Source organism: Streptomyces sp. NRRL S-31, from assembly GCF_000718775.1.
Lineage (GTDB): Bacteria > Actinomycetota > Actinomycetes > Streptomycetales > Streptomycetaceae > Streptomyces.
Genome location: NZ_JOCB01000024.1, coordinates 1 through 82451, shown reverse-complemented (window position 1 = coordinate 82451; position 82451 = coordinate 1). Strand labels below are relative to the sequence as shown.

At 72.1% G+C, this 82451-nt stretch carries 59 protein-coding genes; 43 read left to right on the top strand and 16 right to left on the bottom strand.

Annotation, left to right across the window (positions count from 1 at the left end; translation table 11 throughout):
- Nucleotides 1-45: 45 nt before the first annotated feature.
- Genes IF37_RS0112445 through IF37_RS0112435 form a run of 3 tightly spaced genes read left to right on the top strand, consistent with a single transcriptional unit; the run spans nt 46 to nt 6667 of the window.
- The gene (locus IF37_RS0112445) at nt 46-3255 is read left to right on the top strand and encodes a type I polyketide synthase (RefSeq protein WP_052845136.1); all 3210 of its coding nucleotides are present in this window, start codon (nt 46-48) and stop codon (nt 3253-3255) included.
- Nucleotides 3252-5504 carry a cytochrome P450 gene (locus tag IF37_RS46595; protein WP_158727333.1) on the top strand — a complete coding sequence of 751 codons (2253 nt, stop codon included), beginning with the start codon at nt 3252-3254 and terminating at the stop codon, nt 5502-5504. Before IF37_RS0112445 ends, IF37_RS46595 begins: the two co-directional genes overlap by 4 nt.
- On the top strand, nt 5504-6667 hold the full coding sequence (locus IF37_RS0112435) for a macrolide family glycosyltransferase (RefSeq protein ID WP_030740661.1): 1164 nt from the start codon (nt 5504-5506) through the stop codon (nt 6665-6667). Before IF37_RS46595 ends, IF37_RS0112435 begins: the two co-directional genes overlap by 1 nt.
- Before the next feature lie 156 nt (nt 6668-6823).
- Here IF37_RS0112435 and IF37_RS0112430 read toward each other — a convergent pair whose 3' ends face one another.
- Both IF37_RS0112430 and IF37_RS0112425 read right to left on the bottom strand, forming a co-directional pair.
- Nucleotides 6824-7963: an alpha/beta hydrolase gene (locus tag IF37_RS0112430; protein WP_079165702.1), complete on the bottom strand. Its 1140-nt coding sequence runs from the start codon at nt 7961-7963 to the stop codon at nt 6824-6826.
- A gap of 262 nt (nt 7964-8225) precedes the next feature.
- Nucleotides 8226-8738 (bottom strand): GNAT family N-acetyltransferase, encoded by a 513-nt coding sequence (locus IF37_RS0112425; protein WP_030740654.1) that lies wholly within the window; start codon nt 8736-8738, stop codon nt 8226-8228.
- A gap of 383 nt (nt 8739-9121) precedes the next feature.
- Here IF37_RS0112425 and IF37_RS0112420 point away from each other — a divergent pair, with 383 nt between their 5' ends.
- From IF37_RS0112420 to argJ, 5 genes are all read left to right on the top strand, one after another.
- Nucleotides 9122-10834 (top strand): thiamine pyrophosphate-binding protein, encoded by a 1713-nt coding sequence (locus tag IF37_RS0112420; protein WP_030740651.1) that lies wholly within the window; start codon nt 9122-9124, stop codon nt 10832-10834.
- 13 nt (nt 10835-10847) lie between these two features.
- Nucleotides 10848-12344, top strand: coding sequence for an asparagine synthase-related protein (locus IF37_RS0112415; RefSeq protein WP_367647060.1), 1497 nt, complete (start codon nt 10848-10850; stop codon nt 12342-12344).
- A 60-nt stretch (nt 12345-12404) separates the two neighbouring features.
- A complete protein-coding gene (gene speB, locus IF37_RS0112410) occupies nt 12405-13355 on the top strand; it encodes an agmatinase (RefSeq protein ID WP_030740645.1) in 951 nt (316 codons plus the stop codon).
- A complete protein-coding gene (cs1, locus tag IF37_RS0112405) occupies nt 13352-14326 on the top strand; it encodes a clavaminate synthase Cs1 (RefSeq protein ID WP_030740642.1) in 975 nt (324 codons plus the stop codon). Before speB ends, cs1 begins: the two co-directional genes overlap by 4 nt.
- A gap of 298 nt (nt 14327-14624) precedes the next feature.
- Nucleotides 14625-15803, top strand: coding sequence for a bifunctional glutamate N-acetyltransferase/amino-acid acetyltransferase ArgJ (gene argJ, locus IF37_RS0112400; protein WP_030740639.1), 1179 nt, complete (start codon nt 14625-14627; stop codon nt 15801-15803).
- A 92-nt stretch (nt 15804-15895) separates the two neighbouring features.
- On the opposite strand, the gene IF37_RS0112395 is transcribed toward argJ, so the two are convergent.
- Both IF37_RS0112395 and IF37_RS0112390 read right to left on the bottom strand, forming a co-directional pair.
- Complete coding sequence (locus tag IF37_RS0112395) at nt 15896-16357, bottom strand: cysteine dioxygenase family protein (protein WP_253915744.1); 462 nt, start codon at nt 16355-16357, stop codon at nt 15896-15898.
- A gap of 137 nt (nt 16358-16494) precedes the next feature.
- Nucleotides 16495-17691 (bottom strand): macrolide family glycosyltransferase, encoded by a 1197-nt coding sequence (locus IF37_RS0112390; RefSeq protein WP_030740633.1) that lies wholly within the window; start codon nt 17689-17691, stop codon nt 16495-16497.
- A gap of 254 nt (nt 17692-17945) precedes the next feature.
- Between IF37_RS0112390 and IF37_RS0112385 the strand changes: the two genes are divergently transcribed.
- Nucleotides 17946-19202 carry an ATP-grasp domain-containing protein gene (locus IF37_RS0112385; RefSeq protein ID WP_030740631.1) on the top strand — a complete coding sequence of 419 codons (1257 nt, stop codon included), beginning with the start codon at nt 17946-17948 and terminating at the stop codon, nt 19200-19202.
- Between the two features lie 76 nt (nt 19203-19278).
- Here the strand turns inward: IF37_RS0112385 and IF37_RS0112380 are convergent, their stop codons facing one another.
- The 5 genes from IF37_RS0112380 to IF37_RS0112360 all read right to left on the bottom strand — a co-directional run bounded on the left by IF37_RS0112380 (nt 19279) and on the right by IF37_RS0112360 (nt 26542).
- On the bottom strand, nt 19279-20478 hold the full coding sequence (locus tag IF37_RS0112380; protein WP_030740628.1) for a cytochrome P450: 1200 nt from the start codon (nt 20476-20478) through the stop codon (nt 19279-19281).
- A 163-nt stretch (nt 20479-20641) separates the two neighbouring features.
- The gene (locus IF37_RS0112375; protein WP_030740626.1) at nt 20642-22012 is read right to left on the bottom strand and encodes an aspartate aminotransferase family protein; all 1371 of its coding nucleotides are present in this window, start codon (nt 22010-22012) and stop codon (nt 20642-20644) included.
- Between the two features lie 180 nt (nt 22013-22192).
- Nucleotides 22193-24565: a BTAD domain-containing putative transcriptional regulator gene (locus tag IF37_RS0112370; RefSeq protein WP_079165701.1), complete on the bottom strand. Its 2373-nt coding sequence runs from the start codon at nt 24563-24565 to the stop codon at nt 22193-22195.
- A gap of 682 nt (nt 24566-25247) precedes the next feature.
- Nucleotides 25248-25817 (bottom strand): class F sortase, encoded by a 570-nt coding sequence (locus IF37_RS0112365; RefSeq protein WP_173456780.1) that lies wholly within the window; start codon nt 25815-25817, stop codon nt 25248-25250.
- A 236-nt stretch (nt 25818-26053) separates the two neighbouring features.
- Nucleotides 26054-26542 (bottom strand): hypothetical protein, encoded by a 489-nt coding sequence (locus IF37_RS0112360; protein WP_030740618.1) that lies wholly within the window; start codon nt 26540-26542, stop codon nt 26054-26056.
- A 642-nt stretch (nt 26543-27184) separates the two neighbouring features.
- Between IF37_RS0112360 and IF37_RS0112350 the strand changes: the two genes are divergently transcribed.
- The 14 genes from IF37_RS0112350 (at nt 27185) to IF37_RS0112285 (ending at nt 38701) form a co-directional block, all read left to right on the top strand.
- Complete coding sequence (locus IF37_RS0112350; RefSeq protein ID WP_030740615.1) at nt 27185-28051, top strand: diiron oxygenase; 867 nt, start codon at nt 27185-27187, stop codon at nt 28049-28051.
- Nucleotides 28051-28899, top strand: a complete 849-nt coding sequence (locus IF37_RS0112345; RefSeq protein WP_052845135.1) for an aminoacyl--tRNA ligase-related protein — start codon at nt 28051-28053, stop codon at nt 28897-28899. The genes IF37_RS0112350 and IF37_RS0112345 overlap by 1 nt, the downstream gene beginning before the upstream one ends.
- Nucleotide 28900: 1 nt before the next feature.
- A complete protein-coding gene (locus IF37_RS0112340; protein ID WP_030740608.1) occupies nt 28901-29317 on the top strand; it encodes a holo-ACP synthase in 417 nt (138 codons plus the stop codon).
- 17 nt (nt 29318-29334) lie between these two features.
- Nucleotides 29335-29574 carry a phosphopantetheine-binding protein gene (locus IF37_RS0112335; protein ID WP_030740605.1) on the top strand — a complete coding sequence of 80 codons (240 nt, stop codon included), beginning with the start codon at nt 29335-29337 and terminating at the stop codon, nt 29572-29574.
- 21 nt (nt 29575-29595) lie between these two features.
- Nucleotides 29596-30423, top strand: a complete 828-nt coding sequence (locus tag IF37_RS0112330) for an SAM-dependent methyltransferase (RefSeq protein WP_030740603.1) — start codon at nt 29596-29598, stop codon at nt 30421-30423.
- 9 nt (nt 30424-30432) lie between these two features.
- Nucleotides 30433-31383 (top strand): 3-oxoacyl-[acyl-carrier-protein] synthase III C-terminal domain-containing protein, encoded by a 951-nt coding sequence (locus IF37_RS0112325; protein ID WP_030740601.1) that lies wholly within the window; start codon nt 30433-30435, stop codon nt 31381-31383.
- Between the two features lie 5 nt (nt 31384-31388).
- The gene (locus IF37_RS0112320; protein WP_030740599.1) at nt 31389-32789 is read left to right on the top strand and encodes an ATP-grasp domain-containing protein; all 1401 of its coding nucleotides are present in this window, start codon (nt 31389-31391) and stop codon (nt 32787-32789) included.
- Nucleotides 32786-34066 carry a type III PLP-dependent enzyme gene (locus IF37_RS0112315; RefSeq protein ID WP_030740598.1) on the top strand — a complete coding sequence of 427 codons (1281 nt, stop codon included), beginning with the start codon at nt 32786-32788 and terminating at the stop codon, nt 34064-34066. Before IF37_RS0112320 ends, IF37_RS0112315 begins: the two co-directional genes overlap by 4 nt.
- A 31-nt stretch (nt 34067-34097) precedes the next feature.
- Nucleotides 34098-34358, top strand: coding sequence for an acyl carrier protein (locus IF37_RS0112310; protein WP_030740595.1), 261 nt, complete (start codon nt 34098-34100; stop codon nt 34356-34358).
- A 12-nt stretch (nt 34359-34370) separates the two neighbouring features.
- Complete coding sequence (locus tag IF37_RS0112305; RefSeq protein ID WP_030740593.1) at nt 34371-35204, top strand: hypothetical protein; 834 nt, start codon at nt 34371-34373, stop codon at nt 35202-35204.
- Entirely contained in the window at nt 35201-35809 is a 609-nt protein-coding gene (locus IF37_RS0112300; RefSeq protein ID WP_030740591.1) for a hypothetical protein, read from the top strand. Before IF37_RS0112305 ends, IF37_RS0112300 begins: the two co-directional genes overlap by 4 nt.
- Nucleotides 35802-36965 carry an acyl-CoA dehydrogenase family protein gene (locus IF37_RS0112295; protein WP_052845134.1) on the top strand — a complete coding sequence of 388 codons (1164 nt, stop codon included), beginning with the start codon at nt 35802-35804 and terminating at the stop codon, nt 36963-36965. The genes IF37_RS0112300 and IF37_RS0112295 overlap by 8 nt, the downstream gene beginning before the upstream one ends.
- Before the next feature lie 46 nt (nt 36966-37011).
- Nucleotides 37012-37419: a holo-ACP synthase gene (locus IF37_RS0112290; protein WP_052845133.1), complete on the top strand. Its 408-nt coding sequence runs from the start codon at nt 37012-37014 to the stop codon at nt 37417-37419.
- A gap of 298 nt (nt 37420-37717) precedes the next feature.
- Complete coding sequence (locus IF37_RS0112285; protein ID WP_030740584.1) at nt 37718-38701, top strand: carbohydrate kinase family protein; 984 nt, start codon at nt 37718-37720, stop codon at nt 38699-38701.
- 151 nt (nt 38702-38852) lie between these two features.
- Here the strand turns inward: IF37_RS0112285 and IF37_RS0112280 are convergent, their stop codons facing one another.
- The 3 genes from IF37_RS0112280 to IF37_RS0112270 form a co-directional block, all read right to left on the bottom strand.
- Entirely contained in the window at nt 38853-39803 is a 951-nt protein-coding gene (locus IF37_RS0112280) for a helix-turn-helix transcriptional regulator (RefSeq protein ID WP_158727331.1), read from the bottom strand.
- A gap of 156 nt (nt 39804-39959) precedes the next feature.
- On the bottom strand, nt 39960-40649 hold the full coding sequence (locus IF37_RS0112275; protein ID WP_158727330.1) for a thioesterase II family protein: 690 nt from the start codon (nt 40647-40649) through the stop codon (nt 39960-39962).
- A gap of 1040 nt (nt 40650-41689) precedes the next feature.
- Nucleotides 41690-42232 (bottom strand): TetR/AcrR family transcriptional regulator, encoded by a 543-nt coding sequence (locus IF37_RS0112270; protein ID WP_030740577.1) that lies wholly within the window; start codon nt 42230-42232, stop codon nt 41690-41692.
- A gap of 95 nt (nt 42233-42327) precedes the next feature.
- Here IF37_RS0112270 and IF37_RS0112265 point away from each other — a divergent pair, with 95 nt between their 5' ends.
- Both IF37_RS0112265 and asnB read left to right on the top strand, forming a co-directional pair.
- On the top strand, nt 42328-43572 hold the full coding sequence (locus IF37_RS0112265; RefSeq protein WP_079165699.1) for an MFS transporter: 1245 nt from the start codon (nt 42328-42330) through the stop codon (nt 43570-43572).
- A 41-nt stretch (nt 43573-43613) separates the two neighbouring features.
- A complete protein-coding gene (gene asnB / locus IF37_RS0112260; protein ID WP_030740572.1) occupies nt 43614-45485 on the top strand; it encodes an asparagine synthase (glutamine-hydrolyzing) in 1872 nt (623 codons plus the stop codon).
- A 452-nt stretch (nt 45486-45937) separates the two neighbouring features.
- Here the strand turns inward: asnB and IF37_RS0112255 are convergent, their stop codons facing one another.
- From IF37_RS0112255 to IF37_RS0112245, 3 genes are all read right to left on the bottom strand, one after another.
- Nucleotides 45938-46399 (bottom strand): pyridoxamine 5'-phosphate oxidase family protein, encoded by a 462-nt coding sequence (locus tag IF37_RS0112255; protein WP_030740569.1) that lies wholly within the window; start codon nt 46397-46399, stop codon nt 45938-45940.
- A 249-nt stretch (nt 46400-46648) separates the two neighbouring features.
- Nucleotides 46649-47449, bottom strand: a complete 801-nt coding sequence (locus IF37_RS0112250; RefSeq protein ID WP_030740566.1) for an aminoglycoside phosphotransferase family protein — start codon at nt 47447-47449, stop codon at nt 46649-46651.
- Nucleotides 47450-47708: 259 nt separating this feature from the next.
- Nucleotides 47709-48017, bottom strand: a complete 309-nt coding sequence (locus tag IF37_RS0112245) for a hypothetical protein (RefSeq protein WP_030740668.1) — start codon at nt 48015-48017, stop codon at nt 47709-47711.
- Between the two features lie 523 nt (nt 48018-48540).
- Here IF37_RS0112245 and IF37_RS0112235 point away from each other — a divergent pair.
- A complete protein-coding gene (locus tag IF37_RS0112235) occupies nt 48541-50667 on the top strand; it encodes a cellulose binding domain-containing protein (RefSeq protein ID WP_030740564.1) in 2127 nt (708 codons plus the stop codon).
- A 15-nt stretch (nt 50668-50682) separates the two neighbouring features.
- Here IF37_RS0112235 and IF37_RS0112230 read toward each other — a convergent pair whose 3' ends face one another.
- Nucleotides 50683-51729 carry a LysR family transcriptional regulator gene (locus IF37_RS0112230; RefSeq protein WP_052845131.1) on the bottom strand — a complete coding sequence of 349 codons (1047 nt, stop codon included), beginning with the start codon at nt 51727-51729 and terminating at the stop codon, nt 50683-50685.
- Between the two features lie 522 nt (nt 51730-52251).
- Between IF37_RS0112230 and IF37_RS0112225 the strand changes: the two genes are divergently transcribed.
- The 17 genes from IF37_RS0112225 to IF37_RS0112145 all read left to right on the top strand — a co-directional run.
- Nucleotides 52252-53289: an isocyanide synthase family protein gene (locus IF37_RS0112225; protein WP_052845130.1), complete on the top strand. Its 1038-nt coding sequence runs from the start codon at nt 52252-52254 to the stop codon at nt 53287-53289.
- Nucleotides 53290-53354: 65 nt separating this feature from the next.
- Nucleotides 53355-54164, top strand: a complete 810-nt coding sequence (locus IF37_RS0112220; protein WP_030740556.1) for a TauD/TfdA family dioxygenase — start codon at nt 53355-53357, stop codon at nt 54162-54164.
- 60 nt (nt 54165-54224) lie between these two features.
- Complete coding sequence (locus IF37_RS0112215) at nt 54225-55463, top strand: styrene monooxygenase/indole monooxygenase family protein (protein WP_052845128.1); 1239 nt, start codon at nt 54225-54227, stop codon at nt 55461-55463.
- The gene (locus IF37_RS39300; protein WP_052845127.1) at nt 55460-56602 is read left to right on the top strand and encodes an LLM class flavin-dependent oxidoreductase; all 1143 of its coding nucleotides are present in this window, start codon (nt 55460-55462) and stop codon (nt 56600-56602) included. Before IF37_RS0112215 ends, IF37_RS39300 begins: the two co-directional genes overlap by 4 nt.
- Nucleotides 56599-57852 (top strand): styrene monooxygenase/indole monooxygenase family protein, encoded by a 1254-nt coding sequence (locus IF37_RS0112205; protein WP_030740546.1) that lies wholly within the window; start codon nt 56599-56601, stop codon nt 57850-57852. Before IF37_RS39300 ends, IF37_RS0112205 begins: the two co-directional genes overlap by 4 nt.
- A 178-nt stretch (nt 57853-58030) precedes the next feature.
- Nucleotides 58031-58552, top strand: coding sequence for a cupin domain-containing protein (locus tag IF37_RS0112200; protein ID WP_052845126.1), 522 nt, complete (start codon nt 58031-58033; stop codon nt 58550-58552).
- Between the two features lie 77 nt (nt 58553-58629).
- Nucleotides 58630-59820, top strand: a complete 1191-nt coding sequence (locus tag IF37_RS0112195) for an MFS transporter (RefSeq protein ID WP_052845125.1) — start codon at nt 58630-58632, stop codon at nt 59818-59820.
- A 133-nt stretch (nt 59821-59953) separates the two neighbouring features.
- Nucleotides 59954-60814, top strand: coding sequence for a sulfurtransferase (locus tag IF37_RS0112190; RefSeq protein ID WP_030740540.1), 861 nt, complete (start codon nt 59954-59956; stop codon nt 60812-60814).
- Nucleotides 60815-60951: 137 nt separating this feature from the next.
- On the top strand, nt 60952-61758 hold the full coding sequence (locus IF37_RS0112185) for an SDR family NAD(P)-dependent oxidoreductase (protein ID WP_079165695.1): 807 nt from the start codon (nt 60952-60954) through the stop codon (nt 61756-61758).
- Nucleotides 61755-63119 carry an aminotransferase class V-fold PLP-dependent enzyme gene (locus IF37_RS0112180; protein ID WP_216725837.1) on the top strand — a complete coding sequence of 455 codons (1365 nt, stop codon included), beginning with the start codon at nt 61755-61757 and terminating at the stop codon, nt 63117-63119. The genes IF37_RS0112185 and IF37_RS0112180 overlap by 4 nt, the downstream gene beginning before the upstream one ends.
- A gap of 158 nt (nt 63120-63277) precedes the next feature.
- On the top strand, nt 63278-64261 hold the full coding sequence (locus IF37_RS40810; protein WP_052845124.1) for an LLM class flavin-dependent oxidoreductase: 984 nt from the start codon (nt 63278-63280) through the stop codon (nt 64259-64261).
- A gap of 204 nt (nt 64262-64465) precedes the next feature.
- The gene (locus tag IF37_RS0112170; RefSeq protein ID WP_037856338.1) at nt 64466-66037 is read left to right on the top strand and encodes an FAD-binding oxidoreductase; all 1572 of its coding nucleotides are present in this window, start codon (nt 64466-64468) and stop codon (nt 66035-66037) included.
- Nucleotides 66038-66239: 202 nt separating this feature from the next.
- Nucleotides 66240-66791 (top strand): NADPH-dependent FMN reductase, encoded by a 552-nt coding sequence (gene ssuE, locus IF37_RS0112165; RefSeq protein ID WP_030740527.1) that lies wholly within the window; start codon nt 66240-66242, stop codon nt 66789-66791.
- A gap of 189 nt (nt 66792-66980) precedes the next feature.
- Nucleotides 66981-73235: a non-ribosomal peptide synthetase gene (locus IF37_RS0112160; RefSeq protein WP_030740524.1), complete on the top strand. Its 6255-nt coding sequence runs from the start codon at nt 66981-66983 to the stop codon at nt 73233-73235.
- Nucleotides 73236-73292: 57 nt separating this feature from the next.
- A complete protein-coding gene (locus tag IF37_RS0112155; protein ID WP_052845122.1) occupies nt 73293-80537 on the top strand; it encodes a non-ribosomal peptide synthetase in 7245 nt (2414 codons plus the stop codon).
- Nucleotides 80534-81775, top strand: a complete 1242-nt coding sequence (locus tag IF37_RS0112150) for a cytochrome P450 (RefSeq protein WP_030740517.1) — start codon at nt 80534-80536, stop codon at nt 81773-81775. The genes IF37_RS0112155 and IF37_RS0112150 overlap by 4 nt, the downstream gene beginning before the upstream one ends.
- Nucleotides 81776-81811: 36 nt before the next feature.
- Nucleotides 81812-82451: MFS transporter (locus tag IF37_RS0112145; RefSeq protein ID WP_030740515.1), on the top strand; the 640-nt coding region annotated here is incomplete at its 3' end.

Below are 82451 nucleotides of genomic sequence, written 5' to 3'. Positions count from 1 at the left end.
TGGATGCCACCCGTGACCACACCGGCGGGGACGTTGAGCGCGCGGGTGCCCTCGTATCCCTTCCAGCACCAGCACTACTGGCTCCAGCCCACCACCCCGTCGGAGGGCCTCGACACCCCCGACCACCCGCTGCTGCGGTCCCTGGTGAAGCTCCCCGACGGGCAGGGCGTGGTGCTGACCGGGAAGCTCTCCGCGTCCGTCCACCCGTGGCTGGCCGAGCACACCGTGCTCGGTTCGACGCTGCTGCCCGCGATGGCGTTCGTGGACATGGCCGTCCACGCCGGCGAGCAGACGGCCAGCCCCGTACTGTCCGAGCTGGTCCTGGAGGCACCGCTCGTGCTGTCCGAGCGCGACGGTGTGCACGTGCAGGTCACCGTGGGGGCGCCCGACGACACCGGACGCAGACCCGTCACCGTCCACTCCCGCACCTCCGCCGAGCCCGACGAGTGGACCCGCCACGCGACCGGCGTGCTCGGTCCGGCGGCGGACCGGGAGACACGGGCCGACCGGGCGGCCGTGCCCGGGGCGGACGACAACGAGGCCGCGCCCATCGACATCGACTCGTTCTACGACCGGCTCGCCGAAGCCGGCTACGACTACGGGCCGACCTTCCAGGGGCTCACCGGCATCCGGCGGCACGGCGAGGACCTGCACGCCGAGGTGAGCTTCCCGGCGGACCCCGCGCAGCTCACCGGTTACCGCGTCCATCCCGCGCTCCTGGACGCCGCCATACAGCCGCTGACCCTGCTCGCCGGCGTCGCGGCCGAGGACGGCGGGGCCGGCGGCAGCCCGGCGCGACTGCCCTTCTCGTTCTCCGGTGTGTCGGTCACCGGGTCGGCCGCGACGGTCCGCGTGGTGCTGCACCCGACCGGGCCGGACACCTGCGCGGTGCGGATCACCGACACCGCCGGGACGCCGGTCGTCAGCATCGACGAGATCGTCCTGCGGCCCGTCGAAGCGGCGGGTCCGGGGGCCGGGCGCCGGCCGAACACGCTGTTCGCCGTCGACTGGACCCCGATGGCGGCACCGGACGGGCCGGACACCGAGACGGTCCTCCACGAGGTCGCCGGCGAGGGCGAACCGGTCGCGGCCGCCCACGCGGTGACCCGCGAACTGCTCGGCAGGGTCCGGGAGTTCCTGGCCACCGACACGCCGGCCCGGCTCGTGGTCCTCACCGGCGACGACCTGGCCTCCGCCGCCGCCCGCGGCTTCCTGCGCAGCGCGCACAGCGAGAACCCCGGGCGGATCCTGACCGTCCGGCACGACGGCACGGCCGCCTCACGACGGGCGATCCCCGCCGCGGTGCGCGCCGCCGTGAGCGACGGCGAGCCCGAGATCCGGTTGCGCGACGGAACCGCCCTCGTGCCGAGGCTGGTGAGGGCCGCCCCGACCGGGCCGGCCGGGCCCCCGGACGTCGCGCCCCTGGACGGCACCGTGCTGATCACCGGCGGCACCGGCACCCTCGGCGTCCTGGTCGCCCGGCACCTGGTCGGGCGGCACGGCGCCCCGCACGTGGTGCTCGCCGGCCGCCGCGGCGTCGAGCCGCCCGGGCTCCGGCAGGAGCTGGGCGCCGCCCTCACCGTGGTCGCCTGCGACGCCGGTGACCGCGGGGCACTGAGCGATCTCGTCGCCTCGATCCCCGACCTGCGGGTCGTCGTGCACGCCGCCGGGGTCGTCGACGACGCCGTGGTGGGATCGATGACACCGGAGCAGATCGACACGGTGCTGCGCTCGAAGGCCGATGCCGCGTGGCACCTGCACGAGGCCACCGAGCACCTGGACCTGCGGGCGTTCGTGCTGTTCTCCTCGGCGTCCGGGGTGTTCGGCGCCCCCGGGCAGGCCAACTACGCCGCCGCCAACGCGTTCCTCGACGCGCTCGCCGAGCACCGGCACGCGCGCGGTCTGCCGGTCACCTCCCTGGCCTGGGGCCAGTGGGCCGAGTCCAGCGGCATCACCGGGAACCTCACCGAGGCCGACCACCGCCGGCTGGCGAGGACCGGGATGCTGCCGCTCGCCACCGAGCAGGCCCTCGACCTGTTCGACACCGCCCTGGCCGGCGAACGCCCGGCGCTGGTGCCGGTCCGCCTCGACCTCGCGGCGATCGACACCCCGCCCGCGCTGCTGCGCGGACTCGCCCGGCCGCGGCGCGCGCCGGCCCCGGCGACCGGCCCCGGTGACCTGCGGGCCAGGCTCGAAGCCCTGCCCGAACCCGAGCAGCGCGCCCTGCTGCTCGACCTGGTCGTCACGCACAGCGCGAGCATCCTCGGGATGGCCCCCGGCGGGATCGACGACCCGCGTCAGCTGTTCCGCGACCACGGCGTCGACTCGCTGACCGCCATCGAGCTGCGCAACCGGCTCAACGCGGCCACCGGGCTCCAGCTCCCGGCGACCCTCGTCTTCGACTTCCCGACGCCCGAACAACTCGTCAACCACCTCTACGGGCAGCTGTGCTCGCCGGAGAACCGGGTCGCCGGGCCGATGGAGCGCCTGCTGCGCAAGGCCGTCGACGTCGGCCGCGCGCAGGACGGCCTCGACCTGCTGGCCACGGCGTCCCGGCTGAGCCCGGCCACCGACGCGCCCAAGGCCGAGGCGGTCGCCCTCGCGGCCGGCTTCCTCCAGCCGTCGCTGGTCTGCCTGCCGTCCGCGCTGGCGTCCGGCGGCATCGAGGAGTACGGGCGGTTCGCCGCGGCGCTGGAGGCTGCCCGCGACGTCACGGCGCTCACCCTGCCGGGCTTCGCCGGCGACCCGCTGCCCGCGGACGCCGACGCCCTGGTCCAAGCCCTCGCCGAGGCCGCGTCGGCCGTCGCCGCGCCGGTGCTGGTCGGCCGTTCGGTGGGCGCGTGGCTGGCGCTGGCGACCGCCGGGGAACTGGAACGGCGGGGGGCCCGGCCCAGCGCCGTGGTGCTGATCGACGGCTACCCCGACGACCTGCCGGGTGTGCTCACCGGCATGCTCGACGCCGGCCACCAGGTCCAGCCGGTCGACGACGACCGGCTGGTGGCCATGGGCCGTTACCTCGATCTGGCCGGCGCCCCGGAGCCCGTCACCGCGCCGGTGCTGCTGGTGGGCACCGGGAAGCGCTCGTGGCCCCGGCTGTCCACCACCGCCCAGGAGGTGCTCACCGTCTCGGGTGACCACTTCACCGTACTGGAGGAGCACTCCGCGGCCACGGCGCTGGCCATCAGCACGTGGCTCCTCGACTTCAGCGGATACGGGGCCGGATTGTCCGCACTCAGGGGAAAGGACGATGCATGATCTGGGACAACGTCTACATCGGCGGAACGGGGCGATATCTGCCGCCCCGCACGCCCGCGACGCGGGCCGTGCCGGACACCGAGACGATGAGGCGGCTGCTCGCGCTGTCGGACTTCGTGTCGTTCACCCGCTCCGACGACGTCACCGAGCACGCGATGGCCGTACACGCGGCGATCGGAGCCCTGCGCGAGTCCGGCCTCAGCGGCGCCGACATCTCCATGGCCGCCTACGCCCAGATGGACCACCAGGACCACATGGCGTCCTCCTGCCACCTACAGCGCGTCCTCGGCCTCGGCCACGCCCTCGTCTACGAGGTCGAGGCGACCAGCAACGGCGGCTCGGCCGCGCTCCAGTCCGCCGCCGCGCACCTGGTGGCCGACCCGGCCGCGACCGCGACCCTGGTCACGGCCACCGCCCGGTTCCTGCCGCCGCGGTGGGAACGCTGGCAGCCCACCATCGGGATCTTCCTGGCCGACGGTGCGGTCGCGGCCGTGCTCAACCGCGAGGGCGGCCGGGCGCGACTGGTCGCGACCGCCAACAGCTCAGCGACCCAGATGGAGGTCCTCGCCACCCCGACGATCCCGGACCCCGAGGGCCACCGCAACCGTACGCCGATCGAGGTCACCGGCCTGGCCCCGTATCTGACGCTGATGAGCGGGGCACTGGTCACCGCGGTCGAGCAGGCCGCCAAGGAGGCCGGCGTCAGCGTCGCCGACATCACCAGGTTCGTCGTCACCGGTCTGGGCCTGGCCCAACTGGAGGTCGTCGTGCTGGAGCCGCTCGGCATCGACCTGGGCCGCACCACCTGGCCGATGCTGCGCGAGCTCGGCCACGTCGGGCCGTGCGACCAACTGCTCGGCATGGACCACCTGCTGCACGACGAGACCCTCAAGCCCGGCGACACCATCATGTCGATCGGCCTCGGCATGGGCTCGCGGTTCACCGCCTCCCTGCTGGAGGTCACCGAGCCGCCCAAGCCCCGTACGACCACCACCTTCACCGAGCCGGTGCGCGCGCAGGCCCCGCCCGCCGACGCGTATGTCATCGACCCCTCGGGCGGCGACATCTTCGGCGAGGCCGCTGCCCTGCGCGAGCGCGGCCCGGCCACGCCCGTCGAACTGCCCGGTGGCGTGTCGGCCTGGGCCGTCACCGGGCACGACCTGGCGAAGAAGCTGCTGCTCGACCCGAAGGTCTCCAAGGACGCCAACAAGCACTGGCCCCTGTGGCGCGACGGCGACATCCCGCCGGACTGGCCGCTGATCATGTGGGTCGCGATGCAGAACATGTTCACCGCCTACGGGGACGACCACACCAGGCTGCGCAGCCTGGTGGCCAAGGCGTTCACCCCGCGCCGTATCGAAGCGATGCGGCCGCGCGTCGAGGAGATCACGGCCGGCCTGATCGCCGACCTGGCCGCGGTGCCGCCGGGACAGGCGGTCGACCTGCGCGCACGCTTCGCGTTCCCGCTGCCGATCCAGGTCATCACCGGATTGTTCGGGGTGACCGCGCGGACGGGCGCGGACCTGCGGCGGCTGGTGGACGCGGTGTTCAGCCTCGACGCGGACCCGGCGGGCGTGCAGGCCGCCTCCGGCGAGCTGTACATGCTGCTCAAGGACCTCGTGGCCGCCAAACGGCGCGACCCCGGCGACGACATGACCAGCGACCTGATCGCCGCGCAGGAGGCGGACGGCACACGACTGTCCGAGCGGGAACTGCTGGACACCCTGCTGCTGACCATCTCCGCCGGCTTCGAGACGACGGTCAACCTGCTCGACCACGCCGTCCACGCGCTGGCCACGCACCCCTCCCAGCTCGCCCTGGTCCGCTCCGGGACCAGCACGTGGGAGGACGTGGTGGACGAGACCCTGCGCTGGCAGGCGCCGGTGCCGAACCTGCCGCTGCGGTACGCCGTGGAGGACATCTCCGTGGACGGCGTGCGGATCCGCAAGGGCGAGGCGATCCTGCTGTCCTACGGCGGGGCCGGCCGCGACCCGGCGCAGCACGGGGCCGACGCGGAGGACTTCTCCGTCACCCGGCCGTCGCGGGCCGACCACCTCACCTTCGGGCACGGCGTGCACTACTGCCTCGGCAGCCCCCTGGCGAAGCTGGAGGCGACGACGGCGCTGTCCGCGCTGTTCTCCCGGTTCCCCCGGCTTCGGCTGGCCGTCCCGTCGTCCGGACTCGAGCCGCTGGGTTCCTTCTTCACCAACGGACACAAGACCCTGCCGGTCATCCTGGAGGAGGGCTGATGGCCCATCTCGCATTCGTGAGCGCCCCCGCGTCCGGGCATGTGAACCCGACCCTGCCGCTGGTCGAAGAGCTGGTCCGGCGCGGTCACCGGGTCAGCTACGCCACGGGACCGGCCACCATGGACGGCCCCGTCGCCGCCGGGGCGTCGCCGGTGACGCTGCCCTCGCGGCTGCCGCCCGGCATGGCGGCGCGGGGCGAGTTCACGGCGGAACAGCTCGCCGTGACGATGGAGTACTACCTCGACGACGCGCGTGCCTCCTTCCCCGTCCTGGCCGAGCACTTCTCGGCCGACCCGCCGGACGCGGTGTGCTACGACTCGGTGACCTTCACCGGGAGGATGCTGGCGAACCTGCTCGGGGTGCGGGAGATCTCCCTGGTGCCGACCTTCGCGGAGAACGAGTCCTTCTCGGCGGCGCAGGTGTACTTACCGGCCGGCTTCGACCACACCAACCCCCGGTTGGTGGCCGCGATCCAGGACATGGGGAAGTTCGCGCAGGGCCACACCTTCCTCGAGGACCCGAACCTGATGTTCGGCTACGTGGCCCCGACCAGCCTGGTGTTCATCCCCCGCGAGTTCCAGATGTCGGGGGAGACCTTCGACGAGCGTTTCCACTTCGTCGGGCCGTCGCTGAGCAGCCGGCAGACCGCTGAGGAGTGGAGCCCCCGGTCGCGGGCCCCGGTGCTGCTGATATCGCTGGGAACCGTCTTCAACGACCGGCCCGAGTTCTACCGGACCTGCATCGAGGCGTTCGGGGACAGCGACTGGCAGGTCGTCATGGCGGTGGGCGGGCTGGACCAGGAGTCGCTGGGCCCGATCCCGGCGAACGTCGAGGTGCACGCGCACGTGCCGCAGGTGGCGGTGCTGCGGCACACCGAGGTGTTCCTGAGCCACGCCGGGATGAACTCGGCGATGGAGTCCCTCTACCACGGGGTGCCCTTCGTGGCGGTGCCGCAGATCCCGGAACAGCGGGCGGTGGCCCGGCGGGCGGAGGAGCTGCGGGTCGGCAGGACGCTCGCCGAGCCGACCGTGCAGGGCCTGTACGACGCCGTCCGGGACGTCCGGTCCTGCCGCCCCCGGGCGGCTGCCCTGAGCCGGATCGTGCGCGGGGCGGGCGGCGCGGCAAAGGGGGCGGACGTCCTGGAGAAGCTGCTGACGCGGTAGCGGCCGGACTCCACGTCGCGGCGACCGGCGACCGCCGGTGCCGGACCGAGGGCTCCGGAGGGTTCCGGTCGGCCGGCGGCGGTTGCGGCGGCACCGGTGCGAGCCGTGCCCGGCCGGAGGCACGGTGACGCCTCCGGCCGGGCGCAGGACCGTCCGTCAGCTGTTCAGCGCCTGACGGAGGGCGGCGGTGGTCCTGGCTACGGCGTCCTTGGCGGACGGCGTGTCGCGCAGCGCGTTGAGCATCATGAAGTCGTGCACGGTGTGCGGGTAGTGGTGGTGCTGGACGCTGACACCCGCGGCACGCAGCTTGCCGATGTAGGTCTTGGCTCCGTCGAGCAGGACGTCGGAGTCGGTGACGACGAGCGCGGGGGGCAGGCCGCGCAGTTGTGCGGTGGTGGCCTTGTTGGGCGAGGCCAGCGGGTTGTCGCGGTCGGCGGCGTCGGGGGCGTACTTGTCCCAGAACCACTTCATGTTGGCGCGGGTGAGCCAGCAGTTCTCCTGGAACCGCTTGTAGGAGGTGGTATCGAAGTTCGCGTCGGTGACGGGGTACAGCAGGACCTGCCGGCGGAAGGTCACTCCGCCGCGCTGCTTGGCCATCATGGTGACGGCCGCAGTCATGTCGCCGCCCACGGAGTCGCCGCCGACGGCCAGGCGGTTGCCGTCGATGCCGATCTCCTTGCCGTGCTGGGCCACCCACTTGGAGGCGGCGTACGCCTGCTCGATGGCGACGGGGAAGCGGGCTTCGGGGGAGGGCGTGTAGTTGACGAAGACGACCGCCGCGCGGGCTCCGTTCGCGAGCTGGCGCACCAGCCGGTCGTGGGTCTTCGCGTTGCCCAGCACCCACCCGCCGCCGTGGATGTAGACGAGGCCGGGAAGCGTTCCCTTGACTCCGGCGGGACGGACGATGCGCAGGGACACCTGCCCGGTGGGCCCGCCGGTGATGGTCTTCTCGGTGATGTCGGCGGGGAGTTCGGGCACGGGTCCGGCCTGGAGCTTGTCGAGGACCTTCCGGGCCTGTTGGGGCGTCTGTTCGAACAGAGGTTTGCCGTCCTGGTGGGCGAGTTGGTTGAGGAAGGACTGGGTGATGCGGTCGAGCGAGACCGACGGCATCCCGCAGGGGACGTTGCCGTTGGACGTGTCGCCGTCGGCCGTCCCGCCGCCGGTGACGAGTGACGCCGGAAGTGCGGACGCGGCGCCGGGCGCGGCGCAGAAGCCCGCCAGGACCGCGCCTGCGGCCACGGTCGCCGCCACGGCGGACAGGGTCCTGCGACGAACGTGTCCGTCGGTTGCACGCATCAACTTCTCCTTTTGGGTGAACTTTCCCCCCTCCGCATACCGTTGCGGGCGGCTCCACCCGGCGCCCGGCGGCGGTGCCGTTCGGGTGATCGGAGCCTGCCGTCGGAGTGACAACCGGCACGAACCGGTTTAAGCCTTCACGTCCCGGTTCATGTCGCTGACCCTGCTGCTCATCGGCGGGGTCCCCGCCTGCGCGGTACTGCGCGCGAGCTGCGCGAGCCGCGCCGGGCCGGCTGACGGACTGCCCTGCCGCACCGGTCCCTCACATGGGAAGGGAGAGGAAACGCACCTGACCACGGGGCAGTTCCGCGCCGTCGGCCAGTGGCGTCCACATCGTCTCCAGCGGCATGCGGAGGAGGCCGTCCGGCTGCTCGATCAGCACCTCGTCACGCACCACGCGCCATCCCAGGCGCTCGTAGAACGGCACCACGTGCGGGCGGCAGAAGAGTATCCCGAACTCCAGGCCGAGTCCTCGGGCATGGTCCATGACGGCCGTCACCACGCGCCGCGCCAGGCCCTTCCTCCGCAGGCCCGGCGCCACGACCACACCACCGAGGCCGGCCATCCGGAGGGTGACGCCGCCCACCGAGAGGGACACCGGCACCATCCCGGCGTGCCCCACGAGACGACCCTCGTCCCTGACCCCGAAGTCGACTTCGATGGCGCGCCAGGCAAGTCCCATCGGGGCGACCCCGGCGGGATCGGGATCGCCACCGGTGATCTCGTCACGATCCGCTCGGGTGTACCGCTCGAGTCGCACGACTGAAACCGACATCTGAGTCACCGTCCTCGCCGAGAGCACGCAACAGCACCCTCGCGCCGGCACCGCCGGTGAGTCGGCGGCTGCCGGGTGGTGTCCGGGCGCTTGCGGTGCGGAAACGCATGCCGCGACGACTTTGCGGGACCGCCCTTGCAGCCAACTGGATGAATCACTGCGAGCGCACACGGTCGCCGCCGTGGCCCGGCCGGGCAGGACATCCCGTCCGACAGCCACATGTCAGCGGCTCTCGTCAGCACTTCTTGACGCCTCCGGAAGAGGCCGCAGGACTTCTGCAAGGGCTCTTCCAATTGGTTGCAAGGTAAACCTTGCAGAGTCGCCTGTGGCGAGCGAACCGTCGCTTCCGTAAACGATCTCGTTCGTACTGACGAGGAGCCCCCATGTCACGGATATCGAAGACTCCCGGAGCCAACGACACCACCGCCCACGCGCTCCTCCGCCGGCTACGCGATCACGGGATCGCGACCGTGTTCGGCGTGGTCGGCCGGGAGGCGGCGTCGATTCTCTTCGACGAGGTCGAGGGCATCGACTTCGTGCTGACCCGGCACGAGTTCACCGCGGGAGTCGCCGCGGACGTACTGGCCAGGATCACCGGCCGGCCACAAGCGTGTTGGGCCACCCTCGGCCCCGGCATGACGAACCTGTCGACCGGGGTCGCCACCTCCGTGCTCGACCGGTCCCCCGTCGTGGCCCTGGCCGCGCAGTCGGAGTCGTACGACATCTTCCCCAACGACACGCACCAGTGCCTGGACCTGGTGTCGTTGATGCGGCCCATCACCAAGTACTCCGTCGAGCTCCAGCGTCCGGACGACATCACGGACCTCGTCGACTCCGCGGTCTCCGCGGCCATGACCGAACCCGTGGGACCCAGTTTCATATCCCTCCCCGTTGACCTGCTGGCCGCCGACATCGACACCTCCGTGACCCTCCCGAAGGCCCGGACGCCGGACAAACCCGTCGGGACGGTGCAGGACGGGTGGCAGGCGGCCGCGGAAGAGGCGTCCGGCCTGCTCGCCGCCGCACAGCACCCTGTACTGGTGGTCGGCGCCTCCGCCATCCGCTCCGGGGCGGTGCCCGCCGTCCGCGCGCTGGCCGAGCGACTGCGCATCCCCGTGGTGACCACCTACATCGCCAAGGGCGTCCTGCCCCAGGACCACGAGCTGAACTACGGCGCGGTCACCGGCTACATGGACGGCATCCTGTCGTTCCCCGCGCTGGAGACCCTGTTCGGACCCGCCGACCTCGTCATCACGCTCGGCTACGACTACGCCGAGGACCTGCGGCCCTCGATGTGGACGCGCGGCGGCCCGAAGCGGACGGTCCGCGTGGCACCCGTCCCGAATCCGGTTCCTCGCGTGTACCGGCCCGACGTCGACGTCGTCACGGACGTGCGGGCATTCGTCGAGTACCTGGCGGACAAGGACGACATCGCGGCGAAGACCCCGCACGACATCTCCGCGCTACGGGACCGGATCGCCACGTTCCTGGCCGACCCCCGGGACTACCCGAACGGCATGCGGGTGCATCAGGTGGTCGACTGCATGAACACGGTCATGGCCGAGACGGCCGGCCCGGGCGAGGGCACGATCGTCTCGGACATCGGGTTCTTCCGGCACTACGGCGTGCTCTTCGCCCGGGCGGACCAGCCCTTCGGATTCCTCACCTCGGCCGGCTGCTCCAGCTTCGGCTACGGCATCCCGGCCGCGATCGGCGCACAGTTGGCCCGTCCGGGACAGCCGACGTTCCTGATCGCGGGAGACGGCGGCTTCCACTCCAACAGCGCCGACCTGGAGACCATCGCGCGGCTCAACCTGCCGATCGTCACCGTCGTCGTCAACAATGACACCAACGGGCTCATCGAGCTGTACCAGAACCTGGGCCATCAGCGCTCCTACGACCCCGCGGTCAAGTTCACCGGAGTGGACTTCACCCAGCTCGCGGCCGCCAACGGAGTGGAGGCCGTGAAGGCGGCCAACCGCGAGGAACTGCTCGCGGCCCTGCGCAAAGGCGCGGGACTGGGCCGGCCGTTCCTGATCGAGGTGCCGGTGAACTACGACTTCTCCACCGGCGGCTTCGGAGCCCTGAGCATCTGACATGACTCACTTCATGCCTGCTGCCACAGGGTTCCGAATCGTCGCCGGCCGGGACGCGGACCGTCCGCCCGCGCCGCGCTTCGCCGGGTCGGGTCCGACGACGGAGCTGTCGGAACGGACGGACGGCGTCGCGCTGTGGACCGCCCTGCTGCATCTCGGTGCGCCAGACGGCGCTGTGGCCCGCCGCGGGGGGAAGGTGACGGTACTGGCGGGAGAGATCTACAACGGCGCGGAACTGCGCCCGTTGGTGACGGACGACTCTCCCGCCTCCGACGCGGAGCTGATCCTGGCCCTCTTCGAGGTCTACGACCTGCACGCCTTCCGTCTGGTCAACGGACGGTTCGCGGCCTTCGTCCTGGACGGCGACCGGGCCGTACTGGCGACGGACCACGCCGGTACGGTCCCGCTGTACGCGACCGTGGCACCGGGCCGTGTGTGCGCCGGCACCGAGGCCAAGGCGCTCAGGAACGCCGGACCCGGCCTGCTCCTGCCCGGGAGCCGTCCCGTCGCCGGGCTGGACGGCGTCCACCAGGTGACGGCCGGTTCCGTGCTGGAGGTGAACGTGGTCTCCGGCGCGGTCCGGCCGCACCGTACCTGGACGCCTCCGGTGCACCGCCGGGTGATGTCGGAGAGCCGAGCCGTCGATGCCGTCCGCGAGGCACTGCGACGCGCCGTGCGAGCCCGGCTCGGTGACGGAACGCCCCTGGTGGTGATCTCCGGGGGCATCGACTCCTCCAGCGTCGCCGCTCTGGCCGCCGACGCGTCCCCGACCAAGATCGACACTGTGTCGATGGGCACCACGGAGTCCGACGAGTTCCCCCAGGCCCGCGCGGTGGCCGAGCACCTCGGCTCGACCCACCAGGAGATCACCATCCCGACGGACCGGCTCATCCGGCGCCTTCCGCACGCGGTGGGGGCCGCCGAGTGCGGGGATCCCGACATCATCGAGTACCTGCTGCCCTTGACCGCCCTCTACAGGGAACTGAGCGGCACCGGACGGCGCATCCTCACCGGCTACGGAGCCGACATCCCGCTGGGTGGCATGCACCGCGAGAGCCGCCTGCCGCAGTTGGACTCCGCGGTGGCGCACGACATGGACACCTTCGACGGGCTCAACGAGATGACACCCGTGCTCTCCGGGATCAGCGGGCACTGGACGACCCATCCCTTCTGGGACCGAGACGTCCTGGACGTGCTGGTGCCCCTGGAGGCAGGTCTCAAGCGCCGCCACGGCCAGGACAAGTGGGCCCTGCGCGCGGCCATGTGCGACGTACTGCCACGCGAGACGGTGCTGCGCCCCAAGCTCGGGGTGCACGAGGGCTCCGGTACCACCTCGTACTTCAGCCGGCTCCTGCTCGACCTGGAAGTGCCCGAGCAGCGGGTGCCCGCCGCCAAACGGCAGGTCACGGAGGAGGTGTTCCGCGCGGTCGTCGTCGACGGCCGTGATCCGGACGAGGTGGACATCACCGATGTCGTACGGCGCGTCGCCGCGGCCCGACCAGCCACCTGAAACCCTCGCGCGTCAAGCGCCGCGAACCCATCCGTGCAGACGAGAGAGGTGCGCAGACCGGTGGAACGCATCGACAGCAATGTCACACCCCGGTACGCCCAGATCCCCACCTTCATGCGCTTGCCGCACGACCCCTCGCCCAGCGGTCACGACGTCGTGGTCATCGGTGCTCCCTACGACGGCGGCACCAGCTACCGCCCGGGCGCCCGCTTCGGTCCGAGGGCCATCCGCAACGAGTCCGGCCTGATCCACGGGGTCGGCATCGACCGCGGTCCCGGCACCTTCGACCTGATCACCTGCGTCGACGCCGGGGACGTGAACCTCACCCCGTTCAACATGCACATCGCGATGGAGACCGCCCAGCGGCATCTCCAGAGCCTGCTCGAGGAGAACGCCGCGTTCCTCATGCTCGGCGGCGACCACTCCCTCACCCTCGCCGCCCTCCGGGCCGTGTCCCGGAAGCACGGACCCCTCGCGGTACTCCACCTGGACGCACACTCCGACACCAACCCCGCCTTCTACGGCGGCGAATACCACCACGGCACACCGTTCCGCCACGCCATCGAGGAGAAGCTCATCGACCCCCGGCGGACACTCCAGATCGGCATCCGGGGCCACAACCCCCGGCCGGACTCGCTCGACTACGCCCGTGGGCGAGGCGTGCGCGTGGTCACCTCCGACGAGTTCTGCGAACTCGGCCCGTCCGGCACCTCGCGCCTGGTCCGCGACACCATCGCGGACACCCCGGTCTACGTATCGGTGGACATCGACGTCGTGGACCCGGCGTTCGCCCCGGGCACCGGAACACCGGCGCCGGGCGGCCCCTCCTCACGGGAGGTCCTCGCACTGCTGCGCTGCGTGGGAGACCTCAGGCCCGTCGGCTTCGACGTCATGGAGGTGTCCCCGCCGTACGACCACGGAGGCATCACCTCCATCCTCGCCACCGAGATCGGCGCAGAGCTCCTGTACCAGTACGCCCGTTACCGCACCGAGGAAAGGAAGACGCTGTGACCGTCGTGGACTGCACCGGCTTCGCGAGCCAACTGATCGCGCTCACCGCCCGGTTGCCCGACATCCCCCGCCGCGACCTGCACGGGTTCCTGGAGAGGGCGAGCGAACTGGCCGCCGAACTCCCCACCGGACTCGGCACCCTCCTCGACGAGTTCAACGCGTCCGGGAACCAGGACGGGTTCCTCGGCCTGCGCGGTCTGCCCGTGGACGCCGAGGACGACCTGCCCCCGACGCCGACATCGACGCCCGCACCGCTGGACCGCCCCCTGCTGCGCATGGAGGCGATGCTGGCGATCATCGGCCGTCGGCTCGGCCTCCACACCGGCTACAAGGAGTTGCGCGCCGGCACCGTCTTCCATGACGTCTACCCCTCTCCGAACGCGCATCATCTGTCGTCGGAGACCTCGGAGACGCTGCTGGAGTTCCACACGGAGATGGCCTATCACGTCCTGCAACCCAACTATGTGCTGCTGGCGTGCTCACGTGCCGACCACGAGCGCAGGGCGGCCACTCTGGTGGCCTCGATCCGCAAAGCCCTGCCCCTGGTCTCCGAGAAGTACCGGAACCGGCTGTGGGACCGCCCCCTCCCGTGCCGCGTCGACGTGGCCTTCCGCGGCGGGGTCGCGGACCCCGGCGCCATAGCCGGGGTCAAGCCCCTCTACGGCGATGTCACGGACCCCTTCCTCGGCTACGACCGGGAACTGCTCGCCCCCGCCGACCCGGAGGACGTCGAGGCCGTCGGGGTACTGTCGAAGGCACTCGACGAGGTCACCGAGCCGGTCCGCCTCGTCCCCGGTGACCTGCTGATCCTCGACAACTTCCGTACGACGCACGCGCGGACGCCCTTCACGCCGCGCTGGGACGGAGCCGACCGCTGGCTGCACCGGGTCTACATCCGCACCCCGCGGGAGGGCCAGCTCTCCGGCGGTGAGCGCGCCGGCGACGTCGTGTCCTTCACACCGCGCTCCTGAGCGTCGCGGTGCGAGGGACCCGCGCCCGCTCCGCCGGCCGGGACCGCCGTCTTCGTGCGGACCGGTCGGCGGCGGCGGCCGCGGCACGCACCCGGCCACTCCGGTTGCACACCGAACGCCTTGGCGGAGACGGGATACGATACCGCGGTACACATGCCGCAACAGGCAACGTCCGCCCCGTAGCGACGCCCTGCACGCACTCTCGCCGTACCGGACGCCGCTCCTTGACGGGCGAACGTCGCCTGCCGCGGCACATGGTGTCGGCCCGGCCCTCGGACCTTCTCGGAGAAGATGCAAGATGGCGGAAAGCGAACACCACGAGCCGCAGGGTTTCGTGGTCCACACGGCCCCGATCGGGCTCCTGGACGATGGACGCGACGACCTGACGCTGCTCTGGTCCCGGGTTCCGGCCACGGTCAGCGCGGTCTTCACCCGGTCCCGGTTCGCGGGCCCCAGTGTGGTGCTGAGCCGTGCGGCCGCCGCCGACCACCAGGCCCGGGGCGTGGTGGTGCTGGCCCGCAACGCGAACGTCGCCACGGGACCGGAGGGCGAGAGCAACGCGCTCGAGGTGCGGTCCCTGGCCGCGCAGGCCCTCTCCGTGCCCGAGGACGAGTTGCTGATCGCGTCGACGGGCGTGATCGGCCGCCAGTACCCGATGCCCCGCATCCGCGACCACTTCAAGACGCTCTCCGCGCCCGGAGGGGAAGGCGGCTTCGAGGCGGCGGCGCGTGCCATCATGACCACCGACACCCATGCCAAGATCGTTCACCGCACCGTCGGTGACGCCCGGCTCGTCGGGATCGCCAAGGGCGTCGGCATGATCGAGCCCGACATGGCGACCCTGCTGACCTTCTTCGCCACCGACGCCCGCCTGGACGCGCAGGAGCAGGAGCGGATCTTCCGCCGCGTCATGGACCGCACGTTCAACGCGGTGAGTATCGACACGGACACCTCCACGAGTGACACGGCGGCCCTCTTCGCCAACGGACTGGCCGGCGACGTCGATCCCCGGGACTTCGAAGAGGCCCTCTACGAGGTCTCCCTGGCCCTGGTGAAGCAGATCGCCTGCGACGGCGAGGGAGCGAGCAAGCTCATCGAGGTGCGGGTCACCGGCGCCCGGGACGACGCCCAGGCCAAGCGTGTCGGCAAGGCCGTCGTGAACTCCCCACTGGTCAAGACGGCCGTGCACGGCGGCGACCCCAACTGGGGACGCGTCGCCATGGCCGTCGGGAAGTGCTCCGACGACCTGGACATCGACCAGAACGAGGTCGTCATCCGGTTCGGCGAGGTCGCCGTGTATCCGCCCGACGGCGGCGGGGCCACGGACGACGCTGTCCGTGCGGCCGTCGCCGAGGTCATGAGCGCCGACGAGGTCGTCATCGGAATCGACCTGGGCATCGAGGACGGGAGCTTCACCGTCTACGGCTGCGACCTGAGCGAAGGGTACGTACGGCTGAACGCCGACTACTCGACCTGACCCGCCGCCGACCGCGTACCGGCGCCGGGCACGGCAGGAGGACTGCCGTGCCCGGCGCCGTCCGTCGCACCGCGCGGTGACCAGGCGTCGAGTCAGCCGCCGTCGTAGCACCGCCGGATACTCGACCCGTACCGGGAGATGTCGGCGTGGTACACATGCAGCGATATCGCGGGCACCTCACCGCCGTTGAGCACCATGTGTATGTCACCGGGCGGCAGGCAGACCGAGACGCTGCCCGCGACGTTGGTGCAGACACCGTCGAATGCGGGCTTTCCGTCCACCATCCGGTACCGGTGCTCGGACTCGACGCCCTCGTACACACCGACCACGCACCAGCAGATGTGGTCGTGCAGAGGTGTCCGTTGTCCCGGCAGCCACACCAGTGCGAGGATCGAGAACTCGCCGTCCGGGTCGACGTGCAGGATGTGCTGGGTGTAGTGGTCCGCACGGGACTGTCGCTGGTGTGGCAACAGAAGGTCCGGATCGCCCAGGTGGTCGGCGAGGACGCTCGCGACGGCGCCCGCCTGCCGCGCGTCCCCACGCTCCCGCCGCATCGCCGTTCTCGTGTCCCGGACCAGGGAACGAAGTGAACGCGTATAGCTCTGCCTTGCCTCTTGCGTGTCCATCACATCACCGCTTCCCAATGGTTGCCGAACGACATGGCCCTTGTGCGGTCCCGGTCCCGACGGAGTCAGCGGAGCAGTTCCTCCAGGGCGTCGGCGCCGAGCACGGCACCGTTGACGGCGCGCAGCCGCGCGGCGAACTCGGTGACGTTGCCGCGGATCCCCGGGTCGGCCGCCACCTCCTCGACGGTCTGCCGCAGTGACCGGGCCGTGACCGCGGACGGGTCGAGCCGGCGACCGAGGCCGAGTTCCGCCACGCGTCCGCCGTTGACGACCTGTTCGGGCATCTGCGGGACCGAGACCAGCGGGACTCCGTAGTACAGCGACTCCAGGGTGGAGTTCATGCCGGTGTGGGAGAGGAACACCGTGGCACCGTCCAGCACGGCCGGCTGCGGGAAGTACGCGGCGATGGCGAAGTTGTCAGGCGCGGGCGGGAGGTCCACCCGCTCGCCGACGGCCATCACCACGTGCCATCGGGTGCCGCCGAACGCTTCGATGCACTGGGCGTAGAAGTCGGCCCGGTCGTTGAAGGCGGTGCCCAGGGACACGAACAGCACCGGCGAACCGTCGGCGGGCGGCCGCCAGCCCCGATCGGCGGCCCGCGACCCCAGGGAAGGGCCGAGGAACCGGAACCGGTGGTCGAAGGTGTCACCGGCGATCTGGAACTCCCGCGGCACGAACACCAGGTGCAGCGGGGACGGCGGTTCATACGCCAGTGCCGGGGCGTCCGCCCCGGGCAACCCGTTGGCGGACCGGAACCGCGCCTGCGTCAGCCGCAGTTCGCCCAGCTCCTCCTTCAGTCCGCTGTCGTCGGGCAAGCCACCACGCACCAGCAGGTCGTGCAGGTCGAAGTGCTCGTTGTTCGCCCAGCTCGGCATCAGCGCGATCATGGGCACGCCCAGTCTCGCGGCGAGCAGCGGCCCCAGGACGTCCATGCTGTCGTAGCAGACGGCGTCGGGCGGGTCCTGGCCGAGCCGGGAGACGAGGGCCGGACTCACCAGCTCGGCCTGCTCCTGAGCGGCTCGCAGACGCGCCACCAAGACCTTGACGGAGTACGCGAAGGGGTAGCCCCGCTGCGCGGGACGGGGCAGTGCCCAGGGCCTCTCCATCGGGGTGGCGCCCGCGGCGACGGCCGCGGGCAGCAGCTCGGCAGCGGTGAGGTAGGTGACCCGGTGGCCACGGGCCACCAGCTTCTCCACCAGCGGCACCGTGGGATTCACATGGCCGTGCCCGGGCACCACCACAAAGGCGAAGTGCTTGCTCATCTCTCCTCGCAATCGGGACTTCGGACGGAAAGGGGATCGCTGCGGTGCCTCCGTGCGACGAAGTCCGTGCGGCGTCACAGCAGGCGGGCGGTACCGAATATGGCAAGGCGGGCATGCCGTTCGTTTGACGATGCGCTGGCGTCGCCGGCCGTGGGCGGCGAGCGGGGCGTCAAGCGGTCCGCACACCACCATGGCGACCATGGAAACCTTCCGCCCCGGTGTGCCGCGCACCGGCGAACTGCGAGGGGGACCGCATGCAACGCCGACCCAGGATCGTGCTGGTGCACCAGCGCCACTACCTGCCCTGGCTGTTCGAGGCCGCGACGCGTGCCGGGATGGACGTGATCCTGGTCCCGTGGGGAGGCACACCGCCCGCCGCCCTGCCGGAGGGCGTCGTGTCCTGCCTGCCCCTGGACACCGAACGCGACCCGGACGGTGCCTTCCACGCGTTGACGGAACTGCACCGGCGCGAGGGGTTCGAGGGCATCCTCGCGTGCAGCGAACTGGCCGTCCCCCTGGTGTCCCGGGTCGCGCGCGCACTCGGCCTGCCAGGGCTGTCCGAGTCCACCGCGCGGACAGTGCGGGACAAGCGCCTGATGCGCACCCGGCTGCGCGACGCGGGATCGCGCTCCATGGACTTCGTCGAACTGAGGGCACCGGGGGAGTGGCGTCGAGCGTCCGGGCTGCGTATGCCGGTGGTCGTCAAGCCCGCCGCCGGTTACTCCAGTTTCGGCGTGGTGCGCGTCGACGACCCGGCCGAACTGGAGGCCGTCGTCGGCAGGGTGTGGGAGCTGTGCCGCTCCGAGTTCGGCTACGGCCGGCGGACCGACGGCGTACAGGCGTTGCTCGTCGAGGAGTACGTGGCCGGCCCGGAGATCTCCGTCGAGTCACTGGTGTACGCGGGCGAGGTCCGGGTCTGCGCGATCAGTGCCAAGGGCGAGCTGCCGGGCCCCTACTTCGAGGAAGTCCGCTTCCGCGCCCCCGCGCCGCTGCCGCCCGAGGTGGCAGCCGCGGTGACCCACGAGGTGGTCGCCGCCCATGCCGCGTTCGGCGTCGACACCGGTGTGACCCACACGGAGTTGCGCCTGCGGCAGGGGACGGAGCCCTACGTGCTGGAGATGGGCGCCCGGGTCGGCGGCGGTGGCTTCCTGCATCACCTCGCGCACGCCGGCGCCGGGGTGGACCTCGCCGCCGAGGCGTTGCGGATCGCCGTGGGCATGCGACCGCGGTGCTGGGACACATCACCGGCTCACTCCGGTCACGCCGCCGCCTATCAGGTCCCGCTGAACGGGTCCGGACGTATCAGGGCTGTGCACGGCCTGGACGCGCTCGACGGCGACCCCCGGGTGGACCGGGTACTGCGGCTGATGGGCCCGGGCGACCTTGTGCGGCCGTATCCCGCTCCCCTGACCGCCCACCCGGTGATCGTGCTGTCACACCACCCCACGGACGCCGAGGCCGTCGCCTTCCATGAGGAGTTGGACCGAAGGCTGTGGATCGAGTACGAGTGACCGTCCCGCACCCGGTGCCGAGGGCCGGACCGGGTGCGGGACCGCTCGGACGGAGGTCATGACCTGCCGGCCACGTCTACCATGTGACAGGCAGGGACCAAGGCCCTTGCAACAGCCGGTCGTACTTCCACGTCACGTCCTCGGGCGGCACGGCCAGCCGCAGATCGGGAAGGCGATCGAGCAGGGAGCCGATCGCCACTTCCAACTCCATCCTGGCCAGTTGGGCGCCCGTGCAGTAATGCACCCCGTATCCGAAGGCGATGTGCGGATTCGGACTACGGGTGATGTCGAATTCGTCCGGGTTCTCGAAGACCGCGCGATCACGATTGCCGGACGCTATGCGCACGAACACCGCTTCTCCCGCGCGTACCACGCCGCCCGACAGCTCCACGTCCTCCCGGGCGATGCGCGCGACCCCGGCCGTGGTCCCCATGGGCGTCATGCGGAGCAGTTCGTCCAGCGCGCCGGGCAGGAGACTTCGGTCCTCGCGAAGCCGGGAGAGCGAGTCGGGCCGGGTCAGGAGGGTGTAGACGAAGTTGCCGATCTGGTTGACGGTCGTGTCGCTGCCCGCGATGAGCAGGGTGACCCCAAAGGTGATCAGCTCGTCCTCGGAGAGCCGGTCCTGGTCGTCCCGGGCCGCGACCAACGCGCCGAGGATGTCGTCCGACGGCTGACGGCGTCGTTGCGCGACGAGTTCCGCGAGGTACTGGTCGAGCTCCAGGCGTGCGCGCTGAACCTCGTCCGGCGGAAGGGCACCGATCGTCCTGATCGCGTCGACCCAGTAATTGAACCGGTCCCGGTCGTCGACCGACACGCCCAGCAGCGCGGAGAAGACGGTGACGGGCAGGGGCATGGAGAACGCCTGCACGAGGTCGACCGGGGGTCCCAGCTCGATCATCCCGTCGATCAACCGGGTGGCGATCTCCTGTGTGCGGCCGCGCAACCGCTCGACGCGTTCCGCGGTGAACGCCTTGCTCACAAGGCTCCGCAGCCGGGTGTGTTCCGGGGGATCGGCCGTGACGATCGAACGCGCCGTGGGAATGGCTTGCAGGACGCGGGGGTGATCCTTGCCGAGGGTGGCCCCCCGGCTGAACCGGTGATCGGCGAGCACCCGCTTGATGTCCTCGTACCGGGTGACCAACCATGCCTCACCGCCGTAGGGCATGCGCACCCTGGCCAGCGGAGCGTTCTCGCGGAGTTCGGCGTAGAGCGGGTGCAGATCCAGGGAACCCGGGTGTTCGAAGGGGTACTCCAGAACGGTCTGGTCTGTGTCCATGCCAGAGATGATCGGCCGGGGTCCTTGGCGGACACTGGACAGACGACTTGTCGTCTCCGCGGGGAGCGTGGCCGGGAGGTGGAGGGCGGCCCGTGCGTGCTCTGGCACCCGGCCCGGCCACAAGTCGGGGCAGCCCTCCGCGAACTTCTTCAAGGCCCGGGACCTACTCGATGGTTCCGTCGGGCCGGAGTCGACGGAGGACCGACCGAACGCCTTCCGCGGCCTCGTCGGCCTCGGCTTCGGTCAGCACGAGAGGGGGAGTCAGCACGAAGGAGTTGGGGTTTCCACGCACCAGCACCCCACTCTCCTCCCGGATCCGGTCGGCAACCGGCCCGGTACCGCCGGCCAGCGGCTTACGGGTCTCCTTGTCCGACACCAGCTCGACGGCGATCATCAGCCCCAGTTGCCGGACCTCGCCGACGGCGGGCAGATCGAGCAGTGCCCGAAGCTGGTCACCCAGGTAGTCGCCGACGACCTCGGCGTTGCGCAGCAGCCCCTCCCGTTCGATGATGTCGAGGTTGGCCAACGCGACGGCGCAGGCAGTGGGGTGGCCGTTGTAAGTGAACCCGATCGGGAAGCCCGAATCCCTGCCGATCATCTCCGCGACCCGGTCGTTGACCAGAACGGCCCCGTGCGGAACGTATCCCGATGTCAGCCCCTTGGCGGTGACGAGGATGTCCGGGGTGACGCCCACGTGCTCGGCGCCGAACCACTTGCCCAGCCTCCCGTAGCCGGTGACGATCTCGTCCGAGATCAAGAGGATGCCGTAGCTCTTCAGCAGTTCGGCGACGCGGGGCCAGTAGTCCGCCGGCGGGATCAGTACGCCCCCCGGCCCCATGATCGGCTCGCCTATCATGGCCGCGATGCGCTCGGGGCCGATCTCCTCGATGGTCTCCCGAAGCTCACGCAGACAGAACTCGGTCGGGTCTTCCCCGTGGAAGAATTCCCGCTTGTAGGGGTACGGCGCCGTCAGGAACTTGACGTTCGGGAGCATCGGGCCGAACCCGTCGTGATATTCGGCGGAGCCCGTGACACTGCCGCTGCCGTAGGTGATTCCGTGATAGCCGAGATTACGGCCGAGGAACCAGGTGCGGTCCGGTTCCCCGTTCCGGTAGTGGAAGAACCGGGCCATCCGCAGGGCGATGTCGTTGCCTTCCGCTCCACCGCTGGTGAAGTAGACATGGTCCAGTCCGGGGGGTGAGATTTCACCGAGCCTGCTCGCCAACTCGATCGCCCGGTCGTTGGAGAAGTTCCAACGGCTGTGGAAGAACTCCAGCCGTGTGATCTGTGCCGCGGCGGCTTCGGCGATCTCCCGGCGGCCGTGACCGATCTGGGACAGCCCGAGGCCGCCGATCCCGTCCAGGTACTCCCGGCCGTCGACGTCCCGTACCCGGCAGCCGGACCCCGACTCGATGATGAAGCGCTCGGTACTGTCGGTGGGGGTGTAGGGGTGGACGATCCGCCGTACATCCTCGGCGGCGAGGCGAGCCGACCTCGTCGCGCCGGCGGAGGTGGGTACGTCAGTGGTGGTCACGCGGTGTCCTCTCGGTTCTGCGGATTGCCTTCGCTGATCCAAGATTTCCGGTCCGCCCTTGTCATCCGTTGGATGCCTTCCTTGGATCCCCATCCGTTGCCCGCAGCCCGGCTGGGCCCGCCCGCGACGGTGACGGCGACGGCAGGGGAGAGGGCCGCCATGTCATGAGACAACGTTGTCTCAGCGAGGGTCCGCCCCGGCCTGCCCAGTGCCGTCACCCATCGTCACCGGCCACCTCAGCGGGCCGTGCAACCGCCGCACGATGTGATCGATACGATCGTGGACAGCCACGGTCGCCGGTGCGCCCGCTCCGTGCACCACGGCGGAGAGCTCGCCTTGCCTGGTGAGCAACTCCAGCTGGAAGGCCAGGTAGTTGGGATCGTGGCTGTGGTCCTCGATCAGGGAGGATGCCAGCGCGAGGCACCTCAGGGCATCGCCGTAGGCGAAACCCTGCGCCAGACGATCCGCTTCGGCGATCAACGGAACCAGCACGTTCTCCGCGGGAAGCCGGTGCAAGGCCGCGCCGGCATGGGCGGTCACGGGCGCAGCGAACGAGTCCGGGTCGGTCGATTGGCTCACCAGGGACCGCACCGCACGCCGATGGATCTCCGCGACCGACTCCTCGGACAGTTCCTGCCTTACGACGTCCCGGACCAACGAGTGCTTGAACCTGATGCTCTCCTGTTTCCCGGTCTCCACCCGGAGCAGGTCCCCACGTCGGGCAGCGCGCAGCGCCTCTGATGTGAGACCTGCCTGACCGACCATTCTTGCCAACACGGCCGGGTCGCTCCCCTCTTCCAGGACCGAGCACATGTCGAGCACCGAGCGCACCTCCTGCGGGACAGCGCCGAGGCGTTCGAGGATGACCTCGCGGATACTGTCCGGGATCATCTCGGGCACGTCGTCCGGGGTCGTTCCGTGTGAGAAGTTCCTGGCCAGCTCAAGGATGAAGTACGGGTTGCCCTCCGCACGTTCGTACAGAGCCTTCGAGACCTCGTCGTCCGGCGCCCGGCTCTCGCGTAACACGGTCGCGGCCAGATCGGCGGTTTCTGCCTGGTCCAGCCCCTCGAGCCGGATGAGTTCGCTTCCCGGCTGCTGAAGAAGTGCCGCGACGGTGGCCCGCAGCACAGGGTCATGGCTGACCAGGAAGCTACGGAAGGACACCACCAGATGCAAACGCATCCTCGTCAGCTGCCCGCCCAGGAACCGGAGAACGTCCCAGGACGAGGTATCGGCCCAGTGGAAATTCTCCAGCACAAGGACGACCGGACGGTGGCTCAGGATCTCCAACGCCTCAGTGATGGCGTCATGGAGTGCGAAGGCGAACGGAGTATCCCTGTCAGGAGGAGATGTCCCGGCAGAGTCCGGGCAGAACTCCCTGACGAGTCGAGCGAGGGTGCGTCTCGTCTCAGGCGCCAAGGATCGCGTCAAGGCGGGACGTACTCTGAGTGCCTGGCGGAGGATTCGGGCCCAGGGCCAGTATGGGGGCATCCCCGGTGCATCGGGGCACTGTACGGTGATCACGTCGCCCACGGTTCCCACCATCGACGTGAATCGTTGCAGAAGGGCCGTCTTGCCGATGCCTGCTTCTCCGACCACCACCGTGGTGCGACCGCTTCCTGACCGGGTGGCCGACGCTGTCGCGAGCAGTCTCCGGAGTTCCCTCCGCCTACCGAGAAACTTCCTCTCGATCGGCATCGTCTCCGGTTCCCACTCCTCGGCGGCGCATGTGACGATCTCGGGCTCCGCCTTCGACCGCGCGTGTTCCTCCTCCGGCAGGTGCAACGACGGATCATGCCGCAGAATACTGCAGTGCATGCGTTGCAACTGGGGGCTGGCATCGACACCGAGTTCCTCTGCCAGCAAGTGCCGGGTGCGCTCGAAGGTACGGAGCGCGTCAGCCTGGCGGGCAGTCCGGTACTGAGCGCGCATGAGGAGGCTCACCAGGCGTTCCTCCAACGGGTTCCGGTCGACCTCGCTTTCCAGTTCGGGCAACACGTCGGCGTCGCGCCCCAAGGCGAACGCGGCTTCCGCCCGCTGTTCGATGGCGGTAAGACGGATTTTCTGTAAGCGGAGTACCTCCTGACTCGCGAACGAGTATTCGGCGAACTCCTCGAAGGGGGGAGCGGTCCAGAATTCGAGTGCGGATCCCAGGACGCTGAAAGCCTGCGCCTGATTCGCGCCGCGGGCAGCTTCCAGCCCCTCGTGCACCAGGTGCTCGAACCGAGCCGTGTCGATCTCGTCCGGCGGGGCCACGAGCAAGTAGCCGGGAGACCTGTACTGAATCTCAAGCCGCGCACCGTCTGGTAAGGGCCATGACGATATCGGCTTGCGAAGCCTCGACACATAGGAGTGCAGAGACGCCAACGCCTGCTCGGGCGGTTCGCTGCCCCACAAGCCGTCCATGATGGTCTGCACCGGCACCACGCGGCCGATCGCGGTCAGCAGTACCGCCAACACGGCACGCTGCCTCGGGGGGCCCAGATCCACGTGACGTCCGTTGAGCAGAACGGAGAGGGGTCCGAAGACCCGAATGGCAGCCGCCGACGCCATCAGTCAAGCCCTGCGTCGACCGGACACGGCAGTCGGCACGCCGAGCCGCTCAGCGGCCGTATTGCAGCCCACAGGGCCGACGTGGTGACGTAGATGAGTCTGCTCATTCCAACTCGTCCCTTACGCATTCGCCTCATTTGCCGAACAATTCAGGCGAAGAATCCCCACATGTCCGAGGGGGTGGCGGGCGGTGCGGCTTCATCGCATGAATTAACGTTACTTCACTACAAATGGAGAGTTCGCCCAAGTCGGCCAAGGTTACCGACGGCACTCGGCTTGCGTAGCCGTCACGATTCGAGATTTGCAGTTCCACCCGTTGGGAGCGCCAGACAAAGAGCCCTTTTCGCGGCGAGGTTACCGGTCGGCCCTGGGAATCGGAAAATGAAACATGCGGAAGTCTTGCTTCCTTATTTTTTCCAGCTCCCCTCGGCGACATGCACACAACAGTAGTGATCTAGATCACACCATGAAGACGCTTATGCATCTGCATAGACCGGCGATAGCCGCAGGTGGTGCTTGCCCGCAGTGGCAGAGCCGAACGGACGCGTTGTGTGAATAGCACCTTCAAAGCCTGGACAAGGGCTTTTGGAAATATGGGTGAGATTGGCACGGGGCTGCCCGTGAGTCCCGCGAGACCTCGTCCGGGCCTGTCCTGGACGACACCGGGCCCAGGGGGGCCGGTTCAGGTGGTCACCGCCGTCAGTGTCGCGTAGACGACGACGTCGGCCAGATAGCCGGTGCGTTCGCCGTAGCCGCCGCCGCAGGTGATCAGCCGGAGTTCGGGCCGGCCGGAACTGCCGTAGACCTTCTCGCTGGGGAACCGCTGCCTGTCGTAGAGCTCGACGGCGCGGACGGTGAACACCGCTGTCCGTCGGTCCGCGCGGTCGATCTCGATGGTGGCGCCCTTGGGCAGGGAACCGAGGTCGTAGAAGACGCCGGGGCTGCCTGCGGGTGTGTCCACGTGCCCGGTGGCGATGGCGGTTCCCGCCGAGCCGGGAGGCGTGCCGTCGCCGTACCAGCCGGCGAGGTCGGGTTCGTCGTCCGGCGGCGTCCGTAGCGCACCTGCCGCATCGAGGCCCACCGGTGTCATCGGGGCGTTCACGCCGATGGCGGCGATCCGGATGCGGACCGGGTCCGCGGGGGGCAGCGGATGCACCGTGGGGCGTGCGGCACCCGCGGAGGCGGCGAGGGCCTGGGCCGCCGACGGCCGTGGTGGCTGCCCGCCGTGCCCACCGCCGACCAGCGGAACCATACCTGCCGTCATCACGCAGGCCGTGAGGATCGCGTGGACGAGCGGCTCTCGGAGGACGCTCATGTCGTGTCCGGGTGCCATCGCGATCAAGCCCCTGCCCCATGGCGGTACGGCGGTGCGTGGAAGCGGGTGGGTGGCACGGCTCCGCGGGGGGCGGGCGGCCCCGGCCACCCGGTCGATGCCGTTCTCGGGCCGGGAACGGGCCGACGGGAGGGAACCGGCCGGCAAAGCCGGGGTCAGGTCCGGTCGTCGTTCGGGCGGCGGCGCAGCCAGACCACGGCCCCGGCGGCAGCCGCCAGGAGCAGCCCGCCGCTCAGCGCGCGCCCCGTCCCGGTGTCCTCGGGCGGTCCGAAGCCGGCGTCGACCGAGCCGCGCGGAGGGCGGCCGACGACCCGGTAGGTTTCCGTGACCTTGGTCAGCGGCGGACATTTCAGGGTGATGGTGTCGTTGCCCGGACTCACTCCCTCCGGGATCTGGAACTCGCCGGCGAGCACCCCCTCCTCGTCGCCTTGGAAGAGGTGGAATTCCCCTCCCATCTCCGACCATCCCTTGCCGTAGTCCGCGTCGGGGTCGCAGGCGCTCGTACTGACCCTGACCGTGGAACCCGGGTAGGCGTTCCCCGAGTCGATACTGACATCGGAGCCGTCACGGGCGGCGGCGGGAACCGGCAGTCCGAGCGAGCCGATGGCCAGGGCGGCAACCGCACCCACGTATGTGAAACGCATGCGACTCCTTCGACGGGGCAGTGCCCGGCCCTTCCGCGCGGGACCTCTCCTGTGTTCCGCTCACGAGGCAACCGAGAGCCCGTGCGTTCCGCAACCCGACGGGTCGCCGGACATGTCACCCGGTCAGGTGCCGGAACACTCCCCGGCTGAGCGCTTGCGCAGGTCACCGACGCGGAGGCCGCCCCCGCCGATCACCCGCCAACCCGTCCCCATAACGGTGAGGGCCGCCGACCGGACGCGGATGTGCTTGCCGCCGTTCGTCCCGTCGTTCCACAAGACCCACTCGTTGGTCGTGTCGACCTCTCAGGGGTCGCGGGGGCCGGTCTTCAGGGGCGGGGCAACGGACGCCCCCTCCGACTTGACGAACTCGGCCCTGTCTCGGAGCGACCGCGCGGCCCCCGAGGGGTGAGGCAGTCCTCCCGCTCGCCGCCGCGGTGGCCCTCCGGTACCTGGTCGTGACGGTGCGGAAACACCGCTGTGACGTGCGCGGTCGGGCTGACCGGTCGAGGACAGTCCGCTTTCGGTCATTGCCCCGGCCATCCAGCGTACCTAGGGTCATGGTCGGCACCGGATATTCGGTACATGCCAAGAAGTCTCCTGTCAGCGGGCACTTGCGTCGGACGGACTCGGAGGACAAGCGGCGTGGTCAGCGTTCTGATAGATCAGAATGATCGGTTCCTGGATATTCTGGAGCGGCTGAGCTCGAAGTCGGTCGAGGATTACTACAATCCGTACAAGCTGTTCGAGTGGCCGGAAGAACTTCCCCGGAACATGTGGTGGATGAGTCCCGAACTCACCACCACCTACGGAACGGCCGCGGCCGAAAGGATGACGGAGGAACAGCTCTACGCGCTGTCCCGCTACGAGAGCATCAACTTCTACAGCCTCAACGTCCACGGCATCCGAGAGCTTCTCATCGAGGTGACGAGGAGGATCCACACCTCGGGGTTCGAGACCCCGTCCCAGTTCTTCCACCACTTCATCGGTGAGGAGAACGAGCACATGTGGTTCTTCGCGGAGTTCTGCCTGCGCTACGGGAAGAAGATCTACCGCCAGCCCGCGGGCGCGAGCGCGGAGATACCCCGCTCCGACGTGGAGAGCCTGCTGGTGTTCACCCGCATCCTCATCTTCGAGGAGCTGGTCGACCACTTCAACTCCAAGATGGCCCTGGACACCCGCCTGCACAAGACGATCCGGGCCATCAACCGGATCCACCACCAGGACGAGTCCCGGCACATCGCCTTCGGCAGGGAGCTGGTCTCCGCCCTCTTCGCCGAGGTCCGGAAGAACTCGACCGAGCGGGAACTGGCGGATGTGGCGGCCTACATCAGGCGCTACATGAAGTACAGCTTCGAGTCGCTCTTCAACCCGCAGGTGTACCGGGACGCGGGTGTGGAGAAGCCGCAGGAGCTCCGCCGGGAACTGCTCCAGGCGCCGACCCGCGCCCGGTTCGAGCAGAGCGTCTTCCGCAAGACCGGCAAGTTCCTGGAGAAGACGGGGATCATCTGATGCCGCCCACCACGCAGCAGGCCGTAGGCACCGGCGACGCGCTGGTCATCCTCCCGCCGGACCAGACCGACCTCCTGAAGGAGCTGGACGCCGTCTTCTCCGGCTGGGGACGCGCGCAGGGCGCCCGCGAGATCCTCCCGCCGCCGGTCTACCCGGTCGGCGACCTGGAGAAGTTCGACGTCTACACCAACTTCCCCCACCTGGCCCTGGTGGGAGCCACCCTCGACCTCGAGACGGGCTCCGGCAAGCCGTCGGACGGCGGGTTCGCCCCCGGCAGCCTGCGCGGGGCGCGACTCGGGCTCCCGCACGCCACCTGCTACGGGGCCTACCTCTTCCACGAGAACTCCCGCGTCCCCGACGAGACCCTGCTCACCCTGGTCAACCGGTGCTTCCGCAACGAGGAGCGGTACGGCGGACTGCGCCGGCTGCTGAGCTTCCAGATGCGGGAGATCGTCGCACTCGGCACCTACGAGCACACCCAGGAGACCATCGCCCGGTTCACCGAGCGCATCCTGGAGTTCTCCCGGGCCCTCTCCCTCGGGCTGGACAAGGTGGCCGCGACGGACCCGTTCTTCCAGAACGACGGGGGACGCGCCCTGCTGGCGAAGCTCAGCCCCGTCAAGTACGAGTTCCAGGCGGGCGACCTGGCCATCGCCTCGGTCAACACGCACCGCAACTTCTTCGGGGAACGGTGCAACATCCGCCGCGAGGACAGCGACGAGCACGTCTACACCAGCTGTGTCGCCTTCGGTCTGGAGCGCTGGCTGGCGATCCTGCTGGACCAGTACGACGGCGACGCGCGGAAGGCTCTGGCGGCCGTCCGGGCGGCGGCCGGCCGGGCCTCCTGACGTGCTCCCGGGGCGAGTCGGGATCGATCTGGTCCCCTTCGCCCGGGTGAGCCGGCTCCTGGCGCCGGAGGCGGAGCCCGTCCTCCCCCGCATGCTCTCCGGGGAGGAACTCGGGCTCTCCCTCACGGAGACCGGGCCGGACATTCCGGGGATCGCCGGACGGCTGGCCGCCAAGGAGGCCGTCTTCAAACTGTTCCACGCGGTGGGGCAGCCCATGCCGTGGCTCGGAATCGAAATCCTGAAGGAAAGCGGCGGGCGGCCCGTGGTGCGGCTGAGCGGCCGCGCCGCACGGCTGGCACGGGACGCCCGTGTCGGGCACATCGAAGTGAGCATCGCGCACGACGACCCCTTCGCCGTGGCGGTCGCCTTCTGCGACACGGCCACGGAGGGGGAAGCACACCGACTCGAATCGGCTTGAACGATCAAGGGGTGGACATGGCTTCCGCAGGTATCGAGGAAATACGTTCGTGGATTCTGGGCCGGCACCCGGAACGGGACGAGATCGCGCCGGACGAGAACCTCATCGAGAGCCGCCTGGTCGACTCGCTGTCCTTCGTCGAACTCGTTTACGCGATCGAGGGCGCCAGCGGCGTGGAAATCGACTTCGACAACATCGACATCCGCGACTTCCAGACCCTCTCCTCCATCGAGAAGGCGTTTTTCGCGGCGGTCTGACTTCGCAGGGAGGTAGTGGACGTGGAAGCTGTTTCGTATACGGCCCAGTGGACGGCGGCCGCCCGCGCCCTGGAGTCGGAGCGCGCCGGGGACGCCCTGTTCGAGGACCGGTTCGCGCGCGCACTCGCCGCGCCGCGCGGCTTCGAACTGCTCGACAAGTACGGCGGTGGCGGTCTGATCCCGTTCATCGCGATACGCACCAGGTACTTCGACGACAGCGTCGACGCCGTGCTGCGGGAGGGCGACGTGCGGCAGGTGGTCCTGGTGGCCGCCGGAATGGACACCCGGGCGTTCCGCCTGACATGGCCGGCGGGCACGACGGTGTACGAGATCGACCACCAGGCCCTCGTCGAGGAGAAGCGCGACCGCCTCGCACGGCTGGACGCCAGGGCCGCCGTCGAACGCGTGGAGGTGAAGGCCGACCTCGCCGGGGACTGGCTGCCCGCGCTGCGGCAGGCCGGCTTCGACCCGGCCAGGCCGACGCTGTGGATCGCCGAGGGACTGATGTTCTTCCTCACCGAGGAGCAGGTGGTCCACCTGCTGCGCACCCTGGGCTCGGCCTCCGCCCCCGGCAGCCGGCTGGCCGTGGACTTCGTGAGCAGGGCGCTGCTGCGCAGCCCGTTCTCCCAGGCGTTCCTCAAGGGGCTGAAGGCCGACGGCACACCGTGGCTGTTCGGGACCGACGCGCCGGAGGACTTCCTGGCCGCCTCGGGCTGGAAGGTGCGGGACCTGCGCGAGCCCGGCGAACCCGGCGCCGGCCAGGGCCGGTGGCCGTACGAGGTGCAGCCGCGCGACCGCCCGGGCGTGGCCCGCAGCTGGCTCGTGCGGGCCGAGTACGCGGGCAGCTGAGGAGGCCGGGTGAGCACCGCGACGACGCTGGAGAGGATCGAGTCCTTCCTCCCCGAACGCAGCGTCAGGATCGACGACGTGGCCGGGAGCCTCGGACTCAGACGCGCCGAGGTGGGGGTCTTCCGCAAGATCTACGGACTGGACCGGCTCCGCTTCGACCCGGACACCGGCCTGTTCGACCTGGTGCTCCCGGCGGCGCGCCGGGCGCTCCAGGCGCTTCCCGAGGGACGCAGGGTCGAGTACGTCATTTACGCGCACACCGTGCAGGCCGTCGCCCCGCCGCACATCGACACCGCCGCGACGATCCGCGACGGCCTGGGGCTGCGCGACGCGGAATGCTTCGCGCTGACCCACCAGGCCTGCGTCAGCAGTCTGGGCGCGATCGACCTGGCGGGCGAACTGCTGCGCGCCGAGGCCCCCGAGGGGGCGTACGCGCTGATGGTCACGGGTGAGCGGGCGTACTCGCCGAAGGTGCAGCTCATCCCCAACAGCGCCATCATGGCCGACGCGGCGGCCGCCTGCCTGGTGACCGTCGGCGGCCCCGGCGACGAGGTGCTGTCCTTCGTGACCCGTACCCTCGGCGAGTACGCCGCCGGCCTGGACATGACGAGGGAGCAGACGCAGGGGTTCGGGCAGGTCTACGGCGCCGTGCTCGGCGAGGTGATCAACGAGGCCGTGGACGCGGCGCGGCTCGCCTTCGACGACGTCGACCTGGTGATCCCCCACAACGTGAACATGGTCTCCTGGCGTCAGACGATCAAGGAGATGGGGGCCGATCCAGGGAAGTTCTTCCTGGACAACGTCGTGGAGTACAGCCACACCTACGCCTCCGACGTCTTCGTGAACTACACGACTCTGCGCGACCGGGACCGCCTGGCCGACGGCCGGTACTACGTCCTGGTCTCCGTCGGCCTCGGCGCCACCTTCGGCGCCATGGTGATCCGGCACAGGAAGCGGTGAGCGCGATGTCCCTCGACGACGGCTACACCGCGGGCCTGAAGGAAGCGCTCACCGGCGACCGGGACGCCCGGTTCGTATGGCTGTGCAACTTCGAGGTGGAGAACCAGTGGGCCCGCTCGTACGTCGGTCTCCCGGCGGCGCGCGGCTCGGCCACGGCCGCCACGGTGCAGCGCATGGAGGAACTGGGTGCCCTCCTGGCCGAGCCGGCCGACTACCTCCTCCTCGACCGCCCGCTGGACGAGGGCTACCGCGGCTACGCCGAGAAGACGGGCCTGGGAGCCCCCACCGAGCTGGTCACCGACGCGCCGGCCGCGGACGGCGGCACCGGAGCGGCGGTACTCGACTCCCCGGGACTCCTGGAGCGGCTGCGCCGGATCGCCCGGGACGGCGCCTATCTGATGCCCATGGGCAACTCCGTGCTGGAGGAACGCATCGGCGAGCTGACCGGGCTGCGCCCCGCGGTGCCCGGCGCCGCCGCCTACGAACGCGTCAACAGCAAGATCTACAGCCGCCGCGTGGCCGAGGAACTGCGCCTGCGCACGATCCCCGGCTCCTGCTGCGAGACGGTGGGACAGCTGCGGCAGGCGCTGGACGAGGGACTGCGCGGCGGCGGACCGGTCATCGTGAAGGACGCCTACGGGGTCTCGGGCAAGGGCCTGCTGGTCCTGGACAGCCGCAAGAAGGCCGACCGGCTGTTGCGCATGGTCGAGCGCAGGGCCGTCAACACCGGTGACGAGGCGCTGCACGTCGTCGTCGAGGCGTTCCTGCCCAAGCGCTTCGACATCAACTACCAGTTCACCGTCGACCGCCGCGGGCGGGTGCGCCCCGACTTCGTCAAGCAGGCCCTCACAGCCGGCGGTGTGCACCTCGGCCACATCATGCCCGCCGATCTCACCCCCGCCCAGCAGGACGAGCTGACCGCGGCGGCCGAGGCACTGGGCGCGCGCCTGTACGCGGACGGCTTCTTCGGCGTCGTCGGCGTGGACGCACTGCTGGGAGCGGACGACCTGGTCTACCCGGTCCTGGAGATCAACGCCCGGCTGAACATGTCCAGTTACCAGGGACGCGTCACCGAGCGCTTCGGCCGGCCGGGGGGAGTGGCCCTGGCCAGGCACTACCCGCTGCGGCTCGCCGGACCGCTCCCGTTCGAGGCGGTCACCGACGCGCTCGGCGCCCTCGCCGAACCGCCGCACGACCGGGACGGGCTCGTCATCACCTGCTTCGGGACGGTCAACGCCCAGGCCGGCGCCGCGCCCGCCGGCGTACCGGACACCACGCCGGCGGCCCACTTCAACGGCCGGCTCTACACGATGCTGTTCGCCGGGGACCGCGAGGGCCTTGACGAGCTGGACCACCGGGTCGAGGCCGCGCTCGGCCGCCTGGACGCAGCCGGGAGGACACCATGAGCAGTCGGGAACCACAGGTCCAGGGCATACCGGTGTCGCGGATCGCGGAGGAGTTCGGCACTCCGTTGTTCCTCTACGACGCCGATGTGCTGCACTCCGTCTACACCTCCCTGAGGGAGCGGCTGCACCCGGCCGTCGACATCTTCTACTCCCTCAAGGCCAACCCCAACATCAGCGTGTGCGGCTACCTCGCCTCGCTGGGGGCCGGCGCCGAGATCTCCTCGATGGTCGAGCTGATGACGGTGCGGCGGGCCGGCATCGCGCCCGGGAACGTCATCTTCCTGGGACCGGGCAAGACCCGGGCCGAGCTGGAGGCGTGTGTCACCGCCGGCATCCACGCGGTGGTGTGCGAATCCCTCGACGAGGTCGCGCTGCTGGAGGAGATCGCGGCCGCACAGGGGCGCGACGACGTCACGGTGCTGCTGCGCATCAACCCCGACTTCCACACCAAGGGGTCCGGCCTGGCGATGGGGGGCAAGCCGCGGCAGTTCGGCATCGACGCCGACACGCTGCGCCAGTCCCGGGAGCTGTTCGCCGGACTGCGCCGGGTGCGGGTGCGCGGCTTCCACGCGTACATGGGGACGCGCTTCCTGAACGCCGACGACCTCGTGCACAACACCCGCGAGATCCTCGCCCTGGCGGCCGAGCTGTCGGACCGGCTCGGCATCGTCCCCGAGACCGTGGACTTCGGCGGCGGGTTCGGCGTCGCCTACTTCGACAACGAGAAGAGCCTCGACGTCGGGACCGCGGTCGCCGGCATCAACGAGGCCGTCGCCTCCTTCACGGCGAAGTACCCGCACTGCCGCCTGATCAACGAGCTGGGACGCTACCTCGTCGCGGCCTCGGGCACGTACGTGGTGCGCACGCTGTACGTCAAGGAGTCCATGGGCGAGAAGTTCGTGATCGCCGACGGAGGCACCAACCACCACATGGCCGCGGTGGGCATCGGCAGCTTCGTCAAGCGCAACTTCCCGATCCGGTCGCTGAGCCGCCACGGCGACGAACCCGCCGACACCTACACGGTCACCGGACCGCTCTGCACCCCCAACGACGTCATCGGCAAGAAGGTCCGGCTGCCGCCGGTCGAGCCCGGCGACCTGATCGGCGTCGAACTGTCCGGCGCGTACGGACCCACCGCCTCACCCGGGCTCTTCCTCAGCCACGGGTTCCCCGCGGAGGTGCTCGTGCACGACGGCACCGCCCACCTCGTCCGCGCACGGGACCGTGCGGAGGACCTGCTCGACAAGCAGCGCATCGTGGACTTCACCCGCCCCTGAAGGAACCCGGCACCGAAGGAGGAGATCGGCAATGGAACGTCACGACGTGGTCGTCGCCGTGGAGAAGGCGCTCAGCGAGGTCCTGGAGCAGTCCGTCACCGGCCTGACCGAAGAGGTCCGGCTCTTCGAGGACCTGCACCTGGACTCCACCTCGATCCTGGAGATGCTGATGGCGCTGGAGGACGCCATCGACGTCTCCGTCGACCCGGAGAACCTCGACATGGAGGACTTCAAGTCGGTCGGCACGCTCACCGACTACGTCCTGTCCCAGCAGACCACCAGCGGAGTATGAGGCTGATCGCGCATGCCGGCCCTCCTTGCCGCCTGCGGGGTGGTGGCACCGCCCCGCAGGTCCCCCGAACCGTCCCCGGCGACCCTCTCCTACTACCGTGACCTGGTCGAGCCCTTCGGCCTGGAGGTGGACGAGACGCTGCTGCGCTCCGCGCCCCACGTCAGCCACCGCGACCTTCTCGACCGGCTGGTGGCCGCCCCCGGAGTCCGCGACGGCGAGCCCGACCTGGTGATCGTCGCCCACGCGCTGCCGGACATCACCCCGTTCACCGCCATGGCGCCCTACCTGGACCGGCTGCTGGGCGGCCGTGCCGTCAACTTCGGCATCCACCAGCAGGGGCTGGCCGCGCCGTTCACCGCGCTGCGCGCCGTCTCGGCGTTCCAGCGGGCAGGCCGCAGCGAGCGGGCCGTGCTCGCCGTCCTGGAACAGACCACCCTGCCCACCCGGTTCCCCCTGGTCCACGACAACCACCTGGTCGACTCCGGGGTCCTCCTGGTCCTGGGCACCGGCGGCGGCCCGCGGATCGCCCGGGTGGAGTCCGTCGCGGCGACCGAGTCCGCCGCCGCCCGGCTCGGCGAGCTGACCGCGAAGGACCCGAACGGCACGCTCCTGGTCACCGGCCCCTGGCTGGAGAGCGACGGGCTCGGCCGGGACGTGCCCTCCTTCCACGCCAACCCCGGCACGTACTGCACGAGCGTCTGGCTGGCCCTGGCCCGGCACTGGACCGACTGGCGGGAGCGGTACGACACGGTGCTGCTGTGCGACACCGACCCGCTCTCCGGCGGGACCCACATCGCGGTACTGCACTCGGACCGGACGCGGGACACGGCGCAGGAGGAGCGATGACGACGACGGACACCGCTCTCCCCGCCCCGGTGTCGCGATGGCTGGACGCGTTCGCCGGGGAACTGGACGACTGCCACGAACAGGCCGTACCCGGCGGCACGGTGCCCTCCCCGGCCGGCTGGACCGTCGCCTCCGCACAGCGTCTGCCCGGCGGCGCCCCGGTCCCCGGCAGCTCGGGCACCCTCGCCGCGGCCCGGGACGAGCCGCCGGCCGACGCCCGGGCGCTCCAGGCCTTCCACGACGCGCTGCTCCGGCTGCACTGGCGGCTGCTGCGCGACGTCCTCGACGGCGCCGTCAGCCGCCTCGACGGGCGCTCCTCGGAGGGAGCGTCCCTGCTCGGCCGGCAGCTCGTCCGGGGCACGATCGCCGACGTGGCCCTGACCCTGTCCGAGACCCGGGACCTCCTCGACCTGCCCCGGCCCACCGCCGAGCGCCGGCGGCGGATCCACCGGGACCTGGTGGGCGCAGGCCGCACCGCGCTCGGGCTGTACGGCGCGAGCAGCTTCGCGGCCGAGGGCCCCGGCCGGCTGCTGCACGCGGCCGAACTGCTCGGCAACACCTATCTGCACCCCGAGGAGCACGAGGAGGGAGCCGGCCGTGAGTGAGCCCCCGCTGCCCCAGCGGACGGAGGTGCTGCGGTCCCATGTCAGGGACGCGGCCGCGGAACTGCGCGGCCCCGGCATGGAGATCGACCGCGACCCCACCGCCATCGACCGGTGGCTCCACCTCCCCGCGGCCGGCCTCATGCGCGTCTGCACCATCCCCCTGGAACACCTGGACGCCCCGCTGCGCATCGGCGAGCACACCTACGACATGCGCTCCTGTCTGGAGCACACCGTCACCATCGAGGAACTGAGCTACGGCGACGCCGGCTTCATGCTCGCCTGCCCCGGCCCGCTGATGTCCGGGGCCGCGGTGGACGCGCTCGCCGACGACAAGCAGCGGCACGCCTACTACGAACGGATGAGCCGCCCCGAGGCGACCTGGACGTTCTTCGGCCTCACCGAGCCCGCGAAGGGATCGGCGGCCACCGAGCTGGAGACCGCCCTCACCCCCGACGGGGACGGCTTCCGCCTCAGCGGAGCCAAGCGCTACGTGGGCAACGGCGCCTTCGCCCGGTGGGGAGTGGTGTTCTGCCGCCGGGCGCCCGGACCGCTGGGCATCGAGGCCGTACTCGTCGACACCCGGGACCCCGGCTTCCACGCCGAGCTGATCCCGACCGTCGGGATGCGCGGCGCGCGCATCTCCGCCATCACGCTCGACGGCATCAGGATCGAGCGGGACCAGATCCTCGGCTACGACACGCTCAGGCCCAGCCGCCGCGGACTGGTGGGCGCCATCCGCACCCTCCAGCGCTTCCGCCCGGTCCTCGCCGGCACCGCCCTGGGCCTGACCCGGGCCGCCCTGGACCACGTCCGCCGGGAGCGGCCGGCACTGCGCGGAGCCGCCCGCGACCGGCTGGAGGACCTCCAGGACCGGCTCCAGGCCACCCGGCGGCAGAACTACGACATCGCGGCCGCGATCGACGGCGGCAAGGTGCGGTCCGACCGCATCGCGGGCGTCAAGACGCGAGCCGCCGAACTGGCCGAAGCCGCCACGCGCGCCGCGGCCGACCTCCTCGGCCCCGCCTCCCTCCTCGAGGACCCCTGGCTGGGCAAGCTCTACCGCGACGCGCGGGCCTTCGAGTTCATGGAGGGCACCGGCCACATCCAGCGGCTGGCGGTGTTCCAGGGCATGGCCAAAGGCACTTTCCTCGCATGACCCCGGCCCCCGCACCGGGACCGGGAAAGGAGACAGGGAGCGAGCCGTGTGGATCGGCATCGACGTCATGACCGAGGGCGAACTCGGTGACCTGCTCGGCCGGCCCTGGTTCCGCGCGTACGTCTACGACGCCGAGGAACTGGCCCTCGCGGACTCCTTCGGCGCGGAGCGCGCCCGGGAGTTCCTCACCGGCCGGTTCGCCGGGAAGGAGGCCGCGCTCAAGGTCATCGGCACCGGGGTCGGGGCGGGGGTGACCCCCCGTCAGGTGGCCATCCTGCGCGCGGACGACGGGGCCCCCGTGGTGCGGCTGTCGGGAACCGCCGCACGGAGGGCGCGGGAACGGGGCATCGGCGCCGTCAACCTGTCCATCACGCACAAGAAGGGCTTCGTCGTCGCCGCGGCGATCGGGGTGCCGGCGCCGTGCCGGCACCACGGCGACCGGCCGGACGACTGACCCGCCGCGTTCCGCCGCGCCCGCCGTTCCCGGCACGCCGCCGGGGCGGGAGCCGTCACCGCCGGGGCCGCGGCGGAGTCCTCCGTCCCCGCACCGCGGAGGCGCGGCGGACCGGACGGGCGCGGCGGGCCGGCCACACCGTCGGCGAGGTCGTCGGCCGGCCTGCGGTCCGCGCCCTCCGCTCCACCGCCGACGACCTGGACCGGGCCCCTGACGGACGCGTCCGAGGACGGCCGCGCGGACGCCCGAACCATCCCCCGGCGCCGCCGTGCCCGGGCGTGCCGTAGGAGGAGACACCGTGCGTATCGCCGTGACCGGATCCATCGCCACCGACCATCTGATGGTCTACCCGGGCCGCTTCGCCGACCAGCTGGTCGACGGCCACCTGGCGCGGGTCTCGCTGTCCTTCCTGGCGGACACCCTGGAGATCAGACGCGGGGGAGTGGCCGCGAACATCGCCCTCGGGCTGGGACGCCTGGGCCTGCGCCCGGTGCTCGCGGGAGCCGTGGGCACCGACTTCGCCGAATACCGCCGGTGGCTGGAGGCGAACGGCGTGGACACCGGCCTCGTCCATGTGAGCGACACCCTGCACACCGCCCGCTTCGTGTGTACGACGGACACCGATCAGAACCAGATCGCCACCTTCTACGCGGGAGCCATGGCGCAGGCCCGCCTGATCCGGCTCGAAACGGCCGCCCGGCACGCCGACGGGCTGGACCTGGTGGTGGTGGGCCCCAACGACCCCGTGGCGATGCTCCGCCACACCGACGAGTGCCGCGCGCTCGGCGTCCCGTTCGCCGCCGACCCCTCCCAGCAGCTCGCCCGCGTCGGAGCCGAGGAGGCCAGACGGCTGGTGGACGGCGCCCGCTATCTGTTCACCAACGCGTACGAGGCCGCCCTGCTCCGGCAGCGGACCGGCTGGACGCGGGAGGAGATCCTCGCACGCGTCGGGACCTGGATCGTCACGGCCGGGCCCGACGGCGTGACCATCAACGGCGAGGGCGGTCCGGACCTCGTGGTCCGGGCCGTGCCGACGGCCCGGGCCCAGGACCCCACCGGAGTCGGCGACGCCTTCCGGGCCGGCTTCCTCGCCGGGGCGGCCTGGGACTGGCCGCCGGAGGACTCGGCCCGCCTCGGCTGCGCCCTGGCCACCGTCGCCCTGGAGTCGGTCGGGACGCAGGAGTACAAACTCTCCGCGGCCGACCTGCTGATCAGGATCGAGGAGACGTACGGGACGGCCGCGGCCGCCCGGATCCGCACCCGGTTGTCGGAGGTGCTCTGACGGCAGCGGGGCCCGGGGCAGGGGGGAGTGACCCCGCGCCGGGCCTTCGCCGGGACGCGCCACGGCGTACCGCGAGCGGTCGTACGGTGATCGTCCGGGCCGTGACCGCCGTACCGCGACCGCCGCCCGGTCGGTGGCCGTCGTGACGCCGTCAGCCGTCGGCTCGGGTGCCGATGAGGCCGGCGCTCACGGCCGCCGCGCCGGCCTGGAAGCGGCTCTCCGCCCCCAGCTCCTCCATGATCGCGGCGATGTGCCGCCGCAGGGTGCGCGAGGAGATCCCGACCCGGCGGGCGATGACGTCGTCCTTGAGGCCGGAGGCGAGCATCTTCAGGATCGCGTTCCGGACGTTGTTGAGCGTGGTGTCGTTGGAGCTGGTGCCGTCGAAGACGCAGGCCGACTGCCAGGTGCTCTGGTAGATGCCGCACAGCACGCTCACGATCGCCGGTTCGTAGACGACGGTGACCGTGGACGTGCCTCCGTCGAAGGAGTCGGTGGGCAGGAACGCCGTCTCCTGGTCGACGATGATGATGAAGTGCTGGACCTCGTCCGACGTCCGGACGTCCGCCCCCGACTCCAGGTTCTGCTGGAGGATCGCGCGGAAACTGGGGTGGAACCTGGCCGTGTGGGGGTAGAGCGTCCGCAGGCGGACCCCGCGCCGGACCGCTTCGGAGGAGAGCTGGAGGGTGTCCTTCAGGATCTGCGTCTCGTAGCTACAGACCGGCCACATCGTGAGGATCTCCCCCGAGGACTGCCGGATCGCGTCGACCAGGCGCAGGGAGATCTCGCGCTGGCTCTCCAAGGTCGCCACCAGCCGGCTCTTCCGCTGGGTGCGCTGGTGCCGTTTGAAGGACTTCGAGAAACGCTCGAGCTGGTGGTGGATGGCGACCAGTTCGCGCTGCTTTTCGTGGATGGCGGACTCGAGCGGCAGGACGAGTTCGGTCTGGGCGGCATCGGGGTCGGACGCCAGAAAGGTGTCCTGCTCTTTGCAGTACTTGACGAGTTTCAGACGCAGCAGTCGCAGAATCGCCCCCTTGACGGCGGCACTCGACACTCCTAGTGCCGTGGCGATTTCCAGCGTGGTCGCCGCATGGTAGGACAGCACGTGATCGTAGACAGCGAGAAGCAGGTCCTCGCCGGCGTCCTGGCCGCGCGGCATCGCCTCGAAATGAGCTCTTCCGTTCCCCTCCATCGGCCGCTCGGACAAATCTGTGTACGCTAGCACGTTCTCCACTGCGTTCACCCACCCCGAGTCAGACGATCAAAGAGATTCGTTGCGGAGGATCTCGGCGATCTCCCCGGCCACCTCCGTAACCCTCTCGTTCAGGAAGAAATGGCCACCGGAGAAGTGTGTGATCCGGAAGCCGGCCGAGGTGTGCCGTTCCCATCCTTGCTCCCCGCCTCCGGTCAGATACGGATCCGCGTCGGCGCGCAGGAAGGATATGGGGCAGCCGACCGTTGCGTCCTCGGGGGCGAGGTAGGTGGAATTGGCGTGATAGTCGTTCTTCACGACCGCCAGGATCGGCTCCAGGAACTTTGCCCGCTCGAAGAACCTGGGTGGAATGCCGCCCAGTTCCTTGAGCTCGGCGATGATCTCCTGGTCGTCGCTCGGCGTGTGGCTGCCGAGCCCGTCCGACGGGGAGCGGCGCCCGGACACGATGAGCCGCAGCGGACCGGCGCCGGCGGTCTCCAGGCGCCGGGTGACCTCGAAGGCCACGATCGAGCCGTAACTGTGGCCGAAGACGGCCACCGGTCTGTCGAGCCAGGGGCGGATCTCTTCGGCTATGCGGTCGGCGAGTTCGCCGACGTCCTTGATCGGCGGCTCGCCGCGGTTCCCCGGGCGGCCCGGGTACTGGACGGAAAGCGCCTCCACCTCGGCGGGCAGGGCTGCGGACAGCGCGTTGTAGACACTGGCCGAAGCGCCTGCGTAGGGACAGCAGACCAGACGCATCCGAGGGTTCGCCCGGGGCGCGGAACTCCGGATCCAATCGCTTCTCTTGTCGAGGGGTTGGACGGCCATGTCACCTTCCGTGTGTACCGGGGGATCGTGCCGGATCGCTCGCGGACGCTGCCCGGGAAGGGCGCATCGCTGGGGCGGAAGCGTCATTGTGGGGCAGCTTTCCCGCCGCTCTGGCGGAATATGCGCCAGGTAATGCGCGAGTCGATCGATCCGGTCGTTCCGGCCTCGGACGTGGCGGATTCAGAGATTTTCCCGTGATGATTACGTTACTGACGGTCGCGTCATATGTCAACGGTGTTTCCTGAGGGCGCGGGTGAGCGGCAGGCGACTGGCGCGGCGTTTTCGGCGAAACGGCGAAACGGCGAAACGGCGAAACAACGAAACGGTGAAATTCGGCGTGCACGTGAAAACGGAGAATCGAGGATCGGCCGGTCCGTGGCTCTGTGCTTCCGAAAAGAGGTTGCTCGACCTGGAATGGGCCGGCTGCCCGGTCCACGGGAAAGGATACGGGGTCGACCCTTTGGTGCGCGGCTGTCGGATAGTCCCGGGAGCTGTTTCCGGCCGATTCGCCGGGCGCCCTCCCGGATGCGTCGATCCGGTTTCCCCGGTGGCCGGAAGGGAATCCGCGGCATCCGACGGGGACCGCCGTCGCCGAGGCGGTCGCGCGGCGCGCGGCGACCGGAGGGGCCGCGGGCGGGGCTAGGGGGTTTCGTTTGGATCAGCCCGGGTCCGCGACGCCCGGCACGGCACTCCCCCAGCCTTCGGCCGGGGGGACCCCCACGCCGCGTTGTCGGACCACCCGAGTACGCCCGGTACGCGGGTGATCCTCCGCCTTGCGATGCACCGCACCGGACGCCGCGGCCTGATCCGACCTGATCCAAACGAAACCCCCTGGAGGTGGCGTACGCGGCGCCCCGGAAGCGCGGAAGGCCGCCGCCGCGGAGCGCACCGGCCGGCGCGAGGGCGACGCGGAGCGCGGCGGCTCCGCGCACGGCGGGCGGTGCCTCGGCACCGGCCGCTGCGGGCGGCGGTCAGGACAGCAGTCTCTCCGCCATCCGCCGGGCCCGCCGGAACGGATCGATGCTGCACTCGCGCATCGCGGTGACCACGGCCCCGTCCATGAGCAGCGCGAACTGTTCCGCCAGCTCCGGCGCCCCCGCGTGGCCGGCGTCCTCGATCAGGCCGCGCACGTAGTCGGCGACCTTGCGCTTGTGCTCGACCGCGAGCCGGTGGACGGTGCTGCCGGGTTCCTTCGCCCGCTCCGCCATGGCGTTCATGAAGGCGCAGCCGCGGAACCCGCTCTCCTGCGACCCCTCGGCCATGACGTCGAAGACGGCCAGAGGTGCGCCGCCGTGGGCCTCGACCCGCTCCCGCAGCCACTTCCTCCAGTGCTCGTCCCGGCGCTGGAGGACCGCGGCCACCAGGTCGTCCTTGCCCTCGAAGTGTCGGTAGAGGGAGGCGCGGCCGACACCCGAATGGGTCAGGAGGCGTTCCAGGCCCACTCCGTTGATGCCCTCCTCGTAGAAGAGCTCCTCGGCTGCCTCCAGCAGGCGGTCACGTGCGCGAGTCGGCATGCGGCCAGAGTAGTCGCCCTTGACGCTAAACGGTACCGACCGATACCGTCCCTCGAAATGGTACCGATCGGTACCGAAATCGAGGAGGGTCCATAGTGAGTGAGTCCGTCCCGGACCGGAAGAGCGGGGCGCCGGCGGGGAAGACCGACGCGGGGGAGTCCTCCGCGTCCTGGCGGGGAGTCCTCGTTCTGGGGTTCGGTGCCTTCGCCATCGGTACGGACGAGTTCGTGCTCGCCGGCGTGCTGCCCGAGTTAAGCGACTCCCTGTCCGTCAGCATCACCACGGCCGGGCAGGTGGTCACCGTGTTCGCGCTGACCTGCGCGGTGATGGCGCCGGTCCTGGCCACCCTCACCGCGGCCTGGCCGCGGCACAAGGTGCTCAAGCTGTCCGTGCTGATCTACCTGCTGGGCGTCGTGGGGACCGGCCTGGCGCCGTCGTTCCCCGTCGTCCTGGCGGCCCAGGTCGTCGCCGCCGTCGGCGCCGGCCTCTACATCCCGGCCGCCAGCGTCACCGCCTCCGCGCTGATGGGGCCCGAACGCCGGGGCCGGGCCATCGCGGCCGTCACCACCGGACTCACCGCCGCCACCGCACTGGGCGCGCCGATCGGAACCGTCGTGGGAAGCGTCTTCGACTGGCGCTCCACGATGTGGTTCATCGCCCTCCTCACCGTGCTGGGCCTGTTCGGCGTGTTCGCCCTCGTGCCCCAGGTGGCCGTGGCGGCGCCGGGCGGTCTGCGCCAGCGCCTCGCGCCGCTCGGCGACCGCCGCGTGGTCGCCGTGCTCGCCGCGACGCTCGTCGCCTTCACCGCGGCGTACATCGTCTACACCTACATGGCCGAGGTGTTCGCCCCCGCCACCGGCGGCGACGGCAGGAAGCTGGCCATCCTGATGTTCGCCTTCGGCCTGACGGGCATGGTCGGCAACTTCTACGCCGGGACCCTGGCCGACCGGTTCGGGGCCCGCCTGGTGGTGGGCGGCGCGGTCACGCTGCTGGCCCTCAGCCTCCTCGTACTACCGCTCGCCACCGGCTCGTTCGCCGCGGCCGCCGTCGTCATCGTGGTGTACGGCGTCGCGGCATGGGGCATCACCGCGCCGCAGCAGTCGCGCCTGATCACCCTCAACCCGGAATCGGCCCCCCTCCTCATCTCACTCAACGCCGCGTTCCTCTACCTTGCCATCGCCCTGTCCGGCGTCATCGGCGCGGTGGGGATCAGCACCATCGGAGCCCGGAACATCAGCCTGATCGGCGCCGCGGTGGCCGTGCTCGCGCTGGGGCTCTCCGAACTGGGACACCGGCTGGCCAAGAACTCGTCGGAGCGGACGACCAAGGTCACCGCGTAGTCGACGGACGTGTCATTCAACCCGTAGTGAAGGGCGTTCCTATGTGCGGAATCGCTGGATGGGTGGACTTCGAACGCGACCTCGTGAAGGAGGCCGCCACGGCAGAGGCCATGACCAGGACGATGGCCTGCCGCGGTCCGGACGACGAGGGAATGTGGAGCAGCGGGCACGTCATGCTCGGACACCGGCGGCTCGCGGTGATCGACATCGAGGGCGGCCGGCAGCCGATGCGGACCCCGGAGACCGGTCCGGACGGTGATCCGCTGGTGGTCATCAGCTACAGCGGCGAGGTGTACAACTTCAAGGAGATCCGCGAGGAACTGGTCCTCGCGGGCCACCGCTTCCGCTCCAGGAGCGACACCGAGGTGGTGCTGCGCGCCTACCTCCAGTGGGGCAGGGCGTTCGTCGACCGCTTCAACGGGATGTACGCCTTCGCCCTGTGGGACACCAGGACCGAAGAACTGCTCCTGGTCCGGGACCGGATGGGGATCAAGCCGCTCTTCTACTACCCCACCCCCTCCGGCGTGCTCTTCGGGTCGGAGCCCAAGGCGATCCTGGCGAACCCGCTCGGCAGCGCGGTCATGGACCTCGACGGCCTGCGCGACGCGCTCGCGCTGGCCCGGGTGCCCGGACGGACTCCCCTGCGGAACCTGTACGAGGTGCGGCCCGGCCACATCGTCCGCGTCAGCCGGGACGGCATACGCGAGGACGCGTACTGGAGACTCGAGACCCGTCCGCACACCGAGGACGTCGACGGCAGCGTCGCGAAGGTGCGGGAGATCCTCGAGGACGCCGTCGCCCGTCAGATGGTCTCCGACGTGCCGCTGTGCACGCTCCTGTCGGGCGGCCTGGACTCCAGTGCGCTGACCGCGCTCGCCCAGCGTTCGCTGGACACCGGCGGCGGGGGACGGGTCCGCACGTTCTCCGTGGACTTCGTCGGCCTCGCCGAGAACTTCGAGCCCGAGCCGTTCCGCGAGGCGCCCGACGCGCCCTTCGTCACCGAACTCGCCCGGCACGTGGGCACCGACCACCGCGAGATCCTGCTCGACACCGCCCAGCTCGTCGAGCCCGGCGTGCGCGACGCCGTCCTGCGGGCCTGGGACCTCCCGTACGGGATCGGGGACCACGACCCCTCCCTCTACCTGCTCTTCAAGGCCGTCCGCGAGAACTCGACCGTGGCGCTGTCGGGGGAGTCCGCCGACGAGGTCTTCGGCGGCTACCTGTGGTTCCACGATCCGGTCGCCTCACAGGCCGACACCTACCCGTGGCACGCGATCAACAAGGTCCCGGTGAGCGAGCAGGCCACGAGCTTCCTGGACCCGGCCCTGGTCAAGGAGTTGAACCTCGCCGAGTACATCGCCGACCAATACCACAGCGCCGCCAACGAGGTCACCCACATCCCCGGTGACAGTCCGACCGAGCGGCGGATGAGGCTGGCCAGCTACCTCAACATCACCCGCTTCCTCCAGATGATGCTGGACCGCAAGGACCGGATGAGCATGGCGACCGGCCTGGAGGTCAGGGTCCCGCTGTGCGACCACCGGCTCGTCGAGTACGTCTACAACGCGCCCTGGTCGGTGAAGACGTTCGACGGGCGGGAGAAGAGCCTGCTGCGGCACGCGACCAAGGACCTGCTGCCGGAGTCGATCGTCCAGCGGCGCAAGGCGCCCTACCCCTCGACCCAGGACCCGCAGTACGACCAGGCGGTCAACCAGGAGCTGAGCCGGATCGTCGCCGACCCGAACGCGCCGGCGCTGCCCCTGCTGAACACCGAGGCGATCCGTACCCACCTCGCCAGGCCGGTCGACACCGCGTACTCGATGATGCAGCGCTCCGTCTACACGGAGCCCCCCGTCCGGCTGAACGCCTGGATGGAGCTCCACGGCGTCGACGTGCGGAGCCTGCTGGTCTGAGGCCGGCGGCCCCGGGCCCGGCGACCGCCACGCGGCGGAGGCGGGGGTGTCCGCACGGACACCCCCGCCCACCCGTTCCCGGCCCGACCGGCGCAGGGCGCGGCTCCGGTCGCCGAGACGGTCGCCGGCCGGCGCCATGGTGAACCCGCAGAGCGGGAAGGCCCCCTCCGCTTCCCCCGCAGGCAGTGGCGGCGGGTCTCGGCGAAGAAGACGTCGGCCGGCTCGGCACAGCGCCCCGCCGAGCGGCCGGGCAGCGCACGCGCCACGCGCCGCGGTCCCCAGACCACACTCAGCCGGGGTGAGCCCCCAGGGCGAGGGCCTGTGCGTCGATCCGGGGGGCGGTGTCGTGATGCCGCTCGACGACGGAGGGGTGGCTCCACAACCCGGGGGTGGGCGCCGTGTGGGGCGGGTGTCCTGCGGGGAGGGGGCGGGGCGTCGGCCGGCGACGGCCGCTATTCCAGCCACGCCCCGTTCCGCATGATGGCCCTGCCGCGCAGTTCCGGTTCGCCGCGCCAAGCGCGGACGGTCTTCGGCACCACCCGCACATACAGGAAGGAACCTTCCTCCGTGCGCGGGTCCCACCCGAACTTGGCGGTGAACGCGTCGGCCGCGTCTCCGGGCACCTCCTGGTCCGGGAAGCATTCCGCCTCACCCTGGAGAAGCACCACGTCATAGGTGTCCGGCAGCGCCAGGCGCACGCGCGGCTCCGCGCGGACGTTCCGCGCGGTCGCGGAAGCGGCACTGGTGCACATCCACACCGCTCGCCCATCCCACATGAACCACAGCGGCACCTGGTGCGGCCCGTGATCGGGATGCGCTGTCGACACCCATACGTCCCGCTCGGTGACGAGTCGATCCAGAGTGTCGCGCCTGCGCTCCGCCGCCTGGCGGCGAACGATCTCCGTGGTCCGCATGAGTGCCGACCCTAGCCAGCGGACGCACAGCGCGCATGAGGCGAGGGACCTACGCCCGGCGGCGGATGAACGCCTCGGCCTCTGGCGTGTATCACCGTCTCCGGCCGCGGCGCGTTCCACGACCTCGAAGTCCTGGTCGCGGGCCACGCTGGACAAAGGTGCCCGGCGACCGCCCGAACGCCTGCTCGGCGGTTGACGAACGCGACACCGAGAACGCCCGGTCGATTTGCCCACGGGCATCCGGGCCGGTCAGTTCAGCAGGGCAGCCGTGAACGTCTTGCGGTGGTCCGCCAACCACGTCTGCACGCGGTCCCAGCGTTCCCATCCACCCCGCTCGGCCAGCGCCTGGCGATAGACAGGGTCACCGTCGGCCACGCGGCGGGCGACGAAGGCCCGGCAGACCTCCGTTGCCTGCTCGATGACGCCGGCCAACTCGGCGCGGTCCCCCGTCGAGAGGCCGTAGCCGTCGGCAAGGATCCGCAGCCGTGCGGGCGCATCCAGTCCGGAGGGGTGAAGGGAAGCCGCGGAGCCGGGATCGAGCATGGGCACCCAGTAGCGCGCGGTCATGGCGACGTCCCAGAGATGGCGGCCCGGGGCCGCCATGTCGAAATCGATCAGGGCGGCGGCGCGGCCGTCGCGGAAGACGACGTTTTCCGGGCACACGTCGTTGTGGCACAGCATCGTTCCTCCCTCCGGGTCGGCCAGGTCCCGGGGCCATTCGGTATGAGTGTCGACCGCCACCGCCGCGCCGGCACGATGCAGGCGCCGCAGCAGGCTCCCCGCCGATTCGAGGGCGGCCCCCGTCATCGCCCACTCCGGGAACGGCGGCAGGGCCACATCGCCGGGGATGAAGGTCAGCTGCTCACGGCCGTCCGCGGTGAGACCGACAGGGGCCGGTGCCGCGTCGAAGCCGTGCTCCCTCAGCGCGAGGAGACAGGCATGCAGGGCGCGTGCGTTGCGCGGCGCCGGGCGCTCGACCAGCTCGCCCCGGCGGAAGACCGCCCCCGCGTTCACCATCCCGCCGACCAGCGCCTCGCCCTCAGCCGTCATGACGGTCACGCTACCGCCGCCATCGGCCCCGCGCGGGCCGATCCGGGACCACGGCGCGAGCGAGTGCCCCGGGCTCACGCACACGCTCGGGGCCACTCGAGCCGCACAGACGGATGTGTGCGTGAGAGCAGTGCTTTCGGCGGACGTTATGTTTCGAGGGCCTGTGATGGTCGCCGTTCGTGTCATGTTCTTCCGTGCGTGCCGCGTTTCGAGTGGGTGCCGCACACATCGGACCGGGACGGCGTCGGTCAGACGTCTGTCAGATGTGGTGGCCGTGCGCCGTCAGCCAGCGGTGCAGGCCCTCTTTGTCCGCCGGTGTGATGCGGGCCGGGCCGTCGACGCGAGGTCCTTCGTCGTCGTTGAAGCCCGTGTCGGTGACGCGCGCGGTCACCCACGTGGCCAGGTCCCGGGCGGCGTCCTCGGACAGCGCGCCACGCTCCCAGTCCCCCCGGAGCCGCCCGGCCGCCCCGGGATCATGCTGCCGCATCTCCTCCAGCCAGACCGGGAGCAGCCGTTCGGCGATCTCCCGGTCGGCCTGCGAGGGTTCCCGCGCTTCGTGCTCTGCCATGCCGGGCCGGGTTCCCCATGGCTGCGGGGCAACACGGATGAAAAGTACGAACCAGGAGATTCGGGGTGTACGGGGCTCGGCTGCGCCGGGAGCCCGGGCGGACCTCCGGACCCGGGCGACACCCGAGACCCGGGCGGACCTCCGGACCCGGGCGACACCCGAGACCCGGGCGGACCTCCGGACCCGGGCGACACCCGAGACCCGGACGGCACCACCAGTATCAGAAGCACCCCGTTCCACGCCGTGGAGCCCGGACAGCCGCGAGCTACGCCTTCCCGCACCCCCCGCCCAGGCGTTGACAGCGCGACTCGCCCCTTCCATCATGGGAGCGCTCCCACGCGCAGGTCCGGTCACCGCCCCGTCTGTGCGCGACCGCCCCGCCCAGCACCGCACCGCTTCGACGCTCCGGTTCCGTGCCATGGGCGCGGAACGTCCCGCTGCCGCGCCGGCGCTCGTCCGGCCGGCGGCACGGTCCGGCGCTTCTCGCCCCTCCCGGGCCGCCGGACCCCCGAGGGAGGACCCCATGTCATTACCGCACAGCTCCGGCCGGTCGGCCGTCGCCGGCGCGCGACCCCTCGCGCGCTGCGCGACCGTCCTGGCCGTCGCACTGGCCCTGTTGTCCCCGCTGGGCGGCACCGCGTCCGCCGCGCCCCGCACGGCCGGCGCCGTGGACGCCGGCGTCCGGGTCAACGCCCAGGCGGCGCTCGGCCGGCTGACCGGCACCGCCCGCGGTGTCAATGCCGCCATCTGGGACGCGCACATGAACGGCCCCGAGGTCGCCGGTCTGATGAAGGCGGCCGACGTCGGGGCGATGCGCTACCCCGGCGGTTCCTACGCGGACATCTACCACTGGGAGACGCACACGGCGCCCGGAGGGTACGTCGCCCCGGGCACCGGCTTCGACGCCTTCATGGGCACCGTCCGCGCCACCGGGGCGCAGCCGATCCTGATCGCCGACTACGGCTCGGGGACGCCCGAGGAGGCGGCCGGCTGGGTCAGGTACGCCAATGTCACCAAGAAGTACGGCGCGAAGTACTGGGAGATCGGCAACGAGGTCTACGGCAACGGTCATTACGGCAGCGGCTGGGAGCACGACGACCACGCGGACAAGAGCCCTGGGGAGTACGCCCGCCAGGTCCGCGCCTACGCCGCGGCCATGAAGGCCGTCGACCCCACCGTCGAAATCGGCGCGGTGCTCACCACTCCGGGCCAGTGGCCGGACGGTGTGGTCGGCGAGGGTGACGCCGCCGACTGGAACCACACCGTGCTCTCCCAAGTGGCCGACGTCATCGACTTCGTGAGCGTCCACTGGTACGCGGGCGGAGCCGACACCACCGCGCGGGACGCCACGGCCCGGCTCACCGGACTGCCCGGCGAACTCCGTGAGGTCCGCGCCCAGATCGACGCGTACGCGGGCGCGGACTCACCGCGCATCGGCATCGCCCTCACCGAGATCAACACCAACACCGGCGGCGCCCGGCTCACCGCCCGTCCCAACGGCCTGTTCGCCGCCGACGCGTTCATGACGGCGCTGGAGAACGGCGTGTTCACCGTGGACTGGTGGAACACCCACAACGGCGCGGGCGAGATCACCACCGTCGGCGGCGAGACCGACTACGGAGACATGGGCATGCTCTCCAGCGGCGCGTGCACCGGTGACGTCTGCGAGCCGGCGCCGAACACGCCGTTCCACCCCTACTACGGCATGAAGATGACAAGCGCACTCGGCACCGCGGGGGACACCATGGTCGCGGCCGAGTCCTCCGCGCCGGACGTCTCGGCACACGCCGTCCTCCGTCGCGACGGGCGCCTGAGCGTCCTGCTCGTCAACAAAGACCCGGACGCCGCCCGGACCGTACGTCTTGAGTACGCGGGCTTCACCCCCTCCACCGCCGTACCCGAGGTCAGCCGCTACGCACCCGGCGACGACGACGTCATCGAGGTCACCGGCCAGGGGGCGTCCGCCTCCCAGGTCACCGTGGAGCCGTACGCACTGGTCACCGTCACCCTCGAACCGCGGGCCGGTACCGGGCCCGCGGCCTCGGCCGCCGGAACCCCGGGCACCCCGGAGCTGGAGGCCGTGACCGACACCACCGCCCGCCTGTCCTGGGAGGGCGCGGCGGGCGCCGCCCGCTACCTGGTCCAGGAGCGCGACGGCGCGCACACCCGTCTGGTCGGCGAGACCACCGGCACCTCCCTGACCCTGCCGAACCTGCCCCCGGGCAGCACCCACACGGTCAACGTGCTGGCGGCCGACGCCTCCGGACGGCTCTCCGCCCCGTCCCTGCCGCTGACCTTCACCACCGGCACCCCGCCGAACGCCCCCTGCGCGGTGACCTACCACCGTGACACGAGCTGGGGCAACGGCTTCGTGGCCACGGTCACCGTACGCAACCTGGCGCAGGCGCCGCTCACCGGCTGGACCGTGGACTGGGACTGGCCGGCCGAGCGCCAGACGGTGTCCTCGGGGTGGAACGCCACGTTCCGGCAGACCGGCCGGCATGTGCGGGTGACGGCCCCGGACGGCGCGGGACCGCTGGCCCCGGAGGGCGGATCGACGGCGTCCTTCGGATTCGTCGGCGGCAATGACGGGCCCAACCCCGACCCGACGGTGTTCCGCCTCAACGGCGCCGTCTGCTCCGGCGGCTGACGACCGGTCCGTCCGTCAGCCCCACACCGACCGGCCGCTCCCGGGGCCGCCGGTCGCCCCCGCGCCGAATCCGTCGTCCCCGGCGGGGTGTTGTGCCGTCGGGGACGGGTCCTCGTCGGGCTCGCGCATGGTGCCCGGCGGGAGGCCGCCCTGGTCGCGCAGGCGGCGGCAGACGTCCGCCAGGGCCGTGATGCCGCGGCAGACCTCCCCGTCCCGCTCCGGCCACACCACGCCGAACGTGCACGGCGCCAGGTCGGCGACGGTGCGGTAGCGGATGTCGGGCCGGGGGAAGAGCTCCGCCGCCACGGCCGGCAGGAAGGCGATCGCGCCGTCGAAGGAGACGGCGGACAGCAGGGATTCGACCCGGGTCACCTGGTGGTCGGTGTAGCGCACGCGGGTGCCGTCCGGCCGGGGGTCCATGGCCCAGAAGCGCCGCTCGACCGGGGACGCCTCCGGGGCCAGGCTCACCGTCGGGCGGCCGGACAGGTCCGCCAGCCGTAACGTGGGGCGCCGGGCGAGCGGATCGGTGGCGGGCAGGCAGACCACGCGCGGCTCGGTGGTGAGCGGTTCGGTCTCGAAGCCGTCCGGGACCGGCAGGTAGACGAAGGCCGCGTCGACCCTTCCGACCGTCAGGGCCGTCGCCTGCTCGACCAGGTCCAGCACCTGGAAGTCCACCTCGAGCCCGGGGTGGAGGGTGGTCAGTGTGGCGATCACCCGTCGGGTGGCCGCGAGCGCCGCGGCGCAGTCGGTCAGCCCCACGCGCAGGACGAGGGCGTCGGCGTCGTCCGAGGGGTGCCGCGCGGCGTTGCGCAACTCGTCCGCCGCGTCGACCACGTTCCGCACGAGCGGGAGCAGCGCATGGCCGAGAGACGTCAACTGCACCTTGCGGCTGGTGCGGGCGAACAGCTGTACGCCCAGCCGGCGCTCCAGGGTGCGGATCTGCTGGCTCAGGGCGGGCTGGGTGAGGTACAGCCGAGCGGCGGCGCGGCCGAAGTGGAGCTCCTCGGCCAGTGTCAGCAGCGACCGCAGTTGATGAACGGCAGGGTCGTCCGTGACGAGCATCGCCGGTGCCTCCCATCCAGGTGGAACGGGTTCTGATCCATCAAGCATGCTAATCGATGAACGATTGCGGAGCTCCTTCCATTCACGGGAAGCTGTTGACGCTTCGAGTGCTAGCGGGGGATTCCAGCCGTGAGTGACGGCGTTGGCCGAAAGACGATCGTCACGGCCTTTCTTTTCAGCCTGGCCGGATCGTCCGCGCACGCAGAGCGTTTGGCAGTTGCGCAGGAGTGGTCGTCGGTTCGGAGGCAGATGGATCTGTAGCGCCATGCGTCAGTGACCATGGCAGGAAGGTCCCGACGGGCCGTCACCGATCATCGAGCACCATCCGGACATGGGTCCGCGTGAACGCGGACGCCAACTCAGGAGCGGTGAAGTGAGAATTCCACCAGTGTTTCGTCCGCAATCCGTCCTGCTCGAACGGCGCGAGTCCGGATTCGCGTCCATACGTGCATGTGCCATGGAGGAATGTTGAACGACAACATAACGGGGGCGTCGTTCCCTGGGACGGTATCGCAGAGAATAATGGATCTGCTCGACCGTTACCGGCGGATCGACGAGACACTCGCATCGGGTGACACGGAAGGCAGGGCCGACGACGCGCAGGGCGCGGCCGACGGCACACAGGGCGCGGCGGCCCACGGCGCACGGGCCGAGGCGGCCCACGGCGCGGTCGGCGACGGCGCGGCGGCCCGGAATCCGGCCGGCGCGGGCTGGTCCGACGTCCACCGGGGGCGCATCGAGCGCTTCGTCGAGCGGCGGGAACCGATTCAATTCGTCATCCCGGCCTTTCCCGCGAAATCGCCGAACCGCAGCAAGGTTCTCGGTGCGCTGCCCGATCTGGGGGAGAAGCTCGCGCTGGGATTCCTCCAGTCGCTGTGCGACTACATCGGGCACTTCTACGAGCCGGGCGCCCGGATCACCATCTGCTCCGACGGCCATGTCTTCGGTGACGTCGTCGGCGTCACGGACGGCGCCGTGACCGATTACCGGCAGGCCCTGGCGGAGATGATCACGGAGTCGGGCTTCGCGGCCCTCGACCTCTACGGCCTGGACGACGCCTTCGGCACCGCCGACTACCCGAAGCTGCGCTGCCTGCTGGAGGAGCACTACTGCGCGTCCCTGGCGGAGCTGCGCGACAAGGTGCGCACGGACCGCACCACCCAGGCGCTGTTCAACGGCATCCACCGGTTCATGTTCGAGGACGCGGTGGCACGGCGCGGCGACCAGGTCACCCGCAGCCAGCTGCGCAAGGACTCCAAGGACACGGCGTACCAGACCATTCTCCGCAGCAACGCCTGGAGCCGGGTCGTCGCCGAGAAGTTCCCGCGCGCGGTACGCCTGTCGATACACCCCCAGCCGCCGGACTCGGAGAAGCTCGGGCTGCGGCTCCTGCGCACGAAGGACGGCTGGCTGACCCCGTGGCACGGGGTGGTCCTGGACGACGGGGTCAACCGGTACCTGGTCCGGCGCTGGGACGCCGAGAAGGTGCACGGATCCGTCGTCTGGCGGAACGGCCGTCCCAGCCACTTCGTGGCCCCGCACCTCTCCGTGACCGCCTGACGCGGTGTCCGGCCGCCGCGCGAGAACACACCGCGCGGACGCGTACAGAAAGGAACACCCACGACATGACGACGCCGACGCCTGCCATCAGGACGTTGGAGCACATCCCGCTGCGCCCCTTCGGCCGGGTGATCGAGGCTCCGGCCGGGGACACACCGATCACACAGATCCCGGTGGACACCCTGGCGCGCTGGACGGAGGAGTCCCGCGTGCTCGTGCTGCGCGGATTCCGGCTCATGGACACCCGGGAATTCGCCGACTACTGCCGCCAGTGGGGCGAGGTCCTGAAGTGGGAGCCGGGCGAGGTCATCGACCTGATCGTCGAGGACGACCCGCGCAACTACCTCTTCGCCAGCGGTGACGTGCCGTTCCACTGGGACGGCGCCTTCGTCGAGGCCGACCCGCGCTACTTCTTCTTCCAGTGCCTGGACGCCACCCCGGGCGCCGGCGGGGAGACCGTCTTCTCGGACACCACGGCCGTCTACCGGGACGCCGACACCGAGGAACGCAAGCGGTGGGAGGAGATCAGCGTCACCTACACCACCGAGAAGATGGTGCACTACGGCGGCGAGGTCACCGAGCGGCTCGTCGCCCAGCACCCCGGGACCGGCGTGCCCGTGCTGCGGTTCGCCGAGCCGCTGGACCCGGCCGTCTACAAGAACCCGGTGTCCGTACGGGTGCGGGGCGTCGAGGAGGCGGAGGCCGACGCGTTCGTCGCCTCCCTCGCCGAGCGGCTGCACCGGCCCGAGTACTGCTACGCCCACGACTGGCGCAAGGGCGACATCGTGATCGCCGACAACTTCGCGCTGGTGCACGGACGCAACGCCTTCTCCGGACCGACCGCCCGCCATCTGCAACGGGTCGAGGTCATCTAAGAACCTCCTCCCGGCCACGCCCGGAGAGGCAACCGTTTCCAGCACAGGTGGAGCTAGAACATGAGTATCGGCATCGTGGGCACCGGGATCTCGGGTGTGCACCTGGCGCTCAGACTGCGGCAGTTCGGTATCGACGCCACCCTCTACACGGCGCAGGACCCGGACGGCGTCCGCAGCGGGCCGCCGCTGAACTTCGTCACCCGGTTCCACTCCACCCGGGAACGGGAGAAGGCGCTCGGCCTGACCGAGTGGGCGTCCGACGCGTACGACAACGCCTGGATGCACCTGTCCGTCGAGGCGCCCGGCGGTCCGTCGTTCCGCGCCGAACTGCCCCGTCCGGCCAGCTCGGTCGACTTCCGGATCTACCTCGCCGCGCTGCTGGAGGAGTACCAGCGGCGCGGCGGGGACACGGTCCTGCACAAGGTGACCGACCGGGCCGACCTGGTCCGGCTGGCCGAGCGGCACGACCTCGTGGTGGTCGCGGCGGGCCGGGGCGCGCTCCAGGACACCTTCCCGCGCGACCCGGCGCGCTCGCCCTACGAGACGGCACCGCGCCATCTCGCCGGCGGGCTCTTCCACGGCGTCCGGCCGCCGGAACCGCCGGGCATGACGATGCACATGCTCCCCGGGGCCGGCGAGGTCCACGCCCCGACCTACCACTCCTTCGCCGGCCGGGTGACGGTGGTGCTGGTCGAGGCGGTGCCGGGCGGCCCGCTGACCGCGATCACGGACCGCGACCACCGGGACGACCCCGGGCGCTTCACCAAGGAACTGCTGCACCTGATCGCCGCACACGTGCCCGGGCTGCACGCCAGGATCGACGAGCGGGAGTTCGCCCTGACCCGCCCCGTGGACATGCTCCGCGGAGCCGTGCTGCCCACGGTGCGGCGGGGCTGGGTCCGGCTCACCGACGACCGCTGCGCGCTGGCGATCGGCGACGCCTGGATCACCAACGACCCGCTGACCGCCCAGGGGGCCAACCTCGGCTCCCGGCTGGCCTTCGAGCTGGCGGACGCCCTGCGGGAGCACGACGGGGCCTACGACGAGACGTTCTGCCGGACGGTGTCGGAGGCGCTCTGGACGACGGCCCGGCCCGTCGTGGAGTGGACGAACCAGTTCATCGGCCCGCCCCCGCCGCAGATGGGCACCCTGCTGACCGCCGCCGCGGCCGACCAGCGGGTGGCGGACGCCTTCGTCGCCCGTCTCGACGAGCCGTCCGCCATGTGGCGGGCCGTCGGCACCGAGGGCGGCACCGAGGAGTTCATCGCACAGGCACAGTCAGTGAGGAGCACGGTATGAAGGTGCAAGTCGGCCTGGTCTGGGACGCGGTCGGGCGGATCGAGGACGGGCGGCAGCTGCTCCAGCTCGCCCGGCAGGCGGGAGCGGACACCTTCCTGGTCTTCGACCACCTGATCAACGTCTTCCCCCGGCAGGCGTGGGACACCGATTTCAGCTACGCGGCCGAGGGCCTGCCCACCCCCGACCGCTGCCTGGACTTCGCTACGGTCCTCGGCAACCTCGCCCCGCAGGCCGGCCCGGTACGGCTCGCCGTCGGCGTCACCGACCCGCACCGCCGCCACCCCGCCGTACTGGCCCAGACGGCGCTGACCCTGGCCCAGCTCACCGAGCGGGCGCCGGTGCTCGGCATCGGTGCCGGAGCGCTGGAGAACCTCGTGCCGTTCGGGGTGCCGCACGAGGACCAGGTGGGCCGGGTGGAGGAAGCGCTGCGCGTGCTGCGGCTGCTGCTGAGCGGCGAGGGACCGCACGACTTCCAGGGCAAGTACTTCACCCTGGACCGGGCGATCATGGGCCTGCCCGCGCCCGAGGGCCGTACGCCGCAGCTCTGGCTGGGCGCCAACCACCGGCGGATGCTGACCCTGGCCGGCCGTTACGCCGACGGCTGGCTCCCCTCGGAACTGATGAGCCCCGACGAGTACGCCCGGCGGCTGGCCGTGGTGCGGGCCGCCGCCGAGGACGCCGGCCGGGACCCCGGGGCCGTCCTGCCCGCGGGCGGTGTCCCGATCGTGGTTGCCGAGACCGACGCGGCCGCGCACGCACTGCTGCGCGCCACCCCCATCCGCTTCCTCGCCCTGCACGCCGGCGCCCGGGCCTGGCGCCGGCACGGCGCCGCCCACCCCTTCGGGGAGCACTACCGGGGCCTGGTGGAACTGCTGCCGCACCTGCTGACCCGGCAGGAGGTCGAACAGGCCCTGGCGGCGGTCCCCGACGAGGTGGTCGCCGACCAGGTGCTCGTCGGCAGCCGGGAGACCGTGCTGAAGAGGATCGGCGAACTGCTGGACGCCGGCATGCGGCACCCCATGCTGATCCCCGCCTCCGCCCTGGCCTCGCCCGAGGCCGCCGGATTCACGGTGGAGTCCGTCGGCTGGTTCATCGACCGGCTGCACTCCGGCGCGGGTGCCGAGGAGGTGCCGGCATGAGCGTCGGCATCGTCGGCTCCGGCATCTCCGGCCTGCACCTGGCGCTGCGCCTGCAACAACGGGGCGTGCCGGTCACCGTGTACTCGGAGCACGACATCGACGGCCTGCGGACCGGACGACCGCGGAACTTCCCCGCCCGGTTCGGCCGCACCCAGCAGCGCGAGCGCGAACTCGGCGTGTTCGAATGGGACTTCGCCGACGCCCAGGTGCGGCACTGGGCGGTCACCGCGCATGCCGCGGACGCGGGCCGGCCGCTGGAGTTCGTCGCCGGCCTCCGGCCGCCCTCCAGCGTCGTGGACTTCCGGATCTACCTGCCGAGCCTGCTGTCCGCGTACGTCGACCGCGGCGGCCAACTGGTCACCGGCGACCACGCGGTGGAGGACCTGGCGGCACACCACGACCTCCTGGTCGTCGCCAACGGCAACCGTTCGGTGCGGCGGCTGTTCCCCGCCGACCCCGACCGCTCGCCGTACACCACGCCGCAGCGCGTCCTGTGCGCCGGCATCTACCACGGCATCACCGAGGAGGTGCCGCACTCCCTCGACATCCACTTCCTGCCCGGCGCGGGCGAGATCCTGCGGCTGCCGTTCTACTCGCCGGCCGGACGCGCGGACGTCCTCGCCTTCGAGGCGGTGCCGGGCGGCCCGCTGGAAGCCGTCGCCCACGTCGACGCCGACGCCGACCCGGCCGGCTTCCGGCGGCAGGTCCTGGACCTGGTCGCCGCGTACGCCCCCACCCTGCGCGAACGCGTCGACACCGGAGCCTTCACCCTGACCGGGCCTGGTGAACTGGCCCAGGGGGCGATCACCCCGGTGGTCCGCCGGGGCTGGGCGCGGCTCGACGACGGCACGTGCGCGCTGGCGATCGGCGACGCCTGGATCACCAACGACCCGCTCACCGCGCAGGGCGCCAACCTCGGCTCGCACACCGCCTTCGCCCTGGCCGACCTCATCACCGACGCCGAGGGGCCGTTCGACGAGGCGTTCTGCCGGGCCGCCTCGGCACGGCTGTGGGAGCACGCGCGGCACGTCGTGGAGTGGAGCAACGCCTTCCTGGCACCGCCGCCGCCGCACGTGGCCGGGCTGTTCGGCCGGGCGGCGGCGGACAAGCGGATCGCCGACGCGTTCGTCAGCCGCTTCAACGACCCCGTCGCGATGTGGCGCACGCTCTCCAGCCCCGAGGGCGTGGCCGCCTTCGTCGCCGACTGCGAGGCCGCCGCGCCCGCACCGGTCGGCGCGCAGGGGGGCTGAGCGGAACCGGTCACCGGGCGGCCGGCACCCCGGCCGCCCACCGTCCGGCCCCCGTGCGGAACCGGCCCCGTCCCCCGGACGGCAACCCGGTGAAATGCGCACAACACCAGCGGAAACCGAAGAAAACCGAAGAAATCCGACGAAGAGCCAGCAGAATATTCGGCACACGAGGAGCGCGATGACCTTCCCGGACATGGTCCACGACGAGAAGGGCCGGCTGATACCCGAGTCCGAGCAGACCGCGGTGTGGCTGCTCGGCGGCCTGGCGCAGGTACGCGTGCCCGGCTCGGCGACCCGGGACACCTTCACGGTCGTCCAGCACACCGGAAACCGCGGGTACAACACTCCGCTGCACATCCACGACTACGAGGACGAGGTCTTCATCGTCCTGGACGGCACCCTGCGCATGATCTGCGACGGCGAGGAACACGTCGCCGAGGCCGGCAGCACGATGATCGTCCCCCGGACGATCCCGCACGGCTTCGTGACGACCTCCCCCAACGCCCGCTTCCTCACCATCCACTCCACCCCGCAGGCGGACCGCAAGCCGCAGTTCGACCTGTTCCTCGACGCGGAGATCCCGCACGCCAAGACCCTCACCCTGCCCACCGAGGACGTGGGCGGGCCGGACCTGGACCACATCATCGCGCTGGGCTCCACGTACGCCTACCGCTACGCGGGCCCGCCGCCCACCCCGTAGACGCCCACCGCTAGACGCCCCACCCGGGCTGCCCACGGCGGGTCGACAGACATATCCACCCCGACAGAAGAGACACCATGTCGTTGAAGCTCCTTTCCCTGATGCTGTGCGTGTTCGGCATCACCACCGGTGAATTCGTCATCGCCGGCATCCTGCCGGACGTCGCCGGTGACCTCGACGTGTCGATCCCCGCCGCCGGACTGCTGGTCACGGCGTACGCCATCGGAATGATCCTCGGCGGTCCCGTGCTGACCGCGCTGACCGCGCGCTACGCGCGCAAGCCGCTCATCGTCGGCCTGCTGGTCGTGGTCGTCGTCGGCAACCTCGCCTCGGCGCTGGCGCCCGCCTACTCCGTGCTGTTCGTCGCCCGCGTGGTGACGGCCCTGGTGACCGCCACGTTCTTCGCCAACGCCATCGTCATCGCCGCGTCCACCGCGCCCGAGGGCAAGCAGGCGTCCACCGTCTCCAAGCTCGTCTTCGGCATGAACCTGTCCATGATGCTTGGCGCGCCCATCGGCACCTTCATCGGCAACAACTTCGGCTGGCGGGCGACCTTCGGCACCATCACCGTGGTCTGCCTCATCGGCCTGCTGCTGGTGCTGCCGCTGGTCCCGTCGGTGGAGAGCGCCACGACGGGCGGCTCCGCGGTGGCGGAGCTGCGGGTGTTCCGCAACCGCAACGTGCAGCTGGCCATCCTCATCACCGCCGTCGCCAACATGGGCCTGCTGATGGTCTTCACCTACTTCGCCCCGCTGCTCACCGACGTCACCGGCTTCGCCGACGGCGCGGTCGCGGTGCTGCTGCTGGTCTACGGCGTGGGCGCGGCGGTCGGCAACTTCGCCGGCGGCTGGCTGTCCGACCGTGCGCTGATGCCGTCGCAGGTCGGCCTGCTCGGGCTGCTCACCGCGGGCCTGCTGGTGATGTGGGCGGTCAGCGGCAGCACCGTCGGCACCGCGGTCATGGTGTTCGTGATCGGCGCGCTCGGCTTCTCGGTGATCCCCGGCATGCAGACCCGGGTCCTGAACACCGCCAGCTCGGCACCGACCCTGGCGATCGCGGTGAACGCCTCCGCCTACCAGATCGCCGCCGCCCTGGCCGGCTGGATCGGCGGCCGCATCATCGACGGCCCCGGCCTCAGGTCGGTCTACTTCGCCGCCGCCGCCGTGACCGTCCTCGGCATCCTGCTCAGCTGCTACGCCTGGTACCGGGACCGCGTGACGGCCGGTGCCGGTGTGGAGGGGAAGACGACGGAGACCTCGCCGGCCTGACCCTCCGCCCGGCGGGGCGTCCGCTCCCGGCCGGGCAGGGCGGTCCCCGCCGTTCGCACCGCACCCGGCCCCGTGCCGCACGGGGCCGGGGCCCCGCCGGGAACACCCGGCCGACACCTCACGAGGGGGAACAATGAGCCGTGAGTCCGCCCTGGTCACCGGCGACTGGGCCGAGCGCCGACTCGGCACCGACGGGACGGTGTTCGTCGAGACCGCCAACGACGACCTGGAATACCGCAAGGGACACCCGCCGGGCGCCGTCTTCATCAACTGGAGCGAGTTCCAGGACGGCCTGCGGCTCGGCGTCATCGGCCGGGAGGCGTTCGAGGAACTGATGCGCGCCAAGGGCATCGGCGACGACGACACCGTCGTCCTGTACTCCTCCAACGCCAACCTGCTGGCCGCGCTGGCGTACTGGTACTTCACCCTCTACGGCCACCGGTCCGTGCGGCTCCTCGACGGCGGGCGCGCCAAGTGGGAGGCGGAGGGCCGGCCGCTGACCACCGAGCCGGCGCGCCGGCCGGCCACCCGGTACCGCGCCGACAACCCCGACCCGTCGGTCCGCGCCCTGCGGGACGACGTGCTCGCGGCCATCGGCGACCGCAACATCCTCGACGTGCGCTCGCCCGAGGAGTACGCGGGCCGCGTCTTCGCCCCCGGGTTCGCCGGTGAGGCGTTCGCCCCCGGCAACAACCCCCACGAGGTGGCGCAGCGCTCCGGCCATGTGCCCGGCGCGGTGAACCTGCCCTGGGACAGCGCCGTCAACGCCGACGGCACGTTCCGCTCCGCCGAGGAACTCGGGCGCGTCTACGCCGGACCGGCCCCGGACCGCGGCACCATCACCTACTGCTGGGTCGGCGCCCGCTCGGCACACACCTGGTTCGTCCTGCGGGAGCTGCTGGACTGGCCCGACGTGCGCAACTACGACGGGTCCTGGGCGGAGTACGGCTCGCTGGTCGGGGTGCCGGTCGAGCGGGGCGACGACACCGCCTGACGCGGCCAGGGGTGCCGGCCGGACCAGCCCGGGTCCGGCCCGACCGAACGACGCCCCCTGGACCCGGCCCATCCCAACCGATCCACCGAGAACCCGAAGGGGGCAGGGCCGGCCCGTCCGGGCCGGCTCATCACCTGATGAACGAACGTGACACGAACCGCTCCACCGACGGCACCCCGGCGCCCGGCCGGCTGCACGGCAAGGTCGCCCTGGTGACCGGCGCCAGCTCGGGCATCGGCGAAGCCGCCGCCCTGGCGCTGGCCGCCCAGGGCGCGAGCGTGGTGCTGGCGGCCCGGCGCGAGGAGGAACTCGACCGGGTGGCCGGGCGCATCACCGCCGCCGGGGGCGCCGCCCTCGCCGTACGCACCGACGTGACGGTGGACGACGACCTCGCCGCCGCCGTGCGCGCCGCCGAGGAGCACTTCGGCGGGCTGGACATCGCCTTCAACAACGCCGGTGCCCTCGGCTCCATGGGCCTGATCGAGGAGCAGAAACCCGAAGCCTGGGCCGAGGACATCACCCTGGTCCTCACCAGCGTGTTCCTGTCCATGCGGCACGAGCTGCCGGCCATGCGCCGCCGCGGCGGCGGATCGATCGTCAACAACGCCTCCCAGCTCGGCGTGGTCGGCTTCGGCGCCGGGATCAGCTCCTACGTGGCCGGCAAGCACGGGGTGGTCGGCCTGACCAAGGCCGCGGCGCTGGAGTACGCCCGCCACAACATCCGGGTCAACGCCCTGGCGCTGGCGACCGTGGACACACCCATGTACCGCGCCTCCGTGGGCGACAGCCGGGAGATGGCGGACATGTTCACCAGCCTGCACCCCCTCGGCCGCATCGGCAGCCCGCAGGAGGCAGCCTCGGCCGTGGCCTACCTGGCGGGGGACGAGGCGGCCTTCTTCACCGGCTCGGTGCTGGTCATGGACGGTGGATGGAGCGCGCAATGATCCCCGCGCCCGCGACCGAGCCGGAGCACGTCGGCGACGGCCTGCCCGCCGTCGTCGGTGCCGGGCTCCGGGTGCCGCTGGTGACGGGCGAGTGGGTGCCGTACGCCGGCCTCGACCACGCCGCGAGCACGCCCAGCCTGGTCGCGGTGCGGGACGCGGTGGACGCGCTGCTGCCCTGGTACAGCAGCGTGCACCGGGGCGCGGGGTTCGTCTCGGCTGTCGCCACCCGCGTCTACGAACGGGCCCGGCAGGAGGTGCGGCGGTTCAGCGCCGCCCCGCCGGACGCCACGGTGGTCTTCACCCGCAACACCACCGACGCGCTCAACCTGCTCGGCCGCGCCCTGCCCGAGGGGACGGCCGTCTTCCGGTTCTCCACCGAGCACCACGCCGCGCTGCTCGCCTGGCGCGGCCACCGGGTGCACCCGCTGGCGATGCCGGACAGCCCGGCGGAGGCCCCCGCCGTGCTCGCGAAGGCGCTCGCCGACGCGCCCGGCGGACCGAAGCTGGTGGTGGTCACCGGAGCCTCCAACGTGACCGGTGAACTGTGGCCGGTGGCCGAACTGGCCGAGGTGGCCGCCGCGCACGGCGCGCGCACCGTGCTCGACGCCGCCCAGCTTGCCGGGCACCGGCCGCTGGACCTCGCCGGCTGGGGCGTGGACTGGGCAGCGCTGTCCGGACACAAGATGTACGCGCCGTTCGGGGCGGGCGCCCTGGTGGGCGCCGCCGACTGGCTGGCCGCCGCCGACCCCTACCTGGCCGGCGGCGGGGCCACCGCCGCGGTGTCCGAAGAGGACGACCGGGCGGCCGTCACCTGGTCCGGGCTGCCGCACCGGCACGAGGGCGGCTCACCGAACCTGGTGGGCGCCCACGCCATGGCGGTGGCCGGCCGCTCGCTGGCCGGCACCGGCTGGCACACCGTGCTGCGCCACGAGGAGGAGCTGACCGCCCGGCTGCGCGACGGGCTGGCCGGCATCCCCGGGGTGCGGCTGCTCAGCCTCTGGCCGGGCGGACATCCCCGGCTCGGCGTGGTCTCGTTCAGCGTGAGCCGCTGCGGCGGCGAACCGGCGGACCAGCGGCTGGTGGCCACGGCGCTCTCCGCGGAGTACGGCATCGGGCTGCGGGACGGGGCCTTCTGCGCCCATCCGGCGGTGCGCGCCCTGCTGCGCGACGCCGACGGCCACCAGCCCGACCGGGCCCTGCGCGCCAGCGTCGGCATCGGCACCACCACCGAGCACGTGGACCGGCTGCTGACCGCCCTCGCCGACCTGGTCCGCAACGGGCCGCGCTGGGAGTACGCGCACCCGGACGAGGGATGGCGTCCCGTGCCGGACCCCCGCCCGGCCCCCGACCTCGTACGGTGAGCCGGGACCCCGGCGCACACCGGCGCCACCGGCCCCCCGCGGGCCGGCCCGGCGCCCGGGGTCCCCCACGGACCCGGCCCGGGACCCCCGGACCACCCCGGAGCCGGCCCCGTCGCCCACGGCGCGACCGCGGTCCGGCAGCAGCTTCGGAACACAGCGTGGAGGCACCACTGAACACCGCACCGCCGGACCCCGCCGAGCCCCTCGGCACCCCTGCTCCGGCACCACCGGACCCCGCCCACGGCGCGGCACGGCACCCCGCCCCGGCGGGGCCCGTCCGCCGGTTCGGCGTCATGCTCTACCCGGACGAGGCCTTCCCGGTCCTCGCCGAACGCCTGCGCCTGCTGGAGGAACTCGGCTTCGACCAGGTCTTCCTGCCCGACCACAGCGCCGACCTGCGGGACGCGCGCAGGCCCTGGTTCGACAGCTGGTCGGTGCTGGCCACGGCCGCCGTGGTGACGCGCCGGATCAGGATCGGCACGCTCGTGGCCAACCAGATCCTGCGCCCGCCCGCCCAGCTCGCCAAGCAGGCGATCGCCCTCGACCACCTGTCGGGCGGCCGCTTCGAACTGGGCATCGGCGCCGGGATCTTCCCCTGGGACCACTTCAGCGTGGGCCAGGAGCCCTGGCCCCCCAAGGAGCGGGCCGAGCGGTTCGCGGACTACGTGACCATCGTCGACGGCGTGCTGCGCGGCGGGGTCTTCAGCCACCAGGGCAAACGGCTGTGGGTGAAGGACGTGGTGACCGTGCCCGGTTCCGCGCAGAGCCCGCGGCTGCCGGTCACCGTCGGCGGCCAGTCGCCGACCCTCATCCGGGTCGCCGCCGAACTCGCCGACGCGTGGAACACCCACGGTCCGCCCGGCGCGAGCGCCGCCGAGGTGCTCGCCATCACCGCCGACCAGAACGTCCGGCTCGACCGGCTCGCCGAGGCGGCCGGCCGGGACCCGGCGGCCATCCGGCGCTCGTACACCGTCTTCGGGCCGTGGGACCCGAGGGCCGGACGGCACACCTACGAGGAGATCTTCGAGCGGTTCTCCGCCGCCGGTGTCTCCGAATTCGTCCTCGACTGGCCTGGGGAGGCGCATCTGGAGGAGTTCGAACGAGTCGCCCGTGAGGTGATCCCGCTGCTGCGGACCGGCTGACCGGACAGACCGGACAGACCGGACCACGCAGTACCAGGGCACCACCGTCACGAGCAACCACGACGCGATCCTGTGCCGGGTGTCCCGGCCGCGAAGCGCCGGCCGGGACACCGTTTGCCGCACGGGGGATCACAGCGATTCGGCAGTCCCAACCATGGGGTTCTCACCCAGGACACCCAGGATTCGCGTGAAGGTGTGACACATATGAGCGAAGACACGACCCGCGCCCCGGCCGGCCTCACGGTCACCCGGGCCGACCGGCAGTACGCCGATCTGGTGAGCGGGCTCAACCAGCGTTACGTGGCCCGGCCCGAGTCCATACGGCTCGTGCGGTCCACCGCGGAGGTGGTGGCGGCCGTCCAGCAGGCCGTCGACGAGGGCAAGCGGATCAGCGTCCGTTCCAGCGGACACTGCTACGAGGACTTCGTGTACCACCCCGACGTCCAGATGATCGTGGACATGTCGGGCATGTGCGAGGTGTACCACGACGAGCGGCGAGGCGCCGTCGCCGTCGAGTCCGGTGCCACCAACCTGCGCACCTACCAGACCCTCTACCCGGAGTGGGGCGTCGTCGTCCCCAGCGGGTTCTGCTACTCGGTCGCCATGGGCGGGCACGTCAGCGGCGGTGCCTGGGGCCCGCTGTGCCGCCTGCACGGCCTGGTCGTCGACCACCTCCAGGCGGTGGAGGTGGTCGTGGTCGACGCCCGGGGCAAGGCCCGCGCGGTGGTCGCCACCCGGGACGAGGACGACCCCCACCACGACCTGTGGTGGGCCCACACCGGCGGCGGGGGCGGCAACTTCGGCATCGTCACCCGCTACTGGTTCCGCTCCCCGGGCGCCAAGGGCCGCGACCCCCGCGGGCTGCTGCCCAAGCCGCCCGCGGAACTGCTGGTCAGCGCGGTCGGCTGGGCATGGAACGAGCTGAGCAGGCAGGAGTTCTTCCAACTGGCGCGCAATTACGCCGACTGGCACGTCGCCCACCGCGGGCCCGACGACCCCAACCGGGCGCTCATCAGCCAGCTCGTGCTCAACCACCGCTCCGCCGGGCAGGTCGGCCTGCTCGCCCTGGTCGACGCCACGGCGCCGGACGCGGAGCAGATCCTCGGCGACTACCTCAAGCACATCGGCCATGGCATCAGCGTCGAACAGGGCGCGCTGACCCGGCACATGGGCGACCTGCCCGCGCTGCCCCAGTTCGCGGCGCCCCGGCGGCTGCCCTGGCTCCAGGCGGTGCGGATGCTCGGCACCACCAACGGCGTCCTCAACGACCCGACGCTGCGCGCCGAGTACAAGTCCTCCTTCATGCGGGCGACCTTCCCCGACAGCCACCTGGCGGCGCTCCACAAGCACCTCACCCGCGACGACATCGACAACCCGAACATCAGCGTGCAACTGACGTCGTACGGCGGCCGGATCAACGCGGTGGACCCCGCGGCGACCGCCGCGCCCCACCGGGACGCCGCCTTCAAGATGCTCTGGCAGGTGTTCTGGAACGACCCCGCCGACGACGACCGGTACATCGCCTGGGCCCGTGAGTGCTACGGCGAGGTGTACGCGGACACCGGCGGCGTGCCGGTGCCGAACGAGGTGACCGACGGCTGCTACGTCAACTACCCCGACATCGACCTGGGCGACCCACGGTTCAACACCTCGTCCACCCCGTGGCACGACCTGTACTACAAGGGCAACTACCCGCGCCTGCAACGGGTCAAGGCGAAGTGGGACCCGCGCGACGTCTTCCGGCACAGCCAGTCCGTCCAGCCGCCGACCGTCTGACGGGCGGCCCCCGCGGGGGCCGCCCGAGCCGGTGCCGCGCGGCGCCCCGCCCCGGTGGGGTGCCGCACGGCACCGGCCGCCCGCCACCCGAACACCGGCCACCCGAACACCGGCCACCCGTAGCGCCGTCCGTCCGCCTCTCCGTCCGTCCGCCCCGCCGTCCCGGCGACCCGCTGTCCGGCGATCCGCGAAGGAGCCCTCGATGACGTCCCTGGTCGCGATCTCCGGCAGTCCTTCGGCACGCTCGCGCACCGCCCTGCTCACGGCACACGTGGTGGGCCGGCTGGCCGCGGCGGGTCTCCCCACCGCGCACCTCCGCGTCCGCGACCTGCCGGCCGCGCCGCTGCTCGCCGCGCGGACCGACGAACCCGCGCTGCGCCGGGCACTGGACGCGGTCGCAGCCGCCGACGGGGTCGTGGTCGCCAGCCCCGTCTACCAGGCCGCCTACAGCGGTCTGCTCAAAGCCTTCCTCGACCTGCTGCCCCGGACGGGCCTCGCGGGCAAGACGGTGCTGCCGCTGATGACCGGCGGCACCCTCGCCCACGCCCTCGCCCTCGACTACGCGCTGCGGCCCGTGCTGACGGCCCTGGGCGCCCGCCAGGTGCTGCGCGGCGCCTTCGTCCTGGACCAGGGCGTCACCCACGGCGACGACGGCCGGCCGCGCCTGTCCCCGGAGGCGGAACCCCGGCTCTCCCGCGCCGTCGAGGAGTTCACCACCGCCCTCCTTCCGGACGGACGGCTCGTCGTGGGCTGAGCGCGGTGAGGAGCCGCCCCCCGGGCCGTACGACGTTCCGGCACGCTCCCGGAACGGCAGCGCGGTCTGCCGGTGGTGCTGCGTCTTCTTCCCTATGGGCCGAGCCCGGCCGACGGCAGTCTGCTGCCAAACACGGCTGGGAGGCTCACAGTGACGACAGGCCCGGCCCCTGACGGGGCACCGAACGACGTGGACACCCGCACGGCGTCCTTCGCGCAGCGCCGGCTGTGGTTCCTGGACCAGTTGGCCGGCTCCTCCGCCGGATCGATGCTCCCGCTGGTGCTGCGACTGCGCGGACGCCTCGACGCGGCCCGGCTGGAGCGGTCGCTGTCCGGCATCGTGGCCCGGCACGAGGTGCTGCGCACCCGGTTCACCGCCGTCGACGGCGAGCCGGTGCCGGTCGTGGACCCGCCGGCCGCGGTGGCGCCGGAACACACCGACGCGTCCGGCCCGGCCGACCTCTACGACCGCTTCCTGGGCCGCCCCGTCGACCTGACCGTCCAGTGGCCGCTGCGGGCGACGCTGGCCCGGGTGGCGCCCGACGAACACCTGCTGCTCGTCGAGGTGCACCACATCGCGGTGGACGGCTGGTCGTGGGGCGTCCTGCTGGACGAACTCGCCGCGGGCTACCGCGGTGAGACGGTCGCCCCGCCCGCCGTGCGCTACGCCGACCTCGCCCGCGCCCAGACCGCACGCCTCTCGGCCGAGCGCCTGGAGCGGCTGCTCGCCCACTGGCGGAACCGGCTCGGCGGGCTCACCCCGCTGGACCTGCCCACCGACCGGCCGCGCCCCCGCGTCTGGGACGGCTCCGGTGACGTCGTCCGGTTCGACCTGCCCGCCGACCTGGTCGCCGCCGTCGACACCCTGGCCCGGTCCCGCCGCGCCACCCGCTACATGCTGCTGCTCACCGCCTACCAGGCGCTCCTCGGCCACTGGGCGGGCCGCACCGACGTCGCCGTGTGCAGCACGCTCGCCGACCGCGCCCAGCGCGGCGCCGACACGGTGATCGGCCCCCTGGTCAACACCGTCGTACTGCGCACGGACCTGTCCGGCGGACCTGGCTTCGCCACCCTGCTGGACCGGGTGCGCGGCCTGGTCCCGGCCGACCTCGCCCACGCCGAAGCCCCCTTCGACCTCGTCGTCGGCGCGCTCGGCGGCCCCCGCGACCTGTCCCGGCACCCGCTCGCCCAGGCGTCGTTCACCCTGCTCAACACCCCCATCCGGCCCATCCGGATGCCCGGCCTGGACGTGACCCTCGTCGAGCCGCCGCTCACCGAGACCCCGCTGGACCTCTTCCTCGACCTGACCCTGCGCACCGACGGCGGCATCGCCGCCGTCCTCCAGTACGCCACCGCGCTGTTCGACGCCGGCACGATGCGCGCGTTCGCCCGGGCCTACCCGGCCCTGCTGCGCGCCGTCCTGGCCGACCCCGACACCCCCGTGTCCGAGCTGCTCCGCGCGCTGCCGGCCGGCCCCGGGGCGGCGGCCCGCCCCCGCCCGGAGTGGCACCGCGCGGCCGACCGGCCGACCGGACCGCCGCCGCCGGTCGCCTTCCGCGGCCGGCCCGACGCGACCGCCCTGCGCTGCGGCGCCGACAGCGCCACCTACGCGGAACTCGACGCGATGACCGGCTCACTCGCCGCGGCGCTCAGGGCGGCCGGAGTCACCGAGGGCAGCCCGGTGGGCGTCCTGCTACGCCGCGGGCTGTGGTCGGTCGCCGCCATCGAGGGGGTCTGGCGGGCGGGCGGGGCGTACGTCCCGCTCGACCCCGAACTCCCCGCCGAACGGCTGCGGTTCATGGCGCAGGAGGCCCGGCTCGACTGTGTCGTCACCGACCTGGCGACCACCGCCACCGCGGCCGGCCTCGCCCCCGCCACGGTCGACGTCACCGAGGTCGTCCCGGACCCGGACGGCCCCCGCCACCGGCCCCACCCCCGCGAACTCGCCCATGTCATCTTCACCTCGGGGTCCACCGGCCGGCCCAAGGCGGTCGGCGTGGAGCACGCGGCGCTCGCCTCCCACGTGGCCGCCGCCCGCCGGCGTCTCGGCGTCACCGCCGACGACCGGGTCCTGGCCTTCGCGTCCTTCTCCTTCGACGCCTCCCTGGACCAGGTGCTGCCCGCCCTCTGCGCGGGCGCCACCGTCGTCATGCGCCCCGACGAGCCCTGGCTGCCCACCCAGGTCCCCGAGATCGTCCGGCGGCACGCGCTGACCGTCGTCAACGTGCCGCCCACCTACTGGTCGGAGCTGACGCTCTCCCTGGACCGCCGGCAGGCCGCGGACCTCGCCTCCCTGCGGCTGCTGGTCCTCGGCGGCGAGGCCGTCCCGGCCGACACCCTCGCCGCCTGGCGCGCGGCCGTCCCCTGGGTGCGCGTGTGCAACGCCTACGGACCGACCGAGACCACCGTCACGGCCACCACCTACGACGCCGACGAGCCGCCCGCGGGCAGCGTGCCCATCGGCAGACCGCTGGGCGACCGGCGGGTGTACGTCGTCGACGCCGACGGCGCACCGGTGCCCGTGGGCGTCTGCGGCGAACTCCTCATCGGCGGCACCGAAGTGGCCCGCGGCTATCTGAACCGGCCCGCGCTGACCGCCGAACGCTTCGTGCCCGATCCCTACGGACCGGCCGGCTCCCGCCTGTACCGCACCGGCGACCTCGTGCGCTGGCAGCCCGGCGGCGACCTGGAGTTCGTGGGCCGCCGCGACGACCAGGTCAAGATCCGCGGCTTCCGGATCGAACTCGGCGAGGTCGAGACCGTGCTGCGCGCCTGCCCGCTCGTCGGCGGCGCGGCGGCCCGCCCCGACCGCGCCACCGGACGCGGGCTCATCGGCTACGTCGTACCGGCGCCGGACGCGCCCCGGGTACCGGACCGCGCGGAACTGCGCGCCTGGTGCGCCCGCCACCTGCCGCACTACGCCATCCCCTCCGACTACGTCGTCCTGGACGCGCTGCCGGTCGGGGTCTCCGGCAAACTCGACCGCGCCGCCCTGCCCGACCCGGTCCACGCCCGCGCCGCCGACGACCCCGGCTTCACCGCGCCGCGCGACGAGACCGAACGAGTCGTCGCCGAGGTCTGGGCCGACGTCCTCGGACTGGACGGGATCGGCATCGACGACAGCTTCTTCGACCTCGGCGGCCACTCGCTGCTCGCCACCATGGCGGTCTCCCGGATCGCCCAGCGACTGGGCCGCGACATCGAACTGCGCACCGTGTTCGAGCACCCCACCGTCCGCGGCTTCGCCCCCCGGGTGAGCGCCGCCCGCGCCTCGGGGACCACCGAGGTGGTCCCGGTCGACCGCGACCGGCCGCTGCCGCTGTCCTTCGCCCAGGAACGCCTGTGGTTCCTGGACCGCACCTCCGACCGCGGCGACTCCTACCTGCTGTGGTACAGCTGGCGGGTACGCGGTGGCCTGGACCGGGTGGCGTGGCAGCAGGCCCTGGACGACCTGGTGGCACGGCACGAGGTGCTGCGCACCGCGCTGACCGAGTCCGACGGCCGCCCGGTGCAGCAGGTGTGCGACCCGGTGGCCGTCCCGTTGCACTGGGAGCCGGCCCCCGGGGCCGGGGACGAGCGGTCCCGGCTGGAGGCGGTCCGCCGGGCCGCCGTGTCCCTCGCCACGCGCCGCTTCGACCTCGCCCGGCCGCCCCTGCTGCGGGCCGGGGTGTGGGAACTGGCCGACGACGACCACGTCGTCCTGCTCGCCCTGCACCACGCCGTCACCGACGGCTGGTCCAAGGGCGTCCTGCTGGACGAACTCGCCCGGCACTACGCGGCCCGCCGGAGCGGGCGGAGCGCGTCGCTGCCGCCGCTGCCCGTCCAGTACGCCGACTTCGCCGTCTGGCAGCGCGACCGCGCCGACAGCGGCGCCCTGGAACCCCAACTGGCCTACTGGGAACGCACGCTGGACGGCGCCCCGGTGCTGGAGCTGCCCACGGACCGGCCCCGCCCGGCCGCCTTCACGGGCCGGGGCGGCGCCGTCGAGGTCGACCTGCCCGCCCATCTGGTGGAGCGCGTGGACTCCTGGGCCCGCGAACGCGGCGCCAGCCGCTTCATGGTGCTGCTGGCCGTCGCCCAGGCGGTGCTCGCCCGCTGGACGGGACAGCACGACGTCTGCGTGGGCACCCCCGTCGCCGGCCGCGGCCGGCTCGAACTGGAGCCGCTCGTCGGCTTCTTCGTGAACACGGTGGTGCTGCGCACGGACCTGTCCGGACGCCCGACGTTCGCCGGCCTCGTGGACCGGGTGCGGGAGGTCGTCCTGGGCGCCTTCGACCACCAGGAGGTGCCCTTCGAACGGGTCGTGGAGCGACTGCGCCCGGAACGCGACCTGTCCCGCAACCCCCTCTTCCAGGTCATGGTCGACGTCCAGGACGCCTCCACGGGCGGCTCCGGCCTGCCTGGACTGGACACCGCCGACTTCCACCTGCCCTGGGGCTCGGCCAAGTTCGACCTGACCGCGACCTTCGTGGTCCGCCCGGACCGGTTCTCGGTCAACGTCGAGTACGCCGCCGACCTGTTCGACCCGGCCACCGCCACCCGGTTCGCCGAGCACCTCGGCCGGTTGCTGGACACCCTCCTCGCCGACCCCGCGACCCGCGTCGACGAGGCACCCCTGCTCACCGCCGCCGAACGCGCCCGGCTGATCGCCACGGCCGGGACGGACACCGCCCCCGCGCCCGCGTTCCGGGTGGCGGGCGCGCCGGAGGCGACCGCCGTCGTCTGCGAGGAGACCACCCTCGACTACGCCGGACTGGACGCCCTGACCGGCGGGCTCGCCGCCGCGCTGGCCGGCGCCGGGGTGGCCGCGGGCGACGCCGTGGGCGTGTGCGTGGGCCGGGGCGTGTGGTCGGTGGCCGCGATGCTCGCCGTCTGGCGGGCGGGCGGCGTGTACGTGCCGCTCGATCCCCGGCTGCCCGCCGAACGGCTGCGGTACATGCTGCGGGAGGCCGGAGTGCGCCACGCGGTGACCGACGCGGGCACCCGGGACACCCTGACGGCGCTCGGCGCCGCCCCGGTCGACGTCCGCGACGTGCGGCCGGACCCCGACGGCCCCCGCCACAGCCCCGACCCCGGCTCCCTCGCCTACACCATCTTCACCTCGGGCTCCACCGGCCTGCCCAAGGCCGTCGGCGTCGAACACCACGCGCTCGACGCCCATGTGGCCGCCGCCCGCGAGAAGTTCGCGCTCACCGCGCGCGACCGGGTGCTCACCTTCGCCTCCACCTCGTTCGACGCCTCCCTGGAGCAGATCCTGCCGGCGCTGGGCACCGGCGCGGCCGTGATCGTCCGCCCGGACGAGATATGGACCCCCGAGCAACTCGCCGCCCGCGTCGCGGCGGAGCGGGTGACCGTCATGGAACTCACCCCCTCCTACTGGGTGGAACTGGTGGCCCGCCTGGACGCGCTGGCGCCGCTCCTGGCCTCCCTGCGGCTGCTGGTCACCGGCGGGGAGGCACTGCCCGCCGACCCCCTGGAGCGCTGGTTCGCCCACCTGCCCGCGGTTCCCGTGCTCAACACCTACGGGCCCACCGAGGCGGTGATCTCCGCGACCGCGCACACCGTCGACACCCTCCCGCCCGGCCGGGTGCCCATCGGCCGCGCGCTCGGCGGCCGCCGCGCCTACGTCGTCGACGCCCTCGGGGAACCGGTGCCGGACGGCCTGCCCGGCGAACTCCTGGTGGGCGGCACCGAGCTGGCCCGGGGCTACCTGGGACGGCCCGGACCGACCGCCGACCGCTTCGTGCCCGACTCCTTCGGCCGGCCCGGCGGACGCCTCTACCGCACCGGTGACGTCGTCCGCCGACTGCCCACGGGACAGCTGGAGTTCCTCGGCCGCAACGACGACCAGGTGAAGATCCGCGGGTTCCGCGTCGAACCCGGCGAGGCCGAGGCGGTGCTGCGCCGGCACCCCGGAGTCAGCGACGCCGCCGTCCTCGTCCGCACCCCGCACGGCGAAGCCGCCCTGGTGGCGTACGTCGCGGGCAGCGGACTGTCACCGGAGGCGCTGGCCGGCCACTGCCGGGCCCACCTGCCGCACTACGCCGTCCCGTCGGCGTTCGTCCTGCTCGACACCCTGCCGCTGACCGTGCAGGGCAAGCTGGACACCGCGGCCCTGCCCGAGCCCGTCACCCGCGCGCCGCACACCTCCGTCGCGCCCCGCACCCCCGCCGAGACGGTCGTCGCACAGGTCTGGTGCGAGGTGCTCGACCTGCCCCGGGTCGGCGTCCACGACGACTTCTTCGCCCTGGGCGGCCACTCCCTGCGCGCGGTGGCCGTCGCCTCCCGGCTGCGCACCGCCTTCGACTGCCCGCTGGAGGTCCGCGACCTCTTCGAGCACCCCACCGTGGAGCGGCTCGCCGCCGAGGTGGAGCGCAGGCTGCTGGAGCTGATCTCCCAGATGAGCGACGACGAGATCGACCTGTCGCTCACCGCCGACCTCTGAGGGCGGCACCGCCGCTGCCCCCGCCCCTCGCCCACCGCTTCGAGATCGGAGTGCCCCATGACCACATCCGACGTCCGACCCGCCACCCCGGCCCCGGGCGGCCCCCTGTCCCCGGCCGCCCGACGGCTGCTGGAGCGGCGGCTGCGCGGCCACGGCGCCGCACGCGACGACGGACCCGTCCGCATCCGCCCCCGCCCCGACCGGATCCCGCTGTCCGCCGCCCAGCAGCGCCTGTACTTCCTCGACCGGCTCGACCCCGGCGCCCCCACCTACCTGCTGCCGGCCGCCTGGCGGATCACCGGCCGGCTGGACGTACCGGCCCTGCGCGCCGCCGTCGCGGACCTCGTCGCCCGGCACGAACAGCTGCGGGTCGTCTTCCCCGAGCACGAGGGCGTCCCGTACCAGCGCGTCCTGCCCGCCGGCGGGTCCGAGCCGGACGTGGTGGAGCTGACCGCGCCACCCGGTGACGACCGCGAGCGGCAGCTGGCCGCCGCCGTCCACGCCGCCGCCGTCCGCCCCTTCGACCTCGCCCGCGAACCCGCCTTCCGGGCCACCCTGGTCCGCGCCGCCGACGACGACCACGTCCTGGTCCTCGGCATGCACCACATCGTCTCCGACGGCTGGTCCCTCGGACTGATCGTCCGCGACCTCACCGAGCTGTACCGGGCCCGCACCCGGGGACACACCGCGCGGCTGCCCGAACCTCCCCTGGACTACACCGATTACGCGATCTGGCAGCGTGAGCGCGACCAGTCCGCGGCGCTCGACCACTGGCGCACCCGGCTGGCCGGCCTCACCCCGCTGGAGCTGCCCACCGACCACCCGCGCTCCGACACCCCCGCGGGTCCCGGCGCCACCCACACCCTCACCCTGCCGCCCGGCCTCACCGGCGCGCTCGCCGACCTCGGCCGGCGGTCCGGCACGACGCCGTACATGACGGTGCTGGCCGCCTTCCAGGCCGCCCTCGCCTTCCACAGCGGACAGCGCGACATCGCCGTCGCCACCGTCGTCGCCAACCGCGAGCGGGCCGAGACCGAGCAACTCGTCGGGTTCTTCGTCAACACCCTCGTGCTCCGCGGCGACCTCACCGACGACCCCACCCCGGCCACGCTGCTCGCCCGCACCCGGGACCGGGTCCTGGAGGCGTTCTCGTACCAGTCGCTGCCGTTCGAGCAGGTCGTCGACGCGCTCAGCCCGCAGCGCGACCTCGCCCGCAACCCGCTCGCCCAGGTCCTCTACACCCACACCGACACCACCCCCGCCGCTCTCGACCTCGGCGAGGCGAGCGGGACGCCGTACCGGATCGACCTCACCACCGCCAAGTTCGACCTCACCCTCGACCTGCGCGACGGCGACGGACGCACGGACCTCGTCTTCGTCTACCGGCCCGACCTCTTCGCCGAGTCCTCCGTCGCCGCCCTGGCCCGGCACACCCTCGCCCTGCTGGAGGCGTTCCACACCACCCCCGACCGCCCGCTCAGCGCCATCGACCCGCTCACCCCGGCCGAACGCGCCCACCTCCTCGGCCCCGACGGCCCCGCGAACACCGGCCGCCCCACCGGGCCCGCCCCGCGCACTGCCCCGGACCGGGTCGCCGAACACATCCGCCGCACCCCGCACGCCGCCGCCGTGAGCGGATCGGGACGCACCCTGACGTACGCCGCGCTCGACGCGGCAGCCGGCGCCCTCGCACGCCGGCTGCGCGCCGCCGGGGTCACCCCCGGCTCCCTCGTCGGCGTCTGCCTCGACCGCACCCCCGACCTGGCCGTCGCCCTGCTCGCCGTGTGGCGGGCCGGCGCCGCCTACCTGCCGCTCGACCCCTCCCACCCCGCGGCCCGCCGGGCGTTCACCGTCACCGACTCCGGCATCGACTGGATCGTCACCGACACCGCCACCCGCGCCGCCGTGGCGGACCTGCCCGCCCGCCTCGTCGTCCTCGACGAGCCGGGCGAGGCACCGGCCGAGACCGACGACGTCCTCCCGGCCCCCGACGACCTCGCCTACGTCATCTACACCTCCGGCTCCACCGGCCGCCCCAAGGGCGTCGAGATCACCCACGCCAACCTGGCCTGGCTGCTCGACGCCGCCGACCGGCACTTCGGCTTCGGGCCCGCCGACGTGTGGACGCTGACGCACTCGCCCGCCTTCGACTTCTCCGTGTGGGAACTGTGGGCGCCGCTCGCCACCGGCGGTCGCGTCGTCGTCCTCACCGGCGACGAGGTGCGCGACCCGGGCGCCGTGCACCGGGTGCTGCGCGAGGAGCGCGTCACCGTCCTCAACCAGACCCCGGCCGCCTTCAAGGGCCTGCGCGCCCACCTGAAGGACACCGGCGCCTCCTTCGCGGACCTCCCGCTGCGCACGGTCGTCTTCGGCGGCGACGCCTTCGACGTCCGCGATTACCGCGACTGGTTCACCACCCCCGGACACCGGCCCGCCCTGGTGAACATGTACGGCATCACCGAGACCACCGTGCACGTCACCCTCCACACCATCACCGAGGCCGACATCGGCTCGACGGTCCGCTCACCCATCGGCCGGCCGCTCGCCGGACAGCACGGGTACGTCCTCGACCCCGGGGGCCGGCTCGTGCCGCACGGCAGCGTCGGCGAGCTGTACGTCTCCGGCGGCGGCGTGGCCCGCGGCTACCGCAACCGCCCCGAGCTGACCGCCGAACGCTTTCTCGACGACCCCTTCGGCGCGCCCGGCACCCGCATGTACCGCACCGGCGACCTGGTCCGGGTGCTGCCGGACGGCCGGCTCGGCTACGTCGGCCGCGCCGACCACCAGGTCAAGATCCGCGGCTACCGCATCGAACCCGGGGAGATCGAGACCGCCCTGCGCGCCCTGCCCGGGGTCGCCGACATCGCCGTGGTGGCCCGCCGCGACGGCGGCACCGCCCGCCTGGCCGCCCACGTCGTCACCACCGAGGGCCGCCCCCTCGACCCGCCCGCCCTGCGCGCCGGCCTCCGGCTGACCCTGCCCGAGTACATGGTCCCGGCCCTGTTCGTCCGCCACGAGCGGCTGCCGCTCACCGCCAACGGCAAGGTGGACCGGGCCGCGCTGACCGCCGTCGTGCCCGCCGCGACCGGGGAGGGCACCTACACGCCGCCCGAGGGCCCGGTGGAGCAGGCCCTGGCCGGCGTGTGGAGCCAGGTGCTCGGCGTCGAACACGTCAGCCGCACCGGCAACTTCTTCGACCTGGGCGGTGACTCCATCCTCGCCCTGCGCCTGGTCGGCCTCGGCCGCCTGGCCGGACTCGGCTTCACCGTCGCCGACGTCTTCCGCGCCCGCACCCTCGCCGACCTGGCCGGCCTCGTCACCGACCCGGCCGACGCCCCCGACCCGGTCGCCCCCTTCTCCCAGCTCGACCCCGCCGACGCCGGGCGCCTGCCCGACGGACTCGCCGACGCCTACCCGCTCACCATGCTCCAGGCGGGCATGCTGCACGAGATGCTCGCCGACCCCCGCCGCGGCGCGTACCACAACGTCACCGACCTGAAGATCAGCGTCCCGGAGGGCTTCGACCTCGGCGCCTTCCAGGCCGCCGTGGACGCGGTCGTCGCCGGGCACCCCATGCTGCGCACCTCCGTCGACCTCGTCACCTACCGCGAACCCCTCCAGCTCGTCCACCGCACCGCCCATCTGCCCGTCGGCTACACCGACCTGCGCGGACTGCCCCGCGACGCACAGCGCGCACGGCTGCGCCGGTTCGTCGACGAGGAGTTCGAGCGCCGCTTCGACCTCGCCACCGCCCCCCTGGTCCGCATCCACCTGCACCACGTCACCGACCACGACCTGCGGCTCGTCCTCACCGACTGCCACGTCGTACTGGACGGCTGGAGCCTGACCTCCCTCGTCGCCGACCTGCTCGCCCTGCACCGCGAGGCCGTCGCCCACCGCACCGCCCCGCGACCGCCCCGGGCCCCCGCCTTCGCCGAGTACGTCGCCCTGGAACGCGCGGCCCTGGACAACGAGGAGTCCCTCGCCTACTGGCGCGAACGGCTCGCTGACCTGCGCCCCGTGACCTTCCGCCGGCGGCCCGCGGGCGACACCGCCGGCCAGCCGCCCGTGCACGAGGTCCGCCGCTCCTACGGCCACCTCGCCGAACGCATCGGCACCCTGGCCAGAGAGGCCGGCGTGCCCCGGCGCACCGTGCTGATCACCGCCTTCCACCACACCATGAGCCTGTTCGCCGGCCGCGACGACAGCGCGTCGGGCCACAGCATCGGCCTCGTCACCAACGGGCGGCCCGAGGTGCCCGGCGCCGACCGGATGCGCGGACTGTTCCTGAACACCGTGCCGTTCGGCGTGTCCCGCCCGCGCGGCAGCTGGCTCGCCTACCTGCGCGAGGTGTTCGCCGCCGAGCAGGAGATGCTCCCGCACCGCAGGGTGCCGCTGGTGCGGATCGCGCGACTGCGGCCCACCGAACCGAGCCTGACCGACGCGGTCTTCAACTACGTCAACTTCCACCGGCTCTCCCACGAGTCCTGGGACGACTCCCTGGAGATCGCCCGGACCATGTTCCCGCTGATGGTGAACGCGAGCGTCAACGCCTTCACCCTGGACGCCGACCCCGCGTACCTCGCACCCGCCACCGCCGAACAACTGGCCGACGTGTTCCGCGCCCAGCTGGAGGCCATGGTCGCCGACGCGCACGCCCCGGTCACCCCTCCCGCGCTCACCGGCGAGGCCCGCACCACCGCCCTGGAGGTCTGGGCGCGCGGACCGCGCATCCCCTCCTCGCCCCTGCTGTTCCACGAGCACCTGGCCGTCCACGCCCGCCGGACCCCGGACGCGGTCGCCGTCGAGCACGGCGGACAGCGGCTGACCTACGCCGAACTGCACGAGCGGGCGGAACAGCTGGCACGCCGGCTGCGGCGGCTCGGCGTCGGCCCGGAGACCGTGGTCGGCATCTGCGCCGAACGCGGCCCCGACCTGGTGCGCGCCGTCCTCGGGGTGCTCCGCTCGGGCGGCGCCTTCCTGCCCCTGGACCCGCAGCACCCCACCGAACGACTCGCGTTCATGGCCGGGGACAGCGGGATGCGGGTGCTGCTCACCCAGCGGGCGCTGGACGGGACCGTGCCCTTCGACGGCCCGGTGATCCACCTGGACGCCCCCGCCGAACCCCTGGACCCGGTCCCCGGCCGCGAACCCGACGCCGACACCATCGCCTACGTCATCTACACCTCCGGCTCCACCGGCACCCCCAAGGGCGTCGCCGTACCGCACCGCGGCCTGTCCAACATGATCGAGGGCCAGCGCGACCTGGTACGCCCCACCCCCGGCGACCGGGTGCTGCAATTCGCCTCCCTCGGCTTCGACGTCTCGATCATGGAACTGACCTGGTCGCTCGCCAACGGCGGCCTGCTGGTCACCGCGCCCAAGGAGGAGCTGCGCCCCGGCCCCGACCTCGCCCGCACCCTGCGCGAGGCCCACGTCAACTGCGCCATGCTGCCGCCCAGCGCCCTCGCCGTGCTCGGCGCCGACGACTTCCCCGCACTGCGGATACTCCAGGTCGCCGGCGAGGCATGCCCGGCCGAACTGGCCGACGCCTGGTCCGGCGGCCGGCTCTTCCACAACGTCTACGGCCTCACCGAGACCTCCGTGTGGTCCCTCTCCGCCGAACTCCGCCCCGGCCAGGGCACCCCGCCCATCGGCACCCCGATGCGCAACACCAGCGTCCACGTCCTTGACGACGGCCTCCAGCCCGTCCCGGCCGGCGTGCCCGGCGAGATCTACCTCGGCGGAGACGCCGTCGGCCGCGGCTACCTCGGCCGGCCCGCGCTCACCGCCGCCACCTACGTACCCGACCCCTACGGCCCGCCCGGCTCACGGCTGTGCCGCACCGGCGACCTCGGCACCCACCGGCCCGACGGCTCGGTGGAGTGGCTCGGCCGCCGCGACTCCCAGGTGAAGCTGCGCGGTTTCCGCATCGAACCCGGCGAGATCGAGCACGGCTTGCGGCAACTGCCGGAAGTCCGCCAGGCCGTGGTGCTGCACCGCACCGACCTGCCCGGCGAACCTGCCCTCGTCGCCTACCTCGTGCCGCACGGCCCCGACCGGCCCGACCCCACGGAGCTGCGCCGCGCCCTGCGGTCCTCGCTGCCCGCCTACATGGTGCCCGCCTGGTTCGTCGTCCTGGACGAGATGCCGGTCAACCGCAGCGGAAAGATCGACAAGCGGGCCCTGCCGCTGCCGCCGGCCGAACTCGACCGGAGCGACACCGAGTACGTCGCCCCGGCCACCCCGGCGGAGAAGATCCTCGCCGAGATCTGGCGCGAGGTCCTCGGACTGTCCCGCATCGGCGTCCACGACGACTTCTTCCGCATCGGCGGCAGTTCGCTGTCCACCGTCCGGGTCGCCCTGATGGCCGCCGGACGCGGCCTCACCCTCTCGGTCGGCGACCTCATCGAGCACCCGACCGTCGCCCAGCTCGCCGCGCACGCCGACCGGACCGCGGGGAAGGAGCTGCCCGCCGCCGTCACCTCCGAGGTACGGCTGCGCGACGGCGCGGGCCGGCCCCTGTGGTGCGTGCACCCCTCCGGCGGCAGCGCCGCCTGGTTCGTACCGCTCGCCCGTGCCCTGCCGCCCGGCAGGCCCGTGCACGCCTTCCAGGCACGCGGACTGCTCGGCGGGGTCGACCCGAGCACGGTGGCCGGCATCGCCGCCAACTACGTCGCCGAGATCACCGACCGGGAGGCCACGGGCCCGCACGCCCTGCTCGGCTGGTCCATGGGCGCCAACATCGCCCTGGAGATGGCCACCCAGCTGCTCCAGGCCGGGCACGGCACCGCTCCGCTGGTCCTGATCGAGCCCTACCTGCCCAACAGCGCCGCCCGCACCCGGCTGGACGGCGTCACCCGCGACCTGCGCACGGCCCTGCGCCTGCGCGACCGGCTGCGCGGGATGCCGGCGTCCGCGCAGCGCGACCGGACCACCGCCGAACTCACCGCCACCCTGCTCGGCGCCGGCATGAGTCCCGCCGAGGCGGCCCTGGTCGAGAACGCGCCGATCGAGGTGTGGCACTCGCTGCTGGCCGCGCTCGCCGCCTACGAGGTCCGCCCGTACCCCGGCCACCTCCACCTCGTGGTCGGCAGCGAGGCCGCCGGAGCGCCGCGCGGCCGTGTGATGCCCGGACTCGACGTCGACTTCGACACCTATGTCGAACGCTGGCGCGAGACGGCCGGCGGCGGACTCACCCTGCACATCAGCGACGGCGACCACATGTCGATGATGGCCGAGCCGCGGGTGGCCGGCATCGCCGGACTGCTCGCCGACATCGAGACGGAGACCACCCGATGACCACCGCGGCCCCCGCCCCCGCCCTCGCCTTCACCGAGCGGTACCTGCTCTCCCCGGAGATGGTCGCCGACCCCTACCCGTACCTGGACGCGCTGCGCGAGCACGCGCCGGTGCACTGGAGCCCGATGCACCACGCCTGGCTCGTCACCGGCTACGAGCAGGTGATGCACTGCCTGCGCGACCCCGCCGTCTCCGCCGACCGGGTACGGCCCCTCATGGACGCCGTACCGCAGGGCGCCCGCGCGGACGCCGAACGGGCCTTCGCCATCCTGTCCCGCTGGATGGTCTTCAACGACCCGCCCCAGCACCGCAGGCTCCGCCAGGTCTTCCAGGAGGCGTTCGCCGCCCGGGCGGTGGCCCGCTACCGCGCCTTCACCGAGAAGGCCACCCGCGCCGTCCTGGCCCGCAAGGCGGCCCCCGGCCGCACCGGCGACCTCATGGCCGACGTGGCCAAGCCGCTGCCCGCGCTGGTCTTCGCCCGCTGGCTCGGCATCCCCCGCACCGACGCCGCCGCCTTCTGGTACTGGAACGCCCGCGTCGCCGACCTCGTCCTCGGCACCGCCCAGGAGGAGAGCGAGTACCGGGCCTCCCTCCAGGCGCTGGTGAGCCTGGAGGACTACCTCGCCGGCCTGGTCGCCCGGCGCCGCGCCGAACCCGCCGACGACCTGATCAGCCAGGTGCTGGCGGAGGGCCGGGTGGGGGAGTCGGTCACCGGGGAGGAGTTCGTCGGCCTGCTCACCCAGATGGCCTTCGCCGGCGGCGAGACCACCAGCAATCTGATCGCGAACACCGTCCTGGCCCTGCACACCCGGCCCGGGCAGTACGCCGCCGTCCGCGAGGACCCCTCGCGCGCGCGGGGCGCGGTGGAGGAGACGCTGCGCCTGGACGGCCCGTCGAAGATGTCGATCCGCACCGCCGCCCGCGATCTCGTCCTGGACGGCCGCACCCTGCGCGCCGGTGACCGGATCTTCCTGGTCACCGCCGCCGCCAACCGGGACCCGGCCCGCTTCGCCGACCCCGGCCGGTTCGACGTCCACCGCACCGGCGCCACCCACCTCGGCTTCGGCTTCGGCGCCCACTTCTGCATCGGCGCCGCACTGGCCCGGCTGGTGGCCGTGACCGTCGTGGAGACCCTGGCCCGCGACCACCCGGACCTCGTCCTGGCCGACCCCGCCCGGCTCACCTGGCAGCCCTCGCTCCTCAACCGCAGCCTCACCGCCGTGCCCGTGCGCTACTGACCCCCGCGGACCCGCCCGTACGACGAAAGGCACACCATGGCCACCACCCTCGCCGGAGCCGGTCCGCGGCTGTGGGCACCCGCCCGGCACCGGCCCTTCCGGCTCCTGTGGCTGGGGCAGTCGCTGTCCCTGCTCGGCGACGGCTTCAGCGTCGTCGCCTTCTCCTGGATCACCCTCGGCCTCACCGGGTCGACCCTCACCCTCGGCTACGTCCTCGCCTGCCAGGCCGTACCGCGCGCCCTGCTCACCCTGGTCGGCGGCACCCTCGGCGACTCGCTGTCCACCCGCACCCTGATGATCGCCTCCAGCTGGACCCGGGCCGGGCTGATGACCGGGGTCGGCGCGGCCGGGCTCGGCGGGCACCTGACGGTGTGGATGCTGTGCGCGGCGGCCGCCGCGTTCGGCGCCGTCGACGCCTTCTTCCAGCCGGCCCGCGTCTCCATCCTGCCCTCCGTGGTGGACAAGACCCTGCTGCCCGAGGCCAACGCGCTGCTGGGCGCCGGCGCGCGGACCGCGGCCGTCGTCGGACCGGCCGTCGGCGGCCTGGTCATCGCCCTCACCCGGGCACCCGTGGCCTTCCTGGTCGACGCCGTCTGCTTCGCCCTGTGCGGCTGGTGCGTGGCGGGCATCCGCGCCCGGCCCCGGCCGGCCGGGGCCGCGGGGGCCGGCCCGGCGG

Coding starts and splice junctions, on each gene's coding strand:
- IF37_RS46595 (WP_158727333.1), top strand. CDS start 3,252: ATGATCTGGGACAACGTCTACATCGGCGGAACGGGGCGATATCTGCCG.
- IF37_RS0112435 (WP_030740661.1), top strand. CDS start 5,504: ATGGCCCATCTCGCATTCGTGAGCGCCCCCGCGTCCGGGCATGTGAAC.
- IF37_RS0112430 (WP_079165702.1), bottom strand. CDS start 7,963: ATGCGTGCAACCGACGGACACGTTCGTCGCAGGACCCTGTCCGCCGTG.
- IF37_RS0112425 (WP_030740654.1), bottom strand. CDS start 8,738: ATGTCGGTTTCAGTCGTGCGACTCGAGCGGTACACCCGAGCGGATCGT.
- IF37_RS0112420 (WP_030740651.1), top strand. CDS start 9,122: ATGTCACGGATATCGAAGACTCCCGGAGCCAACGACACCACCGCCCAC.
- IF37_RS0112415 (WP_367647060.1), top strand. CDS start 10,848: ATGCCTGCTGCCACAGGGTTCCGAATCGTCGCCGGCCGGGACGCGGAC.
- argJ (WP_030740639.1), top strand. CDS start 14,625: ATGGCGGAAAGCGAACACCACGAGCCGCAGGGTTTCGTGGTCCACACG.
- IF37_RS0112395 (WP_253915744.1), bottom strand. CDS start 16,357: ATGCGGCGGGAGCGTGGGGACGCGCGGCAGGCGGGCGCCGTCGCGAGC.
- IF37_RS0112390 (WP_030740633.1), bottom strand. CDS start 17,691: ATGAGCAAGCACTTCGCCTTTGTGGTGGTGCCCGGGCACGGCCATGTG.
- IF37_RS0112385 (WP_030740631.1), top strand. CDS start 17,946: ATGCAACGCCGACCCAGGATCGTGCTGGTGCACCAGCGCCACTACCTG.
- IF37_RS0112380 (WP_030740628.1), bottom strand. CDS start 20,478: ATGGACACAGACCAGACCGTTCTGGAGTACCCCTTCGAACACCCGGGT.
- IF37_RS0112370 (WP_079165701.1), bottom strand. CDS start 24,565: ATGGCGTCGGCGGCTGCCATTCGGGTCTTCGGACCCCTCTCCGTTCTG.
- IF37_RS0112365 (WP_173456780.1), bottom strand. CDS start 25,817: ATGGTTCCGCTGGTCGGCGGTGGGCACGGCGGGCAGCCACCACGGCCG.
- IF37_RS0112360 (WP_030740618.1), bottom strand. CDS start 26,542: ATGCGTTTCACATACGTGGGTGCGGTTGCCGCCCTGGCCATCGGCTCG.
- IF37_RS0112345 (WP_052845135.1), top strand. CDS start 28,051: ATGCCGCCCACCACGCAGCAGGCCGTAGGCACCGGCGACGCGCTGGTC.
- IF37_RS0112335 (WP_030740605.1), top strand. CDS start 29,335: ATGGCTTCCGCAGGTATCGAGGAAATACGTTCGTGGATTCTGGGCCGG.
- IF37_RS0112320 (WP_030740599.1), top strand. CDS start 31,389: ATGTCCCTCGACGACGGCTACACCGCGGGCCTGAAGGAAGCGCTCACC.
- IF37_RS0112315 (WP_030740598.1), top strand. CDS start 32,786: ATGAGCAGTCGGGAACCACAGGTCCAGGGCATACCGGTGTCGCGGATC.
- IF37_RS0112310 (WP_030740595.1), top strand. CDS start 34,098: ATGGAACGTCACGACGTGGTCGTCGCCGTGGAGAAGGCGCTCAGCGAG.
- IF37_RS0112305 (WP_030740593.1), top strand. CDS start 34,371: ATGCCGGCCCTCCTTGCCGCCTGCGGGGTGGTGGCACCGCCCCGCAGG.
- IF37_RS0112300 (WP_030740591.1), top strand. CDS start 35,201: ATGACGACGACGGACACCGCTCTCCCCGCCCCGGTGTCGCGATGGCTG.
- IF37_RS0112275 (WP_158727330.1), bottom strand. CDS start 40,649: ATGCGTCTGGTCTGCTGTCCCTACGCAGGCGCTTCGGCCAGTGTCTAC.
- IF37_RS0112270 (WP_030740577.1), bottom strand. CDS start 42,232: ATGCCGACTCGCGCACGTGACCGCCTGCTGGAGGCAGCCGAGGAGCTC.
- asnB (WP_030740572.1), top strand. CDS start 43,614: ATGTGCGGAATCGCTGGATGGGTGGACTTCGAACGCGACCTCGTGAAG.
- IF37_RS0112255 (WP_030740569.1), bottom strand. CDS start 46,399: ATGCGGACCACGGAGATCGTTCGCCGCCAGGCGGCGGAGCGCAGGCGC.
- IF37_RS0112250 (WP_030740566.1), bottom strand. CDS start 47,449: ATGACGGCTGAGGGCGAGGCGCTGGTCGGCGGGATGGTGAACGCGGGG.
- IF37_RS0112245 (WP_030740668.1), bottom strand. CDS start 48,017: ATGGCAGAGCACGAAGCGCGGGAACCCTCGCAGGCCGACCGGGAGATC.
- IF37_RS0112235 (WP_030740564.1), top strand. CDS start 48,541: ATGTCATTACCGCACAGCTCCGGCCGGTCGGCCGTCGCCGGCGCGCGA.
- IF37_RS0112230 (WP_052845131.1), bottom strand. CDS start 51,729: ATGCTCGTCACGGACGACCCTGCCGTTCATCAACTGCGGTCGCTGCTG.
- IF37_RS0112225 (WP_052845130.1), top strand. CDS start 52,252: ATGGATCTGCTCGACCGTTACCGGCGGATCGACGAGACACTCGCATCG.
- IF37_RS0112220 (WP_030740556.1), top strand. CDS start 53,355: ATGACGACGCCGACGCCTGCCATCAGGACGTTGGAGCACATCCCGCTG.
- IF37_RS0112215 (WP_052845128.1), top strand. CDS start 54,225: ATGAGTATCGGCATCGTGGGCACCGGGATCTCGGGTGTGCACCTGGCG.
- IF37_RS39300 (WP_052845127.1), top strand. CDS start 55,460: ATGAAGGTGCAAGTCGGCCTGGTCTGGGACGCGGTCGGGCGGATCGAG.
- IF37_RS0112205 (WP_030740546.1), top strand. CDS start 56,599: ATGAGCGTCGGCATCGTCGGCTCCGGCATCTCCGGCCTGCACCTGGCG.
- IF37_RS0112200 (WP_052845126.1), top strand. CDS start 58,031: ATGACCTTCCCGGACATGGTCCACGACGAGAAGGGCCGGCTGATACCC.
- IF37_RS0112195 (WP_052845125.1), top strand. CDS start 58,630: ATGTCGTTGAAGCTCCTTTCCCTGATGCTGTGCGTGTTCGGCATCACC.
- IF37_RS0112190 (WP_030740540.1), top strand. CDS start 59,954: ATGAGCCGTGAGTCCGCCCTGGTCACCGGCGACTGGGCCGAGCGCCGA.
- IF37_RS0112185 (WP_079165695.1), top strand. CDS start 60,952: ATGAACGAACGTGACACGAACCGCTCCACCGACGGCACCCCGGCGCCC.
- IF37_RS0112180 (WP_216725837.1), top strand. CDS start 61,755: ATGATCCCCGCGCCCGCGACCGAGCCGGAGCACGTCGGCGACGGCCTG.
- IF37_RS0112170 (WP_037856338.1), top strand. CDS start 64,466: ATGAGCGAAGACACGACCCGCGCCCCGGCCGGCCTCACGGTCACCCGG.
- ssuE (WP_030740527.1), top strand. CDS start 66,240: ATGACGTCCCTGGTCGCGATCTCCGGCAGTCCTTCGGCACGCTCGCGC.
- IF37_RS0112155 (WP_052845122.1), top strand. CDS start 73,293: ATGACCACATCCGACGTCCGACCCGCCACCCCGGCCCCGGGCGGCCCC.
- IF37_RS0112150 (WP_030740517.1), top strand. CDS start 80,534: ATGACCACCGCGGCCCCCGCCCCCGCCCTCGCCTTCACCGAGCGGTAC.